Origin of the sequence: Lysinibacillus sp. A4 (assembly GCF_024919535.1) — a bacterium.
In the GTDB taxonomy this organism is placed as follows: Bacteria; Bacillota; Bacilli; order Bacillales_A; family Planococcaceae; genus Lysinibacillus; species Lysinibacillus capsici.
Window position 1 is genome coordinate 403,700 of record NZ_JANWTB010000004.1, and the last position, 101,940, is coordinate 505,639.

The following is a 101,940-nucleotide window of genomic DNA, read 5'->3' on the forward strand; positions in this document are numbered from 1 at the left end:
ATTCCACGATAAAATCACGATCACTTACAGCATCCATGGAGTTTGCGTAAACCTCGCTAAACCCTAATAGCTCTGCTGATTTTAAACGGTCAATCGGGAAAGTTGTCCCTGCCATTGCCCCAGCACCTAAAGGTAAAATATCAATACGTTTTATGGATTCTGTAAAACGTTGTTTATCACGCTCTAGCATCCAAAAATAAGCCATTAAATGGTGTGCAAAGGAGATTGGCTGTGCACGTTGTAGATGCGTATAACCTGGTGCAATCGTTTCAATATGCTCTTGTGCTTTGTCTAATAGTGTTTGTTGGAACGTCACAATTAAATCAATTGCTTCCTGCACACGCTTTTTCAAGAAAAGATGCATATCCGTTGCTACTTGGTCATTTCGGCTACGTCCTGTATGTAGTTTGCCACCGACAGGACCTATTAAATCAATTAACATTTTTTCTAAATTTAAGTGTATATCTTCATTGGCAACGCTAAATTCAAGCTCACCTGCGATTGCCTTATCTTTTAATTGGGCAAGACCACCTAGTATGGCCTCTACATCAGCTGCTGGTAAAATTCCTGTAGCACCAAGCATTGTGACATGTGCAACACTACCTTCAAGGTCCTCTAGCACAAGTTGCTGGTCAAAGCCAATGGATGCGCCAAATTCGTCTACCCATGCTTCTGCTGATTTTTGGAAACGTCCACCCCAAAGTTTTGTCATGTCAGCTCACCTTTTCCTCGATTACTTATCAAAAGGTGTAGTAAAAGCACAAATGCCTCACCACACCTTGCTTGTTCAACATTACTTTTTATTCACAGATGAGTTCACTACAGTTGGTAGCCCCCATAACTCGATAAAGCCTACAGCGGAAGCATGATTGAATTGATCTTCCTTCGAGTATGTTGCTAGCTTTTCACTGTATAATGAATTTGGTGATTTACGTCCTTCTACAATCGCATGTCCTTTAAATAGTTTCACACGTACTGTACCATTCACATATTGTTGTGTTTGCGCAAGGAATGCTTCCAGAGCATCACGTAATGGTGAGAACCATAGACCGTCGTAAATTAATTCGGATAGTTTTTTCTCGATTACTGGCTTGAAGTGTGCTAATTCTTTTACAAGCGTTAAGTCCTCAAGCTCTTTATGCGCTGTTAACAGCACTTTTGCACCTGGAATTTCATAAACCTCACGAGATTTAATACCAACTAAACGATTTTCAACGTGATCGATACGTCCTACACCATGAGCACCTGCTACTGCATTTAATTCTTGAATTAAATCAGCAAGCTTCATTTCTTTTCCATTTAATGCTACTGGTTTACCAGCTACAAACTCGATTTCCACATACTCTGCTTCATTCGGTGCATTTTCAACAGAAACAGTTAAGCCATAAGCTTCTTCTGGTGGTGACACCCATGGGTCTTCCATAATGCCAGCTTCATTCGCACGGCCCCATAGGTTTTGGTCGATTGAGAATGGTGAATCCAATGTTGCAGGAATCGGTACATTATGCTTCATTGCATATTCGATTTCCTCATCACGGCTCCAGCCCCACTCACGTACTGGTGCTAATACCTCTAAATCTGGATTTAATGCTTTAATCGATACTTCAAAACGAACTTGGTCATTCCCTTTACCTGTGCAACCATGCGCAACAGCATCTGCGCCTACTTGATTAGCAATCTCTACTAGTTTTTTCGAGATAAGTGGACGGGAAAGTGCTGATACTAATGGATACTTTTGCTCATACCAAGTATGTGCTTGTAAAGAAATTAATGCATACCCTTCAGCAAATTCGTCTTTCGCATCTACCATATAAGATTCAATCGCTCCTACTTGAAGAGCTTTATTTTTTACGAATTCAAGATCTTTCCCTTCGCCAACGTCAAGACATACTGCAATTACGTCCCAACCTTGTTCTTTTAACCATGGAATTGCTACCGAAGTATCAAGTCCACCCGAATAAGCTAATACCACTTTTTTATTTGCCATTAAAAATGCGCCTCCATTGCTCTATCGATATGTATGTTTATACATTCATTTAAAAGTTTATACACGAATAGTATCATGTTATAAAAATAAATACAAGTGTATTTTTATAAATTCATAGACTTTTATTTTTATTGTCAAAAGTAAGTCGTTCCTTGTATAAGGTTGACAAGAAATCCATGGCAATTCACTCGAAAAAACGTTTTTTTACTATATATATAAATGTATACTATATAAATTTAGCAACGGACGAAAAAAAAGAATCCATGATACAAACTGGATTCTTTCTAGTTACTCGGCTGATTGTATCTTATACAAGACTTTTTTAGGATTAATCAAAATCAGTAGAACGGCCGCCGCCGAATATAAAATAGCATTATACATAATTAAATCAATTAGGTTTCCATTAATGGAGCCGATAAAAAAATTAAAGAGCTGATGAATAATAATAGGAATGATTAAATTCTGATTGATCGTATAAAATACTGTCATGATGATGGTCGTAGCTATAATCGTTAACATAAAGAAGAAGCTATATTTGATCAAATCCATTCCCATAAACCCTGTTGTAAGCCATATCGGTAAATGCCACATTCCCCACCAAAAGCCTATGATAATTGAAGCTATTAATGGCGAATACTTCTTTTGCAGCTCCAGCAGTGCAAAGCCCCTCCATCCTAACTCCTCACCCAGTGGTCCTGACAAAAGCGTTTTAACAAAATAAAAACTGAGCATGCCCCATGAAGACAGCGTAAAAATAGAGGTTTCTTCATAATTATTCATGATATGAAACAAAATCATGATAAAGATAGCTGTTTGTATCATCACGATTAAAACAATTACTGAAAGTGACAATTTGTTTTTGAATTTTTGTTTGACAAAGTGGATAAAACGTTGCCCAGGATAGATTCTTGGAAATAGTAACGCAAAGGCAAAGGTGGATGACCAAGCCGATAGACAGCGTACGGTATCAAATAGCCAAGTAGGATAGCCTAATAGCTTGACGGCTCCTACAACACAGAAAAGTGGCCAAAAAATAATATTGGTTAAAATAATAAAGCTTGCTACTGGTTTTTTTAATTTCTTTTTTCTACGCAAGTAGATCCCCCATTTCATCTGAATATCTTCAGCATAAACCTAGGGGTTGCTCACAGGTCAAACCCATTTTGCCATTATTTTATCGGTACATACATTTCTAAAAAAATACGTTCAAGCCCTTCTTCATAAGTGGTAAGCAATAAGTTGATATAAACAAGCCCTAAAAGCTCATAGCCATTTTCCTTAGATACTTTTCTTATACTAGCCTCTACTTTATTGTCTGTATTTTTGCCACCTGTTGACCAGCGCCCATCTTCAATAACTGTATAAAGACATTTGGGATGCGCTAAAACTTCACCTTTAATTGGATAATCGCTATTTTCTACTTTCCTGACAACCATAAATTTATTTTCGAGCATTCCGCTATCATCGAATCTAATAACTCTTCTTAAAGAAGTAAGAATTACCGCTTTCTTTATACTGTCTGCATTTTCTTTTAACGAATCATATTCATCATAGGCTGTATAATGATCTATTACGCCCATTATTTCTAATGGTTTCATTTCCTTTATAGTATACGTGCCTAGATATTGGCTAATTTTTTGACAATCCTCTTTTACAAGCTGGAGCTTTTTTAATTGTAGCTTTTTATAAGCTATTTCCTCTAACATTACTTGTTCTTTTTCTACTAACAATGATTGGATGCCCTCTATACTCTTGCCTTTTCTCAATTCCTGAATCTTTTTGATTTCAAAATCAATTTCTCTATAAAAATTGATTGTTGTGATATCGTATATATCAAAATGATTGTATGTTCTATACCCATTTTCACTATTTTGCTGGGGCTTTACTAACCCCTTTTCTTCATAAAATTTTAAGGTATCTCTAGAAACTCCTAGAAATTTTGCAACTTGACCAATTGTATACATCTATGTCTCCTTTTCAACTCTTCCTTTTTACTACTATAGCTACAATTATATGTAAATATGAAAAAACCGTAGACATGCACGTGAAGCATGTTTACAGTTTCAAATGTTGTTATTTCTTATGGAAAAATGATTTGCCTAGCCATTCAATGGTTGCAGGGGCTAATGCATACAATTTACTCGACAATCCCATAATTCTAGGTAGATTAATCTCACGAACAGGACGATCAATCGTTTTCACTGTCTCTTGAGCTACTTCCTCCGCTGACAATAAAAAGCGCCCTAAGGATTCTCGGTAGCCACTTGTATCATTGGCTTTATCTAAAAATGGTGTATCAATGGGACCAGGATGGATGGCTGTCACTTTTACATTGTACGGAGCTAATTCCATACGCAATCCATTGGTAAAACCGACAATAGCATGTTTCGTCGCAGCATAGACACTCGCTTTTGGTGTGGCCACCTTCCCAGCCTGAGAACCAATGAATATTAAATGGCCCTGTTTACGCTCTATCATCTTAGAGGCTAATCGTTTGGCAAGATAAATGGGTACGCTAACATTTAATTCGATCATTTGCGCAATATCCTCATCCTGTAAAGCAGGGGCTACAGCAAACTTCCCTACACCTGCTGAAAGAATCGCTACATCAATCGGTGGTAGCTGCGCACAAACATCATCAAGTGTATGTAGATTGGTTAAATCCGCTTGGATCACTTGAGCACCTAAACGCTCTAGCACCTTTAGTGCAACGGCATTGCGACCTGTGGCATAAACGATATGCCCTTGAGCTACTAGTAATTCAGTTATTTTTAAGCCAACCCCACTTGTAGCTCCTGTCACAAAGATTGTTTTGTTAGGATGTTTCATGTATAAACCTACTTCCTTTGAAATAAATAGATACCTGCTTCTGTCTTTGTTGACGTAATATACTCATTGGCCTCTAGGTAATCTAAATGACCAAGTGTTTTAGATAAAGTTAAACCAAGCTGATGCTGGAAGATAGCCGGATACAAGCGTTTTGTTACTTGGACAACTGTTAATTGATCATCGCCTAATAATTCAAAAACTTTCATTGATTGTTGGTGCTGTCGCTCTAATCGTTTATCAATTAACAACGGAATATCCTCTAGCTCTGCTCCATGCCCTGTATGCATCATTTTGACAGGTAATTGACGTAGAATTTCAAGGGATGCATTATATTGTAGTAAAGATTTTGTACGTCCTACAGTACGATCCAATGGTGGCTCTATTAATGGATTGGGCGTTATTTTTTCAAGCAATAAATCTCCACCAATCACATGATGAGTTTTTTCATCCCAAAAAATGAAGTGACTTTGTGCGTGACCTAATGTTTCGATTGCCTTTAATCCTGGATGCCCAGGAACTTCATCTCCATCTTCCAAAATTTGCGTTAATGGTCGTTCCCCTACAAGCTCCAATTCACGACGAACATGGACACTTTTTGCAATATATTCTTGTGGTACCCCATGCTCCAATAAACGTTCACTGTAAAATTGTTCATGATAGCGTAAAAAGTCTTCATCATGACGAAGCCATTTGTCATTATAGGCATGCCCTAAAATTTCTGCATATGGAAAAGCATCGACCCATCCCGCATGATCTGGATGATGATGGGTTAACACAACCTGTTCAATATCTTGCATGTCAAAGCCTGCTGCTCGAATCCCCCATTTTAAAGCATCATAGGCTTCCATTGTTTTTGGGCCAACATCAAAAATGCTAAGTGCATCGCCTTTTACAATAAATGCATTGACATCTCCTACTGCATAGGGTGTTGGTATTTCTATTTTGTATATAGACAAAGTTGTCTCCCCCTTTTCACGCACTTGTGAATACTGATTCATTCTATTTTACAAGTTTTTTCTGTTTTCGTCATCCTCCTGTTGACAGGTTGCTTATTCCTCACTATAATTTTGAATAATCTAATTATTTATGTGCGTTGAAGAAGACGAGTACGTATCTGGTGAAGGTGTTAGAGAGTGTTACATTTGCTGAGAGTAACATCACCCGCTCCCATTACCGAACCTACTTCTGAGCAGTTATGCAAACATAACCGTTTCCCTTGCGATAAGAGGGCTAAGAGTTGTGCCAACAATTGGCAAACAAAGGTGGTACCGCGGAAACGAGAGCGTTTTCGTCCTTCTAGATAAGGACGAGAGCGCTTTTTTATTTTGAACTGGAGGTTTTGTTCATGAAAAAAATTTTATTTATCGGTGCAGGCTCAATGGCGGAAGCATTGATGCAAGGCTGGATTAAACAAAAGGTGTTCACACCACAGGAAATTTACGTCACCAATCGCTCAGACAAGGAACGCTTACATTTCCTAAATGAAACATATGGTGTCCAGTGTGTGTTTGATCCTGCGATTTTTCAACAGGCAGATCTGATTATCTTAGCGATGAAGCCGAAAGATGCTATTGCTGCTATGCGTGATTTAAAGCCTAAACTTACGGCACACACTGCTGTACTATCTATTTTAGCAGGCATTGCGATTGATACAATTACAGAATTTTTAGGGAGTCGCCCAGTAGCAAGGGTGATGCCGAATACTTCCGCTACAATCGGCATGTCAGCAAGTGGCATTGCATTCAATAACGAGGTATCTGCAGACCAGCGTATCCTATTCCTCCAGTTATTAGAGGCTGTTGGCTCCGTTATTGAAGTCGATGAAGATCAGTTACATGCAGTCACAGCCCTTTCAGGTAGCGGCCCTGCCTATATCTATTATTTAATGGAAGCTTTTGAACGAGTAGGGACGAAGGTAGGCTTATCGAAAGATACGGTGCGCTTGCTAATGACTCAAACACTTGCGGGGACAGCTGAGATGCTCAAGCAGTCATTAGATGAACCAGATGTCTTACGCAAAAAGGTGACAAGTCCTGGTGGCACGACGGAGGCAGGGATACAGGCATTAGAACAATATCAATTTAATGAAGCCATCGAAGCCTGCATTAAAGAAGCTGAGGCACGATCTCGTTCACTTGCAAATGGGTAGCATTATGTGCAAAATAGAGTGTATCACTAGGAATTAGGAGGCTTTATTTTGAGTAAATTATTCGAACCCTATACATTGCAATCTATCACCTTAAAAAACCGTGTTGTGATGGCACCTATGTGCATGTACTCAGCACAAGACGATGGCATGGTAACACCCTTTCATTTCGTCCATTATGCAACACGTGCAGCTGGTCAAGTAGGCTTAATCATTTTAGAAGCTACTGGTGTTGTGCCAGAAGGTCGTATCTCAAATAAGGATTTAGGGATTTGGGATGATGCACATATTGAAGGATTAAGTCAATTAGTTGAGGGGATGAAAGCGTACGGCGCTAAAACAGGCATCCAGCTTGCACATGCTGGTCGCAAAGCAACAGTAGATGGCGAAATTTTTGCTCCATCAGCTATTGCCTTTAGTTCAGACTATAAAACACCAACAGAAATGACAGAAGAGGACATTCACTATGTCATCGAGGCATTTAAACAAGCAGCTATTCGTGCCGCAAAGGCTGGCTTTGATGTACTAGAAATTCATGGCGCACATGGCTATTTAATTAGCGAGTTTTTATCACCTGCTACGAATAAACGTCAAGATCAATATGGGGGCTCACAGGAAAATCGATATCGCATTCTACGTCAAGTCATCGATGCTGTTCGCAGTGTATGGGATGGTCCTTTATTAGTACGTGTCTCTGCGGAAGATTATGCGGAAGATGGTACAACAATGGATGACTTTATTGTTTTTAGCCGCTGGATGAAATCTCAAGGTGTTGATTTAGTTGATGTGTCAACAGGGGGCGTTGTACCAGCAGCCATCAATGTCTTTCCAGGCTATCAGGTACCCCATGCAGAAGCGATTAAGCATGGGGCTGATATTCCTACTGGTGCAGTTGGTCTTATTACCACAGCCATTCAAGCCGAAGAGATACTCCAAAATAATCGTGCAGATTTAATATTCTTAGCGCGTGTTTTATTACGAGACCCTTACTGGGCACTACATGCAGCTAAAGAGCTAGGAGAAGACGTGCAGCCTCCCGTACAATACGTCCGTGGTTGGTAATTACATTTCCATCAAAAAACAGCTTGTGCTCCAGCAAGCTGTTTTTTCATTAGAAAAGTGGATTTTGTTTTAATTCTTCATCAATAGCCTGTACCAATGTCTCCGCGTCATCTGCTGTCACAACTTCCCCATTTACTATCGCAAAAATACCCTGCTCACAGATTTCACAATGGGATGTACAACCAGATTCCTCTATCTCAATATCTTCTCGTTCTACTAATACATCATACGCATCTGCCGCACCAAGTGCTAAATTAGTGATACAAAACTCCACTCTATTTTTTAGCTGCTGTGGTTCCTTCTTTTTTTTAAAAAGAGAAAATACCATGTTTATTGACCCCCTACTCTCTAAAAATAATCATACCACAATTCCATAAACTTCATGCAAACTGTAGCGTTAAGCAAAATGATTATCATAAAATACTATTAATCTTTCAGCTCAATCAACATAAGTTTTTCTTATGAAATTAATGTACAACCATTAAACGAAGATGACTGCCTTGAAAAAAGGTAGTTACAAACTTATCATGCAAAACCTTCAAGTACAATTTTGCAGTCAACTAAAATAGCTATTTATGTTGTTCAATCAAATCATCAGTCTACTCCATACATCGTGTAAACAAAACTCCCACACAAATGTAGTGCTTTTATTAAGTAAATATTAAAAATAACCAAGTCTCTTATGTATGACCTGGTTGTTTTATCTATTATTTAACGTATTGTGTCTTTTTAATAACCGAATTTAACGCCACCCCTACTACACATATAAATCCAATAACTAACAATAAAAATCCTATTGGAATAAGAAAGAATGGTTCTTCTAATGTACCATCAGGTGCTACATTACTCCCTTTCACCATAAAGATTAAAAAACTAAGTACGCCTAATATGATTGGCATTAATGCAAAAATATATTTTTTCATAACTTTTTCTTCTCTCCTAAATATTTTTATGTTTAATTCCTACACTGCAGCTTTCTACAACTCGCTGTAACAATCATAAATCCAAAATATATTCTAAGTCAATTATTTTTTATTGATAATCAATAAATTTTTATTCTAATTCAACCAATCTCAAAATTGACATTTTGAAATTCTAACTATAAAATGACCATAATCTCAAGTGATAATATGGAAGGGTGATTTGTATGAACTATGAAGATTTAATGCAATGGAAAGGTTATTTGTTTTTAGATAATATAGTAGAGCCAGGGACAAACTCTTTGAGAGTTTCTATTTCTAGAGCTTCCGTCAGCGCCGAAAGCGAGGATATAAGTTTTGAGGAATATACTATAAATGATGTCTATCCTATTAAAATTGATAAGACATTACCGGTCATACATATAGAATTCGATTCATATGTAGCCTATACTGTTTTTGACGAATCATTTCATTTTGTCAATCAAGAAGATGATTTCTTGGGTAACTCAGTACGTCTTTTTACAAAATCAACTTATTTAGATTTTATAAGTAAAGGAACTATAGCTCTCGATATCTATTCCTACAAGGAGCTATTCCATTATCAGATTGTTTGTTTAGACCATATTATTGATATTGTCTCATTCGATAAACCCACTATTATAAGCGAATAAGTAGTTTTAAAAACAGTCAATGAAATTTTGTTGTCTGTTTTCTTTATTTCTATTAAAGCATCTCGTAAAAGGTAGCTCCCCGTAAGTTCAATTATTTTTTAATAGAAACTTTAAAATATTTTTTGTAAACTCTTCGTATGAAGTATTCTTTCCACGTTGGTTATACCACTTTCGTATTGTTTCTACTAACCAAAACGGCACAGAATTTCCATCAATTAAATGATAGTATTGCTCATATCCTTTTTTTAAATGCTCCCATCGATGATCATTACCCTGTAGTGTGTACTCAGAGACATCAATTATTTTTGCCCTTCCATTCTGTAGCAAAATATTTTTCAAATGAATATCACGAGGGTTAAGGCCCTTCTTCCGAACATATTCTCTTGCATCCTCTACTTCATTTATAACCTGTTTTGGAATGTGAATACCTTGTAGAATGCAATCAAAAAGCGTTTTTCCTTCTTCGTAACTTAAAACAAGGTATTCGTCATGTGAAGCAAAGCATGTTGAAAAGAAAGGTGAATCTCCAAGTATTTGATACACATTTGCTTCAACTTTTACTTTGTGCACTTTGTCTTTGGCATATAGTTTAAATGCATACGCTGGGGCGGAAAGAGCTTGAAAAACAGCCGCATCTGTCCCAACACCTATACATTTCAAATCATCAGCTTCACCACTTATGGTAACCGGCTCGTTATTTGGATTTGAAAAAACATTTATTTTAGAAAGAGAACCTATAGCTTTATCCCAATCGTTTTCCATTTCCATCTCTCCCATCATTTGCATTGAAGTATACTACACTATCTAATTACTTTAGTAGGGATTCTATATCGCCCCTAACAATATTCAAATCTCAAGTTTCCTACACATACTCTTTAATTTTAAAACGTTGGGAACTACTAGAAGTTTCTATATCCATTTCTCCATATGGAAAGTATACGGCTTTGTTAGCTACAGAAGAACCAGTTCTATCCTCTATTTACCCTTAACCACCTTTATTAAAAACTCAAAGTGATTTGGGTTTCATTTTTTATCATGATTGTCACGAACTTATAGCTAGCCTTGACACAAAAAGAAACGCTGTGTCAGACTACTTCACAGCGTTTCTTCTATTAATCTTTAAAAATCATATTCAGCATCTTTTTTGGCTCGAATTTCTGCAAAAGCCTCTGTAACCATCACGGTATCCTCCGCTAACCGTTCTAAACGAAAAAGGACATCATCATTGACAATTTCTTTACGTAAAAAATCCTTTTCTTCTATAAATACATAGGTCGGTACGATGTGCGCTTTCATATAAGCAAGGATCGGCTTTAGTTGCTGTTCCACCATTAAATAATGCTTGGATGTACCCGCTGTAACAATAACACCGACGACTTTATCGCGGAAGGCATTGACAGGTAAAAGGTCAAAGATGTTTTTTAATGTAGCTGGTATAGATGCTTGGAATGTTGGCGTCCCAATAACGATCGCATCTGCAGCCATAATGGTTTCCGTCACATATTTTGTATCGCCTTCATATTCAAAGTAATTACGTCCATCACTAAAAACTAGCTGATAGTCAGCAAGATCTAGTAATGTTACTTCATGCTGTGGGTATTTTTCTTGTAACATCTCGACTAACTTTTGTGTAGCTGTTCTTGTCTTTGAGCCGACAATAGAACCCGCAAGTGCGACAATTTTCATAATGAGCCACTCCTTATTTTGCTGTGTGTTTTTTTATCGCTGGAATTATATCATTACCAATGATTTCAATATTTTTCATCAATTTTTCGAATGGTACGCCACCAAAATCGATTTGTGCCATAAAGCGTTGCATGCCATATAGTTCGTATTGATAAAGTAGTTTTTCAATAATTTGCTCTTTACTGCCCACCATTAAAGCATCACGTGTATCAGGCGCTTGTGCAAATTGTTGCTTTGGATAGCCCCCACCACGAATAGCTTGGAAACCACCGTTTAAATGTGGATACATGCCCTGTAATGCCTCTTTTGTTGTGTCTGCTACATAAAACAAGCTTGTTGTGGCAATAGGTAATTCATTTGGGTCAAAGCCTTTGCGCTCTGCCGCTTCGCGATAGGCATCCACTGATGGTTTAAAGTTGATAGCAGGTCCACCTAATGTTGTAAGCATCATCGGAATGCCCATATATCCTGCTTTAATGGCGCTGGCAGGTGGTCCACCCACCGCACGCCATATTGGCAACGAGCCGTTTTTTGGCTGCGGTAAAATTTGTGCATGGTGGAGAGGTGCTCTAAATTGCCCTTCCCAAGTCACAAGCTCCTCGTCATTGATTTTCATAAGAAGCTCTAATTTTTCCTCAAAGATTTCTTCATAATCTTGTAAATCAACACCTAGTAAGTGATAGGCACCTACACGTGAACCACGTCCCGCTACTATTTCTGCACGACCATTTGATAATAAATCAATTGTGGCAAAATCCTCATATACTCGTACAGGGTCTGAAACACTTAATACGGTTGCGGAGCTAGACAATTTAATAGTCGAAGTTGCTTGTGCGATAGCACCTAACACGACCGTATGTGCCTGTGTTGTAAAATAAGACTGATGACTTTCACCTATGCCAAATACATCAATTCCAGCTTGCTCTGCTAATTGACTTGCCTCGACTAGCTCTTTTAGTCGTTGTTGAGCAGAAATACGCTCGCCTGTTAGTGGATTAGGGATATGATCACCTAAAGAGTAAAGTCCGAATTCGAGTCCTTGTGCTTGATCAATACGATATTTTTCCATCATGTGTTATCTCTCCTTATTCTAGCGGTTCTAAAATAGCTTCAATTTCTGAACGTCTCTCTTCTAAAAATGGCGGGAGGTCTAACTCTTTGCCAAGTTCTTCGACTGCTGAATCTACCGTAAACCCTGGCCCATCTGTCGCCATTTCAAATAAAATACCGTTACGATCTCTAAAATATAGACTTTGGAAATAATAACGATCAACCACACCAGTACTATCCAATCCAAGCTCCTTAATTTTGGTATCCCATTGCTGTAATTCTTCAACGGTTGCAACACGTAACGCAAGATGGTGAATACTGCCTTTACCAGGTTTCTCGCTTGGTCCTTCTAATTCTTTGACAACAATCTCGCCAAGCACTTCCCCTTCTATTGATTGTAGGACCGTTTCTTTGTCCTTTTCTGCAATAACTGTATAGTGAAATAAATCTTGTAATAAATTGACCGTTCTTGATAAATATCGCACAGTGATTTCAATAGTTCCCATGCCTAAAATACGATGTTCCTGAGGTATATCATTTCCATCCCATGGTTGCCATTGAGCAGGGGTTTCTTGTCCTTGGTGGTTTAACAATACCATCCGTAAACCTTCATGATCTTCAAAAAATAAAGCCTCTTTGCCTGCATAAGTAGTGATTTCGCTATGTTCTACCTCTAGCTGCTGAAAGCGTTCTTTCCAATATAGTAGGCTTTCGGAGCTAGGTACAAGTAAGCCAATGCGCGTAATAGCATTCGTCCCTCGCACTGTACGTCCTGCAACAGGCATTTCAAAAAATGTTAATTCTGTACCTGCTGCGCCTGTTAAGTCTCCATAAAATAAGTGATACATGGAAGGTGAGTCTTGATTCACCGTTTTTTTCACACGTCGTAACCCTAAAATAGTTGTGTAAAAGTGATTATTCTGTTTACCATTTTTCGTTAGCATTGATATATGATGGTGTCCGCTTAATTTGTTCATCATAATTGTTCCTCCTCATTATTTTCACTTGACTAAGCAAGTGATTTTACAAAAAAAATTACACGGGTGGCAATTTTTTTTCTCGACTATGTTTTTCAAGCTTTGTCATCGCAATATATAAAGATTTAATTTCTTCAGCTGTTAATACTTCTTCAAAAAACGAAGACTGGAAGTGAAGTTGACTAGGTGTTGCTGCATCAATCATTTGCTCCCCTTTTGATGTCAATGAGATGGTTTTCGTCTTCCAATTTTGTTTACGCTCGATTAGTCCCTCTTTTTCTAGTCGGGCAAGCATGCGAGACATGCCACCTTGTGTTACAGTTACTTTTTCTGCTAATTGAGACTGTGTAATCGGGGCATATGTTTTAATCTGGATTAACACATCAAATTGTGCTGTCGTTAAGTCGAAACGTTTTAAAAATTCATTCGATAACTGATTACTTTGCGTTGTAAAGCGCATCATCCGAATCCACGTTAAGGTGCCTAGTGTATGATTTCTCATGACTTCACCCTCCCTTCAGTTATCACTTTACCACGCAAGTGATACTTCCGCAAGAAAAATATCTCGAATTCAAGATATTTTTTTAACATAGGGAGACCCCCTATATGATGCCAGGTGTTGTAACAGGATATAAATTGCCCTTAAGAGCAAAAGAAATTCTACCCGTTTCTTCTGATACAACCATTACAAGTGCATCACTTTGCTCACTCAATCCCAGCGCTGCACGATGCCTTGTTCCTAATTTCTTTTCCCCTGTATACCGCTCTGACAATGGCAGTACATTGGCAGCTGACTCAATTTGATTTTGATGGACAAGTACCGCTCCATCGTGAAGTGGATTACCAGGGAAGAAAATAGATTCTAATAAAGAATGGGTTAAATCTGCACCAATATGAATACCAGGCTGAATTAAATTCTCTAAAGCATCCTGTCTTTGAATAACAATTAAACCACCATGCCTTCTCAAAGACATATTTTGCACACTGTGTGATAGCTCTGGATACTTTTCAGTAAACGGGGAAAGATAACAATTTAAATAGAACGTTGCAGCTTTCATTTCAATTGTCATAAACTTCTCTTTAATTTTTTCAAAATTACCGAGGAGACAATTTGCATCTGTATCCATTTCCTGCACACTCTGCTGTAAGGACATGATCACTTCGAGAAGCTCATCTTTTAAAGTTTCTTTCATTGGTGAAAAATCACAATTTGTTGGATCCATATGATACACACCTCTTCATTTCATCACTGTTTACGATAGTTTTTCTCTCTATATGTTTTTTATTCTCCTTTAAGTAAAACGACCTCCTACAATGTTGAATAGGAAGTCGTTAATATCCTTACATATGCCCTGCTCGGATTTTCTTTACGATGCTGAAAGTCGTGTAGGCAGCAGCGGGTGCTAATACGACAATAAAAATAATCCACACAGTTAAATTATTGGTTGCTTTTAATGTTTCATAATTTGTCATGACAAAAATAATTAGACCGAATAATAGTAAATAGCTCAGCACATTGGGAAAAATGACGATTAATCGTAATAATGCTGGCGGCATCTTTTGTTGATTCATTTAAACCACACCCCTTTTTTCAATTATACGGGAATATAGTGATTTATCGTACTATATTTTTCCTTTTATACTTTATATTTGCCTGCTGATAGTTGGAGGTTTGCCGCTGTTGTATTTAATTGGTCGATAAATGCGGTCATGCTCTCCATATTTTCCGCTTGATGTTTAGCCTTTTGAGCAACGGCATCAACACTTTGCGATGTCTGCTTAGCCAAGAGCGAAACATCTTCCATGGTAGCTGTTACTTCCTCTGTACTAGCAGCAATTTCCTCAGTGGAGCTTGATACTAAATCCACTTGTGTTGCTAACACCTGTACATCATTATGAATTCCTTCAAACGATTGCTGTGCTTCTTGTACGATTGCACGTCCTGCATGTAAGACATCTGCTGTTGCTTGGATGGTTGCTACAATATTGGCTGTTTCCTTTTGGACATTCATCACCACCTGGGTGATTCTATCCGCCGCACTCTTAGAATCTTCAGCTAATTTCCGAACTTCTTCAGCTACAACGGCAAAGCCTTTCCCCGCTTCACCAGCACGCGCCGCTTCAATAGATGCATTTAATGCCAGTAAATTCGTTTGATCAGAAATTCCCGTAATCACATTGGTAAATTCCCCGATCATTGTAGATAGCTTTTCAAGCTCCTGTGTTCCAATCACCGCAAAATTCGTTTTCTCATGAACAGTCACTAATTGCTTTTGTAAGGACTGCATAATTTGTAATCCATTATCTGCGTTTTCCTCAGTATTACGTGAAATACTAGAAATTTCTGCTATGGATTCCGAAATATATTGAATGCTGCGCGCCAATTCCTCCATTGAATGCGCACTGTCTGCCGTATTATTCTGTTGTGCAAAGGAGGCCTGAGCTACCTGACTAGATTCTCCTTGGATAATTGCGGCTGATTCAAGTGTTTCATGAGCATTTTCTTGAATTGTATAGGTAGCTTCTTTTATTTGATTGGCCCCTTGCTTTATCTCACACATAATTTGTTGGAAATTATCCATCATCCCATTAAATGATGTCACTAATTGGCCAATCTCATCTTTTGCATGGATTGGAATACGCTTGGTTAAATCTGCTTCTCCTTTACTAATTTCCTCTAAGGAGTTGCGCACGTTTAAAATACGCGATACTTGTTTCGAAATAGACAGGCCCGTAGTGAAGAAAATCACACAGACAACGATCAATGAAGCTACAATTGTGCCTACCAAAATTTGTGAGAGGATAGCATTGGATACAATAATAGCTAAGTATGTACCGTTTGATAATGGCTTTACATATTGCGTGACACGTGTGCCATCGTAGCGTCCTGAAAATTCAGTCGACTTTTGTGCTGAAAATTGGGCTGGCTCAAAACCAATATTCGCTAAATTTTGTTTTGCTGTAGCGGCAATGGCTTGGCCTTTTTCATCTACAATAGCGGCGAATAATACGGTTGAGGATAAATAGTTGTTCAGTTGATCGATATAAGATTCACTGCCGATACTTGCTTCTAAATCTAGTAGCTGCTGTCCATGGCGAGCCACCTGTACAATTTGTGGAGTTGCCGGATTCCAGCTACCTACCCCGACAAATTTGAAAAATTGATCATCGACATCGCGAATTTGTGCTTTTTGGACAATTTCTTTCGCTCTTCCATCTAAAAGTTGCATATATTCGGCAGCTTGTCCGTTTGGATCAGCGCCAAAGTTAAAATCAACAGTTGGAGCTACTGATGTCACCGTTGTATTCCCTTTATCATCTGTACTCCAAATCTCATCGATGCCACCACGCTCAGCAATGGCCTTTAAATCCTCATATGTAGCACCTTTGTCAATGATGTAAGAAGCCATTACAGATTCGGCAATCATTTCTTTTTCCATAATTTCTTCTGCTTTTTCTCTAGATTGAATCGCTCCTTCCAACCCCATGACAATGGAGTTGGCGATTGCTTCTCCATTGCTTTTTTCACTTTTATATGTAGCTTGATAAACATAAATAGAAAATGCCGCTATAATGAACACCACAATGCCCATAATCTCCAGAAGCATTTTCCATTTCATTGACTTTCTCATGATGAGATCCCCCTAAAAATTACGATTATTTCCACTTCATCATACAATATTACTTCCATATATTTCATTAACAATTTATTAAATATAAAATAATAATTTTTGAGGAAGTTTAAATTGTCATTAATTTGTAAAATTTTCGAAATAGATAAGCATGGAGGATAAAACTAACTATTTTGTACTAGTACAGGCATACAAAAAAGCATATTTCTCATGACTAAACAGTAATATTTAAACAAATTCATCTATACATCTTTAGGACTATAAACTAAAAACATCTATTAGAAGAATCTCCTCTAATAGATGTTTTCCACTTAATAATTATATCAAAATAATTTATTGTGTTGCCATGTATAAACGGCTTGATCAGCTGTTAGGAATGTATTTGGAAAAATCCCCTGTGCTTCAGCTAAAAATTGTGGTAAGTCATATGGAAGAAAACGTGCGCTTAAATGATTTAATAATAAATAGTGTGCACCAGCTTGCTGTGCGACTTTTGCAGCCTCCACGTTTGTTGCATGACCGTAGCTTGCTGCTAAATCTGTTGTTGTACCATCAAAAGTTGCTTCATGAACAATGATGTCAGCGCCCATTGATAATTGGATTGCTTCTTCACAATATTTTGTATCGCCTAAGACTGACAATGTAAAGCCCTTTTTGGCTGGTGCAACCACGTCTTTTGCAAGTATCACATCACCATTTTCAAGTACAATATCGTGGCCATTTTTTAATTGACCTAGTAAAGGTCCCTTTGGAACGCCAAGTGCCTGTGCTTTGTCGATTAATAATTCGCCTGGTAAATCCTTTTGTTCGATACGATACCCATAGCAAGGTACAACATGGCGCAATTCTTTAGCATGAATTGTAAAATGAGCATCCTCAAAAATAATGCCTTCTTGTACCTCTACAAAGCGTAAAGGATATGTTAAATGGGTTTTTGATAGCGCTAATGTTTGTTCAATCCACTGCTGTAAGCCAGATGGCCCGAAGATTGTTAGGGGCTCATCCCCACCTTGAAAGGAACGCGAGCTTAAAAAGCCTGGAAGGCCAAAAATATGATCTCCATGTAAATGTGTAATAAAAATTTTCGTTACTTTCCGTGGCTTTAACGACGTATGAAGGATTTGATGCTGTGTCGCCTCCCCACAGTCAAATAGCCACATTTCACTTACTTCGTCTAATAGCTTTACCATCAGAGCACTTGTATTTCGTTCTTTTGAAGGCATGCCTGCGCCTGTCCCTAGAAAATGTAGCTGCAACATATGTCACCTCACTTCTTATTAATATCGTTTTATTGTACCTTATCCGTTCCCATAAGAAAAACCTTTGGTGTACAGTTTCTCCAAAGGTTTCTTGATTATTTTGGTTGCCATGAAACAAGCGCCGCATGGAAATCATGACGATAATAATAACGTCCATCCTTTTCTTCGATAAAAGGTAGCAGTGATTCTTCTACATGGGCTCGCTGAAAATTCGTCGTTAATATTTTTTTACTCTGCGTTGTCACAAGCTGCTCATAGCTTTCATATTCATAGACACGTTCTAGAGGGATAATCTGACAATCCGCGTAAATATCCATTTCATAGAGTAGATTCAAAAACTCGATATAATCTCTGCGCGGAAATTTAATGTCATACCCATACTTTTCATATAACTTTTCATAGTGTGGCTGAATGGGGCCTGTCGTCATCCCAATGATAGCACGCTTTCTCGCCAGCCGATTCATGTGATATAAAGCCGCTTTTATTTCATACATTCGGTAAAAACAATTCACGCCCAAGACGATATCATGTGGTTCAATCTCATCATCCTCTAAACTTTCCCACTTTGCATGAATATAGGAAACGTGCTCCTCCTGCGGTATACACTGTTGTAAGTAATGTAAAATGCTTTCCGAGCTATCTACACACGTGAGCTTCCTTACTTTATCAGCTAATGGAAATGTATAATTGCCCCACCCAGGACCAATTTCTAATACAGAATGCTGAGGTTCAATCTTTTTTTGAAGCTCCTGAAAAATCAATGCAGCATAAGGATCTGTTTGGCCCACTTTTTTACGTGCCACGGATTGGGCCCAAAATTGCTCCTCTAGCTGATCATTCACCATTCGTTCAGGCATATTGCCATGCCAGTCCTTCATGCCTTCCTGCCATAATGCCTCATAGTTAATGGCTAACGGTCCTTTTCTCGTCATATAAATACCTCTAACGATAATATTTCATATATTTTTTTCATATCAAGATTTGCTCGAACGTGGTCGGCTAACATATTATAGGCATCTTCTCTTCGTTCTGCGTCACTTTTCACATCACCTGGTAAAGCTGCTAGCCCTTTTTTCACTCGTATTTCATTGACGAGCTGACGGGTAAAGGGACGATTATGGAACAAGCCGTGGAAATACGTGCCAATCACTTGCTCATCTTGACTAACCGCTCCATCTTCTCTTCCATCCTCTAACAGTAAAAACGGTGATACCGCATCACGTAAAATTTTCGTACGTCCTAGATGGATTTCATAGCCTGTCAATGTGTCCTGCCCTCTTACGCCTGTCATTTGCACCGTTTTTTTATTGCCTACAAAGATGGTTTCCATCGGTAATAGCCCAAGACCATTTGCAGATTCACCATTCCCCTCCACCGCTTCTGGATCAAGTAATGTTTCACCAAGCATTTGGAAACCGCCACAAATGCCAATAATTTTAGTACCGCACTCACGTAAATGTGTGATGGCTTGATCGAAGCCCTGTGCTTTTAGCCAAGCTAAATCATCCATTGTACTTTTCGTTCCTGGCAGAATGAGTAAATCTGGTGTACCTAATTCATTGACATGACCAATTAAACGTACACCCACCTCAGGCTCATCGAAAAATGGATCAATATCGGTGAAGTTTGAAATACGAGGTAAACGAATCATGGCTACATCTACAGCAAATTCGCCTGGCTTTGGTTTTTTAAAACGTAGTGACGATAATGCAAGAGAATCCTCTGCTTCAATATTGACATCGACATAAGGAATCACACCAAGTACCGGAATACCCGTTTCGCGCTCCACCCATGCCAAACCATCATCCAGTAATTCACGCATGCCTCTAAACTTATTGATAATTAATCCCTTCACACGTGCTCGTTCTCCCTCATCTAACAATGCCAGTGTACCAACAATCGAGGCAAAGACACCGCCACGATCAATATCAGCAACGAGGACTACCGCTGCATCTGCTAAATGAGCCATTCGCATATTAGCAATATCGCGATCCTTTAAGTTAATTTCTGCTGGGCTACCAGCGCCCTCTAGGACAATAACATCATATGTATGTTGAAGCGTGCGTACTGATTTTTCTATGATTGGCATCGCTTCTTGAACAAAATTATTGCGGTAGCTTTTGGCATCCATATTTAAAAAATGCTTACCATGAACGATAACCTCTGACATCATATCTTGCTTCGGTTTCAGCAAAATAGGATTCATATCCGTCGTTGCAACAACACGAGCTGCCTCTGCCTGTACCCCTTGTGCGCGGCCGATTTCACCGCCATCCTTTGTAACAAATGAATTAAGAGCCATATTTTGTGATTTAAATGGGACTACCTTCAGTCCATCATCTGAAAATATACGACATAGTGCAGTACAAATCATACTTTTTCCAACATCGGAAGCTGTTCCTTGAATCATGATTGATTTTGCTGGCATAGTCACTCTCCTCCGTAATTATTCTATGGCAGAACGCATGTATTCGTTTTCGCTTTGTGTGTATTTCCTCCAGCAATTGCAAAGGGCTTTAAAATTCAAGCCCTTTCACCGCTGGAATCCCTTCATCATAATAATGCTTTGTCGCCTCAATGGTTGACACTAAATCAGCCATTGCTAGTAATGCCGGATTCGCACTTCGCCCTGTGACAACCAAATGCATTGTTGAAGGGCGATGTAGGATTGCCTCAATGACTTCTGCTAGGGGAAGAACATCATCGATTGGAAACTTGGTGATCGCTAGGGCATTGTTCAGTTCATCTAAGACCAATAAATCAATGCTGTCATCCTGTAGAGCTGCCTTCGTTTTTTTCCAAGCCTTCGCTAATGCAGCTCGATGCTCCTCAGGTGTTTTTGTCCATGTAAACCCTATGCCCATTTGTTCCATTTCTACGCCTAGCTTTCGAAGGGCAATTTGCTCTCCATAAGTACGTTCTGGGGATTTGATAAACTGCAGATAACGCACATTTAAGCCTCGACCAACCGCACGCAATGTAACACCAAGTGATGCAGTCGTTTTGCCCTTACCTTCACCTGTATATACTAAAAACAAGCCTTTTCTTGCCATGCTGATAGCCTCCTTACAGCCATGTTGTCTTTTCTGCAAACGGTGTTCGTTTCTTGTCGGTTTGTTCTTGCTCCTGTGGGTAGCCAATAAATATTGTACCAACTACTTTTTGAGCGTCGCTTGCACCAATAAACGTATGCATACGAGGATCATGTACGAGGCCAACACCACGTGTACGCCAAACAAAGCCAAGACCTAGCTCCTCTGCTGTCAACCACATAGACATAATGGCACTACATACAGCAAAGACATTATCTTCTGTCGCATCTGTGTCTCCCTCTACTATGTCAGCTGTCACCACAATGGCTACAGGGGTTGTTTGTACAACCTTTAATGAACTTTCCACTAAATTTGGCTTCGTGGGAAAGCGTTCATGTAAATAAGCACTTGCCATTTCTTCATAACGCTTCATGGCTTCATCTTGAATGACATAAAAATGCCAGGGCTCACGCATCCGGTCATTCGGTGCATAGGTTGCTGCCTGTAAAATTTGCTCAATTTTTTCTTTCTCTACTGGTTGTGTCGTGTAATTACGAATTGCTCGACGTTTTTTTAATGCTTCCGTGACAGTCATAGTACTTCCTCCTTGTGCGCTTATAAGAAATGATTATGAAAAGGTAAGTCCTTGCTCTTCAAACCATTGAATTTTTTCACGTACATTGACAACCTCGCCAACCACAATCATAGAAGGATTATGGTACCCTTCACGCTCAATGATGCTGGCTATCTCATTTAACGGCCCTGTAATCGTGCGTTGCTGAGCAGTTGTTCCCCACTCAATGACTGCTACTGGCGTTGTTGCCTTCCGTCCATTTTCGATTAATTTGCGAGCAATGTAGGCAATATTACCAACGCTCATATAAAAGGCAACGGTATCTATACCCGTAGCTAATGCGGGCCAATTCAAAAAATCTTGTCCTTTTTCTTCACGACCATGTCCAGTTACAAGGGCAAAGCTTGTCGCAAAGTCTCTATGTGTAACTGGAATTCCTGCGTATGCAGGAGCTGCTATTCCCGCTGTAATCCCCGGAACGATTTCATAGGCAATGCCATGATTTTTTAATATTTCAGCTTCCTCCGCGCCTCGTCCAAAAACAAAGGGATCGCCACCTTTGAGGCGTGTAACAATTTTACCTTCTTGTGCTTTTTCCACGAGTAATGCATTTATTTCCTCTTGAATGAGATGATGCTTCCCAGGTAATTTGCCACAATAAACTAGCTCCGCATCCTTTTTTGCAAAATCAAGCAATTTAGGATTTACAAGACGGTCATAAGCAATTACATCAGACTTTTGAATACATTCCAGTCCATACACAGTAATGAGCTTCGGATCGCCAGGACCTGCTCCCACGATATATACGATTCCATCCTTCATTGCGTTGCTCCCATCAATAGTTGTTGTAAATAGGCTTCTCGTCGATCGATCTCACCATGACGTGTCCATTCAAGGATGTTTGGCTCTAGCAATGCTTGTAATGCCGCACGTCTTTGTGGACCTTTATCATACTGAGCAGCAATCATTAATCGAGCTTGCTGTAAAAAGCATACATAGTCATCATAAGCATCATCGAATTGCTCTTCTAAATCTGCTTTAATCTTGCGGGCTAGGCTTGGGCTTGCTCCCGATGTCGAAACAGTTACCACCAATGGACCACGGCGAACAGTAGCAGGCGTAATAAAATCACTTTCACTTTGTTTATCTGTGCGGTTGATTAATTGCCAATGCTGTGCTGCTTCTTGAACGGCTTCGTTCACAGCTGTCACATTCGTTGCAGCGATAATGAGAATGGCATCATCTAAATCACGAGGTTCAAATTCCTTTTGCTTCCAAGTAATTTGCCCTGACTCTGCAAGTGACTGTAATGTGTCATGTAAGGTTGGACTGACAATCACGATGTTTGCCTTTGCTGGTAACAGGGATGCTACCTTCTGCGTTGCCACGTGACCCCCGCCTACAATCACTACTGTTTTATATTCTAGATTGATATGAATAGGAAAATAATTAGTCATTACTTTTCACCTTCTTACAAGCTGTTAACCAATTGTCAACTAGCTTTGGGTTTGATACAAAATGGAAATGAGTATAGCCAGCCACTAAATTTCCTTCTTGATAGCCTTCTTTCTTTTTGCCAAAACGACCAATCGTTTCATAGGCTGCTGTATTGTGAGAACCACTATATTTGGAATAATGGAACTCATGGCCCTTCGCTTGTTCCTCAGCACCAATTAAGAAATTATCGGCTGTGCCAAAAATTTCACGATAACCAAGTGCTGCTAGTTTTGTTTGCATCGCCACTTCTCCAGGAATTACCCCTACCATGTCATAACGGTCGCCATGGCTATTTGTAATGGCCTCTGTTAAATACATAAAGCCCCCACACTCAGCTAATGTTGGAAGACCTTTAGCAATGACTTGACGAATAGAGTCTTTAACGACTGTATTGGTAGCAAGTGACTCTGCAAATTCCTCAGGAAAGCCACCACCAATATACAAGCCATCTGCTTCAGCTGGTACAGGCTCATTCGCAAGCGGTGAGAAAAACTGTAGTGTCGCACCTTTCGCACGTAACAAAGCCAAGTTTTCTTCATAATAAAAATTAAAAGCTGCATCTCTTGCAACTGCTATACAAATATTTCGTGAAGGCTCCTCCCTAAATAAATGGCCTGATTCTTGCAAGATAGGAGCCTTTGTTAAATGTATTAATTGATCCAAATCAATCGTTTCCGCCATCAGGTTCCCTAGTTTATCAAAAAATGAATCTAGCTCTCCTCTTTCAATAGCAGGTACTAACCCTAAATGACGACTCGGGATATCGATCCCTTCCTCACGCTTTAGGTAGCCAATAACAGGTATGCCGCATTCTTGTTCAATAGCTGCCTTCGCAATTTCGTAATGACCGACACTACCAACCTGGTTCGCAATAACACCAACGATATTCGGCTTATCTGATAGTAATTGGAAGCCTTTCACAACTGCTGCTACGCTACGTGCCATGCTAGCACAATTGACAATTAAAATAACAGGACTCTCTGTCACTACGCTAATATCAGCAGCAGACCCAGCGTCAGATAAAGGGCTTTTACCGTCATAAAAACCCATCACACCTTCAATAATAGATACATCTGCATCTATACTTGCACGTGCCACAATATCACGGACTGCTTCGTGTGAAAACATCCAGCTATCAATATTACGTGATACTCTGCCCGTTACAGCTGTATGATAGGTTGGGTCGATATAATCAGGACCGCATTTAAAGCCCTGCACCACGTTCCCTTTGTTTTGAAGTGCCTTCATCAGTCCAATGGTAAAAGTAGTTTTGCCTACACCACTACCCGTACCAGCTAGTACAAAGCGATTTGTTTGCATGGACTTCCTCCTTAAAATAGGTATCTAGCAACTGAAATCGTAGCATTACCCGATTTTTTCTTCTCTAATAGAAGTGATGGAACCTGTGCATAGCGCATAGCTGCTGGTTCACTCACTCCGTATGCACCTGTATATTTAAAGACTGTTTCAGAGGGTGATGGAAATTCGATTTCATTTAATTCATCCGGTGTATACGTAACGAACTCCCAATCATATTTCTTCGTAATCTCTAAGAAACATTGCTCATCTTTCTTCAAATCAATCGTGCATAAGGCTTTCACACTTTTTTTCGAAAGCTTTAGCTCTGCCAAGGTTTCATCGATTACTTGTTCAATTTCCTCTAAAGATGTACCACGGTTACAGCCCATTCCTAGCACAATGGATTTTGGGCGATAAATAACACCGTTTTCTAGAAGAACCTCTTCTTCAGGTTCAATGATTCGATCTGTTATTAATAATGTGGCATGGGGAGTTGCTTGGATGGCTGCCTGTGTTGATGGATAGATTTTAATTTGCTCCGGCATCGGTGTTTCACGCATCCACCAATCACGTTCGCCTGTTTCCTGTACAATGGCTACATGTTCCTCATTTACAACAGATGCACTAACTGGTGTCAATTTATCCGCACTATCCCATACCCAGCCAAAGCGGGCTCCAAATAAATCAACTGGAATCGTCTTTTGCACATCAGAAGCCGTTGTAATAATCGGATTTGCACCAAGTGCAGCTGCCACCTCGTGTGTTAGCTCATTGGCACCACCTAAATGCCCTGATAATACGCTAATAACATTTTCCCCTCGATCATCAATCACCACAACACCAGGGTCTGTCTTTTTATCCTTTAAAATCGGCGCAATCATTCGTACAACTGCCCCTAGTGAAATAATTAAAATCAACCCTTTATATTGCTTAAATAGTGTTGGCAATAGCAGACGCACTGTTCCTGTAAATAGTTGAATATGCTTTTCTTCTTCATCGCCTTGTTCAAATTTACTCATATAATATAAATCACTTGCTGCAAAGGTTTGCTGCAGACGACGTCCTATTTGGACACCATGCTTCGTAATGGCTACAACGGCATAAGGATTACGTTGATCAACCTCTGGTAACACACCCTCTTGTAACTCAATCACTTGTCTTCACACCTTTTCTAAAGCCGTGTGTAAAGCTTGCATCATATAACTTCGAACGATATTGATCTTTATCATGAATGTTCGGGTCTAATGCCCAGCCCGCTAAAATCATCGCATGCTTACGAATACCATTCACACGCATTGCTTCATCTAATTCGATTAAAGTTGTTCGTACGATTTTTTGATCGGGCCATGAAGCTCGTTGAATAACTGCTACAGGCGTGTCATCAGCCCAACCAGCACTTTGTAGCTCTTTGACAATTTTTTTCGTCAGCGTTGCACTAAGGAATAAGGCAATTGTACAATGATGGCTCGCTAAATCACGCAGCTTTTCAAATTCTGGTACAGGTGTGCGCCCCTCTGCACGTGTTAGAATAAGGGTTTGGGTTAGATCAGGAATTGTTAGCTCAGCTCCGATTGCAGCGGCCGATGCAAATACAGAGCTAACTCCTGGAATGACTTCATACCCAATGCCTTCCTTTTTTAATAGCGCAACTTGCTCCATAATGGCACCATACATCGCTGGATCACCTGTATGCATACGTGCCACTGTTTTACCAGCATTGACTCGGTCCACCATCACAGCAACCATTTCCTCCAAATGCATACCAGCTGTACGAATGACCTCCGCATCTGGTCTAGCTTTCGCAATAAGGTCCTCACTCACTAAAGAATCTGTATACATGACAACGTCCGCTGTTTGTAACATATGTAAACCTTTGACTGTAATTAAATCCGGATCACCAGGACCAGCGCCGACAATATAGATTTTTTTCATTATTTACGCACCACCATTAATGTTAAATATTCTAAATCGACACCATCCAACTCACGCACATCCCAAATGATTTCTTCATCAGATGTTACCTTTGTCACCACGGATGCTTTATCTAATAAATCTAAATCGCGTAGCACTTCAAGCATTAAATCAATCACTTTCGCCACTTTAATAAAAACAACAGCATCATGTGTTTCAATCGCTTCACGCATAGCTTCGTAATCGTCATACGCAGGAATAATCGCAACACGATCATCACCATCCGCTAACGCAATGCCTAAGCGTGATGCAGAGCCATTAAAAGAAGAAATCCCTGGTACCGTACGAATTTCGACATCTGGATGCTTGTCCTGCATTAGCTTCATCATATGAATAAACGTACTATACAATAATGGATCGCCCTCTGTAACAAAGGCTACATCTTTGCCTGCTTGTAATTTTTCGTAGACAAGTTCTACTGACTTTGTCCATTCACGTTCTAGAACAGCCTCATCTTTTGTCATTGGGAATACAAGACCAAGCATATCTTTTTCTTCTGGATTAATATACACATCTACAATACGATGGGCATAGCTTTTACTGCCTTTTAGCTTTTTTGGGTAAGCAATAACAGGTGATTCCTGAATCACTCGAAATGCCTTTACTGTAATTAATTCTGGATCGCCAGGACCAACGCCTAAGCCATATAAAATTCCTAGATTACTCATGATTTTCTTCCTTTCGATAAGCGGAAATAATGTATATTGGATTTAATGGCACAAAGCGTGTCATATCTAAAATTGGTTTACTGCGTGCCAGCTGAGCCTGTAAAATGTCAACAGCAAAACCACAAGCTTTAAATGCCTCAACAGCTTTATATAAATTTTCAATAGTCGCCGCATTTAAGACAATGCGCCCATTTTGCTTTAAACGCTGGCAGCATAATTGCAGTAACTCAACCATTTCACCACCAGTGCCCCCGATGAAAATGGCATCAGGGTCTGGAAAGTTGTCTAAACCCTCTGGTGCTTTACTATGGATAGCAGTTATATCGACTCGAAACTTTTGTTGGTTTTGAAGACAGTTTTCTAAATCAGGGGCATTTTTTTCTACAGCAAAAACTTGTCCCTCAGGAGCAAGCTTACCTGCCTCAATAGCCATGGATCCCGTACATGTGCCAATATCCCAAATAATGCTATCCCGTTGAAGCTGCATGGCTTGCAAACTTAAAACTCGAATTTCTTTCTTCGTAATAAGTCCTTTATCTGGCTTTCGTTGTGAAAATTCTTCATCATCAATCCCAAGTGTGTAGCGTTTCGGTGCTATTGTTTGTTTTAAAACCACGACATTTAAAGGAGAAAAATGAGTAACTTCCATTTCATCGAGCGAGTACCAGCCACTTTTTTCGTTGTCGCCCTGTAAATTTTCGGCTACAAACGCACGATATTCCGTCATACCAAAATACTTTAAATATCGAGCAAGAGCATTCGGACTATTCTCTACATCTGTTAAAAGTGCTACTTTCTTTTTGCCATCAATTCGCTGTGCCAAGCCCTTCATTGGTCGTCCATGAATACTCGTTACGTAAGCATCCTGCCAGCTCTCTCCCATTTTCGCAAAGGCCAGTTGGACAGAGCTCATATAGGGATAAACCTCTATTTGTAGCTTTTTGGCTAAATAGCCTCCGATGCCATAAAATAATGGATCTCCAGATGCAAGAATCACGGTATTTCTTGTTTCTTCAGACAATCTTTCAACAAGTGTTGAAAGACCTCCTTTTATCAAGATTTTTTCACCCCTAAAGTCTGGGAAAAAATCAAGTACTCGCTCACCACCAACAAGTACCTCACAGTCTTCAATCCACTGAAGGTATTGGGGTAATAAGCTTGCTAATCCGTTATCCCCGATCCCAATCAACTTCATCGATCGATGCAATGTCATCAGCCCTTCCTAATAATTGTCCCTGCATCGAATAGATCGATGTGGAAAGCGTTAAACCGCCCTTAATATGATGGATAGAGGAGTAGCAGCAGGCCTCACATAAACGATGGAAGAACGCATCATAGCCCTTCTCCATCATAATCTCACCCACTTGTGAAGCTGTATTTGCCTCCAGAACTTGTGCTATCGTTTCTCTATCTGCCCCTATATCCTCTGCCAGTTGTGCTAAAAAATTAAAATCGATTGGTGCACTTTTGGAATGCACCATCATGACTCCTTGTGCGACTTTAGAAAATTTCCCCATCATCCCAACGAGTGAAACTTGTTTGATGCCTAGACGCTTACAATGCTTTAATGTAAAACCTACAAAGTCACCCATTTCAATAAACGCTTCTTCTGCTAGATGTGGGTATTGTTTCATCGCAAACTTCTCACTTCGTCCACCTGTTGTCACCACTAAATGCTCACAGCCAGCCTCTTTCGCTACACTGATGGCTTGGACAATACTGGCCATATAAGCAGAACTCGAAAAAGGCACGACGGTTCCCCTTGTGCCTAGGATTGAGATGCCCCCAAGTATACCGAGTCGTCCATTTAACGTTTTTTTAGCAATCTCCTCACCCTTAGGTACAGAAATCACCACATTCACGCCTCGAGTAATGTGAAATTCGTCCAACACACCTTGGACCGTGCTATAAATCATTTTACGGGGTACAGGATTAATGGCTGCCTCTCCGACAGGCACTGGCAGGCCAGGCTTTGTGACACGCCCGACGCCAATACCTCCATCTAAATGAATCCCAGGTGTATCTGCCCAGCTCACTGTGCCAACGATGAGTGCCTGATGGGTCGCATCAGGATCATCACCAGCATCTTTAATCGTTTCACAGCTGACAGCATTTTCTTCAAATATGCATTTTTCAATTGTAAAGGTTGCATCTCGACCAATAGGTAAATGAATCGTGCTTGTCTCTTGCTCCTCCTTGGTAATAAGGGCAAGCAGTGCAGCCTTTGATACAGCAGTTGCACAGGCTCCCGTCGTATAACCGTGACGCATGTCCTTGGGGTCCTTTTTTGGCTTCCGCTCCATTATTTTTTCGCCTGTTCGTCCGCTAAAAGTGAGATGGCATTTAAAGCAGCAACCGTCACTGTACTACCGCCTTTACGACCAACATTTGTAATGTACGGAATCCCTTCTAGTTTAAGCAGCTCTTCTTTTGACTCAGCTGCTGACACAAAACCAACAGGCATACCGATAATTAAATCTGGTTTTGCTAGCCCTTCTTTAATTAATCGAATCAATTCCAGCAATGCAGTTGGTGCATTACCAATGGCATAAATACCACCTTCATGTAATTTTGATGCCTTTTGCATCGAAATAATGGCACGTGTTGTATTTTGTTTTTTCGCTTCTATTGATACATCTTCATCCGCAATATAGCAATGCAAATCACCACCATGTTTTTGGAAACGCTTTTTACCAGAGCCACTTTCAATCATTTGCACATCTGCAATGACATGACGTCCTGCAAGAATAGACTTGATACCCGCTTCAATAGCACCTGGTGTAATGATGACACTACGACCTAGCTCGAAATCAGCTGATGCATGGATAATGCGACGTACAACTTTCCATTCATCTTCTGAGAAGTCATGCTCGCCCATTTCCTCTGCAATAATAGAGAAACTGTAATCGTAAATTTTATCTGGGTCTACCGTTAATGGTTTAAAATCTGTTTTAAAATCCATGGAAAATGCCTCCTAAATTGTATGTTCAACAGCCTGTAATACTTCTTCAAATGTTGAATATTGTTGGCCGTACTGTATATTTGGTCGTGCAATAAGAATCGTTTCAATCTGGCATGCGAGAGCTGCCTCTAGCTTCTCATCAACTGAGCCCACTTTACCGCTTTCTTTGGTAATCATCAACGTCACTCCGTATTGACGAAATAGAGCTTCATTTAATTCCTTTGAAAACGGACCTTGAATAGCCACAATATCTCGCTGCGCCACGCCAAGTGCCTCACATTTTTCCATATTATCTAGTCGTGGAAGCATACGAGCGATTACTCTTGTGTTTTCTAAGCCCTGTAAAACCTTTGTAAATGTAGCGAGTGTTTTACTACCTGTCGTTAGCATAATGACACCGCGTTTTTCTGCAGCTAGCTGAGCTGCCTCCTCATAATCCTTTACAACAGTAATCAAAGGATGGGCATAATGTTCATGAGCTCTTTCATAGCGAATATAAGGAATCTTTGCCTGCTCTGCCGCTGCCATCGCATTTTTAGAGGCTTCCTCCGCAAATGGATGAGAAGCATCTACCACCAATTGATAGCCCTGCTCTGTCATGATGGTCGCCATTTCCTCAGCTGTCAGTCTACCGATTAAATGTGGCAGGCCAACGTCAGCAAGACTAGAGGCTGCCGATTCAGTGACGACCGTAGCGGTTACCGCATAACCTGCGCTTTGTAATGCAAGGGCTAGATCCCTTGCATCACTTGTCCCTGCTAACATGAAAATCATTTTACCGGCTCCTCTTCATGATGATGGTCATGATGGTGATGGTCATGATGGTCATGATGGTGATGGTCGTGATGATGATGATGCGCATGTCCATGATCGTGATCATGATGGTGATGGTGATGTGCATGTCCATGTACTGCCGCATAGGCGCGATAATCTTCTAGATCTTGCATACCTGTTGATGTACCGTTGATTGCCTGTTCAATACGCTCTAATAAAACATTTTGTAACCGTTCATGGTAGCCAAAATAGTTAGCAATTTGAATATCACAATCTGGATAAAGTTCATTAAACTTCTCACACATGCCATGCATGCGTTCCATCAAAATGCCTGTGAATAAAAAGTATGGTAACATGATGATTTTTTTTGCACCTAGTTTGACACAACGTTCAATTCCTTCTTCAACTCGTGGATCTGTGACACCCATAAAAGCACTTTCTACGTATTTCACAGGTAGTTTTTCCCATAAAAGTCGCGTGATTTTATAAAAATCACCATTAGCAGATGGATCACTGCCACCTCGTGCAATCAATAAAATCGCTGTGTCTTCCTGCTCTTGTTCTGAATTAAAGCCAATTTCAGCTAGGCGATCTTGTAAAATGGCAAAGATTTCATCATGGATACCAATTGTTTGACCATATGTGAAGGTAATTGTTGGATAATGCTCACGCGCATGCTCTATTTCCGCTGGAATATGCAGTTTTGAATGGCCTGCATGCAGTAAAATGATTGGAATTACATGTACCTCTGTAGCTCCCTTTTTCACACAGTTTGTAATACCTTCTTCGATGTTAGGTGAAGCAAATTCAAGGAAACAAGTTTCCACTAAAAATTGTTCATCAATACGCGGTGTCATTTGTTCGATAAATGTACGAACCTCATCATTTCCTGCTGCTAAACGGCTCCCATGGCCGACAAATAAAATAGCTTTCATCTCTCTACTCCTTACTAGTCGCCGCACGGAGCTGGCTCTACTTTTATTTTGGAAGACATATCTTGATACGTAAAATGCAGTATTTTTTTCACACGTTTAAAATATTTAAATAAGCGTTCATTTGGATGAGCATTTGCTTTATATTCTTCAATAATATCTGTAATGAGTGGAATCAGCTGCTCAGGCTCCAGCCCTTCTACAACAGGCTGTGCTGCGTGTGCTGTACGACCGACTGGTTTTGCTCCAATAAAGACATCAAATTTACTTTTGCGGTAGACGATGCCAATATCATCAAATACAGCCCGATAACAGGCCATCCCACAGCCATTAAAGCCAATATTTAATGTCTTCGGTAAGGACATACCGCCTAGTTTTTCTTGTATTTCCTCTGCATATGGTATTGAATCAGCCTTTTCACCGTAGCAAAAATCACAAGCCTTCAGTGATAACACATCACCAATCGGGGATAATAAAAACCCTACTTCCTGTAATTTCTCTGTGATCTGTTCAGGGGCAGTCGTTGGTATTTTCAAATGAATTTGATGATCTGGTGTGTATTCCATCGTCCCCTCATCCCCAACGACCTCCGCTAACATCATCATTTGCTGGGGAGTAAAAAACTTATTGGCTACACCAGGACTTACTGCTAATTCAAAAATAGATTCTATTTTTTGCTGTACAAGCTTCGGTGTTACTTTGACTGCGCTTGTCCCTTTTACCATTGCAAGTGCCGCTGTAGCCATTTCAAGAGCTGTTTTTTTCGGCTTTGGCGTAGCGGCTATACTGGGTTTATTAAAGCGCCCTGCATTAGGGTCAGCCGTAAAGTCATTTCGCGCTGTTCCCGTCTCTTGGTTCATTGCCCAAGGTTCATTTTCTTCGCGTAAACGTTGATGTGGACGTAATGGCTGTTTCTCTTCACCCAGGGTATATTTACGTTGGTAACCGCGGGGCGTAATCATCTTATTGTCATAGAAAAATGTTGACGAATTCCCGATAATGACAGTTGTCAACATACCAATATCATGTTCTAGCATTTCTGCTAGTGTTGTCATGGTCACTTCTTGACGTTCTCGATAGGCACTTTTCACAAGCCCAACTGGTGTGTCTGGCGAACGATATTCTAAGAGTATTCGTTGAGCCTCGACAATTTGTCTTGTTCGACGTCCACTTTTAGGATTGTATAAAGCAATGACAAAGTCCGCCATTGCAGCTGCCTCGACACGCTTTGCAATTAAATTCCAAGGTGTTAGATGGTCACTCAAACTGATTGTACAAGCATCATGCATAATAGGTGCACCAAGTATGCTAGCGCATGAATTAATCGCAGAAATCCCAGGAACAATTTCAACTTCAATTCCTGTTGCTTCTGTCCAGCCTAGCTCAATTAACACCTCATAGACTAATCCTGCCATGCCATAGACGCCTGCATCACCACTCGAAATTACTGAGACGATGCTCCCTGCTTCGGCTTGACGAACGGCTTCCTGTGCACGCGACACTTCTTCTGTCATGCCTGTACTAACAATCGATTTTGCACTTACTAAATCTTGAATCAGCTCTACATAGGTTTTATAGCCTATAATCATATCACTTTGTTGTAAAGCCTCTACTGCACGTGTCGTAATATGCTTAAAATCTCCAGGTCCAAAGCCTACTACGAAAATTTTTCCTTTTTGCGCCATGTTGTTACCCCTCTTTCACCTTTTCGATCCCTTTAATGGCAGTTGTTTGAGCAGTACGCTGTAATGTACCTTCACGAAGTGTAAAGACATGTTCGTTGTATAAGGATTCATGATGTAAATCTTGTACTAGTGTTCTAGCATGCTCTGTTGATGGCACACGATACCAGTTTCCTTGAGGATAAGCGATTACCACACAAGCATCCTTGCAGCGTCCATTACAGCGCGTTCTTGTCGTATGTATTTCCTGATCGAGTGCTTGCCGTTGTATCTCATCTCGAATGGCTAAGGTAATTTCCTCCCCATCCTTTTTCATGCAGCTACTGCCATTGCAAATAAAGAGATGTGTTTTCATCCCCTCTAAATTCCAAGTTGTCATCTTCTGTCTCCCCTCATTTGCTTTTTGGAAAAAGAAAAACCTTTACTCTATAACGAAGAGTAAAGGTTTTGTAGAAGCCAAATAAAAACGAATAGAATGAAATACAGGTACCCGCTTTCGCTTCAACTTCTCCCTCCGAAAAGTTTGCATGCACAATCAAATAAGCAGGTTTCCTGACTTAAGCTTCATTTTACTGTCGCACCTTCCCAAGTTTGTACCAGTGGCTTTGCGATTTCATCAGCTATTACAGTAGCGGGGGCTGTATTGGATTTTCACCAATTTCCCTATTATCTCGAGCTATTCGAGCACTTATTGACGTTTTATATGAAATTTTTATTAGAATTTTAAATAGAAAACTGTCTTTATCATATCTTATTATTTTAAAATTTCAATATTTCTTTAAAAATTTATGACAAATTTATCAATTTTGAATGGAACTAGGTATGAAATTTATACAATCTATATAATTTGCGCACAAAATTTTATCAGAATATTCACTGTGACCTTTAATTTAAAAAATTTCATAAAAGGTATAGCATATTTATGGAAATTCATGTTACACTTTGTCGTGAAATCTCACAATTTGAATGTTTTTCGGTGCAAAGTGCTTGTCATTTTGCTTAAAAGGGAAGCCGGTTTGAGCCCGGCGCGGTCCCGCCACTGTAATAGGGAGCTTTATAGAATATGTCACTGTCCAACGGATGGGAAGACCTATAAAGCATTGAACTAGAGCCAGGAGACCTGCCGAAAAATAAGTGATCGTTTCAACCTACGAGGATAGGTGTGCGGCTTAGCAGATGAGACTGTTATTTGCTTTTTTAGCTATGCACTTTTCCACCTAAGGAGAAGTGCTTTTTTTAATTACGCACGCAATATTCTAAAAATCTATTAATTAGTTAGGAGGAAAGCTTTTTGAAATTATCATGGTGGAAACTTAGTTATTTTTTACTGGCCTTTTTAATCGTGCCAAAACGTGCCTTTGCCATGCATATCATGGAAGGTTTTTTACCAATCGAATGGGCTATTTTTTGGTGGGTGATCTCTATCCCATTTATCATTCTAGGATTGCGTTCTATTCGAAAAACCATTGATGAAAATCCTGAAACAAAAATGCTTTTGGGGCTTTCAGGAGCCTTTGCCTTTGTGCTATCCGCCCTAAAAATCCCTTCAGTTACAGGTAGTTGCTCTCACCCAACTGGTGTAGGACTTGGGACAGTACTCTTTGGCCCTCTAGCAATGAGTGTAATTGGAACAATCGTTTTATTATTTCAATCTTTATTATTAGCTCATGGAGGAATTACAACTTTAGGGGCTAATGCCTTTTCTATGGCTATTGTTGGTCCTTTTATTGCTTACTTTGTCTTTAAAGGGGCTCAAAAAGTAGGGTTGTCATTTTCACTAGCCATATTCTTTGCAGCTATGCTTGGTGATTTAGGTACCTACATTGTGACTTCTGTACAACTAGCACTAGCCTTTCCTTCAGAGGTTGGAGGCTTTATGGCATCCTTTACAAAGTTTGCAGGTATTTTTGCCTTAACTCAAATTCCTTTAGCAGTGAGTGAAGGAATTTTAACGGTCATTGTGATGAATTTCTTGAAAAAATACAATGTTAGCGAATTAAAAACGTTACGTGTTTTCTCAACAAAGGAGGCACATTAACAAATGAAAAAAAATTTATTGTTATTAGCAATTGTTGTGTTGTTAGCCATCATTCCCTTATTCATACAAAAAGGTGCTGAATTTGGTGGTGCTGATGGAGAAGCAGAAGCAGCTATTGGTGAAATCAATGCGGAATATGAACCATGGTTTGAAAGTCTATGGGAGCCACCAAGTGGTGAAATCGAAAGCTTATTATTCGTGCTACAGGCAGCTATAGGAGCTGGCTTTATTGGCTACTTCATCGGCTATATGCGTGGCAAACACAAAGAAGGTTAACCATTATGTTACTCATTGATAAGTATGCCTATCTGAATAAGCTAGCGTCCGTTCATCCGCTAGAAAAAATGATATTTTCACTTGGACTACTTCTCATAACGCTCATCATGAGAGATGAACGACTTTCACTCATTACATTTTTTGTAATGAGTGCTTTTATCATTTTAGGTGCAAAAATTCCGCTTGCATACTACGGCAAATTATTATTGCTACCTAGCTTTTTCTTATTAACAAGTCTCGTCTCTATTTTACTTTCCTTTACATCATCAACGAATACACTCCCTGCCCATATTTGGTCGTTTACATTTAGGAATTGGACTGTCTTTATCGGGAATGCAAGTGTGTTAGCAGCGCAACAGCTGTTCTTTATTGTCCTTGGCAGCGTTAGTTGTTTATACTTTTTAATTCTAACCACTTCCGTACAAGGAATATGTTATGTGCTACGACAATGGCGACTCCCCTCTTTATTAGTGGAGCTCGTCGAACTAACCTATCGTTTTATTTTTATGTTTTTAGAAAGTATGCAAAATATACATCTCGCCCAGCAAGCACGTCTTGGCTATCATTCACCGATGCAATGGCTACGCTCTGTCTCCATGCTTATTGTGGCATTATTTGTGGAAATGTTTCAGCGTAGCCGAGAGCTCAACAATGCCATGCAATCACGTGGAGGCGATGCAGTCTACTGGCAAGAGATGGGCTCTTATAGCAAGAAAAATTGGCTAGGCATGGCAGCTATTTTACTAGTCCTCATCGTATATGGAGGGTATTTTACATGACAGCATTTTATTTTGAACTCAACCAATTATCTTATGCCTATGCGGATGGTACGAAGGCGTTGTCAGATATTACATTAGACATTCCAAAAGGTAAAAAAATCGCCATACTCGGACATAATGGCGCAGGAAAATCGACTTTATTTCAGCATCTTAACGGTATTTTAAAACCTACAGCTGGAACGATTGTATTCGAAGGCAACGATCTGGAATATAGTCGAAAAGCTTTAAAGGCCCTACGCCAAAAAGTCGGCATTGTTTTTCAGAATGCAGATCATCAGCTTTTTTCAGGGACCGTCAAGCAAGATATAGCATTTGGCCCATTGAATCTCGGCTGGTCTACTGAAAAAACGGAAGAAAAAATAGCATGGGCCGTTGCGCAAACCGAAGTGGAAGATTTGCTTGATAAACCCATTCATTTTTTAAGCGTAGGTCAGAAAAAACGTGTAGCAATGGCAGGTGTTTTAGCGATGGAGCCCTCTGTCCTTTTGTTAGATGAACCAACAGCAGGTCTTGATAATTATTATGCTACACACGTATTACAATACTTAGCCAATTTAGATGATGGTGAGAGAACCATTTTACTAGCAACCCATGACATACCTCTCGCCTATGAATGGGCCGATCTAATCATTGTTATGGAGGCTGGAAAAATTATTTATAACGGTGATCCAATCACCTTGTTTTATGAAGACGAATTGTTACATCGCGCGCATCTTGAACGTCCATGGATTTTTGAAATGGTCATAGCTTTGCAAAAAAAGAAGCTATTGCAGGAAAATATCAACATCCCTCGTTCCAAGCAGGAGCTACAACAATTAATAGAACAGATCTAAAGCTTTTAATAATGCTAGGTTTTTTCGTTATACCTACCAAAAATTAAAATAGCAAAGAAAAATTTTCCTCCATTACGAAACTTTTCTAATCTTTGTCCGTATTAATATAGTCGAGATTTAATTTATAACACCAAGGAGAGATAACAATTGAAAAGTTGGTATAAAAAATCAGTCGCTGTTGTAGCATCTGCTGCACTCATGGTTCCTGCTGCTTCTGCCTTTGCTGAGGCACCTCAGCATAAAGCGAAAAACATGCTGGCAAACAGTGCGAAACAAACAGAGAAGAATGAAGAAAAATGGATGAGTAAGGATACAATTGTTATCAAGCATTCAGGTCTTGATAAAAACGTACATAAAAAAATTGGCTCCAAGGTCATCCGCTCCATTCCTTCATTAGGGTATGATGTTGTACAACTAAATAAAGGCGTATCGATCGAAAAAGCCGTCTCTTACTATTTAAAGCAAAACGGAATATCAAGTGTATCTCCTAGTTACATCTATCATTCTTTTAATAAAGAAGCTGATCCTAAAAAACAAGAGATGTATCATTTAAACTTACTGCAAATGGATAAGGCACTAGAATTAGCAGGCAACCATGATGTCACAGTTGCTGTCATTGATTCTGGTGTAGATTTTAAACACCCCGATCTAAAGTCACAAGTACTCCCACCCTATAATGCAGCAGCACCTGCTAATACTACCTATTCAGGCGATCACGGAACACATGTGGCAGGTATTATCGCCGCAGCAAAAGATAATGGCGTAGGTGGGCATGGGATTAATCCGAATGCAAAGTTACTGCCAATTGATGTATTTAACGGCAAAGAAGGTGCTAATGATTTCATCATTGCACAGGGTATACTTTATGCAATTGAGCAGGGCGTTGACGTCATTAATATGAGTCTAGGAGGCTATGGTGAATCTCCCCTGATGAAGGAAGCCGTTCAGAAGGCGATTGATAGTGGGATTACAATTGTGGCGGCCGCAGGAAATGAATCGACAGATGAATATTCCTTCCCCGCTTCTTTCGAAGGTGTCATTAGTGTTGGTTCAACAAACGAACGCAACAAACTATCAAGCTACTCCAATTACGGCCCGTCTGTGGATATTGTTGCACCAGGTGAAGACATTTATAGTACCGTTCATGATGCGAAGAAAGGATCATCTTTTGTCAAGTTTAGTGGAACATCCATGGCCTCTCCTGTCGTGGCAGGTATCGCCTCTCTTCTTAAATCCAAAGACCCATCTTTAAAACCGCATCAAATAGAAGCGATTTTAGAAATGACCGCACAAGATTTGGGCGAGAAAGGCTATGATCTTACTTATGGTCACGGATTAGTTGATCCTGTAAAAGCATTACAATTTGATTTAAATAAATTGCCTAAGCATTATTCAGAGACAAAGGAAGATCGTATTAAGAACGCCAAGATCCTTGCTAAAAATAAGCTAAATACAGAACAGGGTGCTTTTGAACAGCAAGACGAAAAGAAATGGTATAAAGTCGATTTAGAAGAAAATGAATATGCTCAATTAACATTAAAAGGCGCTGACAAATACGACTATGCCTTTGATTTATATTTCTACCCAAATAGCGGGATTGGAGATGTAGAGCCTATCCATGTCAATGATGTTCGCGTAGGAAAAAAAGAAGGTTATCTATTTAAAGCAGATCAAAAGGGAACGCTTGTTATTGGTGTCAAAGATCATAATGGAAGCTATAGTTTAAAAGGCAAATCTACTTACATTTTTACAGCACAAACGACGAAGGACTTGCCAATTGATACAATAGACAAGTCTACGATGGAGCCTATTAAAAAGTTCCCATATAGTACAGCAGGTAAAAACTATACATTACTGTCAAAAGATCAACAACAAGATCAAGATTACTTCACGTTCTCTGTCAAAAAACCGACGACGTTACAATTTGATCTATCGGGAATTCCTGGTGTCACTGCCTCTATGGAGCTTTATCTAAAAGATGACTTTAATCCTGTGCCACCAGAAGAAATCGATCAAGCTGAAAATGATGAAGGTGAAGAAGAAGCCTATCCAATGCAGACCGCTTATGGTACAGCAAAAGGTGAACCGGTTCGTATGATTATCGACGCTGTTCCAGATCAAGAGTACGTTTTAAGTGTATCTAATGAAAGTAATAGCGAGTTTTCTATGGAGATGTTCTTTAGTGGCGGCATCGAAAAAGAAGAAACAATCAGTGAATCGATGATTCCTTACACATTAAAAGGTGAAGTAGTTTCCCTCCCACCTGATGAGGATGGTCTACCTGTAGATGAAGCCATGATCGAAGAAAATGTTCCAGAGAGCCAATTACCGCTTATAGAAAACAACATAAAAAAACGTAATGAAATTGACAGCCTGATGAGTATGTTATTGAATCCTACGGCTTCAGGCAACCTAGAAAATGTTGACCCTATCATTAAGCAGGCAATCCGCTTTGAAATAGGTGACGATCAAAAAGCTTATTTCCAAACAGATTATGATGAGGATTATTTCTTATTTAAAGCGAAGGAAGACGCCCTTTATAGCTTCAGCTTTTTGAAAGGCATGAACCAAATGCCGACAGGTACAGTGTTTGAATATGATGAAGAAACAAAAGAATTAATTCCCGTTTCTTCCTTAACTAATGACCTTGGTATACTGGCACTACTACTTGGTTCAGCTGGTAACGAAGACGATGCAAAGGTCATACCATTGAAAAAGGACAAAACATACGTGGTAGCCGTTGTCAATGCTGGCGAAAGGTCTGCTGAACCTTATACATTGAAAACAAAGAAAATAGGCGATATTCCAGCAGAGTACAATCCAAAAAATCATGAGGAAGCAAAAGCGCTAAAAATTCAACCAGGTACTACTTATAGAGACCATCTGATTTATCAAGATGATGTAGATTATTACTACTATAAGCAACAAGGCAATGATGAGGTCATGAGTCTGCTTCTTTCTTCAGTTCCTTTTACTAATGAACAATTGGCTCAGCTACCTAAAGAACTGCAAAAAGACTTGAAATTTGCAGGAGCTATTATCGAAGATACGAACGGCAATATGAAGATTGATGCCAAAGAAATGGAGACAGAAATTCCATTTGGCTTAGGTGATAATATTCTTGAAATGTTACTTGGAATGATGGGTACAAACGATGTAAATACATCGTTTAAGGCAAAGAAGGATCGAGGCTATTTTATTCTAGTCAACAGCATGGGGCTTGGCCAAGTATCGATTCAGCCTTATACATTAACATTGTTTGATCATAAGCATGTGGATGAAGATGCGGATTCAAAATTAGTAAATGGTGTACCTAGCAAGCCATCTGTTCTTGTGAAAAAGGATGAGAAATGGGTTGCAACGCAATATTTAAATGCAGGTATACCATTTGGTGATAAAGACTATTTTGAATGGAATAACGACCAGAAACGCGAAGTCTTCTTCTCACTCCAAACAGAAAAAGCGTTGGATGGTGTTATTCGAGTGTTAGATGCAAACGGAAAAACCGTCAAAACATTCGATCTTTATGGTGTTGGTGATGCCGAGGTTGGTACGGTGGAGCTTGATGCAGGCAAATACTATATTGAAGTAAGTGAGTTTGATGGCAAAGCTAGCACACAACCCTATACGCTTGAAATAAAATAGTTAGAATTAAAAATATTCCCTAGATCAAAACGATCTAGGGGATATTTATGATCTGAAAGAAGCATTTTCATCCAACGATGAGATTCACCACTTCGGCTTACATAAAATATTTAACATAATTACAATATTCATCTTGCTTCATTTGTAGCTTTTCATAAAGCTTACGTGCATTTACATTATCAGCCGCCGTTTGTAACGTGACATAGCGAGCATACTGTTGCTCGCAATAATGAAATACCTTTTCCATCAATGCCTTGCCCACCCCTAGGCCTCTAGCATCTTCTGTTACATAAATATCATTTAAAATATAGGCTCGCTGTAAAGCAATGGACGAAAATGTTGGATATAATTGTGTAAATCCAATTATCTTGTCATCCATCAGCGCGATAAAAATGACGGATTCTTTCAAGGCCAATCGTAATTGTAAAAATGCCTTGGCACTGCTTATATCTGACTCAATTCCATAAAATTGACGATATTCATCAAACAGTTTTGCTAAGTCCTCTAGTTCATCCATTGTTGCTTGTAGTATTTCCATTCTAGTCTCCCCTTGTGTCTACCCATGATTGTCTAGCTTTATAAAACTAGTTTTTATTATATAGGAAATACTGGTATAAAGAAAAGAATACTCCTCTCAATCCAGAAAAGATTCACTTTTATTCACCTAAATAATTGGCAACCTTCTTGACGATCTGCCTCCAATTTAATTCCTTGCGGGCAAATGCTTGAAGCTGGACACAAGTATCTGCCAATAATGATTCGTGTGCTGCAACTTGTTGCAATGTCTGACCTATCGCCTCCCAATCATGTGTAGGATGGATTGTACCAAAACGCTGTTGTTGTGTAATATCAGCAGCACCATCCACATCTGTTGTCACGATATAGCAACCATTTTTAGCTGCCTCCGCAAAGACATGGGCATAACATTCGACTAAAGACGTTAAGCAAAAAATTTTAGCCTTACGATACTCCTCTTCTAGCTGGACCTTATCAACAATAGGTCCTACCATCGTTACTTGAGCGGCAAACGGATGACTATCTAGTAATAGTCTCAGCTCTTCTTGAAATGAGACTGACATCGGCCCTACTAAACGAAGCTCCCAATCTGGCAGTTGTGCTGCTAAAAATGCCTTGACTGTCAAAATTGTTTGCTTCTCTGGTGCATCCAATCGCCCAACTGTTAGAATTCTATTTTCTTTCTCGTGAAACGGCACTGGCTCTGTGGGGAAATGTTCATAAAAACCATTGGGTATATGTTTCACATCCAATTGTGAAAAGTCTTTGATTGCTGTTTGAATAGATATGCATTCAGAGGTAAGGAGATCACAAAGCTGCAACAACTCTAAAAAATAGGGATAGGTTTTTAATCGATTTAGCCAAAATCGATTGACATCTAATTTCATATAAATTTTGCCATTTGGATTAAAATGCTTATAGGTTTTCAAAATAGCTAAATAGGATGGATAGGGTCCAATAGCAAAGGCAATGTCGATGTCCCTTGCATGCTGGGCTAAATAAGCATTCATATTCACCACATAATCATCTTCAAATGGTACAGACTCAAATTTTACAGTGGGAAAGACTTGTTGAAGTAGAGCTTCATTCATTTCTGTCGTGACAATAGTGACCTCATAGCCTAAATGTTCCCCCAATAAAATAGGCACTAGACACAAATCTTTGAAAATATGGGCATCCGAAAGTTTGTAAGATTCCACGCTACAAATAAATGCTATTCTTTTTGTCATCGTATCCCTCTTTCTAAAAAAAGCGCTCTCGCTAGTTTATGACCTCTCTTGCTAAATGTGCTTATGTTAGTAAATTTTCGTCTTTCTTATGCCATATCTCTAGTAAACATAAAAATTCTATCTAAAAACACTCTCTTAAAAACATCCTAAAATAAGCAATTGCCTACAGTAGCACTACGTCTACGCATATTGTATTAAAGGATCTACTCAGTCACATGGAACAACTCTACTAATGAACATAGAATGGAGGGATCAGATGAAGATTAGTTTTTTATCACCTGCATTTAATAGCGAAGAATGGATCGTAACGATGCTTGATAGTATTCCTAAAGAATATGCCTATGAAATTATTGTGGTAGATGATGGCTCTACAGACAATACGCTAGCCATTTTACAGGATTATCAGAAAAACTGTGCAGCTTTAAAAATCATCGTTCACCCAACGAATTTAGGTGCGAGTGTTGCCTACAATCGCTGCATTGCAGAAGCAACAGGAGATTATATAGCCATCATCGATAGTGATGACCACTATTTACCTGCTATTCGCAATGTACTAGCACAAGTGGATGGCACATTTGATATTTACTACTACAACATGATTATTAAAAATGGCTTTGCTTTTATTAAAGATGAATCCAACCGCTATTCCTTACCTGGGCAATTTAAGATTATCAGGAGAAGTTTAATTGGAGATGCGAAATTTACGATACGCAAAGATATTGCAGGAGATTGGGATTTTAATTGCGCCCTGATGGATAAAAATCCGACAAGTAAATATACTAACGAATTTGCTTATTGGTACAACTACCCTAGGGAAAACTCAGAATGTGACCTACATCAAAGAGGATTGAAATAATAGCATGCAGGAGGTGTAACGAACTATACAATGTTTACAGATAAAATATTATTGATTACTGGAGGCACGGGCTCTTTCGGGAACGCCGTATTAAAGCGATTCTTAAATACGGATATCAAGGAAATTCGGATTTTTTCAAGGGATGAAAAAAAGCAAGATGATATGCGAAAACACTATCAGCATACAAAAATTAAATTTTATATCGGGGATGTCCGCGATATTCAAAGCATTCACAATGCCATGTATAATGTTGACTATGTATTTCATGCCGCCGCTCTCAAGCAAGTTCCCTCCTGCGAATTTTTTCCCTTAGAAGCTGTGAAAACCAATATTTTAGGAACAGATCACGTACTAACAGCCGCCATTCAAGCTGGCGTCAAGAAAATCATTTGCCTGTCAACAGATAAGGCCGCGTACCCTGTCAATGCGATGGGTATATCCAAGGCAATGATGGAAAAAACGTTTATTGCAAAGTCACGAATGGTTGACCCTCACCATACCCTAATTTGTGGCACTCGATACGGTAATGTCATGGCTTCACGAGGCTCGGTTATCCCATTATTCATTGAACAAATAAAGGCTGGGAAACCTTTAACGATTACGGACCCTCATATGACACGTTTTATGATGAGCCTTGAGGAAGCGGTAGAATTGGTATTGTACGCATTCTCACATGCTCAAAACGGGGATATTATGGTGCAAAAATCACCTGCTGCCACAATAGCAAATTTAGCACAGGCTTTACTTGAGATCTTTCAAGCAAACAACGCCATGCAAATTATCGGAACACGGCACGGAGAAAAAATGTATGAAGTATTATGTACGAAGGAGGAAGCAGCAAAAGCTATTGATATGGGCCATTTCTATCGAATCCCCGCGGATAATCGGGATTTAAATTATGGAAAATACCTCGATGAGGGCTCTCCAAAAATTACATTAACGGATGAATATAACTCGAACAATACCCAACAATTAAGTGTGGCTGACATTAAAGTAAAGCTATTAACATTGCCTCTTATACAAGAAGAGCTCCTTCATTGGACAGGAGGAAAACCATGAAATTTTTAGTGCTCGGTGCTACAGGCATGGCTGGTCATACCATTGCCATCTATTTATGTGAACAAGGGCATGATGTAACAACATACTCTCGAACCCCTTTTCCCTATGGCAATAATAGAACAGGTGATGTGACAGACTCCCATTTTTTAAGGTCGCTACTACTAGACAATGAGGTAGATGTCGTCATTAATTGTATTGGTGTTTTAAACAATGCTTGTGAGGCTCATCCTGCCCAAAGTGTTTTACTGAATAGCTATTTACCGCATGCCATTGTATCTCTCCTTGAAAATCGTCACACAAAGCTTATTCATCTAAGTACCGACTGCGTATTTTCAGGCAAAAGTGCTCCCTACTATGAAAATAGTGTACTAGACGGGGAAACCTTTTATGACCGCACAAAAGGTATAGGGGAAGTGAATAACGACAAGCACATAACATTTCGTAATTCCATAATTGGTCCTGATTTGAAAAAGGATGGCATCGGACTCTTCAATTGGTTTATGCAACAAAAAAGTCCCGTCTATGGCTATTCGGGTGCTGTTTGGACGGGAGTGACAACACTTACTTTGGCTAAAGCCATTGAACGTGCTGCACAACAAGATTTAACAGGACTCTATCATCTCGTCAATACGACAAATATTTCTAAACACGATCTACTGCATCTATTTAATAAGCACTTCCTGAACAACAGTATAAAAATTCTTCCTCATCACGTTGTTCAAATCAATAAAACATTAATAAATACAAGAAATGACTTTTCATTTATTGTCCCTAGCTACGAAGAAATGATGATAGAGATGAAGGAATGGATATTGCAGCATAAACACTTATATCCTCACTATTTTCAATGATCCATACATCAACTCCATTATGGATGACGATTCGTAATGGGGTTCCCCTACCGAATAACTGTCCCTTCAGGTAATTGACCATCCTTAATCCAATTCTCTACAAAGCGATTAAAAAATGCAGGCTGGGCTAATGAGACGCCGTGACCGATGTTCTTCAATAACACACCCTTGCTATTTGGATGACTTTGCACAAGTGCTTTAGCGGATTTTCTCATGTTGCTTTTCTCTTTTTCTCCCACAGTTATTAGGATCTTTCCTTGAGCTTTGTTAAAGTCAGCTGGGATGGAAAATGACATATTTTCTCGCAAAATTTGAATCAATGTATCTACTTTCATCGTGGCACTCTCTTGATAGTAACGCTCAAAATAATCTTCTTGAATGTACAGGGCTTTTGCTTGAAGTTTCGCAAATGTTTTATTTTTTATAAGCGGAAATGACAGCCGAATAAACGGTTGAAGCATCCTTTCTACAGTAGGAGAGGGTATCACGAGCGCACTATTGATGATCGTAAAATCGATTAAACTAGGCTGTAGACTTAGCATTTGAATAGCGATTTGCGCTCCTAAAGAGAAACCAATTACTATAACAGGCTTCCCATTGGCTTTTTTCTCAATAAGCAGAAGAAGCTCTTTCGCACTTTGTTCAATGGAAAATGGATTGTGTGTCATTAGCTCAGGTATAACACAGTGATAATGGGAAAAATGGCGAACTTGCTGATCCCACATCCACCCTCCAACGCCCCCTCCATGAATAAACATCATGAAAGGATTGTTAGCATCCCCATACTCCTTGTATTGCATAGATACACCTACTTTCATTCTTTCTCATTCATGGTCATCTAAAAAATCTTTACTAAAGCTTGTTTGGGATTGATAGGAGGAACGTTTCCCTAAATCTACACCACGTTTTATAATCCCCTTGCCAAACCGTCCCTCAATTTCATCGACAAGCTTGAGAATCGGTTCATCTTTCGCATGCTCCTGAAAATCAAATATCGATAATTGCTGTGAATAATCTTTACGATCCACCACATTGGAAACCGTTACACCAAGTAATCTTACAGGAGATTCATCCCAATGCTTATCAAATAAAGTACAAGCAATGTCGTAAATTTCATCATAACGATACAGGACATTGGACATTGTTTTCGAACGTGTATGATTATGCCAATCAGCATCCCGAATTTGAATGCTCACAGTTGAACCTGCTAAGCGCTTGGCATCAAGACGCTCCACCACTTTTTTACATAGACCTTCGATTGTTTTATGAAGTGTACGAACATCTGTTACATCTTCTGGTAATGTTGTTGAATTCCCAACGCTTTTCGTATCAAAGATTGCCTCAGGATCGACCATGCGCTGATCCACCCCATTGGCCCTTGCTCGAAGCCGTACCCCATTCTTCCCTAAAATTTGCTTCATTTTAAATTCTTCTGTCTTAGCTAAATCACCTATTGTAAAGATGCCTTGTGCATTTAATTTTTTAGCAGTACTTTCTCCAATCCCATGCATGTTGACAACCTCACGATGCCATAATTGCTGTTCAATATCCCGTATTCGTAGTACGGTAATCCCCATTGGTTTCTTCATATCAGAGGCTGTTTTCGCTAAAAATTTATTCGGTGCAATACCGATGGAACAAGGTAAATCCAGCTCAGCTAAAATGCGCGCTTGTATTTCCTGGGCAATACTTAAGGCATGCCGTTCCTTGCTTAGCTCAGTCACATCCAAGTAGCCCTCATCAATCGAAACAGGCTCTACTAATGGTGTATAGCTTCGAAGAATGGTGAACATTTCTTTAGATGCATGACGATACTTTTGAAAATCTGGAGGTAATAACAATAGCTCAGGACATTTACGCTTCGCTTCATGAACAGTCATAGTTGTATAAATGCCTAGCGCTCTTGCTTCATATGAACAAGTTACTAAAATGCCACGCCGTTCCTTTGGGTTCCCTGCAATTGCGATAGGCTTCCCCTTTAAACTTGGGTCATGTGCTTGCTCCACAGAAGCATAGAAACTGTTCATATCCACATGCAAAATAACACGCCCTTTATGTGCCATGCTCATCACCTCGTTTCTTTCTTAGCCTTATTATACGCCCCATAACCTCTAATCAACAAATGCATAATCACCATTACTTTCGAGGAGGTCCTTTAAAATAATTAACGCTTGCTCAAGTTGAGATTCTGGCGCTGCAATGGCTAAACGAACGGCATTGACAGGCTTTGTATTCCCTACGGCAAAGCGTTCCGCTGCATAGACTTGTACACCAGCTTTCGAAGCTAACAATTCAAATTGAACACCCGTAAATTTGTCAGGCAATTGGAGCCACCTAAAAATACATTCCTCATCCCCTAATATGTGATAATCCCCTAAATACTGATCGACAAGCGCATTTTGCTGCTTGGCATATGCTCGGTGTTTTTCTAATATCGTTTGGGCAACACCTTCATGGATTAATCGTGCTGCAAGCTCCAGCATGATAGGAGAAACAGAAATGTTGATATTATAGAGCGTCTCCATTATTTTTTTACGTAGCGCAGGCGGTGTCACAAGGAAGGATAATCGTAAACCAGGTGATAGTGTTTTAGATAGGCTAGCAATGTAAATAACCTTATCAGGTGCATAAGAAGCAATCGGAGCAAGCGGTTGCTCCTTGAGAAAGCTATAGATAGCATCCTCGATCACAAGCAAATCCTTCTGTCTTGCCACGTCTGCAATCATTTTTCTTGTTTCTACTGACATCGTATGAGTCGTTGGGTTATGAAAATCAGGGATCACATAGATTCCTTTGATATGCTCATTTTTACAAGCATATAGTAATCCTTCTTTTGTCATTTCACCCTGACATTGTTGGATAGCCACAAGCTGGATACCAAGCATATTTGCAGCTGTTTTAATGCCTGCATAGGTAATTGGATCTGTACCAATGCGGTCGCCTGGCTGAAATAAAGCTGCAAGGGTTCCCACAATGGCATTTTGTCCGCCTGCTCCTAGAAGAATAGGCTGGTCTGTTTGAAAATTTACTAGTTCGAGTAGCTTCATCACGGCTTCGTTTTGCCATGCATTGCCCTCAGGTCGTCCATATTGAAATAGCATGCTAAAACTAGGTTCGTTTATCATTTTCTTCATAAAGCGTGTAATATCATCATTAACAAAATTATCTGGTAAAACCGAGCCCATTTCAATGATAGGTGTGGCATGGTTGGTTGGCAGTAACATTTTATTGCTAGCCGCATCTGTTGAAACGAATGTACCGCTGCCAATCGAGGCATAAATTAATCCTTTTTGGCCACAAAGCTTAAAGGCTCTTGTAATCGTACTCAAATTCACATCTAAAAAATCAGCTAATTCACGCTGGGGTGGCAATTTTGTGCCTGGTACTAGCTTTCCATCCTTAATATCTTGTTCTAGCTGATGTGCGATGGCTATATATAACGGAGCAGAAATATTGCTAATATCCGGCTTCCAACTCATTGGATACTCGTCAAATGAATTAATAGGCATTCACTAGGCCCTTCTTTCTCTTAATTTGCATACAATAGTTTAATTGTCTTGCATACAATGATAATATTGTATGCACACGATGACAATGATATAATTTTTAAAAAATCAGAAAAAAAGGACCGATAATTATGCAATATTCTGAAAGAATCTTAAAAACACCATCCTCATTTATTCGAAATATTTTAAAAGTGACAGATGCAGAGGACGTTATTTCCTTTGCAGGCGGGCTTCCAAACCCAATTTCTTTCCCGATTGATGCATTGAGAGCATCCGTAGACCATGCTATTACAGTAAATGGCAGCCGATTATTCCAATATTCATCCACACAGGGTTATGCACCATTGCGTGAATATATTGCCGCGAAATATCAACGTGTCCATGGACTTGATGTACATGCTGACGATGTCTTTATTACTACAGGTTCACAGCAAGCGCTTGAACTAATTGGTAAAGTACTTATCAATAAAGGCGATGGCATTATCATCGAAGAGCCAGGTTACCTAGGGGCTATCCAAGCCTTTACTTTAACAGAGCCCACTTTCCATGGTGTTACGCTAGAAAATGATGGTCTTAACTTAGAAGAGTTAGAGCGTGCTCTACAACAACCAAATGTAAAATTCATTTATACGGTGCCGAACTTCCAAAACCCAACAGGACTCACATATTCGAAAGAAAAGCGTGAGCAAATTTGCGAAATAGTGGCAAAATATGATGTTGCTTTAATTGAGGATGATCCATACGGGGAGCTACGTTTCCAAGGGGAGCCACTTCCATATATCGGTGCTGGTAAATTAGAAAATAGTATTTTACTAGGTTCTTTCTCTAAAACGGTCACACCAGGCATGCGTCTTGGCTTTATTATCACAAAAAACAAAGAGCTTTTGCAGCATATTGAAACAGCGAAGCAAGCGTCTGATCTTCATACTAATATTTTTTCACAATATGTTATCTACGATTACTTAGCAAGTAATGATTATACCGAACATGTAAAGAAAATTATTGCTTTATATAAAAATCAGTCGGATGCGATGCTTGATGCTATGCAGGAGTTTTTCCCTGCCCATGTTGAATATACACGACCTGAGGGTGGCATGTTCATTTGGGCAACCATGAAGGACGGTACACCGGCCCTTGATGTATTCAATAAAGCGATGGAACAAAAGGTTGCCTTCGTGCCTGGCGATCCATTCTACACATCAAAAACGAATGTGAACACAATGCGTCTTAATTATACAAATGCAACACCTGAAGTCATCCGTGAGGGAATTAAACGTTTAGCTAGTATTTTATAAAACGAAAACGTATAAACGCTGTGAAAAGCGTTTATACGTTTTTTAATGTGGATAGTAAATAGTCATACTAAGTCGTGTTACTGTACTACCTGGATTGCTGTATGTGTGTGGACGGTCAGCCTTCAATCGTATGGCATCACCACTTGTTAATCGATAATCCTGACCCTGTATATGGATGATTAATTCCCCATCAAAAACGGTTATATACTCCTCCGTTCCTTCTCGATGAGCCTCAGCATCTAACGTTCCATTTTCTTTGATTTCAATTGTATATATTTCAAAACGACTATCCTTTTGATAGGGGAAATGAGGATAAACCATATATCGGCCATGATCTTCCTTCAATACTTGAATTTCTTTACCGCGAATAACCTCCGTCTCAGGTTGGGGAGGATGAATAAGCTCTGTAAACGAAACCTTTAATCCATTTGCAATTTTCCAAATCGTTGTCAAAGTTGGACTGGATTCTCCCCTCTCAATTTGACCAATCATCGTTTTACTCACGCCACTAAGCTGAGAAACTTTCTCTAAGCTTAATTTCTCCCTTTCTCGAATTGCCTTTAAATTTCTCGCAAAGACGAGATGAATTTCTTCCATCCAAAAGCCCTCCTTGTATGTACAATATAACGTACATTTTGTATAATAAAAAGACCAACGTTATACAGTCTATTTCGTGCATTATATCACACAACTTGAAAGAAGGGATTGTTTTGCCTGTATTTTCCTTTTTATTATTTATCATCATTACAAGCTTTACACCTGGCCCTAATAATTTTATGGCGATGGTTTTTGCTAAACAACATGGCTTAGCGAAAACGATTCCATTCTGTTTAGGTGTAGGGATTGGTTTTTTCATCATTATTGGTCTTAGTAGCTTTTTTAACACGATCATGTTAAACATTTTACCTGCCATTGAATTACCCCTAACCATATTTGGTGTAGGCTATATGTTGTACCTGGCTTATAAAATTTTAACAAGCAAAGAATTAGAGGAGCACGACAACGAAGAAGAAAAACGAAACCTATTTTTTTTAGGAGCGTTCGTTCAATTTATTAACCCAAAAGGTATTTTATTTGGTCTTACTGTTGTCGCAACTTACATCCTACCCTACTACTCATCCTACATAAGCTATCTACTCTTCTCGTTCTTTTTAGCGCTAATAGGGGTAATCAGTACATTTAGTTGGTCATTATGTGGCTCCGTTTTTCAAAAAGCACTACAGCAATACCGAAAACCATTTAACATGATCATGGCACTTTTATTAATGTACAGTGCTGTTTCCATTGTTTTACATTAAAAAACAGCCCTCTGTCGGTAGAGGGCTACTTTATCAGCAACTTATTTTGTATACGTTAAAACGGCATTTTTCTTGAATTTTGCTAAAGCTTCTGTTGCCTCATTTTTGCTCGCGTACTCAAAAATTCGAACGTCCTTTTTATCAAAAACTGTAATAACCCACATGTGAAAAGCTCCCTTCACTCATTATTTTTGTAATATAACAACCACCAAAATTTGTGATACGACTTATCAACTGTTTTATAACAATTCCTTACTTGATTCTTATTTTACGCTGATTTTTTCAAAAAGAAAGCTTTATGTGAAGGTCTTCACAAACTGTTCAATTTCAAAACGCTTTCATTGAACAATTTGTGAAAACCTTAATTTTATAGGTATATCAACAGCCAGTGATGTCAGGTCTATCCGTCTCTTTTCATCTATAGCCAAAAAACCGTACAAAAGTACGGTTTTTGCTGTAGTAGTAGATTTGCATGTCATAAGTTTAACAAAATACTTCTTCTTGTTTATGTGTTAATTCAATTTCGAAGCCCAAATCCTCCAGCATGCGATAATCGCTATTCGCTTCCTGTCCTGCTGTTGTTAAATAATCCCCAACAAAAATACTATTAGCTGCATAGAGACCAAGTGGCTGAAGTGAGCCTAAATTGATTTCACGACCACCCGAAATACGGATTTCCTTTGTCGGATTGATGTAGCGGAATAAAGCTAAAACCTTTAAACAATAACGGGGATTTAAATCCTTTGTCCCTTCTAGCTTTGTGCCATCAATTGCATTTAAAAAGTTTACAGGAATAGAATCAGCGTCCAATTGATGGAGGGCGCGTGCAATATTGACGACATCCTCTTTTGTTTCCTTCATCCCAATAATGGCACCCGAGCAAGGTGAAATTCCATGCTTTTTCACAATCTCTACCGTATTGACACGATCCTCATATGTATGTGAGGTCGTGATGAAGGAATGATGACGTTCCGATGTATTTAAATTATGATTGTAGCGATCCACCCCCGCTTCCTTTAGTTGCTGTGCCTGTTCTTCTTTTAATAAGCCAAGACAGGCACAAACCTTCAAGCCATACTTTTCTTTTATTTCAGCAACCGCCTCACTCACGACATTGACATCCTTACGTGTTGGCCCACGACCACTGGCTACAATACAATACGTCCCAATCTTATTGTCAAACGCTCGTTTTGCACCTGCTAAAATTTCCTCTTTTGTAATAAATGGATATTTCTCAATAGGAGCCGTTGATTTAGAGGACTGGGAGCAATAGCCACAATCCTCGGGGCAATAACCGCTTTTGGCGTTCATAATCATATTCAATTTAACTTTTTTACCATAATAATGACGACGAATCGTAAAAGCACCATCCATAAGCTGTAATAGCTCATCATCCTCACTATTTAATATGGCAAGTGCCTCTTCATTGCTAATGATCTTTCCAGCAATAACTTCTTGTGCTAATTGGTAATAATTCATATTACATTCTCCCCCTCTACGTGTGAAAATTTCACATTTCTTGCTGACTGAAATACTTTATACAAGCGCTCAGCTAATAGCGCTGATGTAATAGCTAAGCAAAAATCAGCGACAATACTACTTAAAAAGCCGACAACAAACACATGTGACCAGCTTGACTTCATGTCTAACCAGAAATTCAATGCTACATACAAATAAGGAACAGCCACAGCATAAATAATAACCAGCCCAATAATGGTTGCTGCAATAAAATGCTTTTTCGTCGGCGTCTCAATCCTTTCAATAATGAACCCAATCACATAGGCGGCTAGGGCAAAGCCAATCAGATAACCAAAAGTTGGCTGTAAGACATATGTGATACCACCACCCTGTGTAAAAACAGGTAAGCCTACTAAGCCCACGCTGATATAGACAAGTTGACTATAAAAACCATTCCGACTACCCAATAAACAGCCTGCTAAAAATACAAAAACAATCTGTAATGTAAACGGTACGACAGGCAATGGAATTTTAACAAAAGCTCCGATTGCTGTTAGAGCAGCAAACATGGCAATCATGACTAGCGCTAATGTTTGTTGTCGCTTACCCACCCTTAGCCCCCCTGTCCTGGAAAAATTGTTCGATTGTCTCTTTCGTTGTATGAATCATAAATGACATTTCCTCTTCAGAAATAATATAAGGTGGCATAAAATACAGAACATTGCCGAGCGGTCTGATGAGTAAGCCTTTCGTTAAAGCCCGTTGATAAATTTGATAGCCGATACGCTCCTCACTGGCGAACGCTTCCTTTGTCCGCCGGTCCTTTACTAGTTCAATCGCTCCCACTAAACCAACTTGTCGGTATTCACCCACATAAGGCATATCACAAAAAGCTTCCATGGCTAACGCTCGCATGTATTGTCCCTTGTGCTGAATCATCTCCATCACTTGTTCCTCTTGAAACATCGTTAATACTTCCAGTGCCACACGACAGGCCAATGTATTGCCTGAATAGCTATGCGAATGTAAAAAAGCCTTCATTGTTCCGTAATCATCATAAAAAGCGTCATAGATTTGCTCCGTCGTTAAGACAACTGATAAAGGTAAATAACCACCTGTTAGCCCCTTTGATAAACACATAAAATCTGGCATGATGTCCGCTTGTTGACAGGCAAATAATGTACCGGTCCGACCAAAACCTACAGCAATTTCATCTGCAATGAAGTGCACATCATAATGTGAGCACAACGCCCGTAAGCGCTGTAAATAGACAGGTGGGTACATTTTCATACCTGCTGCAGCCTGAATTAATGGTTCAATAATAACTGCCGTGATTTCCTCATGATGCGCTTGAAGTTGTTCCTCAACAAATTGACTACATGGTGCATTACAGCTTGCTGGATCTTCCTGAAATGGACAGCGGAAGCAATCTGGTCCTTTGGCACGAACAGTATCTAATAACAGAGGCTGGTAAACTTCATTGTAAAGCCCTACCCCTCCTATGGATAAAGCACCAATAGTTTCTCCATGATAGGCATCCGTCAAGGCGAGAAAGCGCTTTTTGGCTGGTTTCCCCGTCTGCATATGGTATTGAAAGCTCATTTTCAGTGCAACTTCAATAGCAGATGAGCCATTATCGGCAAAAAAGACTTTATGTAATCCCTGTGGTGCTAATGCAGTTAATTTTTCAGCCAATTGTATGGCTGGTTCATGTGTAAAATTAGCAAAGATCGTATGCTCTAATGTAAATGCTTGCTCACTTAAAGCTTGGCTAATACGCGGATTGGCATGTCCAAATAAATTAACCCACCAGGAAGATACAGCATCCAAGTAACGCTGATCATGTTCGTCATAAAGCCACACGCCTTGCCCCTTTTTTATGACGATGGGTGGAAATGCCTCATAGTCCTTCATTTGTGAGCATGGATGCCATACATGACGTAAATCTCTTAGCTGTAAATCAGTTAATGCTTGTTTCATAGTTAAAAAGCCTTTCAAACAGTGTGGTGTGTGTCATGGCATAATCCATTAGCTGTGACACATTTTGTAGCTTTGGAATAATCGCATAGGGCAAGGGATGGTACTGTAAAATCGTTTGTATATTATCTTGCTCCATACGGCTACCTGTGTTCCCATTAAACACTATGCCAAGAACGTCAACTTCACGAGAGCGCAATGCCTCTATTGTTAATAATGTGTGATTGATCGTCCCTAGGGATGTCCTTGTAACAAGCACTACTGGCAGCTTGCTACTGACGATGACATCAAGCAGCGTCATCCCATGGGGAGCAGTAAAAGGAACAAAAAGCCCACCCGCTCCTTCACATATCACAACATCATAGGATGCTTGTAATAATTGAATCCGCAATAATAGCTCATTGACATCAATTTGCTGCCCCTCCAGTTGCGCAGCAAAATGTGGCGATGCAGCTTCTCTAAATGAATAGCTATTGAGATGCTCTTGTTGAAGCTTTTGTAAGGAATACTTCTCATACATGGCTGTATCATGATAATAGCCACGACCGTTTTCGTATACCTCTCCTGTTTGCACAGGCTTGTATGGTGAAACTTTCAAGCCTTGTTTTTGTAAATGACACATCAACATGGTGGTGACAATTGTTTTCCCAACATCCGTATCTGTACCGACAACCCAAAAATGTTGCATTGTTAACCTCCCTTTTTTAAGTTAACCATTAACACTATTTAAGTTAACACATATATTTTTGTTTTGTAAATGCTATTTCTATATTTTTCTGAATACACTATTTTTGTTAATAAAAACAGCAAATTTTGTATTAAAATAAGAAAACGCTAAACTCCCACCATTTATGGTAAGAATCTAGCGTTCATTGATAGTCATGATAATAATCTCTCAAAAATGATTTCATAGTCTGTTGGTTTCCCATGTCCATTATAAGCAATCGGCAATACTTGCACTAAACGCCAACCTTGCTTCGCGTATTCTTCGATTGTTTTCCGATAGGTAGATTCCTGAAAAAAGCTACCTAAATGTGCTTGTACAAATTTATACTCATACATTGACTCACCCCCTGTAAATCTTTACGTAACTACGGAGTCAAGGTTTCAATAATTAGTAGGTTCTCGCTTTTGAATATTATGATTATTTTAAAGGATTTTAATCTTCACTCGTAGTATTAAACTACATGGGGGTGGTAGTATGTTTGGCATTTTTAAAGAACCAGCGAAGATCATCGATACATATGAACAAGTGCATTCAATTTTAAAATCATTACTTACCTATGAACTAAAAGAATTACCAAATCGCTATGAATTTTGGTATCGGGTGGCCATCCGTCAAGAGGAGTATCGGACATTACAAGCAGAGCATCGGGCAAAAATCTCAATGACTTCTGCCGTAGGGCGTTTTCATCAAACACAATATGAAGTGATGACACAGAAATTAGCAAAGTTTGAACGCTCATCCGATATTTATAAACTATTTTGTATGGAAGAAGAACGAGAGCTATTAAACCATCGTCTCTCTTTTCATCAAGAAACGATTGCTGCCATCTATGACCATGTTCAACATAAAGAGCTGTATACGTACAGTGATAGTGTTCAACAGCAATTTTGGGAGGCCGTCCGTGATGATCTACTCCATGCTATCGCACACCTAGATTAATTTTTTAGAGACTTCATTTTCTCATGGGGGAAATAGAAGTCTTTATTTATTTTTAGTGATTATTTTAACCTAAAGGTTATGAGGGATTCTAAAATCATTCGAGTCCTAAGTCTTCTAATTCCCAACCTAGACAAAAGTTGGTATATTTGAAATAGGAAGGTGATTAATAGATATGTCGAACGAGAAAATTTTAATAGTGGAAGATGATATAGATATTATGGAGGTTTTATCGCTCACGCTAGCTAATGCTAACTATAATGTATTAAAGGCATCATCTCTATCCAGTGGCTGGCATCTCGCTGTCACGCAACAACCAGATTTAATCTTGTTAGATGTTAATTTACCAGATGGTACAGGCTTCGAGTTAGCCAAAAGAATCCGTGATGTATCGGATGTCATTATCATTTTTGTGACCGTCAATCATCTAATTGAACAGAAACTTGAGGGCTTTGAGGTGGGGGCAGATGATTATATGACAAAGCCATTTATTCCAAAAGAATTATTGGCCCGTATCCAAGCAAATTTAAAAAGAAGAAACCCAACAAAGAAAAGTAATATTGTACATATAGATAATCTGTCCATACATTTAGATGAGAAAAATGTTTATAAGGATGGACAGCTTTTAAATTTATTTACGAAGGAGAAGCTACTCCTCTTTTTTCTAATTGAGCATGCGAATCAAGTGATTAGTGTCGATCAACTCATTGATCATGTGTGGGGCTATGACGGTGTCACTGATTTGAAAACCGTATCTGTCCATATTAGTACGCTTCGTCGTAAAATTGAAGATATCCCCTCAAAGCCGAAATGGATTCAAACAGTGAGAGGTTTTGGCTACCAATTCGTTTATAAAAAAGAGAGTGGTGAGAAGTAAGAAAACACTCACCACCCCTTTTTAATTTTTTGCCAATACCTTAACTAGTGGTAATGTAAAGCTAAATATGCTTCCTTCATTTTCAAGACTTTCAACAAAAATCTCACCATTATGCTGGCGAACAATTTGTTTACAGATAGCTAAGCCAATGCCATGCGAATGTGCTTCATGAGTGTTAGTTGCTCGATAATAGCTATCAAAAATAAAGGGAAGATCACTCTCAGCAATACCAATGCCACTATCTGCTATCGAACAAATCAAGTGCTTGTCCTCTACATGGAAGGACAATTGAATACCACCATTTGATGTATATTTCATTGCATTTGTCATGATATTTTCAATCACTTGATTGATTCGCGTTTTATCAATCAGTAGCTGAGCTTCTTCATGACCGTAAAAGTGAGCACTGAATGTTAATCCTGATTGTTTAACTTCATCCTCATAACGGGTTGCCATTTGTAAAAATAATTCCTTTGCCTTTACCTCTGTAAAAGAAAATTCTGCTCTACCAGCTTCTAGATTTGCTAAATCAAACAAATCTTGAATTAAGTTATTTAATGATAATAGCCTTTCTTTACTTCGTATTAAATATTTCTTTCTGGCTACTGCGTCATCAATCACGCCCTCTAGCATAAGTTCTATATACCCTAATGTAGAGGTTAACGGGGAGCGTAATTCATGGGAAATACTATGCAAGAGTTTTTTACGTTCCAGTTCATTTTTTTCTAAACGTTCATTCATTTTTATCAAATGCCGATTCGTCTCATCTAGCTCCCTAGTACGCAACTGAACACGTTTTTCTAAATCTCCATATATTTTCGCATTTTCAAAAGAAACGGCAATTTGAGCCGCAATCACTTTCAATAGCTGAACATGAGATGGATGGAAGGCATTCGTCATTAAAGTATTCTCAAAATACAATATCGAAATAATTTCATTTTGATGGATAATCGGCAGGCAAAGAATAGATTTAGCCGTCGAATAGGAGAAAAGAGGATGCTGTGTTATTTGTGTATTGTCGATAATCACATGCTCTTTACTATTAAGAACATAGCGTATAATCGATTGCATATTCGCATTAAAATTCTCCATACTTTGTTGATCATACATCGTAAATGTTTTTTCCGCAGCTTCCGCCTTTGCTAACACCAATAATTCCTGCTGCTGTTTATGAATGAAATAGCCACTATCTGCCCCCACATGCTTTAACAGTGAAAACAATATTTTATGCAGTAATTCTTCCATACGAATAGCTGTTGCAAATGATTGAGTCGTTTCAAAAACCGTCATCATATCAAACGTGAGTGATTCTCTACTGTGATTCTCCAGTTTGCGATGCACTTGATATTCTCTTGCCCATCTGCTAGCAACTGTTTCTGCTCCCCACGTTTCAATACTTTGAATACCATTCAATATATAATGCCTTGCCGTTTTCTTTTGCTGTTTTGCGAGATAATAGTTAGCAGCTCGTTCATATGCTAAGGCTGTATCCTGGACAAAACCATTCATACTTGCTAATCGTATTGCTCGGTCATAATAGAGTTCTGCCTCACTGTCATTGTTGTGTAAACGGTAATTCTCTGCCATTAATAAAGCATAGAGATGCTCATAATTTTCTGAAGAATAAACAGCCCATTTCTTAAATTTCTTGAGGCTTTGACGTATATCCGTTAAAAATAACCTCTGCTCCTGTACCTGACAATTTTGACTATGCAGAAAGTGAAATTGCCACATGGCCCGATAAAAATAATAGACCGTGGTGATTGGTAATGTATAAGTGTCCTTACTTAGCTTCTTTAATTCAACCAGAATCGCTTTCCCTTGTATTTCATCCGCTAATAAAAAGGACATTTGTAAACGCACTGAATAATGCATGATTTTAATAGCAGGCTGATCCTGTATTGTGATAGGACAGGCCCAATGTACAGGATGATGAGGAGAGCGGAGGATATTCATCCATCTCCCCATTTCGGCTAAAAAGTCAATCGAAAGGGTACTTGCATGAATAGAAAATTCATCTTGTTGTCGTCTAATTTCTTGTTGCAAATCCTCTAGGGTAACAACACCCTGAATAAGTCGTATCGTGACAATAAAACATGATGCTGAGGATACTAAATGATATAAGCCAAGCTCTTGGCTTTTTGCTTGAGCCTCATTAATATATTGAATACTGGTTTCATAGGGCTCTGTCCAATGACTGATAAACACGCCATACACATAATAAGTATGGCCCTTGATATATATGCTTTCTTGCTTATCCGCTACAATGATGGCAAGTTTGCCAAAGCGAGTAGCTTCTTTTATATTAGTAAAACCTGCATTTAAAAGCATAGCATAGTTAATCAATACCATGCCGCTTTTCGATGTAGCGCCATACTTCAACTGTAAACGCAGCCCTTTCATTAAAAGAATGCCTGTTAAGTTAGGATTTAATAGGAAAGCACTTGCCGTCATATTAATAATTAAATGAATCAAAATATCAATTTCTTTACTATTCGTTGGCGGATGCTGCAACAAGTCTTGGTCAGACATATGTCGCAATGCCCATTTCAACAATAGATACTCTTTTAGAAGCTGTGACTTTTTAGGATATGCTGAAATTTTAAGATTCGCAACTTGAAAACCTGCCAAGCCTGCTTCTAGACCAATAGTAGGGTTATCGGACTCAATGTATAATACCGTTTTCAAATTGTTAATCATCAGTTTTTCTAATTTTGTCTCTGCGTGCTGCAAAGCTTCTGTTAAATGCATTTCCGATTGTTCGTAGTGGCCAGTTAAATATTCACATTCACCTAAATTTGCATATAATTTAACCGACTGTTCTCTCCTAGTCTCCCAATGATCAGGCGTTAATAGTTCTTTACTAGTTGTAAAAAATTTTAGCGCATTATCAAAGAGCCCTATTCTTTTAGCCTCAATACCGAGTTGATAATTCCAGATAGCCAGCTTTTGCTTTTCTTCCCCAGTCAATAAGTGGCGACTGTAATTGAAATGCATGACGATTTCGCTTAATCGATCATGATCTGCAGCCATTTGAGAGTCATCTGTTAAAAGCTGGCCAATTTGATAATGGTATTTAGCACGCAATTGCCCTGATAAGTCCTGATAAGCTACTTGTTGAATACGATCGTGAACAAATTGGAATTTGGTAGAAAATGTATGTAAAATTCCTTCATGCTCTAACGTACTTGCCCATTTATAATGGGCATCTAACGGAATAATAAAGCCATTCTCAACAAGTGTTTCCAGGTGTTTTAATAACGCTTGAGCTGATAAGGACACGAGCTTTAAGACATCTGTAAATTCAAAGCGCTGACCAAAACATGCAACTATGCGTAAAATCTCATGGGCTTCTGTTGTTAAATTAGCCATTCTAGTTTCAATAAAGACAAGTAGCTCGTTGTTCAATCGGGATAAATTAAATTTCTTACGATTAAACTCCCATTCTTTTGTTGTTGCATTAAAATAAATTGTGTTATCTTGCTGGAGTGATCGAAACGCCTCTTTCACAAATAACGGATTCCCTTTGGTCAAATTAAATAATTGCTTGGCAATTATCTGTATGGTATGAGGCTTTGCCTGGAAAGATGCCTCCAACCATTGTTGAACATGTTGTTCCTGAAGCAAGGGTAAATGGATATGATGACCGCTCGAAAAACTAGAAGTTCTTTGCTGATTTTCCTCCTCTGCGCTGTCCTTATTCACTCGGAATGTACCAATCATCATAAAGTATCCTGCTCGGTGTTGCTCAAAAATTTGGGTCATAATTTCAACTGTACTTTGATTGGCCCAATGCAAATCATCTACAAACCATATAACTGGTTTCTTCTGCATAGCAAATGTTAATAAAATTTTTTGAATCGATATAAACGTATAGGAATGGAGCTGTTTTGTATTTTGGCTAACTTCTTTTTGGAAGTGTACTTCCTCCTTCACAAACCATTTAAGTTCAGGTAATAGATGGATAAGTTCATCTGTCACAACTAATTTAACCTCTTGAAATAATTTTTTCCATAAATGGACAGACCTTTCACCTTCCATATAAATAAATTTCAATAAACTCCTTAAAGGATGGATAACAATGGAATAGTCATTTTCTAATTGCAATTGCTCATACTTAGTTGTAATAAAATAGCCTTTTGCGGCCGCTATTTCACCCTTTAATTCTTGAACTAACTTGGACTTTCCATACCCTGCTTGTCCTGATATCGTAACCATCTTTTTGTCACCTTTTGCAACCTGACGAAAAACAGAGGAAAGCTCTGCGAATTGCGATTCTCTCCCATAAAGCTTAGTAGACAGTCCCGTATTCAGATGCAAATCCTGTTCACCAAGCAGGAAATTGTCAAGCGGTTCGTTTACTAAAAGTTTCTGTTGGATTTGTAGCAAATCCTCTCTCAAACCAATGGCACTTTGATAACGATCAGCTGGGTTTTTAGCTAATAGCTTTTCAATCATTTCCCAAAGCAATGAATGATAACGACTGTCTAAACTTACCAATGGTTCTGGTTTTTTTGTGATGATTTCATAAATCAAATCGACGGCATCCTTTGCTTGAAAAGGCAATTGACCGCCCAGTATTTCGTAAAAAATGGTCCCCAGTGCATATAAATCTGTCCGATAGTCTACCTCTAAATGTAGTCTGCCAGTTTGCTCAGGTGCATAATAGGGTAGCTGATCTAGTCGTTCATAGGGATTTTCAATCACAACTGGAGATTCTACATCATATTTTGTACTAAATTCAGAGCTTAATAGTTTTATTTTTAAAGAATTAGGATTGATTAAGATTTGATTAGGATGTAGGTGTAGATAAAGTAAACCACTTTGTTGCATTTTCATACAAATATTGACAAGGTCAATGGCAATCTGGAGAAATTGATGCAAAGAAATCAAGTTATTACTGAATTGCTTTAAGGGGACTCCATTAAAATTTTCATAGATGATCGCATATTGATCATCTATATAATCAATAGCTATTGGCTTTAATAACCAAGGATTTTGCTCATTCGAAAACAAGAAAAATTCATATTGTAGTTTGGCTCTTGTCTCTGCTGAATTATGATGAACACTTTTTACCAGTACCAGTTTGTTAAACTTCTTCATATACATTCTCTGTAGATGCCAATCTTGACTAGACTGTAAAAGAATGCAATCGTTCATACACAATCCCTCCTCTTCTATGCTAGTATTTATCATCTTTGTAACCGCTTTATATTTTTGCAATGCTACCTTTAGATTTATTTGTTTAACTGATTGTCCAGCAAAGCTAAAAACGAGGCCCTCTAACTTCTTTGGTGTAATATGATAGACTCTTCGAATGAACAGATAGTAGCGCTTCTCAATAACTCCTCTTTACTTGTTGTAGTGTCGATAATAATAGGACAGATATCCTTTACATAAAAACACCAGTAAAGGAATACTTGCTCGTAGATTTTGATCGACTAGAAAGATGCCGAGGTTTTTGTTTTCGTATCTTTTGTTACTCTTACATTTTCTAACATTACTTGTTCTTTAAGAACATCGATTGGATGTACGGGAATAAAAATTTTTGGGATGCTGTCGGAAATGGTATGTTGCTCAATAAGCTTATTATAATATTTCTCCAATAAATGCGCTTCGCCTTTTATTAAAGAAAATTTTGGAACAAGTGATCTGGTGTTTCTACATAATATGCAATCTGCTCATATCGTCTTTTCGTGCTTAATTCTGCTAGTGCAGGCTGGAATTTTGTCATTTCAATCCGTTCACTACATACCAAAGGATGGCTGTTACTCTGTCATAGACTGTATTTGATTGATCTATTCGTTATTGGTACTTCCATATAGCCATGTTGAACATTGCGGTTTTTTAATCATGTACTAATTCGTGCTTTTATTACACTTCCCCTTTATCTTAGGCATACAATTTTCATCCTATCAATCTTTCGCTAAAACAAAGCCCTCCTGTAAATCAATCATTCTCAGTACATTAAAACTATAAAATTCCAAGGTTAAAATTAGTTTAAATAGTATTAAAATCAATCAATAAAAAAATAGTCAATGTTTTGATCACAAAACATTGACTACTACTTTATAAGTAATTTTAATGATGTTGGCTCATTGCCATTCCTTCTACAAGCATTTGTCTAAATTCTTGAACCTGGTCTGCTTTAATGGCTATGTGACTATAGTGCTTCTTGATCCCTAGCATAAACGTTACTTCCACAGGCTCTTTCATTTTCAAAATAAAATGCGGATAGGCCTCACCAAAATCACGTGCTATAAAGTCTATCGTATCTTTTGATAATTTTCCCTCTAACCGCTCCTTGTCTTCGATGATTTCAGCAATATGATCAAAACGAATTTCAGTACGTTTCATTAATCCCAGAGATAAGTACAATGTATCATTTGTGACATAAACAGGGTTTAGGCGAATAGCCTGCATATCCGCAAGAAAGAAGATTACTGAATAAATATTAAAAACAAGCAACACAATGGAAAGTATCATTGACTTTTCATGTAGCCACCAGTGAATACCAATCGTTTCAATAGCAATCCCATGAATAATCATGAGCTGAAAAGCGATATAGCTAGAATTTTTATGCAAAGATAAACCTTGTCGTTCTTGTCTTTTCCAACTCGCGAAACCATAATAAAGCACTAATAAATCAGCACAGATCATCTGAATAACTGGATGCTTGGGTGCATGTTTTTCTACAGCTTTTGAAAATGAAAAGAGATCTGGTAAAGAGCTTCTCCGCACTTCCCCTAGGATTTTTGGCAGGTATCGTACAAGTGTTGCCACTAGGATAATTTCTAATAGAATAATAGACCCTTCAATCGCAAAGCCAGCCCATGTCACTGCCACATAAGGCTGAAGGTGTTCCATAGGAATGATAAAACGTGCAGCAATACAGCCAGCTGCAGCTAATAGGATGGCTTGCTTTAATGAAAATTTACCTTTATAAAGCATAAATAGCACAGGCACCACCACAATACAGTCAATTAATGAGCCCATGACAACACCATTTGTTTCGATAGGTAAAAGGGATGTGCCAAATCCTGTATTATAGAGTGTATAGTTACTCGCTAATACCACTAATAATAAGGCTAGCCAAATATTTTGCTTACTTTTTAAGACCATCATTCACAATGCCCCCTCTCTACTAATAATTTTACTTTATGCCAAATGGTTCATCTTGTATAGAATTTGAGAATAAAAGATGGTCCTATTTCCATTCACGTTCAATTATTTTTCACACTTAAAAACTTCTTACGATAAACATGTGGCGGATAGCCAGTGTATTCTTTAAACTTTTCAATATAATAACTGACGGTACTAAAGCCTGTATTAACAGCTATTTCTGTTATCGATAGCTCATTACCTTTCAATAATTCTATGCTTTTGCGCAGTCGATATTGGCATAAATAGGTAAACGGTGTCATGCCCACTATTTTCTTAAAAAAACGACTACATTCAGCGCGACTTATATACACATGGCTAGCTAAATCTTCTAATGCTATTTTCTGCTGATAATGTGCATGTAAAAAATCTAGCATAGCTTTTGCTCGTTCATGCTGCACAATAGTGGCAGAATCCATTATTTGTTCTGTCAATAAGGATTGGGTTAGCATGGATTCCCAAATAAATAGAAGCTCTCTCCGTACCTTTAACTCAAAAAAAGCGGTTTGCTCTCGCATTAATTCCGCAATCGTTGCTACTTTCTGTGCCAACTCTCCTGTTAGTTTGACATAAGGTATTCGATTTCTTGTAATATACGGTTCTACATATTTTGAGAAAAAGATACTGCCCTCATGCCCCCCCATTAACTTTGGATCTACATTTACACAATAAACGATCGCTTGCTCAATTTGATAAGGCTTTGCTTCATGTAATCCAGAGGCATTAATAAAGAGCCCCTCGCCTTGGTTCAAAACAAAAACGTCGGTCCCCACTCGATACTGAGCACATCCCTTTTTTATAAAAACAAATTGTATTTCTTTATGCCAATGGAGAGGTAGAAAATCCATGCTTTCTAATCGCATAACCGTTTCATACAAGGCAACTGGAAATTCTTTTGTTCCATGCAAGGTTAATTCTTGTAAATCCTTGGCAATTTTAATATGTGTTAACGGCATCTCTAACACCTCAATATATTGATATTTTATTGGATTAAATCGATATTTATTTCCACTTAATCACTTTATAATCATCTTATATTGATAGTTTAGGAGATGTAAACAGATGAATCAAATTATCCAAAATAAACGTACACTGGGCTTTCTACTAGTTATTCTTGGAGCAAGTTTCTGGGGAATCGGAGGGACCGTTGCCCAACGACTATTTCAGCAGGACAATTTAGAGGTCGGCTGGCTTGTTTCTAGTCGTTTACTTTTAGCAGGTCTGTTACTAATAGCTATATATAAAATGACCCATCGGCATGAATCCATTTTCGTCATATGGCGCACAAAGCAAAATGCTTTTAGACAAATTTTATTTAGCCTACTCGGCATGCTTGCTGTCCAATACACCTATATGATGTCAATCGCTATTGGTAATTCAGCTGTAGCCACATTATTGCAATATTTAGCACCACTGTTTATCATGGCTTATTACTTTCTAACGAGGCAAAGTCCATTGACAAAGCAGGATGGTATAGCTGTGTCACTTACACTTGTGGGGACCTTTTTATTATTAACAAACGGTTCTTTTTCAACATTGTCCGTTCCTTTAATGGCTGTGTTATGGGGTATCTTATCTGGTCTTTCTGTTGCATTTTATACCATTTATGCCATCCCACTTTTACAGCAATTCCATTCATTACTAGTTGTCGGCTGGTCGATGATCATCGGTGGTATAGTAATGAGTATAGCTCACCCACCATGGGCTATCGATCTATCTGATTGGACGTTTTCAACCATTGCCTATTTTCTCTTTATTGTTATTTTTGGGACAATGCTCGCTTTTTGGTTTTATATTGCTAGCTTGCACTATCTTTCACCAAAGGAGTCAAGCCTACTAGGTAGTCTTGAACCATTAATGGCTGTCATCACAAGTGTTTGGTGGTTAAAGATTGCTTTTGGTGGCTATCAGTTTATTGGTACATTGCTAATTCTTCTTATGATTTTATACCTTACAGTATTTCAGAAAAAGCAAGCTTGAAAACAGAAAATTAAGGGAGTTATGAATTTTAATAGTCAATACCTCCTATTACCGAGATAATAATATATGAATTTATACATAAAATTTACATATTTTATCTATCTTTTCTCCTTATTTGTCTACTATACTGAACATAACAACAGATATAAGGAGGTATTTTATGGATAAAAAAGTTATTTTTTTCGAGGTGGAAGGCGGCACAGATAAAGGACCAGATGGCTATCGCCCAGATACAATGCCAATGGTGGAAGCGCTACAGCAACGTGGACAGGATGCAGAGGTACTCTTCTTTGATATCACAAAAAAGCAGGAAATCTTTCACTATGTTAAGGAACATGGTATTGCCTATGTATCTCGCATTAACCCAGGCAACTTACAGCATGAGGATGAGTACTTTGCTATGCTACGAGAGCTATGCCAAGCTGGCGTTATAGGGATGCCACATCCAGACGCCATGATTAGCTATGGTTCAAAAGACGTATTATCAAAACTGACGACAACAAATTTAGTACCTGATGATACATTTGCCTACTACACAATCGAAGCATTCAAAAAACAATTCCCTACTTCCTTAGCCTTAACAGAGCGTGTTTTGAAGCAAAATCGTGGTTCAACTGGAGAAGGTATTTGGCGTGTAAAATTGGTGGAACCGCTAGCAGAGGGTATCACTGAAGTGCCACTTGATGCACAAATCAAATGTACTGAAGCAAAAGATAATCATGTAGAATATTGGCAGCTTGGCGACTTTATGACATTTTGTGAGCAGTATATTACAGGGACGAATGGTATGTTAATCGATATGCGCTTTCTTCCAAGGATTACAGAAGGCGAAATCCGCTTATTCATGTTGCGCGATCATCCTGTACACGTCGTACATAAAAAACCAGCTGCTACCGAGGATGCCTTTAGTGCAACTCTATTCTCTGGCGCTCAATATCGCTATGACAAACCTGAAGACTGGCAAGAGCTGGTACAAAACTTTTTAAAGCAGCTCCCTCAAGTAACAAACCTACTAGGCAATTATGATTTACCGCTAATCTGGACAGCCGACTTTATGCTAGATACCAATGAAGTCGGAGAAGATTGCTATATTTTAGGTGAGATGAATTGTTCTTGTGTTGGCTTTACTTCAGAACTAGCATTAGCGCATGAAGTAGCAGAAGAAATTTTAGCTTGTTTAAAAGAGCATACTGAGGCTATTGCGCAATAAAAAAAGTGCGATCTTTAGGGATCGCACTTTTCATATATAAATCTTAATTCCTTGTATAAATTCATAGATAAAATAACAAGCAAAACCAATCAATAAGAATCCTGCGACAATTGTAAATGTCCTAATCATCTTCCGATTCATAGCTTTACGAGTAACCGAGACAATGGTCAGCAAACCGATATCGTGGAGTAAAATTCCACTTAAAACACCAGCAGCAATAATTAAAAAGCTCGTTGACTCCCCTTGTCCATAAGATTTTGCTAGCACCACACCAAATACGTTGACCCAAAAAACAAGATTACCAGGCGAAATGGCCACTAGTAAGCCGTTAAAATAAGAGGCAAAAAACGATTTGGTTACTTTTTCTCCTGCCAATGTAATATCATGGTCAGCGTTCTTGATAGAATCATAGCCTAACAAGAATAAAAAGCCCGCTCCAATAATCCACATAGGTAGTTGAATTAAAGGCATAGCCAAGATGGAAGCTAGTCCCATATACAAAGCAAAAACCAATACAATATCAATGGTCATGCCACCAAGTCCAACTGCCCAGCCGTGCATAAAACCATTTTTGAGTCCTTGCTTTGTCATTTCTACTGTAATAGCTCCTACAGGCATGGCAATGGCAAGTCCTACCAATACATACGCTACATATAAACTCAAAAAAACACTTCTTTCATGTCATCGATAAGCTTCATACGTCCGTTTATGGTTTCACTATAGCATAATTATACTTGAAAGGAAATAATTATTAAAAGATACATGTCTTTTTACCTGTTAGAGCATTTGCTTTTTCCATTGTGCTAACAAATCTTTTGACTTCTCCAAATCCAATTTCAATGAGATTTGCTTAGCTGTACAACGTTTTTTAGCTTTCTCCCACGCTTCTTCCAAGGCAGGCAAATAACTTAAATTTTTTGTCGCTGCTACTAGCTGGAAAAATATATTACCTTGAATATAGTGCCAACGAGGATTCATTCCATCTAGGAGTATTGCTTCTTCAATCAGTCTTAATGCCAAATAAGGGCTACCTTCGTGGCGATTTAAAAACTGTGCAAATGCTCCCCAATACAATGCCTTATTGGGCTGCAATTTGATTGCCTCCGCATACTGCACTGATGCCTTGTCCTGTTCTTTTGCAAGGACATAATATTCTGCCATTGTATAATAGGCGTTCGCCTGCGCTTCTATAGGTCCTGCTAATAATTCATCGACCACTTTACCAAATTGCTCATCATCCTGACTACCTATATAAGCTGCGAGAACATCTCGTTCTGGATACGAACCATCTGTACGTTCCTTACTTTGCTTTGCTTTGTCATCAGTAGGCTGAGGCATATTTGCATACCCATTTGCCTCTAGCATTGCCACATGCTGCTGAATGACTTGATAGGCCTCTTCTGCGATCGCTGTATCATTGCCCAATATTTCTTTAGCTAGTTGATAACTTTCCTTTACTTGACCACTCAAAAATAAGTCATTGACTTGTTGAACTTGCTCGTTCATTTGTTTTACCACCATTAAAATCCTCACCTTCGCAAAAGAAAAATCTTATTGCTAGTTTACCATTTAAGTAGTATAAGCAAAAGCCAATATGTCCTAATCTTTCTATTATTCTTTTAATTTAAACGCCTTTACATGTTGTTCGAGTGTGTGTGCCATGTGATTTGTTTCATTAGAGCCATGTGCCACCTCATCAATGCTTGCAGTTGTTTGCTGTGCTGCGACAGTAATCATATTCATCGTTTCTTCTATATCACGAATAGATTCTGTTAATTGTTGAATCATCTGCACAATACGTGTAGATTTTTCGTTTTCAGCGGTCATAGCATTAGAAATGGTAATCATTTCTTCTACTGTTGCAGCCACTGCTGTAGAAATATTTCCTAAAGATTGTGCGGTTAGACGCACTGTCTCTGTTCCTTTTTCAATATATTGCGTATTATCATTCGTAGATGACATGACCTGCTGCACATGCTTCATTATATCCTGAATCAGCTGTTCAACTTGCAATACCTCTTGATTAGATTGTTCAGCAAGCTTCCGTACTTCCTCAGCAACAATAGCAAAGCCTTTGCCATGCTCTCCTGCTCTAGCCGCTTCAATGGAAGCATTCAGTGCTAGTAAATTTGTTTGTGATGCGATGTTCGCAATAGACGTTGTAATCGTTTGAATTTTGGTTGCAGATGTAACCAAGTTTTCTACTGTTTGTCGTACCTCACCTGATCCGCTGTGAATTAATGCCATATCACTGCTTATATCTTTTGCTAGTCGCTCACCCTCTGTTGCTAATTCCATCGTTTGTCGAGCATTATCAGCACTGTTATTGGCATTGCTTTGAATCATTTGAAGGTCCTGTGCTAAAGAAGTAAGAACATCTGTCGCATTTTCAGCATGATGCATCCCTGCCGTCACGGCACTTGTTACCTCTTCGATATTATTGGCGACACCTTGAATGGTATTACTCATATCGTTCAAGGTGGAAGCGGTTTCATCTGCATTATTCGTTAAAGTATTAGAAGTGGAACGCATCGTCATAATCATATTTTGTAAATTAGCTGTCATTCGATTTAATGTATTCGCTAAATCTGCTACTTCATCTTTACTGTTTATTTTTGTTTCAGGTACAGCTAAATTACCATTGGCAATTTCTTTCGCCTGCTGAATCAGCACACTAATCGGTCTTACTTTACGACGGATTAAAAAGCCTGTAATAATGGAAGCAATTAGCATAGGGAAAATACTAATTAAAATCCCATTCCGTACAACATCCCAAGTTCGCTCCTTAACAATATTGGCATCAAAGTCGATGACACTAATGGCAATAATCTCTTTACTGGAATCATGGTCTTTAAAAATAGGGGCATAACCAGATAAACGGTCCATCCCTGCATAGGTATAAGGCTGTGAGTATGTTGGATGCTTATGTGTAAGCAACATATCAATAGCTTCTTTATCTAAATAAAATTGATCACCAGGGGTATAGCCTTTTTCAGCCAAATGATCATCAAGCGCTAATAATGTGCCATCCAACGATAAAATATATTGTGTTTGGAAAATATCTTTATGACCTGTTGTCCAGTTCAAATCTTTCCCAATGCTTTCCTGTACAGCCTTGTCGCCTTGAATGGCCTTGTCCAATTGTTGCGGATTGATCAAACCTGTCGTGATATTGGCACAGCCATAGGCCTCAACACCAGCAGCATCATAAAGTTTATTGTAAGCAGTTATGTATGTAGCGAACGAAGTAATCCCTAGCATCACCACTAAAATACCAGCGATAATCGTCCCAAGTTGAAAAGTTAATGAATTGCGTAATTTCACGATCCATCCTCTCCCCTTTCTTGTAATAATCTATGAATATTCCTGTTGTTTTTCATCATACTACAAAAAGATGTATTAAAAAAGCATCTTTAATTATTCTAGTAAGATAAAAACATTGGAAAAAGTTCTGAATTGTGCGATAATTGAAGTTAATTATCTTGAATCCTGAGCATTACCAATTCATCTAATAGGAGGGCTTGCTATGAATAAACGCTTTCATCTTATATCGATTGTTACAGGAAACTTCTTAACAATAGGGGCCATTTTTATTTATGCCATGCAAAGTCAAATGGAAGTAGCCCTCAGTACGTATGCTCTTGTGATGGGTTTTTTTAGTACTTTGCTTGTGGTTTTCTTCTATATATGGGGGGAAGAAAAACACCAAGTATCCAATCGTTTTCTGAAATAATATGTATCTTTTTCCAGTATATAGATACATGTAGCACGATTAATGTGGTTCCTTCCCTTTCTATAGAGGGATTTTTTTATGTAAAGTCAGTAGGAATGATTTAGTAACAGGAATCAAATAGTCAATCGGAAGAGATACTAGGTCATAACATTCATTGAGAAAAATTTTTACTTGATGTCGATGTATCTAGGATGAGTTCTGATGTAACGTCACCAATTATTTAGGTCTATACAACAGCTATTTTCCTCAATTTTTACTAAAATGGCGTTGTAGATTTATTCATGATTCCCTTCTTTTCCGAAGCATTCCCCTCCGTATACGTCTAATTGTTGTAGAAAAATAAATTTTTTTGTAGAAAATTTTAAAACAATGATTGAGTAGTATATCAATTTTCTGTATAATCAGCTTGTTTGACAATACTTTATATGAACTTGGGGGTAGACAATTGGGTAAAGCATTGATTATCGGAGCTGGCGGAGTTGCCAGTGTTGTGGTACACAAGTGTGTTCAAAATTCGGACGTATTTGAGGAAATTTGTATCGCAAGTAGAACTGTTTCAAAATGTGACGCTCTAAAAGAAAAACTAGACGGCGGAAAAACAAAAATTCATACTGCACAGGTAGACGCAGACAATACAGAAGAGGTTATTGAGCTTATTAAAGCTTTCGGACCAGATGTAGTGATTAACGTGGCTCTACCTTATCAGGACTTAACGATTATGGATGCTTGCTTAGCGACAGGTGTGCACTATGTGGATACTGCAAACTACGAGCCACCTGAAACGGCAAAATTTGAATATAAATGGCAATGGGCTTATAAAGAGAAGTTTGAAAAAGCTGGCTTAACTGCATTACTTGGAAGCGGTTTTGACCCAGGTGTAACAGGCGTTTTCACAGCTCATGCACAAAAACATGAATTTGATGAAATCCACTATATCGATATCGTGGATGCCAATGCGGGAGATCATGGATATCATTTCGCAACAAACTTCAACCCAGAAATTAACATTCGTGAAATTACAGCGAATGGTCGTTACTGGAAAGAAGGCGAGTGGATTGAAACTGCACCACTTGAGAAAAAAGAAGTGTATAACCTACCTGAAATCGGACCAAAAGATATTTACCTTCTATACCATGAAGAGCTTGAATCCCTTGCAAAAAATATCAAAGGTTTAAAACAAATCCGCTTCTGGATGACGTTCTCTGAAAAATACTTAACACACTTAAAAGTGTTAGAAAACGTAGGTATGACATCAATTGAGCCAATCGAATTCGAAGGGCAAATGATTCAACCAATCCACTTCCTTAAAGCGGTATTACCAGATCCAGCTTCACTTGGACCACGTACAAAAGGTAAAACAAACATCGGTTGTATCATTCGCGGTCTAAAAGATGGTAAAGAAAAAACGTACTATGTGTACAATGTATGTGACCACGAAGAGTGCTACAACGAGGTTGGTTCACAAGCGATTTCTTATACAACTGGCGTACCAGCTATGATCGGTGCAATGCTTGTGATGAACGGTGAATGGCGTAAACCAGGTGTATGGAATGTGGAAGATTTCAATCCAGATCCATTCATGGATGCACTAAATAAATGGGGTCTACCATGGCAAGAAAGCCATAATCCAGAATTATTAGACCTTGATTTAGATGCAAAGGAATTAAGCCGATGAAACCAATTGATTTTTCAAAAGTTCCATCCCCTTCTTATGTAGTGGATGAGCGATTATTAACAAAGAATCTTGAGCTTTTAAAATCAATTCAAGATCGAACAGGCTGCCGCATTTTATTAGCTCTTAAAGGCTTCTCTATGCATTCAACATTCCCACTAGTAGGGGAATATTTAGCGGGCATTACATCTAGCTCACTGCATGAGGCACGTCTTGGCTATGAAAAAATGGGCAAAGAAGTTCACGTTTATGCACCTGCTTATATTGAGCATGAAATGGACGAGCTTCTAGGCTATGTGGATCACATCGTATTTAACTCATTTAACCAATGGGCTCAGTTCAAGGATAAAGTTAAATCTGCTGGTAAAACAATTGAATGTGGTATTCGTGTGAATCCTGAATACTCTGAAATTGAAACAGCTCTTTATGATCCTTGTTACACAAACTCTCGCCTTGGTACAACATTGGCTAACTTTGATAAATCACAGCTTGATGGTATCGATGGCTTACACTTCCATGCGATGTGTGAACAAAATTCTGATACATTAGAGCGTATTATTGAAGTAGTTGAGGAAAAATTTGGTGATGTTTTACACCAAATGAAATGGTTAAACTTCGGTGGCGGTCACCATATTACACGTGATGATTATGATGTAGAAAAACTTGTGAACATCATTAATTATATTCAAGAAAAGTATAACCTGCTTGTTTATCTTGAGCCAGGTGAAGCAGTAGCCCTTAATACAGGTTATTTAGTAGCAACGGTGCTAGATATTCAAGAAAATGGAATGGATCTTGCTATTTTAGATACATCAGCAACATGTCACATGCCTGATGTACTTGAAATGCCTTACCGTCCAATGATTATAGGTTCTGGACAAGCAAATGAATTAGCACACACATATCGCTTAGGCGGACTAACATGTCTAGCTGGTGATGTGATTGGCGATTATTCGTTTGAACAGCCATTAAAACCTGGTGATCGTCTTGTATTCACAGATATGGCTCATTATTCAATGGTTAAAAACCATATGTTTAACGGTGTCAACCTACCATCTATCGTTTCTTATAATGATGAAGAAGGTATTAAAATCATTCGTGAATTTAAATTCGAGGACTACAGTGGTCGACTGTCCTAATACCAATAGAAAAGCCCTTCCAGTTTAACACTGGAAGGGCTTTTTTTATGGACGCATAGTCATCCAATTCTCCACATAATGAATGGCTACTCCATGAAAAGCGTCATTATTTGAAAAATGTTGCTGAACAAGTATAAGCTGTTCATTCATAAAGGCTTCTCCATTATCATAAAAAGTAATATTTACCCCTTCCTCTGAAGCGCCTGTTTCTACACCAATTACAATTGATTTGTTCATAGTGGAAGCATAAGCGATTTCATGTTCTACAATAGTGATAATATCTTTTGCAGCATCACGATAGGCCATGATCGTCACACTATCCACATGGTCAATGACCCAATCAGCTAATAACCCTTTTCCAAATTCATTATAATACGGAACTTCATCAAACCAAAATGGCATATCTACTTCTAAAGTAAGTTGTAACTGACTCGCTTTCTCACTTGCTTTCATTATTAGTGTTTGATAGGATTCTATCGTTTGTGCTTGATGTAAGTTCCATCCACTATTTAAATAAGGTTCTACATCAAGGTGAATCCCAGAAAATTGCTCAGATTCAGTTGAATTCTCATTATATGTATGTAACCAATTAAACAATTCATCTTGGCTTCGACTACCCTCAGCTGAAACCCAGCTTGCAGCACCATCCAATGCATAAATGCGAATACCTTTGTCAGAAGCGTTACTAATAAAATGCTTATAGTCATCGCTCGCTATGCCTTGATCGATTTGCAGATAAACTTTATTGACATCGTTATGTTCTAAAAATAATAATATTTTTTCTTGGTCATCCATGATGAGGGATGTATCCCACAGCCATGTAGCCTTTTCCTGTATAGACATGGCATCAACCTTTCCACTTGATAAAGCTAATGAACTAATCATGATGACGATTAGTGCGGTCCATACTTTTAATTGTCTCTTCATACGAACTAACTCCATTCTACTCGCCACGGCCCCTAGAACAGAACCTGGCAACCTGACAATCTTGCACTGAAATTATAGTGTTTAGACTCATGGCTTTGCGTCCCTCCCTTTCGGTGAAGTTTGCCTTTTTCAGTTTTTTCTTAATCATTATCATACGCGGTTAGCAATTGTTTGTCTGTAGGTATAATGCATAATTGTCACATGTATGATCACGTAAAAACGACAAAATACAGGTTAAATTTACTATTCAAACATAAAAAAACGTAGAGTACTTAAGCCTCTACGTTTTCCTTTTCATTTTCAAGCATTTTGTGTAAATAATCGATAATTTCTCGAATGCCCTCTAATGAATTAACCAGTATTTTTGGATCAACATATGTTATCATTCGATTTTCAAGATTAGCTACCGCAGTAAAATAGCGTGTTTTACTATAATTGACTAGACCCAATTGCTGAAGTACTGATTCATCGAAATCAAGAATTTCACGTGCTTCTGTAACAAGTAATCCATAATTAACAACATCTGTATTCAACACAATGATACGAGCAGTTGCTGTATTCGATGAACGATTGTACAGTATGCGTTCAAAATCAAGAACAGGTACAAGCTCACCGCGAATTCTTGTAAAGCCTAGAAGATAGTTAGGTAAATGAGGAATAGGTGTTACTTGCTCTAATTTTTCAATTGAAATCGCTTGCTCCACAGGCACAGCATACTCCTCTGTCCCACAAGCAAAAACGACTGCTTTGACACTTTCCATAGGGTCACATCCTTATTCGACTGTTAGTTTTTCGCCGATTCTTTGACGATTTCTACTAGTAAATCTGCTAATTTTTCAAGTTCTTCTACTGGTATTTTTTCATTTGTTGTATGGATATCCTCGTATCCAACAGATAAATTAACTGTAGGAATACCAAAGCCTGCGATGACGTTTGCATCTGAGCCTCCACCAGAAATGCCTAGTGTCGGTGTACGATCAATATTGCGTGCAGCAGCCATAGCTACCTGAACTACTTTATCAGATTCCGTTACACGGAAGCCTGGATACATTAGCTTCACTTCTACCTCTGCACGTGCGCCTAAAGAAGCAGCTACTTGTTCAAACGTATCTTGCATATGCTTTGTTTGCGCATCCAATTTAGCTTTGTCTATAGAGCGTGCTTCTGCAAGGATTGTCACTTCGTCACAAACAATATTCGTCGCTTGTCCACCTTCAAAACGCCCAATATTCGCTGTTGTTTCTTCATCTAAACGACCTAGTTTCATTTGAGCAATGCATTTTGATGCGACTGTTATGGCAGAAATGCCCTTTTCAGGAGCAACCCCTGCATGTGCCGTTTTTCCAATAATCTTTGTGAAAATTTTCGCTTGGAATGGTGCTGCTGTCACGATACCACCAACTTTGCCATCGCTATCAACCGCAAATCCATATTTTGCTTTAATGTTAGCTGGATCTAACTCTTTAGCGCCAACAAGGCCACTTTCTTCACCAGCCGTAATAATAAATTCAATATCGCCATGTGCAATATTTTGCTCTTTCAAACGTTTGACCATCTCAAATAGAGCAGCTAGTCCTGCTTTATCATCGGCACCTAAAATCGTCGTACCATCTGATACGATATAGCCATCTTCACGTAAAGACGGTTTGATGCCTTTTCCTGGAACGACAGTATCCATATGAGAAGTGAAATAGATTGGTTCTACATCCAATGTGCCTTTTAATGTGGCAATTATATTACCTGCCCCATGTCCATTACGCGTATGTGCATCGTCTTGAATCACTGAAAATCCAAGTGCAGTTAACTTATCTACAAGAATTGGTGCTATTAGTTGTTCATGTTTTGTTTCTGAATCAATTTGTACGAGCTCAAAAAACTCTTCTACTAAACGACTTGTCATGTTGTAAAACTCCCTTAGTTTACGTGTATTTCCACGTTATAGTATATGTATCATTTTAGCACAACGTCAGAAGAGTTGAAATCATTGAACAATACTACCAAAATAAAAAGTCTGAGAAAAATCTCAGACTTTCCCTAGTCATTGAAAATAAGCTCTTTTTCTTTTTCTAATGATTGTAGGTAGTTGACAGCTTTATTATGTTTATCCTGTAAGCGCCAAATCGTATTATGTACATCATCTTGAACACGCGAGACCTGTTCCCTTGCTGTCGAGATTTTAGAATGAACAGACCATGCTGAAAAAATATCATCAAAAAAGTAATCAGCAAACTTAACAAACCCATCTGTTTCAATATGCAGCGATTTCGTAGACATTTCATGAACATCTAATAATTCATTATGAAACCGTTGTAACGCAATTTGAGCACTATGTAAATAGTTTTCAGACTGATCGAGTGCATCATGCTTTAAGTGCGTAGCAATCAGCCCACCGCCAAAAAATGTATCCCATGTGGAATATCCATTGGCCGAATGTAATGAAGCTGCTGCTTGCCCTAGCCTTGTAAGAGCTACTTCTCCCGCTTCCTCCGCCTCTTTAATTTCTCTAATGAGCTGCTTTGTTAGCATTTCCTCATGTGCTAAATGCTCTAGCCTTTCTGCTTGGGCAGCATCATGAATCTGTAAATACTTCTTCTTTTTAAGGTAGACCTGTTGAAGTGATTGCTGTAGCGCATTTTCATCAATCTGGGCAAGCTGATTCATCACTTGCACGTTGTCCTCTGCTAAATCATTTTGCATTTTCTTTGCTTCATTCAGCTTTAATTCAAGTACTGCCGCCTTATCAATTTTTTCTGCCCTCAGTTCATCTTGTTGCCCTGTCCATGTACGAATCATATTCATAAACGAGAAACCATCCAATTTATCAAGTTTGGATCGAATTTGGTGGAGTGCTGCTGTATGAGTGTCTATTTCCTGTTGTGTATGTTTAATTTGCCCATCAATTAACTGATTTTGTTCGTTTAATCTAGATGCTTTTCTAAGTTGTGCATGAATCTTTTCTTGCTCTGTTTGTAATTGCTGCCATTCCATTCATCTCAACTCCTCATATCTATCAGTACGGATGACATACAAAAATGTTTCACTTTTTGGCAATGAAAAACCTAGCAACTTTTGAGCTGCTAGGCTTGTATGACTATTATAGAGGAATATTACCGTGCTTTTTCTCTGGACGTGTTTCATGTTTGTTTGACAGCATATCAAGTCCTTGAATCAGCTTGATACGTGTATCTCGTGGATCGATTACGTCGTCTACCATACCGCGAGATGCTGCAACATATGGGTTAGCAAATTTCTCTTTATATTCTTCGATTTTTGCTGCACGAGTTGCTTCTGGGTCATCTGATTTTGCAATTTCACGGGCAAAAATGATGTTAGCTGCGCCAGCAGCACCCATAACAGCAATTTCAGCATTTGGCCATGCAAATACAAGGTCAGCACCAATTGATTTAGAGTTTAAGGCAACGTAAGCGCCTCCATAAGCTTTACGTAAAATCACTGTAATTTTTGGAACAGTCGCTTCTGAGTAAGCATAAAGAATTTTCGCACCATGACGAATAATACCACCATGTTCTTGTTTAACACCTGGGAAGAAGCCAGAAACGTCTTCAAATGTGATGATTGGGATATTGTATGCATCACAAGTACGAATGAAACGAGCAGCTTTATCAGAAGAATCGATATCTAAGCCACCAGCAAGAACTTTTGGTTGGTTACAAACAAGTCCAACTGATTCGCCAGCAATACGTGCAAAACCGACTACTACGTTTTTAGCAAACTCTGCATGTACTTCCATGAACGAACCTTCATCCACTACTTGCTCAACAACTTTACGTACATCATATGGACGTGTTGTTTCGATTGGTACTGTATCTACGATTTCTGGACGGTAGTCATCCCCTTCAGGTCTAGCTTGACGAGGTGCCTTTTCTTTATTGTTTTGTGGTAAGTAGCTTAATAGTTTTTTAATTTCATCAATCGCTGCCTCTTCAGAAGGAGCACGGAAATGAGCATTCCCACTGACCGCATTATTTACTTTCGAACCACCTAAATCTTCAGCAGAAATTTTCTCTCCTGTTACCGTTTCGATTACTTTAGGTCCTGTAATGAACATTTGAGATGTCTTATCCACCATTAGAATAAAGTCAGTAATAGCTGGAGAATAAACAGCTCCACCAGCACAAGGTCCCATAATCACAGAGATTTGTGGAATCACACCAGAATAAATGGCATTTCGGTAGAAGATATGACCATAGCCATCTAATGAAAGAACACCCTCTTGAATACGTGCACCGCCTGAGTCATTGATGCCGATAAATGGTGTACCATTTTTAGCAGCTAGATCCATCACTGTTGCCATTTTTTTCGCATGCATTTCACCAAGCGCCCCACCAAACACTGTGAAATCTTGAGAGAATAAGTATACTGGACGTCCGTTAATTTTACCGAATCCAGTTACGACACCATCACCAGGTCCCTCCATTTTTTCCATGCCGAAGTCTACTGTACGATGTGTAATAAATGGGTTGATTTCGAAAAATGTACCTTCGTCTAGCAACAAGTCTATACGCTCACGAGCAGTAAGTTTCCCCTTCTCATGCTGCTTATCGATGCGATCATAGCCACCACCAAGTTCAATTACCGTTTTACGGTCATACAAGTCATTGATTTTGTCGAACATATCCATACTAATCACTTATCCCCTTTTCCACTTTTATCACATAATTCATATAACACCCCAAATGAGGATTTAGGATGCATAAACGCAACCTCTGCCCCTCCAGCACCTGGCCCTGGCTCTTCGGATAAGAGACGTACACCTTTTTCACGAAGCTCTGCCATTCGTTCACGAATTCCCGTCACACCAAACGCAACATGATGAATTCCTTCTCCACGTTTTTCAATAAAACCATGGATGGCACTTTTATCACTCATTGGTTCTAATAGCTCGATTTTCACGTTCCCTGCATCGATAAATGCCACACGAACCTGTTGAGATTCTACTTCTTCCACTTTCATCAACTTTAAGCCCAAAGTTTCTGTATAATATGTAATGCGTTCATCAAGATCGCGCACTGCAATCCCAATATGGTCTACTTTCTCCATGGTGACATCTCCTTCTGTTATGGTACATACTCTATTTTACAGACTTTTTTGTCAAAACTCTACTACTTGAGAAATTTTTCAGATTTGCTAAACTATTTATAAGAAAAGAAGGAGCGAACGAGCATATGAGTAATAAAAAATTTCAAAAAGTCGTTATTTATAGTATGATCGCAATTATGCTAATCTCATCTCTAGCATTCGGATTATCTATGATAATTTAAGGCAAAGCACGAGGCGTCCACACTACTGTGGGCGCTCTTTTTTAGCCTTTAACCCTTTAAATGACTGCTTTATTTCTAAATACCTGTCCATTTCCTCTATAAACTGATAGAGGGCTGCCTGAGCGATAAATTGCTCGTGGCTTTGTGGTAAAGGAAGCTGAGAAAAATCGCGCTTAACATGTTCGAGTTTTTCGCGATACTGACTAGCCGTATTCCCCGAATGAACATGCTCACCTAGGTCTTGTAAAAAATCTGCCACAATTTCAGCCTCTTGTACTATAACAGGTAATGTCGTCACTTTGGGTAGCACTCTTTCGATAATTTCTAGCTGCTGCTCTCGCATATCGAAATATACATAGTAATCATTTTTACGTCTTGTAAAATGGTTTTGAACATCTTTAAACGCTAATGATTTTGCCTCTTCTAGTGCTTTGATTGCATCGATAATTTCTTGGCCGTTCCACAACGTATCTCCTTGCCGTAAATAGCTGGCAATTTCTAAAAAAATCTTACTATATAGCTCCTCTATTTTGACTCTGTAGTAATTTAATTCCTTTTGAATGTCTGGCATATACATATTAATGGCAATCCCTGTTCCATAACCGATAGCCATCAACGCTAATTCATTATAAACAAGTGTTAATGAATAACCTTCAGCAGCGTAAATATGCATAATAATCACGACACTGGAGATAAATCCATCCGCAACCTTTAAAGATACAATAGTAGGAATAAAGAGTATAAGCATGCCTGCTAGTGTAAGTGGATGATAAGCAAATAACTCAAAGCTTACAAAGGCAAAAAGCATTGCTACAATACTTGCAACCAATCGTGTATAGGCTGCATAAATGGATTTCTTTTTTGTTGGCTGCACACATAATATGGTTAGAATACCAGCAGATGCATATGAGGCTAAATCAAAATACTGTGCAATGGCAATAGCGATGGCCGCACCAATTGCTGTTTTTAAAGTTCGATAGCCGATTGAAAACTTCTTCAGGCCGACTGCCTCCCATCCTTTAGTACTCTTCACTCATTCAGCTAATTATTTAGCCAATATTACAAAAATTTTAATAATAATGAAACTACCTATACATGAGGATCAGTAGGAAGCCTACATAGATAGCATGATCTATGAGGCTTTTCTACTTGATTGAAAATGATTTTTCTTATGCAAGAATAGACTTAAAGCTCGTCACAATATTCTTCAAAGTTTGCTTGTAAATTTGTCACAACTGACATTGGGTCATGCCCTTCAATTTCATAGCGTCCCACTTCTGCGACAACTTGTCCGTCTTTTAATAGAACGAATGATGGTGATGAAGGTAGATGATCTTCTCCAAAATGGTAACGCGCTGCTGCAGTTGCCTCTTTATCTTGCCCTGCAAACACTGTTACTAAATGGTCTGGACGTTTATCATAATGAACGCATTGTGCTGCTGCTGGACGAGCGATACCACCCGCACAACCACACACTGAGTTCACCATTACTAATGTTGTACCTGGACGAGCAAACGCCTCTTCTACAGCTTCTGGTGTTGTTAATTGTTCATAACCAGCTGCCTCAATTTCAGCACGTGCTGTTTTTAAAATTTCCTGCATAAATAAATCGTAATCCATATTCATATAGCGATAGCTCCTTTCAAGTTCGCGCCAATTTAGTTATATTTCAGATAGTAGATTTTTGACGCTTATCCATCTCTTATCATAGCAGTTTGCAAGCAATTTGTGCACCTACTTGCTCAACACATTTCAGTTGAAATTACTACGATTTCAATAAGACTCGTTTACTTGTCTTCCTGCTCCTCGCTAAATAAACGATCCACACCTTGTGTAACTGTCAACTGTCCACTTAAAATTTGACGTTCAAGCTGTTGTACTTGTGCTTTACGTTGCGGGTTTCCATAAAAGAGATCTATTAAATGATCGGTAATCATCGATTGGAACCACTCTTTTGTTTGTTGCTGGCGTCGAGTAGCCCAATAGTGATTTGCTTCTACGATTTGCTTGAATTCCCCAATTGTTTCCCAAACCTTATCAAGTCCTCGATTTTCTAGTGAACTAACAGGCATGGCAGTTGACATCCAACCAGGTGTAGCAGGCTGTAAAAAGTGCAAAATTTGTTTGTACTCTGCAACCGTTTTTTTAGCTAGACGTACATTATCACCATCCGCCTTATGCACGACAATTGCATCTGCTAATTCCATAATGCCTTTTTTCATGCCCTGCAATTCATCCCCCGCTCCTGTTAAAACAAGAAGCAGGAAGAAGTCAACCATGCCACGGACATAGGTTTCACTTTGTCCAACACCCACTGTTTCAATTAAAATCACATCATAGCCTGCTGCCTCACAAACTAACATGGTTTCTCGTGTCTTTTTGTGAACACCCCCTAGGGTACCTGCCGATGGCGATGGACGCACAAATGCACTAGGCTTCTTAACGAGCTCTTCCATACGCGTTTTATCGCCAAGTATACTTCCTCCCGATAGAGAAGAACTTGGATCAATGGCAAGAACAGCAACTCGTTTCCCCATATCACAAAGCATAGTACCGAAAGCCTCTATGAATGAGCTTTTTCCTGCCCCAGGCACACCTGTTATGCCAATTCGGATACTATTGCCTGTATGTGGAAGAAGCTCCTGCAATAGTTCTTGTGCCTGTACTTTATGGGTAGCGTTTGAACTTTCAATGAGGGTAATGGCTTTTGATAAATGTGTGCGAGAGCCCGCACGTACTTGTTGTGCAAGCTCTCCTACATTTAGAGTGTCTGCCTTTTTCTTTCGGAACTTTTTGGGTGTACCATATTGCATCCCGTCGTGAGTCGCCTCTACTCCGTCCATGACAAATAGCGCACTTTCTTCCATTCCTTTATTTTTGTCCATTATTCAGACACTTCCTCATAGCCTAAACGTTTGTAGATTTCTTCAATAATTTTTTGTGCGGATACAGGAATCACTGTACCTGGTCCGAAAATGGCTACTGCACCAGCATTATAAAGGAAATCATAATCTTGTGCTGGTATAACACCACCCACAATAATGATAATATCTTCACGACCTAGTTTTTCAAGCTCAGCTATCAATTCAGGCACTAATGTTTTATGTCCTGCTGCTAGTGAAGACACACCAATAACATGAACATCATTTTCAACAGCCATTTGAGCAGCCTCAGCAGGCGTCATAAATAATGGAGAAATATCTACGTCAAAGCCTAAATCTGCATAACCAGTTGCGACAACCTTTGCACCACGGTCATGTCCATCTTGTCCCATTTTAGCAACTAAAATACGCGGACGACGACCTTCATTTTCAAGGAATTCTTCTGTCATTTGTTTCACTTCCGCAATTTGCTCCTCATCAGAGAAGTTTGCAGAGTAAACACCAGAGATCGAACGAATGACCGCTTTATGACGACCAGAAACTGCTTCAATCGCATCAGATATTTCACCTAAAGAAGCACGAGCGCGCGCTGCATCCACTGCTACCGCTAGCAGGTTTTCTTCTCCATCTTGAGCCGCCTTCGTTAAGCGAGCTAAATGTTTTTGAACTTCCGCTTCATCACGAGCTGCCTTCATCGCTTCTAAACGTTCAATTTGTTTTTGACGAACAATGGTATTATCGATATCTAAAATATCGATTGGCTCTTCTTTTGCTAAGCGATACTTATTCACGCCAACAATCGTTTCTGTTTTAGAATCAATTTTCGCTTGACGTTTTGCTGCAGCTTCCTCAACCTTCATTTTTGGAAGTCCCGTTTCAATCGCTTTAGCCATACCACCAAGCGCTTCAATTTCTTCGATTAACGCCCAAGCAGATTTCGTAATTTCTTCTGTTAATTTCTCTACGTAGTACGAACCACCCCAAGGATCAATGACTTTTGTCATCGCTGTTTCCTCTTGTAAAAATAACTGTGTATTACGCGCGATACGTGCTGAGAAATCTGTTGGAAGTGCAATCGCTTCATCTAATGCATTTGTATGAAGGGATTGCGTATGTCCCATCGAAGAGGCATTTGCTTCGATTAAAGTACGTGCAACATTGTTAAATGGATCTTGCTCAGTTAATGACCAGCCAGATGTTTGGGAGTGCGTACGTAATGCTAATGTCTTTGGATTTTTCGGGTTAAACGTAGACATCATTTGTGCCCAAATACGACGTGCTGCACGCATTTTAGCAACTTCCATGTAATAGTTCATACCAATTGCCCAGAAGAACGATAAGCGAGGTGCAAATGCATCAATATCAATGCCTGCTTTTAATCCTGTTCGTACATACTCCAAGCCATCTGCTAATGTATAGGCAAGCTCAATGTCATTTGTTGCGCCTGCTTCTTGAATATGGTAACCCGAAATTGAAATAGAGTTAAATTTTGGCATATACTTCGCTGTATATTCAAAAATATCTGCAATGATTTTCATTGACATAGCTGGTGGGTAAATATATGTATTACGCACCATGTATTCTTTTAAAATATCATTTTGAATGGTACCAGCTAATTGATCTGGCGTTACCCCTTGTTCTTCTGCTGCTACAATATAGAATGCAAGGACGGGTAATACGGCACCATTCATTGTCATTGAAACAGACATTTGGTCTAACGGGATTTGATCGAAAAGGATTTTCATATCCTCAACTGAGTCAATCGCAACCCCAGCTTTTCCTACATCCCCTGTTACACGTGGATGATCAGAGTCATAGCCTCGGTGTGTTGCTAAATCAAACGCGACAGAAAGACCTTTTTGTCCCATGGCCAAATTTCGTTTGTAAAAGGCATTGGATTCTTCAGCAGTTGAGAAACCAGCGTATTGCCGAACCGTCCATGGACGTGCTACATACATAGTAGGGTATGGTCCACGTGTGTTGGGTGCAATCCCTGCCACATCATTTAGATGTTTAGCCTCTTTAATATCTTCTTTTGTGTAAATATCTTTAATTTCAATCCCCTCATTTGTCATGAACTTGTCTTCAGACGCTTGAGGTGCTTCAGCTGTTAAAACCTTTTCTATTTCTACTGCATTAAAATTTGGCTTGCTCATCGTTGGACCTCCTTCATGCTCGCAAACACGGACTGTAATTTTTCAATGATGTTTTGTCCTGCGAAAATAAAGCCGTTTAAGCCATTTGCTAACCATGCTTCTTCTTCGTCTTTAAATTTGCCCGCTACATCTACAAGCACATTCGCTGGTTTTTCAGCTAAAATGGCTGATACAAATGCTTTTGTATCATCATCATTGCCTGCAATTACTACATACTTAGCCTCTGTCGCCTTCAGCCAAGCTACTGCCTCTTCTACAGTTGTCACTGGCTCACTTTTTTCTGGTACAAGACCCACTGTGTTTAAGAAGCCCGCTACAAAATCTGCGCGTGGTTTAGAGCTTTTTAATGATCCTAATGCTAAAATACCTGTTTTTACATCTCCTGCTGTCATGTCTGCACGTAAGTCCTCAAATGGAGCAGCGATACGCTTAATATCAGCAAATAATGGATTTGTATCCTGTTCAAGAATATCAGCTGGATTAGCATAAATATTCGTTCCAATTAATGATTGCTTACGTGTTTGGGCAGCTTTGATGCGTTTTTGATAGGATGCTTCCACTTCTTCTGCAAGCTTGCCAGAGGCTGTATATTCATCGATACCGCCAGCTGCCTGGATGTCTAAAAATAGTGCCCATGCTTCTTTCACAAAATCTGCTGTTAACGACTCGATAAAGTAAGAGCCCCCTGCTGGATCTTTTACTTTTAAGACATTTGTTTCTTCTCTTAAAATTAATGATACATTACGAGCGATACGAATGGATTGATCCGTAGGTTTTGTTAACACGTCATGTGGATGAACCGTAAAGAGATCAGCACCACCGATTAAACCAGAAAGCGCTTCATTTGAAGAGCGTAATAAATTTACATACACATCTAATTTAGAAAAGCTTCTTAATGATGTTTCAGCAACAGTAGGGATTTTGATATGATCTGTTACGCCATAAGCGGATGAGAACGCTTTCCAAAGTACTTTAAAAGCACGTAGCTTTGCAATCTCCGTAAAGAATTGTGTATCAATGGCAAATGATACAAAGAATTTCTTCGAGAACGCTTCAAAGCTTTCTTCTTGTTCTGCAAATTTGGCTGCTAATGCAAGTGCATAGGCTAATTCTTGTACAGCGTTAGCACCTTCATTATGATAAACCGTTGTGTCTGCACTGACTGAGCGCACGTTCGGAAATGCAGTCAAAGTGATAGGGTCTTTTGAAATAATGTAACCTTTAATGGCTTCTTGTTGATCTACTGGAATGTTGTCGAATACTGCTAATAATGGGTCTTTTGAATTTTCAATAGTAATTTTAAACGAATATTCTGAGAAATATGATGCTAATTTGACCAATACTTCTTCTGTCCAAGCAAAGCTCACTCGGCTATCAAACGAAATAACTTCATTGCCTCGAGCTAGGCTATCCTCAAGCTGTGCAAAAAAAGCTTCGCTTGAATCAGCGTGAATTTGTTGTGCCACCTGAAATACTTGATCATTTTGTAGGGAACGGATTGTGGCAACTTGTAAATCAAGCTCTTCTCCAAGCTTAGCTACTAAACTTTCTTGCGTGTAAAGCGGCTGTAGTGTAACACCTTCATTTGTTTTTGTGAATAGTGACTCAAATGGTTTCCCTTTTAAAGCTTTGATTGCTGCATCTTGCCAGTCTGAATAGGCTGGTATTTCAAATTCAATATTTTTCATGTTGTTTGACATGCGGACGCTTAATCAGCTTCCCCCCTTAGTAGTTTCTATTTGTTATTCTACATGACAAATTGCGACTCGAAAAGCATAAAAAAAATCGGAAACCCTTATACAGCAGGTTTCCGACAAGTCATCAGTAGACTGACGTTGAAGATTTATTTGTATTTTCGAGTATTTCTTTTACTCTATTTAGGAATTTACCACAGACAAGTCCATCAAGCACACGATGATCTAATGATAAACATAAATTCACAATATCACGTGCAGCAAACATTCCACCTGGTAAAACAACAGGTTTTTTTACAATACTTTCCACTTGTAGAATCGCTGCTTGTGGGTAATTGATGATGCCCATTGATTGAACAGAGCCAAATGCACCTGTATTATTCACTGTAAATGTACCACCAGTAATGTCATCCATTGCTAATTTTCCTGTACGAACTTTGATAGCCAGTTCATTGATTTCTTTCGCAATTCCTTTAATGGATTTTTCATCTGCGTGTTTTATAACAGGTACAAATAAGGCATCATCCGTTGCTACTGCAATCGAAATATTGATGTCATGTTTTTGAATGATTTTATCTTCCGCCCACATCGAATTCAGCATTGGGAATTCTTTTAAAGCTTGAGCAACCGCTTTTACAAAGAAGGCGAAATATGTAAGATTAAAGCCTTCTTTTTGCTTAAATTCATTCTTTAAGCTATCACGATAAGTCACTAAATCTGTTACATCCACTTCCATCATCATCCAAGCATGCGGCGCTTCATGTACACTTTTCACCATATTATTCGCAATGGCACGACGGATCTTCGTCACTGGAATTTCGATATCTCCTGGATGAATAGGTTGTACAGGTGCAGCTGCTTTTTCCACTTGTTGCTGTGATGCAGAAGCTGCTGTAGGTGCTGATGTCGTTTGAACGGTTGGAGCTGCTTGTGCTACATCATTTGCCGTTGGGATATTACCTGTTTCAATTAGCTTTAACAGGTCTTTTCGTGTAATACGACCACCCTCGCCAGTACCTGTTACAAGGTCTAAAGCTATATCATGCTCCTGTGCAAGTCGAAGAACAGCTGGTGAATAACGTACTTTACCCGTACGTGCCTCTTTTGGTGCAGATACTGGAGCTGCTACCTGCTGTGGTGCCTCCTGTTTCTTTTGAACACCTGCATTTAAAATAGCCGTACTTACCGTTGATTTTTTTTCAGGTGGCGGTGCTGGTAATTCACCTTCTCCCGCTATTTCAATCGAGCAAACGACTGCTCCAACTGGTAATGTCTGACCTTCTTGCGCAAGAAGCTCCGTGATAATCCCTTCAAATGATGACGGGATTTCAGCATTTACTTTATCTGTAACAACCTCTGCTAATGGATCATACTTTTTAACTGTATCTCCAGGCTTTACAAGCCATTTTTCAATTGTACCTTCTGTTACACTTTCGCCGAGCTGTGGCATTGTAATATTTTGAACCGACATCTTTTATTCCTCCCATCAATTAAGCCTAGGCGTCATTGTACCTGATGCAGCGCTAAAAACATTAAACGTAGACAGGCATTTAGACAGATTTTGACTTTCATATGTGCAAAGTCAAAATCTGTTGTTCCGTCTGAGGCTTTTATTTTTTCATTCAGCCTTGTTGTAATCTATTAGAACGCAGCAAGTTCTCGCATAGCACGTTCCACTTTATCAGGATTAATCATAAAATATTTCTCCATCGTTGGTGCATATGGCATGGCTGGCACATCAGGTCCCGCTAGACGTTGAATTGGTGCATCAAGCTCAAATAAACAATGTTCTGCAATAATTGCAGCAACCTCACTCATGATACTACCTTCTTTATTATCCTCTGTGACAAGCAATACTTTACCTGTCTTACTTGCAGCCTCAATAATCGCTTCTTTATCCAGAGGGTAAACTGTACGCAAGTCAAGGATATGAGCGGAAATACCATCCGCAGCTAGGCGTTCTGCCGCTTGTAAAGCAAAGTGGACTGCTAAACCATAGGTAATGACTGTCACGTCATCTCCTTCACGTTTTACATCTGCTTTACCAATTGGCAATGTGTAATCATCTAGTGGTACTTCCCCTTTAATTAAACGATAGGCACGTTTATGTTCGAAAAATAATACTGGATCTTCATCACGAATAGCAGCTTTCAATAAGCCTTTTGCATCATACGGTGTTGATGGAATGACAATTTTCAAACCAGGTGTACCAGCAAAAAGTGCTTCAACGGATTGTGAATGATAAAGTGCCCCGTGAATACCTCCGCCAAAAGGTGCGCGGATGACCATTGGACAAGTCCAGTCATTATTAGAACGGTAACGAATTTTGGCTGCCTCTGAGACGATTTGATTGACAGCTGGCATAATAAAATCAGCAAATTGCATTTCAGCAATCGGACGCATACCGTACATCGCAGCACCGATACCCACACCAGCTATTGCACTTTCTGCAAGCGGTGTATCAAGCACGCGGTATTCACCAAATTGATCGTATAGCCCAGTAGTGGCTTTGAATACACCACCTTTACGACCAACGTCCTCTCCTAAAATGAAAACTCGTTCGTCACGTTCCATCTCTTCTTTCATTGCTAATGTAATCGCATCAATATAAGACATTACTGCCATTACATGTCACCTCCGTCCACTGGTGCATAAACATATTTAAGTGCATGCTCTGGTTGTGCATATGGAGCCGCTTCAGCATAATCAGTTGCTTCATTTACTTCTGCCATAACACGCTCTTCGATTTCAGTACGTATCGCGTCAGTCATCACGCCAGTATCCATTAAATACTTTTCAAATAATACAATCGGATCCTTTGCTTTGCCTTCTGCAATATCTTCAGCCGTTCGGTATTGACGGTCATCATCATCTGAAGAATGGGCTGTTAAACGATAAGTTACTGTTTCGATTAAGCTTGGACCTTCCCCATTACGTGCACGATCTGCAGCCTCTTTCACCACTTTATACACTTGTAACGGATTTTTCCCATCCACTGTCACTCCTGGCATTCCATAGCCAATCCCACGATCAGATACTTTTGCACAGCCTAGCTGACGCTCTACTGGCACAGAAATCGCATATTGATTGTTTTCTACCATAATAATGACTGGTAGCTTATGCACACCTGCAAAGTTCGCTCCTTCATGGAAGTCTCCTTGGTTGGATGAACCTTCACCAAGCGTAACGAAAGAAACAAAATCTTCATTTTGTAGACGTCCTGCAAGTGCAACGCCCACTGCGTGTGGAACTTGAGTCGTAACAGGAGATGAACCTGTTAAAATACGATTTTTCTTTTGACCAAAGTGGCCTGGCATTTGACGACCCCCAGAGTTTGGATCTTCTGCTTTAGCAAACGCAGATAGCATCAGTTCTCTTGGTGTCATACCAAAATGTAAAACAACACCCATATCACGATAATAAGGTGCAATATAATCCTTACTTTTATCCAGTGCAAAGGCTGCTCCAACCTGTGCCGCCTCTTGACCTTGACAGGAAATTACAAACGGAATTTTACCAGAACGGTTTAACAACCACATACGCTCATCCAGTCTTCTGGCCATTAACATTGTTTCGAACATAGCAAGTACATCTTCATTTGACAAACCTAAATCTTCATGTTTGATTTGAACATCTTGCATACGAACACCCCTTTCGTATTATAGAGAAATAACTATCTTATCCTATATCCCCACATTTGGATATGTTAGTTATGAAATTCAGAAAATTAAAAATGGATAGCGCGATCATCCACTGCTAGAGCAGATTCCACTAACACCTCATTTAAGGATGGATGTGGATGAATTGCCTGACTAATTTCCCATGGTGTTGCATCCAACACTTTTGCTAAGGATGCTTCACCAATTAAATCTGTTACATGAGGCCCTACCATATGAATACCCAAAATATCATCTGTCTCTTCATCAGCGATAATTTTGACAAAGCCTTCTGTCTCTCCATTTACTAATGCTTTACCAATGGCCTTAAACGGGAATTTACCAATCTTTAATGAAAATCCTTGTTCTTTAGCAGCACTTTCTGTTAATCCAATGCTAGCAACTTCTGGATAGGAATAAACACATTTCGGTACTTTTAGTGCATCCAATGTCTCGGTTTTCCCTGTTGCTATATGCTCAATAGCTGAAAGCCCTTCATGAGAAGCAACATGCGCTAATTGTAAGCCACCAATCACATCTCCTATGGCATACATATGAGACTCTTTCGTTTGATAGGAACCATTCACTTTAATAAAGCCATTTTCCACTTCAATCTCTGTATTTTCTAGACCAATACCTTGCGTATTCGCCTCACGTCCTACACAAAGTAATAGTTTATCAGCCTCAAAAACTTCTTCTTTTTCATTCACTTGCGCAGAAATGAAAACGTTATCATTTTCAATTTTGAATGTATTTGTATCTAAGCGAGCATTCGTAACAATACGAACGCCTCGTTTCTCAAGTTGTTTCGTCACTTCTTTAACGATGTCCGCATCTTCAGCTGGTAAAATGGATGGACCATATTCTACTACTGTTACATATACACCAAAATCGCATAGCATAGATGCCCACTCAATTCCAATAACACCACCACCAACGATTAGCAGTGACTTTGGTAAACTTTCTAACTGTAATGCGTGGTCTGAATTCAGCACATATTGCCCATCTATCGTTAACCCTGCCATACCACGAGGCTTTGAGCCCGTTGCAATGACAACATTCGTAGGCACAAGCATTTCATTTTCATCGCCATTGGACATTTCTACAGATATTGTACCAGGCATAGGTGAGAAAATAGATGGACCCAAAATTCGCCCTGTACCATGATAAACATCTATTTTGCCTTTTTTCATCAGTGTATTCACACCCTGGCTTAATTGCTCAACGATTGCTTGTTTCCTAGCTTGAACTTTGTCAAATTGTAATGTTACACCTTCAATATCGACACCATATTCGCTAGCTGTTTTATTAGCCATACGATATACTTCGGCACTTCGGAGTAACGCTTTACTTGGAATACAGCCTTTATGCAAGCATGTACCTCCTAAACGCTCACGCTCTACAATGGCTGTTTTTAAGCCTAGCTGAGCAGCTCGGATGGCTGCAACATATCCACCTGTACCTCCACCTAAAATGACAACATCATAATTTTGAGCCATGTTTATTCCCCCTATTGAGAAAAGTGCTAAAGGATTCTATTAAACAATAACCAAGTGATTTTTTTAACAGTCAGTGCTTTAGAAAAACTTTAGCTTTACTTCATTAAAGCCCTAATTTCTTGTTGAAAATAGAAGAAGTCGACAATGCGACTTCTCTTCATGTATCAACTGTCTAAATTAGCGACCATGTAAAATATTTTTTTCATTTTTTAAAAATTGGCTGCGCGATTTTGCTACGCGAGCGATACGTTCCTCAGCTAAGCGGTTCGCTGCCACATATGTTGGAATGCCATCTCGTTTTGAAATAGCAAAGATTTTTTCAATACTATCATAAATGCCATCAACGCGTTTCATTGCACGTTCACGATTATAGCCATATAATTCATCCGCAACGTTAATAACGCCACCAGCATTGATTACATAATCTGGTGCATAGACGATACCTAATTCATGTAGGTAGTCACCATGACGTGAATCTTTTAATTGGTTATTTGCAGATCCAGCAATCACTTTCGCTTTTAATTGCGGAATTGTTTCATCATTTAAAATTGCCCCTAATGCACAAGGTGAGAAGATATCTACTTCTTGCGCATAGATTTCATCTGGTGCCACTGCAATCGCGTCGAAGTCATTAACAACTCGATCAATAGCTGCCTGATTGATATCTGTTACAACAAGTTTTGCCCCTTCATTATGTAAATACTCGCAAAGCTTGTAGGCTACATTTCCTAGACCCTGTACAGAAACTTTTAATCCTTCTAGTGAGTCTGAACCGAATGCTTCTTTTGCAGCTGCCTTCATACCACGGTAAACACCATAAGCTGTTACTGGAGATGGGTTACCTGAAGAACCGAATGCAGGAGAAATTCCTGTTACATAATTTGTTTCTTCATGGATTAAATCCATATCTGATACCGTTGTACCTACATCTTCAGCTGTAATATAGCGGCCATTTAATCCTTGAATGAAACGACCTAACGCACGGAACATCTCTTCGTTTTTATCTTTAAATGGGTCACCAATAATGACCGTTTTTCCACCGCCAAGGTTTAAACCAGCTGCAGCATTTTTGTAAGTCATTCCTCGTGCTAAACGTAATGCATCTTCAATTGCATTTTCTTCCGACGCATACGTCCACATACGTGCTCCACCTAGTGCTGGTCCAAGTGTTGTATCATGGATAGCGATAACCGCTTTTAACCCTGATGCTTCATCTTGGCAAAATACCAATTGTTCGTAATCATACTTTTCCATATACTTGAAGATTTCCATGAAACTCGCCCCTTTGCTTTGGAAAGTGCATCCCCAAATGCCCATCCAATCAAGTTTTATCTAACAATCTAATCTTCATAGCGTCCTCACTCAGCAAATTCTGAGCTCCTATTCGGTAGTAGGTGTTTAGACCCTAATACTTAAAGAAGAAATTGTTTAGTAATGGATAATATTGCTCCACTTATTTTTACAATACTGACAAATTCACAATTTCGCAACTATTATTACATATTCTTATTTAAGTAAGAATTTTCTAAACATTCAGTTACAATCGCTACTTTCTGTCCTGTCACGTTTTTAGCTAAAAATATTATATTGGTTTATACCCTTCCTTGACATTCCCCCATCCACAGGTAAAATTAATCATAGGAATAAGGAGGGGTATACATGGCCCGTTTAGCTGCATTTATTGTAATGCTTATTCCAGGTCTTATGGCTGCAGGTGGCATTAAATTTATGCGTGATACATTATTTGGTAAGCTCATTTCACCATTCCCATTTTTATGGTTGCAATTTGTAGTTGGTGTCATTTTCTTCGTCATAGGCTTTGGGTTTTTCGCTGGATTTTTACTGCATCGCGATCGAAAAAACGGAAAAGTAGCACCACGCTTCAAAAAAAAATAAAAAAAGCTATCCAAATAAGTCATGCAAGACTTACTGGATAGCTCTTTTTATACCCGCTGCTGAGATGTGATAACTTTATCAGGATAATCCGTAATCCAACCAATAACAGAAGGGTGCGGATTAGTTAAAAATGGTTCCGTGCCATCAATAGCATAAAAACGACATGCTTTTTCACTTGTAACACAGGCCTCCAAATATCTTGGTTTGTAGTACCTTTTATGCATATGCACACTATCAGCCGCTTTATAATCAGCTAGAAGATCCCATTTTATTTTTTTCGTTGCAATAAGGGCCGTTTCAAATTCAGGTCTATGCTTTTTTACGATCTCTAAAAGCTCATAGTGAAAGGATGAAAAATGACTACCTTTTGGCAGAGCCAAGCCTCCAAGAAAATGAATTAGCCCACTCTTATTGTCCAAGATCGTTGATTTTAATTCAATATTCAACGGCATCTGCTGTATATTTGCCCATGCTAAAACTGCCTCAAACGCTGGCATTTTATAGGACGAAAATAGACGTCTCCAAGGCTTGCCAAGTTTAAAGCGCAGAAGCTCCTCCATCGTACAATCGCTCACCAATTTATTGGTGCCTACTAACCTCGATAATTGTGGATCATGATACACTACAGGTAATCCATCTTTTGAGAATTGAATATCTAGTTCAATCCCATCAGCACCTAGCTCTAATGCCTTTTCAAAAGCTTGAAAGGTATTCTCTAATGCATAAGCAGAAGCACCTCGATGTGCAAAAACAGGGATAAAAGCTGCCTTAGACATTTAACTCACCAAATTCTAGTAGGAATTTACCATTCGTCATTTTGCTTAATAAAGATGATTTTCTACCAATTTGAATATAAGTTCCAGGGTGCGCCTCTTTTGTCACAATAATCTCTTCTTTCCCTACATGACGCATTTCATCCATTAATAGTTTTATTTCACGATCTAATGTAATCGCTTCAGCCTTTAATTTAGTTAAGGCTTGTTTTGTTACCTCAAATGACGCTGATTGTTCTTTGGACATTTGATTGAGAAAAGGTAATAAATTTTTCATGCTATTCTCGTGTGCGGAAATCTCTGTTTGCAATTGTTTTAGCTGTGCTGCTTTTTCCTGCATCACGGTGTTATTTTCCTGCTTATTAATACTTTCTATTATTAAATCTGTTCGACGCTCTAATCGGTTTCCTGAAATGGCCGTAACAATCGTATTTTTAGCTACTGCACGTCCCCCAATAATTTTACCTTTTCGTTCATCCACATATATTGAATGAGCAGAAAGTTGTGAACCTAGTGCGTAAAAACCAATATGAATACTATTAGCTGCAAATAAATTTGCTTCATTTACATGTTTAACAAATATATTGCCACCTGCTTCTACCACTGTTGAACCAAGACCAAAGATGCCCCCACGAATATATACATCACCCTCAATGGATTTAATGAGCTTGGCACCGCTTACACCCTCAGCCCCTTCAATGGAAATATCTCCAGTCGCAATAACTGTATAGCCATTTGTTACTGTACCTTTAATACTAAGTGAACCATTAAATTCAAGGTTACCTGTTTCTACTCCTACATCACCATTTATAGGAAGGTGCCTGTTTACACCAATCATGCCTTTGACATCATCTAAAACGCCAGCAATTTTCGAGCGAATGACGATTTTTCCGTCTTCTTCCACTTCATAGGCAGATTTTGTATCATATTTGATAGGATAATCTCGTCCAGGTACAGCAGCAACTTCTTGACCTAGCACATTTTTCCCTGGTTTACCTAATGTAGCAGGAATCTTTTCACCTAGCCAAGAGCCTTCTGAAATTTCCGAAATAAAATTCATATCATAGTAATCCGCTTTACCGTCTTCACGAATGACTGGCTTTCTCTCGGGTTTAGGTAAGTATGTAATTTGTGCATCTATTCCTGCTATAGGTTGCTCACCTTGAGCAATTAAGAATGCTTTTCCTGGTTCAGCCTTCAATATATCAAAATCTAATATGCCATGTATAATTCCATTTTCATTGAGTGTTTCTCGGATTTGTTGTGTTAATTTTTCTTTATTATTTTGAATATAATCATGCGTTTCATATATAAAAACAGAGGCTGACATCTTATCACGTGCCACTTCTGCTTCAATGTTCGGAAGCCAGCGTCCAATTTCAACAGGATTGGTATTCTGGGTTGATAACACATTTTTTAAAATTGAAAAATTAGATAATTTCAGTCGTGGATGACTACGTAGGATGCTATCAAATTCTTTTAATGGGAAACCTGCGCTAAAAGTAAGCATAAATACCTTGCCATTTTCCTCAGAAATTTCGAAGTTTTCATTTCGAACTAGAATCAAGCTACCTCCTCCTTCCCTCTATATGTAAGTATATACAATCCACTTACATTTGTTTAGAGACCATTGTCACTACCGAGAAAGAAAATAGTACCACTTAATCATTAAAATATAAGACAATATTTTATTTACCCTAAAATATTATAGATATTTAGTACTAATAAATTGTTTGTTTTTGAGTTTTTTTATTAAAATTACCGATAAATTCAAAGTAATTCCATCAGGCTATTTTGAATATATCATCTTCCAAGTACAGGTATCCACGGGTGCTTCCCACTAAACTATAGGTCTAAATAGGTCTTTTTAACTAACAATGTATTGATATTCCTTTCAATTCGGAAAGTAGAACCTAGTTGTATCAATTGCTGTCGATTCATATATTGCATACTTATTTTACCATCGAATGCTAAACGCACCTCAAATAGCTCTTCTGTTATCTGTGTGATTTCGAGCGAATTCATTCCCTCTAATTGAAAATTTATACTTTTTATTGTAATCACCTACTATAAGTTTGTAGAAAGGTCTCAAATGATTTTACTCTTCATCTTTAGAATATGACGTTAAATCCACTATACATGTATATATCGCGTATTTTAGCTGATTTGACGTTCTTTTAACGATTTCAATGTTAAAGGTCAGCCACAGAAATTTCCACATTATTTGTTCAAGTAACAAAAAAAGCGCCCCCTTAAACTATAGATTTAAAAAGGCGCTGTACTATGCGAAGTATAATTGCTGTATATGTTAATGATTTATATATCGGTACTAGCTAGCCATCATATCAATACGAATTTTGTCTGCGATCATGGCGATGAATTCGCTATTTGTTGAGAGTAAAAACGGTAATTTAATGTCTAAAACAGTTATACCACGTAAGTTTACCGTATATTCTATCGGTAGCCTTCGCAGTTTTTCTCGACTTGTATTTACCGATAATATTACAGTCAATTAAACGGAATATCAAGCAAAAATATTGCTTTATTTAGAAATCTACTAGGAACTCAGCCATTCGATGGCGCTCTAAAAACTCAATTAAATCCGTTATTGCAAAACGATGATCTCTCGTTGTCTCATAAGTGTTTCGGTATATTCGATACGCCTCTACTTCTACATCTGAAAATTTCAACCTACCACGTTCGAAAGCGAACCATGGTTTATACATTCTAATCGTGTCCACATCCATGCTGACTTTCATAGGTAATATTCCAAATTTTTTTGCCACTTGTTTTTCATTCATTAACACTTTCTCCATTTTCAAAACCGCTAGCGAGTTATATTTGACGTCGAATCAAACTATACAACTTACGATTATAAAACGCAAGAACAAAAACACCTTGAAACCGCGTCACTACTGCGTTAATTACGTTTTCAGTAATTAATAACGTTTAGAGTTATTTCCTATTATATATTGCGTCAATTCTACGTAAAAACACCATTGAGACGATTCGAGACAATCAACTATCCGATTCAACGATTCTCGATGCGTCTGACAGCGCTGAATACCGGTGGTTTGCGATTGACCGCCCGAGTTTAAAAAATAACTCGAATATTAAACTAAAGCACCCGATAGTTTAATAACTTTTTTTCTTCCCTAAACTCTTTAATATTGTTCCAGTTAACATAAATAAAAGCCCTATTAACGTACCATAATAAAAGTTAGGATTAATTCCCAGAGGTGCAAATATCCCTAACATAATCAATACTAATCCAAAACTTGAAGTTATCTCTCCGATTACGTCTTTACTAAACTTCTCTATACCAATGAATTTACTGATAAAGATTAAAAATACTCCTAGCAAATAACATATCGAGAAAAATATAAACGAAAAATCCACAATAAGTATACTCAAAAAAATTATGATTACGCCTAAAGAAACAAATTTAGTCCTTTTAGATAAATTATTAATGAAGTTTCTTATTTCTTTGAACAAATCCCTCACCCCGCTAAAATTTTACCATAAAAATCCAGGTAAATTAATAAACTTTTCTGCACCGTTAGTTGAATAGTAACAATCTTCTAGGGAATTATCCATTATTTTTCCAAAACAAAAAAAAGTTGTATGTAAGGTCTGTGCAGCAGAAAACGCCCGTCTGAATCGGTGGCCTTGGGGTCACGCACTTTCGACGCAAAAAAAAGAACGACCAAGCTCATTTGCTCAGTCGTTAATTAATTCGTTTGCTTTTCGTTTTCTTTTTTCTCTCGCTAAAGTTGCGACTGAAATTCCAGTTGTTGCTTCGACTTCTTTATAACTATTCGATTCCAATAGCTGCATTGCATTATCTAAGTGTTTCTTATCGAATTTCTTTGGTCTGCCTTCTCGGAAATCATCTCGTTGTTTTGCGATTGCTTTGCCTTCTTGCGTTCGCTCTATGATTAGATTACGCTCCATCTCTGCTACCGCCAATAGCGTAGTAAGGAAGAAACGTCCCATTGTCGTATTCTCTAACAGCCCTACGTTAAGCACATGCACACGAACACCGCGCTCGAATAACGCCTCGATAACCTCGATACCCTCTTTAGTGTTACGGGCTAGTCGGTCTAGTTTCGTTACCACTAACGTATCACCTTCCGTTAGCAACTCCATAACTTCATTAAATACAGGTCGATCCGTCTTAGTGCCCGTAAACTTCTCTTTATAGATTGCCGTACAACCTTCTGACTCTAACGACTGAATTTGCGATTCTAAATCTTGCGCTACCGTCGATACCCGAGCATAACCGTATTTAGCCATTATATCGCTCCTAACTTTTGATAATAAGTTTTGATAACGTTTATAAGGCTATCTTATCGTATCGGCAAAACGTTGTCAATACTGTTAAGTTTTGATAATGAAATAGTGTCATTCCGAAACCCCTCGAGTTTCAGACAGCCTCGTCCAATCCGACTGCCTGCCCGGTGTATCTGCGTTAACATTACGTTATCTTACTTATGTAAATCGTACAATATCCGCGTTCCTTCTATATATATGTGCGTTAAAACTGCGTCATATAGCGAAGTAATGTGACTTCCCAAAGTGTTTTAAGGGCGCGTCTATAAAAGGCGTCTGCCCGACATTTTACGCCCCCAAAACGTTCTCTGACTCGGAAAAATGTAACATTAAAAATGCGTCATATATAGTGATTTGCGCAATTTGTAATTTCACCTTTACGTTAAACCCATCATCATCATTACATTGGCATAATCGCTCATTATCGATTCAGAGGATGGCTTACGTCTACTGCTCCGGCGAAACTCTTTAGAATAATGCTCGCTCATAAGGTCATACTGACGTTCTAACTCGTACTGATAAACGTAGTCATAGTGTCTCCATCGATACAGCGTCATTCTTCTAACGCCGACTAATTGTGCGACTTGTTCTTGCGTCAAATATCCGTCATTTTGAGCGAGTAGAACGATCGCAGTAACCTTCGCTTCGTGTCCCTTTAGCTCGCGCATAAGGCGGGCTTTTTCCGTATCTGATACTAAGTACGGTTTATAGAATCGTTTTCCGTATACCATTTTTCACTTTCCTTTTCTTCAGAGAAAAAACGTACCCGAGTTTATATCGAATACGCTTCTTCTATAATTCATTGAATCAATAATTACCTTTGTCCAGAAATTTATACTAGGCTAATAATAATTAGAAATAGAGTTAAACCTACAACCCCTATAATAGAACTAATTTTTGTTTGCGCTATTTCTTTTTCATTCACATCTCTATTAAAGTTCTTTCGTTGCTGCCCTTCCATTGCATCCTTAGATTGAAAAAATCGCCATAGCGTTACTTGTCCGTTTAAAATTGCTTTCTCTGGATTGAAGAATTGCCAAATAAACATTGCATATAAAGGACTAAATAATACGATAAATGTTAATATTTACTTCCCCTCCCCTTAAAGCAAACTTCTCGACTTAATTTTCTTTTATTATAGGTACTATTCTATATATATTCCTAAAACCCTTGCATGTTTCGAGTCTTTTTCCTCGGCGACGAAAACTCAATCCGATACTACTCTTAGCCAACTTGCACCATCTCCTTTTCGATTAATTTAGCTAACTCGTAAGCGATTCGTTGTACGTCCGCATCTTCGCGTATTACAATCTGTTCCGCTAATTTAGCAATCGATACAGATGGCGGTGATTGCGTTTGTTGCTCTGTATTTTGCGTTTGGTTGTTGTACGTTGTTTGATTAGCGTAGTTGTTGACGATGCCGCGTTCAACTTGTTCGTAAGTGACATGCGAATATGGCTGATCTTGTTGCTGCGGTACAACAACGTTATTAATCACGCTCTCAGACGGTCTAATAGCGTTCATTAATGTCTGATTCGGACTTACTAAAGATCGGTATTGATCCGCCTCTTGCGCCGTTAATACCATCTCATTACGGTGAAGTCGAGCTAGATAGCCGTCGAATGGTACGCGCGCCAGTCCGTTGTAATGCGACCCGTCCGGCGTATTGTTTCCGCCAGGAATTAAGTTCTTAGCCCATTTCACAGCGCCAGAACCGATTTTGCCGATCCAATCGGGCATTTTGATGTTGCCTAAGATCGACGCAAACTCTTTAAGATAGCCTGCCGCTGTGCTAATCCAGTTACCCACAGTCTGGAATACTGGAGTCAATGCTTTTACGATTTCCGTAGCTGCTCCAAACGCTTGCGTAAATGCGCCCGCCAGAAATGCGACGAATGGTCCAACGATTGTGTCCCAAGCTAGACGTAATACCGCGAAAGTTGCCCCAATAACAGAACCGAAAAGCTCTAACACAGGACCTACGACTGTCCAAAGCATCTGAAACGACTTCATAACGAAGTTAATCGCGGGCGCTAATACGTTATTCCAAGCCAGCATCGCAATATCAGCTACGATTTTTAATGCGTTGCCCAAAGCGCCAAGTATCGGCTGCGCTGTGGTCCAAACGGATTGAATAATAGGCACTACGTAGCCAACGATATTAGAAAAGACGCTCGTAATC

General features: G+C 38.9%; 95 protein-coding genes, 1 pseudogene and 3 riboswitches (1 of these 99 running past the window's edge). Of the genes and pseudogenes, 22 read left to right on the forward strand and 74 right to left on the reverse strand.

All coding sequences use genetic code 11. The annotated features are described in order from the left end of the window. The 6 genes from argH to NY607_RS10695 form a co-directional block, all read right to left on the reverse strand. A protein-coding gene (gene argH, locus NY607_RS10670) for an argininosuccinate lyase (protein ID WP_009370279.1) crosses the window boundary here: on the reverse strand, window positions 1-712 show its 5' portion. Its footprint begins 668 nt before the window's first position; the window shows 712 of its 1,380 coding nt (coding positions 1-712); the start codon lies at window positions 710-712; its stop codon lies beyond the left edge, outside the window. A gap of 81 nt (window positions 713-793) precedes the next feature. Beyond that, window positions 794-1,987: an argininosuccinate synthase gene (locus NY607_RS10675; protein WP_004231366.1), complete on the reverse strand. Its 1,194-nt coding sequence runs from the start codon at window positions 1,985-1,987 to the stop codon at window positions 794-796. Between the two features lie 288 nt (window positions 1,988-2,275). Then, complete coding sequence (locus NY607_RS10680; protein ID WP_054549213.1) at window positions 2,276-3,082, reverse strand: CPBP family intramembrane glutamic endopeptidase; 807 nt, start codon at window positions 3,080-3,082, stop codon at window positions 2,276-2,278. 74 nt (window positions 3,083-3,156) lie between these two features. Continuing rightward, on the reverse strand, window positions 3,157-3,951 hold the full coding sequence (locus NY607_RS10685) for a MerR family transcriptional regulator (RefSeq protein WP_259419659.1): 795 nt from the start codon (window positions 3,949-3,951) through the stop codon (window positions 3,157-3,159). A 109-nt stretch (window positions 3,952-4,060) separates the two neighbouring features. Continuing rightward, complete coding sequence (locus NY607_RS10690) at window positions 4,061-4,816, reverse strand: SDR family NAD(P)-dependent oxidoreductase (protein ID WP_048392368.1); 756 nt, start codon at window positions 4,814-4,816, stop codon at window positions 4,061-4,063. Between the two features lie 8 nt (window positions 4,817-4,824). Beyond that, window positions 4,825-5,814, reverse strand: coding sequence for an MBL fold metallo-hydrolase (locus tag NY607_RS10695; protein ID WP_016995064.1), 990 nt, complete (start codon window positions 5,812-5,814; stop codon window positions 4,825-4,827). Between the two features lie 347 nt (window positions 5,815-6,161). On the opposite strand from NY607_RS10695, the gene proC reads away from it, so the two are divergent. Next, window positions 6,162-6,965, forward strand: a complete 804-nt coding sequence (proC, locus tag NY607_RS10700) for a pyrroline-5-carboxylate reductase (RefSeq protein WP_259419660.1) — start codon at window positions 6,162-6,164, stop codon at window positions 6,963-6,965. Window positions 6,966-7,013: 48 nt separating this feature from the next. Then, window positions 7,014-8,024 carry an NADPH dehydrogenase NamA gene (namA, locus tag NY607_RS10705; RefSeq protein WP_048392367.1) on the forward strand — a complete coding sequence of 337 codons (1,011 nt, stop codon included), beginning with the start codon at window positions 7,014-7,016 and terminating at the stop codon, window positions 8,022-8,024. A 49-nt stretch (window positions 8,025-8,073) separates the two neighbouring features. Here namA and NY607_RS10710 read toward each other — a convergent pair whose 3' ends face one another. Then, window positions 8,074-8,352 carry a YuzB family protein gene (locus NY607_RS10710; protein ID WP_004231354.1) on the reverse strand — a complete coding sequence of 93 codons (279 nt, stop codon included), beginning with the start codon at window positions 8,350-8,352 and terminating at the stop codon, window positions 8,074-8,076. 379 nt (window positions 8,353-8,731) lie between these two features. After that, a complete protein-coding gene (locus NY607_RS10715) occupies window positions 8,732-8,947 on the reverse strand; it encodes a DUF3955 domain-containing protein (RefSeq protein ID WP_054549210.1) in 216 nt (71 codons plus the stop codon). Window positions 8,948-9,171: 224 nt separating this feature from the next. On the opposite strand from NY607_RS10715, the gene NY607_RS10720 reads away from it, so the two are divergent. Further along, complete coding sequence (locus tag NY607_RS10720) at window positions 9,172-9,615, forward strand: hypothetical protein (protein ID WP_259419661.1); 444 nt, start codon at window positions 9,172-9,174, stop codon at window positions 9,613-9,615. Between the two features lie 87 nt (window positions 9,616-9,702). Here the strand turns inward: NY607_RS10720 and NY607_RS10725 are convergent, their stop codons facing one another. The 26 genes from NY607_RS10725 to NY607_RS10850 all read right to left on the reverse strand — a co-directional run bounded on the left by NY607_RS10725 (window position 9,703) and on the right by NY607_RS10850 (window position 33,989). Beyond that, on the reverse strand, window positions 9,703-10,377 hold the full coding sequence (locus NY607_RS10725) for a serine/threonine protein kinase (RefSeq protein WP_048392363.1): 675 nt from the start codon (window positions 10,375-10,377) through the stop codon (window positions 9,703-9,705). 357 nt (window positions 10,378-10,734) lie between these two features. Beyond that, entirely contained in the window at window positions 10,735-11,301 is a 567-nt protein-coding gene (locus NY607_RS10730) for an NADPH-dependent FMN reductase (RefSeq protein ID WP_259419662.1), read from the reverse strand. A 13-nt stretch (window positions 11,302-11,314) separates the two neighbouring features. Then, the gene (locus NY607_RS10735; protein ID WP_131521583.1) at window positions 11,315-12,370 is read right to left on the reverse strand and encodes an LLM class flavin-dependent oxidoreductase; all 1,056 of its coding nucleotides are present in this window, start codon (window positions 12,368-12,370) and stop codon (window positions 11,315-11,317) included. A gap of 16 nt (window positions 12,371-12,386) precedes the next feature. Continuing rightward, the gene (locus NY607_RS10740) at window positions 12,387-13,328 is read right to left on the reverse strand and encodes a ring-cleaving dioxygenase (RefSeq protein WP_103119093.1); all 942 of its coding nucleotides are present in this window, start codon (window positions 13,326-13,328) and stop codon (window positions 12,387-12,389) included. A 58-nt stretch (window positions 13,329-13,386) separates the two neighbouring features. Then, a complete protein-coding gene (locus NY607_RS10745) occupies window positions 13,387-13,830 on the reverse strand; it encodes a MarR family winged helix-turn-helix transcriptional regulator (RefSeq protein ID WP_004231341.1) in 444 nt (147 codons plus the stop codon). 100 nt (window positions 13,831-13,930) lie between these two features. Further along, window positions 13,931-14,551 (reverse strand): sporulation-specific diadenylate cyclase CdaS, encoded by a 621-nt coding sequence (gene cdaS, locus NY607_RS10750; protein ID WP_054549207.1) that lies wholly within the window; start codon window positions 14,549-14,551, stop codon window positions 13,931-13,933. Window positions 14,552-14,669: 118 nt separating this feature from the next. After that, on the reverse strand, window positions 14,670-14,900 hold the full coding sequence (locus tag NY607_RS10755) for a hypothetical protein (protein WP_009370265.1): 231 nt from the start codon (window positions 14,898-14,900) through the stop codon (window positions 14,670-14,672). A 65-nt stretch (window positions 14,901-14,965) separates the two neighbouring features. After that, window positions 14,966-16,960, reverse strand: a complete 1,995-nt coding sequence (locus NY607_RS10760) for a methyl-accepting chemotaxis protein (protein WP_259419663.1) — start codon at window positions 16,958-16,960, stop codon at window positions 14,966-14,968. A 323-nt stretch (window positions 16,961-17,283) separates the two neighbouring features. Then, window positions 17,284-18,216 carry a ribonuclease Z gene (gene rnz / locus NY607_RS10765; RefSeq protein WP_131521585.1) on the reverse strand — a complete coding sequence of 311 codons (933 nt, stop codon included), beginning with the start codon at window positions 18,214-18,216 and terminating at the stop codon, window positions 17,284-17,286. Window positions 18,217-18,314: 98 nt separating this feature from the next. Next, window positions 18,315-19,151: a class I SAM-dependent methyltransferase gene (locus NY607_RS10770; protein ID WP_131521531.1), complete on the reverse strand. Its 837-nt coding sequence runs from the start codon at window positions 19,149-19,151 to the stop codon at window positions 18,315-18,317. Further along, window positions 19,148-20,647 (reverse strand): cobyric acid synthase, encoded by a 1,500-nt coding sequence (locus NY607_RS10775; RefSeq protein WP_237898192.1) that lies wholly within the window; start codon window positions 20,645-20,647, stop codon window positions 19,148-19,150. The genes NY607_RS10770 and NY607_RS10775 overlap by 4 nt, the downstream gene beginning before the upstream one ends. 88 nt (window positions 20,648-20,735) lie before the next feature. Further along, window positions 20,736-21,272 (reverse strand): cob(I)yrinic acid a,c-diamide adenosyltransferase, encoded by a 537-nt coding sequence (locus NY607_RS10780; RefSeq protein WP_259419664.1) that lies wholly within the window; start codon window positions 21,270-21,272, stop codon window positions 20,736-20,738. Window positions 21,273-21,285: 13 nt separating this feature from the next. Next, entirely contained in the window at window positions 21,286-21,846 is a 561-nt protein-coding gene (locus NY607_RS10785) for a nitroreductase family protein (protein ID WP_131521534.1), read from the reverse strand. 33 nt (window positions 21,847-21,879) lie between these two features. After that, window positions 21,880-22,647 (reverse strand): uroporphyrinogen-III C-methyltransferase, encoded by a 768-nt coding sequence (gene cobA / locus NY607_RS10790; protein WP_131521535.1) that lies wholly within the window; start codon window positions 22,645-22,647, stop codon window positions 21,880-21,882. After that, window positions 22,644-23,282: a precorrin-2 dehydrogenase/sirohydrochlorin ferrochelatase family protein gene (locus NY607_RS10795; protein ID WP_131521536.1), complete on the reverse strand. Its 639-nt coding sequence runs from the start codon at window positions 23,280-23,282 to the stop codon at window positions 22,644-22,646. Before NY607_RS10795 ends, cobA begins: the two co-directional genes overlap by 4 nt. Next, window positions 23,275-24,642 carry a cobyrinic acid a,c-diamide synthase CobB gene (locus NY607_RS10800; protein WP_048392351.1) on the reverse strand — a complete coding sequence of 456 codons (1,368 nt, stop codon included), beginning with the start codon at window positions 24,640-24,642 and terminating at the stop codon, window positions 23,275-23,277. The genes NY607_RS10795 and NY607_RS10800 overlap by 8 nt, the downstream gene beginning before the upstream one ends. A gap of 11 nt (window positions 24,643-24,653) precedes the next feature. Next, window positions 24,654-25,775: a cobalt-precorrin 5A hydrolase gene (locus NY607_RS10805; RefSeq protein ID WP_259419665.1), complete on the reverse strand. Its 1,122-nt coding sequence runs from the start codon at window positions 25,773-25,775 to the stop codon at window positions 24,654-24,656. After that, a complete protein-coding gene (gene cobM / locus NY607_RS10810; RefSeq protein ID WP_004231312.1) occupies window positions 25,768-26,553 on the reverse strand; it encodes a precorrin-4 C(11)-methyltransferase in 786 nt (261 codons plus the stop codon). The genes NY607_RS10805 and cobM overlap by 8 nt, the downstream gene beginning before the upstream one ends. Next, a complete protein-coding gene (gene cobI, locus NY607_RS10815; RefSeq protein ID WP_259419666.1) occupies window positions 26,553-27,260 on the reverse strand; it encodes a precorrin-2 C(20)-methyltransferase in 708 nt (235 codons plus the stop codon). The genes cobM and cobI overlap by 1 nt, the downstream gene beginning before the upstream one ends. Continuing rightward, window positions 27,253-28,473, reverse strand: coding sequence for a precorrin-6y C5,15-methyltransferase (decarboxylating) subunit CbiE (cbiE, locus tag NY607_RS10820; RefSeq protein ID WP_259419667.1), 1,221 nt, complete (start codon window positions 28,471-28,473; stop codon window positions 27,253-27,255). Before cbiE ends, cobI begins: the two co-directional genes overlap by 8 nt. Then, entirely contained in the window at window positions 28,430-29,563 is a 1,134-nt protein-coding gene (locus NY607_RS10825) for a cobalt-precorrin-5B (C(1))-methyltransferase (RefSeq protein WP_054549201.1), read from the reverse strand. Before NY607_RS10825 ends, cbiE begins: the two co-directional genes overlap by 44 nt. Continuing rightward, window positions 29,563-30,222: a precorrin-8X methylmutase gene (locus NY607_RS10830; protein ID WP_004231303.1), complete on the reverse strand. Its 660-nt coding sequence runs from the start codon at window positions 30,220-30,222 to the stop codon at window positions 29,563-29,565. The genes NY607_RS10825 and NY607_RS10830 overlap by 1 nt, the downstream gene beginning before the upstream one ends. Window positions 30,223-30,234: 12 nt before the next feature. Then, window positions 30,235-30,996, reverse strand: coding sequence for a precorrin-6A reductase (gene cobK, locus NY607_RS10835; protein WP_054549200.1), 762 nt, complete (start codon window positions 30,994-30,996; stop codon window positions 30,235-30,237). Next, complete coding sequence (locus tag NY607_RS10840) at window positions 30,993-31,931, reverse strand: sirohydrochlorin chelatase (protein ID WP_259419668.1); 939 nt, start codon at window positions 31,929-31,931, stop codon at window positions 30,993-30,995. Before NY607_RS10840 ends, cobK begins: the two co-directional genes overlap by 4 nt. 14 nt (window positions 31,932-31,945) lie before the next feature. Then, window positions 31,946-33,613, reverse strand: coding sequence for a precorrin-3B C(17)-methyltransferase (gene cobJ, locus NY607_RS10845; protein WP_054549198.1), 1,668 nt, complete (start codon window positions 33,611-33,613; stop codon window positions 31,946-31,948). A gap of 4 nt (window positions 33,614-33,617) precedes the next feature. Continuing rightward, a complete protein-coding gene (locus NY607_RS10850; RefSeq protein ID WP_004231296.1) occupies window positions 33,618-33,989 on the reverse strand; it encodes a (2Fe-2S) ferredoxin domain-containing protein in 372 nt (123 codons plus the stop codon). Window positions 33,990-34,135: 146 nt separating this feature from the next. Continuing rightward, window positions 34,136-34,317: riboswitch (cobalamin riboswitch) on the reverse strand. Window positions 34,318-34,567: 250 nt separating this feature from the next. Further along, a riboswitch (cobalamin riboswitch) is annotated at window positions 34,568-34,752 on the forward strand. Window positions 34,753-34,901: 149 nt separating this feature from the next. Between NY607_RS10850 and NY607_RS10855 the strand changes: the two genes are divergently transcribed. From NY607_RS10855 to NY607_RS10875, 5 genes are all read left to right on the forward strand, one after another. Further along, on the forward strand, window positions 34,902-35,648 hold the full coding sequence (locus NY607_RS10855) for an energy-coupling factor ABC transporter permease (RefSeq protein WP_048392343.1): 747 nt from the start codon (window positions 34,902-34,904) through the stop codon (window positions 35,646-35,648). Between the two features lie 3 nt (window positions 35,649-35,651). Further along, complete coding sequence (locus tag NY607_RS10860) at window positions 35,652-35,924, forward strand: energy-coupling factor ABC transporter substrate-binding protein (protein WP_009370241.1); 273 nt, start codon at window positions 35,652-35,654, stop codon at window positions 35,922-35,924. A gap of 5 nt (window positions 35,925-35,929) precedes the next feature. Then, window positions 35,930-36,703, forward strand: a complete 774-nt coding sequence (gene cbiQ / locus NY607_RS10865; protein WP_259419669.1) for a cobalt ECF transporter T component CbiQ — start codon at window positions 35,930-35,932, stop codon at window positions 36,701-36,703. Continuing rightward, the gene (locus tag NY607_RS10870; protein WP_259419670.1) at window positions 36,700-37,536 is read left to right on the forward strand and encodes an energy-coupling factor ABC transporter ATP-binding protein; all 837 of its coding nucleotides are present in this window, start codon (window positions 36,700-36,702) and stop codon (window positions 37,534-37,536) included. Before cbiQ ends, NY607_RS10870 begins: the two co-directional genes overlap by 4 nt. Before the next feature lie 147 nt (window positions 37,537-37,683). Further along, window positions 37,684-41,181: a S8 family serine peptidase gene (locus tag NY607_RS10875; RefSeq protein ID WP_259419671.1), complete on the forward strand. Its 3,498-nt coding sequence runs from the start codon at window positions 37,684-37,686 to the stop codon at window positions 41,179-41,181. Window positions 41,182-41,278: 97 nt separating this feature from the next. Here the strand turns inward: NY607_RS10875 and NY607_RS10880 are convergent, their stop codons facing one another. Together NY607_RS10880 and NY607_RS10885 are read right to left on the reverse strand one after the other, a co-directional pair. Then, complete coding sequence (locus tag NY607_RS10880) at window positions 41,279-41,719, reverse strand: GNAT family N-acetyltransferase (RefSeq protein WP_048392339.1); 441 nt, start codon at window positions 41,717-41,719, stop codon at window positions 41,279-41,281. Between the two features lie 118 nt (window positions 41,720-41,837). Next, window positions 41,838-42,926 (reverse strand): glycosyltransferase, encoded by a 1,089-nt coding sequence (locus tag NY607_RS10885; RefSeq protein ID WP_259419672.1) that lies wholly within the window; start codon window positions 42,924-42,926, stop codon window positions 41,838-41,840. A 256-nt stretch (window positions 42,927-43,182) separates the two neighbouring features. Here NY607_RS10885 and NY607_RS10890 point away from each other — a divergent pair, with 256 nt between their 5' ends. The 3 genes from NY607_RS10890 to NY607_RS10900 are packed head-to-tail and all read left to right on the forward strand — an operon-like array spanning window position 43,183 to window position 45,692. Then, window positions 43,183-43,782 (forward strand): glycosyltransferase family 2 protein, encoded by a 600-nt coding sequence (locus NY607_RS10890; RefSeq protein WP_016993848.1) that lies wholly within the window; start codon window positions 43,183-43,185, stop codon window positions 43,780-43,782. Between the two features lie 30 nt (window positions 43,783-43,812). Next, window positions 43,813-44,841, forward strand: a complete 1,029-nt coding sequence (locus tag NY607_RS10895) for a polysaccharide biosynthesis protein (protein ID WP_054549192.1) — start codon at window positions 43,813-43,815, stop codon at window positions 44,839-44,841. Next, window positions 44,838-45,692, forward strand: coding sequence for an SDR family oxidoreductase (locus NY607_RS10900; protein WP_259419673.1), 855 nt, complete (start codon window positions 44,838-44,840; stop codon window positions 45,690-45,692). The genes NY607_RS10895 and NY607_RS10900 overlap by 4 nt, the downstream gene beginning before the upstream one ends. Window positions 45,693-45,739: 47 nt before the next feature. Here the strand turns inward: NY607_RS10900 and NY607_RS10905 are convergent, their stop codons facing one another. The 3 genes from NY607_RS10905 to NY607_RS10915 are packed head-to-tail and all read right to left on the reverse strand — an operon-like array spanning window position 45,740 to window position 49,201. Continuing rightward, window positions 45,740-46,492, reverse strand: a complete 753-nt coding sequence (locus NY607_RS10905) for an alpha/beta fold hydrolase (protein WP_004231273.1) — start codon at window positions 46,490-46,492, stop codon at window positions 45,740-45,742. Window positions 46,493-46,516: 24 nt separating this feature from the next. Continuing rightward, on the reverse strand, window positions 46,517-47,755 hold the full coding sequence (locus NY607_RS10910) for a DNA polymerase IV (RefSeq protein WP_259419674.1): 1,239 nt from the start codon (window positions 47,753-47,755) through the stop codon (window positions 46,517-46,519). A gap of 48 nt (window positions 47,756-47,803) precedes the next feature. Beyond that, complete coding sequence (locus NY607_RS10915; protein ID WP_004231269.1) at window positions 47,804-49,201, reverse strand: aminotransferase-like domain-containing protein; 1,398 nt, start codon at window positions 49,199-49,201, stop codon at window positions 47,804-47,806. A 128-nt stretch (window positions 49,202-49,329) separates the two neighbouring features. On the opposite strand from NY607_RS10915, the gene NY607_RS10920 reads away from it, so the two are divergent. After that, on the forward strand, window positions 49,330-50,493 hold the full coding sequence (locus NY607_RS10920) for an aminotransferase-like domain-containing protein (protein ID WP_048392333.1): 1,164 nt from the start codon (window positions 49,330-49,332) through the stop codon (window positions 50,491-50,493). Window positions 50,494-50,535: 42 nt separating this feature from the next. Here the strand turns inward: NY607_RS10920 and NY607_RS10925 are convergent, their stop codons facing one another. Then, a complete protein-coding gene (locus NY607_RS10925; protein ID WP_131521549.1) occupies window positions 50,536-51,090 on the reverse strand; it encodes a helix-turn-helix domain-containing protein in 555 nt (184 codons plus the stop codon). Window positions 51,091-51,203: 113 nt separating this feature from the next. On the opposite strand from NY607_RS10925, the gene NY607_RS10930 reads away from it, so the two are divergent. Then, window positions 51,204-51,791 (forward strand): LysE family transporter, encoded by a 588-nt coding sequence (locus NY607_RS10930; RefSeq protein WP_131521550.1) that lies wholly within the window; start codon window positions 51,204-51,206, stop codon window positions 51,789-51,791. Window positions 51,792-51,832: 41 nt separating this feature from the next. Here the strand turns inward: NY607_RS10930 and NY607_RS10935 are convergent, their stop codons facing one another. The 6 genes from NY607_RS10935 to NY607_RS10960 form a co-directional block, all read right to left on the reverse strand. Next, complete coding sequence (locus NY607_RS10935) at window positions 51,833-51,955, reverse strand: hypothetical protein (RefSeq protein WP_004231260.1); 123 nt, start codon at window positions 51,953-51,955, stop codon at window positions 51,833-51,835. 319 nt (window positions 51,956-52,274) lie between these two features. After that, window positions 52,275-53,270 (reverse strand): biotin synthase BioB, encoded by a 996-nt coding sequence (gene bioB / locus NY607_RS10940; RefSeq protein ID WP_048392330.1) that lies wholly within the window; start codon window positions 53,268-53,270, stop codon window positions 52,275-52,277. Beyond that, complete coding sequence (locus NY607_RS10945; protein ID WP_048392329.1) at window positions 53,267-53,860, reverse strand: biotin transporter BioY; 594 nt, start codon at window positions 53,858-53,860, stop codon at window positions 53,267-53,269. The genes bioB and NY607_RS10945 overlap by 4 nt, the downstream gene beginning before the upstream one ends. Further along, window positions 53,853-55,229: an adenosylmethionine--8-amino-7-oxononanoate transaminase gene (bioA, locus tag NY607_RS10950; RefSeq protein ID WP_115673368.1), complete on the reverse strand. Its 1,377-nt coding sequence runs from the start codon at window positions 55,227-55,229 to the stop codon at window positions 53,853-53,855. The genes NY607_RS10945 and bioA overlap by 8 nt, the downstream gene beginning before the upstream one ends. Continuing rightward, the gene (bioD, locus tag NY607_RS10955) at window positions 55,210-55,914 is read right to left on the reverse strand and encodes a dethiobiotin synthase (RefSeq protein WP_237898207.1); all 705 of its coding nucleotides are present in this window, start codon (window positions 55,912-55,914) and stop codon (window positions 55,210-55,212) included. The genes bioA and bioD overlap by 20 nt, the downstream gene beginning before the upstream one ends. A 191-nt stretch (window positions 55,915-56,105) precedes the next feature. Next, window positions 56,106-56,288: a DUF4177 domain-containing protein gene (locus tag NY607_RS10960; RefSeq protein ID WP_004231251.1), complete on the reverse strand. Its 183-nt coding sequence runs from the start codon at window positions 56,286-56,288 to the stop codon at window positions 56,106-56,108. 139 nt (window positions 56,289-56,427) lie between these two features. Here NY607_RS10960 and NY607_RS10965 point away from each other — a divergent pair, with 139 nt between their 5' ends. Then, window positions 56,428-56,892 carry a hypothetical protein gene (locus tag NY607_RS10965; RefSeq protein WP_259419675.1) on the forward strand — a complete coding sequence of 155 codons (465 nt, stop codon included), beginning with the start codon at window positions 56,428-56,430 and terminating at the stop codon, window positions 56,890-56,892. Between the two features lie 172 nt (window positions 56,893-57,064). Then, the gene (locus tag NY607_RS10970; protein ID WP_048392324.1) at window positions 57,065-57,766 is read left to right on the forward strand and encodes a response regulator transcription factor; all 702 of its coding nucleotides are present in this window, start codon (window positions 57,065-57,067) and stop codon (window positions 57,764-57,766) included. A gap of 21 nt (window positions 57,767-57,787) precedes the next feature. Here the strand turns inward: NY607_RS10970 and NY607_RS10975 are convergent, their stop codons facing one another. From NY607_RS10975 to NY607_RS10985, 3 genes are all read right to left on the reverse strand, one after another. Further along, entirely contained in the window at window positions 57,788-62,926 is a 5,139-nt protein-coding gene (locus NY607_RS10975; RefSeq protein WP_259419676.1) for an ATP-binding protein, read from the reverse strand. Between the two features lie 921 nt (window positions 62,927-63,847). Then, window positions 63,848-64,891, reverse strand: a complete 1,044-nt coding sequence (locus tag NY607_RS10980) for a beta-carotene 15,15'-monooxygenase (protein ID WP_103118400.1) — start codon at window positions 64,889-64,891, stop codon at window positions 63,848-63,850. A 98-nt stretch (window positions 64,892-64,989) separates the two neighbouring features. After that, entirely contained in the window at window positions 64,990-65,883 is an 894-nt protein-coding gene (locus NY607_RS10985; protein WP_259419677.1) for an AraC family transcriptional regulator, read from the reverse strand. Window positions 65,884-65,989: 106 nt separating this feature from the next. Here NY607_RS10985 and NY607_RS10990 point away from each other — a divergent pair, with 106 nt between their 5' ends. Beyond that, on the forward strand, window positions 65,990-66,907 hold the full coding sequence (locus NY607_RS10990) for a DMT family transporter (protein WP_259419678.1): 918 nt from the start codon (window positions 65,990-65,992) through the stop codon (window positions 66,905-66,907). Between the two features lie 160 nt (window positions 66,908-67,067). Continuing rightward, window positions 67,068-68,117, forward strand: coding sequence for a Cj0069 family protein (locus NY607_RS10995; protein ID WP_112118333.1), 1,050 nt, complete (start codon window positions 67,068-67,070; stop codon window positions 68,115-68,117). Window positions 68,118-68,147: 30 nt separating this feature from the next. On the opposite strand, the gene NY607_RS11000 is transcribed toward NY607_RS10995, so the two are convergent. The 3 genes from NY607_RS11000 to NY607_RS11010 form a co-directional block, all read right to left on the reverse strand. After that, window positions 68,148-68,780 (reverse strand): LysE family translocator, encoded by a 633-nt coding sequence (locus NY607_RS11000; RefSeq protein WP_048392317.1) that lies wholly within the window; start codon window positions 68,778-68,780, stop codon window positions 68,148-68,150. Between the two features lie 114 nt (window positions 68,781-68,894). Next, window positions 68,895-69,623: a tetratricopeptide repeat protein gene (locus NY607_RS11005; protein ID WP_259419679.1), complete on the reverse strand. Its 729-nt coding sequence runs from the start codon at window positions 69,621-69,623 to the stop codon at window positions 68,895-68,897. 105 nt (window positions 69,624-69,728) lie between these two features. Then, window positions 69,729-71,441 carry a methyl-accepting chemotaxis protein gene (locus NY607_RS11010; RefSeq protein WP_131521561.1) on the reverse strand — a complete coding sequence of 571 codons (1,713 nt, stop codon included), beginning with the start codon at window positions 71,439-71,441 and terminating at the stop codon, window positions 69,729-69,731. 202 nt (window positions 71,442-71,643) lie between these two features. On the opposite strand from NY607_RS11010, the gene NY607_RS11015 reads away from it, so the two are divergent. From NY607_RS11015 to nspC, 3 genes are all read left to right on the forward strand, one after another. Continuing rightward, window positions 71,644-71,850 carry a hypothetical protein gene (locus NY607_RS11015; protein WP_131521562.1) on the forward strand — a complete coding sequence of 69 codons (207 nt, stop codon included), beginning with the start codon at window positions 71,644-71,646 and terminating at the stop codon, window positions 71,848-71,850. A 445-nt stretch (window positions 71,851-72,295) separates the two neighbouring features. Beyond that, a complete protein-coding gene (locus NY607_RS11020; RefSeq protein WP_048392314.1) occupies window positions 72,296-73,525 on the forward strand; it encodes a saccharopine dehydrogenase family protein in 1,230 nt (409 codons plus the stop codon). Next, window positions 73,522-74,661, forward strand: a complete 1,140-nt coding sequence (gene nspC / locus NY607_RS11025) for a carboxynorspermidine decarboxylase (RefSeq protein WP_259419680.1) — start codon at window positions 73,522-73,524, stop codon at window positions 74,659-74,661. Before NY607_RS11020 ends, nspC begins: the two co-directional genes overlap by 4 nt. A 45-nt stretch (window positions 74,662-74,706) precedes the next feature. On the opposite strand, the gene NY607_RS11030 is transcribed toward nspC, so the two are convergent. The 6 genes from NY607_RS11030 to mce form a co-directional block, all read right to left on the reverse strand. Further along, complete coding sequence (locus tag NY607_RS11030) at window positions 74,707-75,588, reverse strand: amidase (protein WP_259419681.1); 882 nt, start codon at window positions 75,586-75,588, stop codon at window positions 74,707-74,709. A 43-nt stretch (window positions 75,589-75,631) separates the two neighbouring features. Then, window positions 75,632-75,723, reverse strand: a riboswitch (cyclic di-GMP riboswitch). A gap of 137 nt (window positions 75,724-75,860) precedes the next feature. After that, entirely contained in the window at window positions 75,861-76,349 is a 489-nt protein-coding gene (locus NY607_RS11035; RefSeq protein ID WP_004231214.1) for a chemotaxis protein CheW, read from the reverse strand. Between the two features lie 23 nt (window positions 76,350-76,372). Continuing rightward, window positions 76,373-77,488: a M20/M25/M40 family metallo-hydrolase gene (locus tag NY607_RS11040; protein ID WP_048392312.1), complete on the reverse strand. Its 1,116-nt coding sequence runs from the start codon at window positions 77,486-77,488 to the stop codon at window positions 76,373-76,375. Window positions 77,489-77,622: 134 nt separating this feature from the next. Further along, complete coding sequence (locus NY607_RS11045; RefSeq protein WP_066036220.1) at window positions 77,623-78,576, reverse strand: hypothetical protein; 954 nt, start codon at window positions 78,574-78,576, stop codon at window positions 77,623-77,625. Between the two features lie 106 nt (window positions 78,577-78,682). Next, a complete protein-coding gene (locus NY607_RS11050) occupies window positions 78,683-80,230 on the reverse strand; it encodes an acyl-CoA carboxylase subunit beta (RefSeq protein WP_009370220.1) in 1,548 nt (515 codons plus the stop codon). 5 nt (window positions 80,231-80,235) lie between these two features. Continuing rightward, window positions 80,236-80,649 (reverse strand): methylmalonyl-CoA epimerase, encoded by a 414-nt coding sequence (gene mce, locus NY607_RS11055; RefSeq protein WP_004231207.1) that lies wholly within the window; start codon window positions 80,647-80,649, stop codon window positions 80,236-80,238. Window positions 80,650-80,774: 125 nt separating this feature from the next. On the opposite strand from mce, the gene prli42 reads away from it, so the two are divergent. Next, window positions 80,775-80,870: a stressosome-associated protein Prli42 gene (prli42, locus tag NY607_RS11060; RefSeq protein ID WP_009370219.1), complete on the forward strand. Its 96-nt coding sequence runs from the start codon at window positions 80,775-80,777 to the stop codon at window positions 80,868-80,870. Window positions 80,871-80,892: 22 nt separating this feature from the next. Here prli42 and NY607_RS11065 read toward each other — a convergent pair whose 3' ends face one another. The 10 genes from NY607_RS11065 to NY607_RS11110 all read right to left on the reverse strand — a co-directional run bounded on the left by NY607_RS11065 (window position 80,893) and on the right by NY607_RS11110 (window position 94,029). After that, a complete protein-coding gene (locus NY607_RS11065; protein ID WP_081010952.1) occupies window positions 80,893-81,903 on the reverse strand; it encodes an aromatic acid exporter family protein in 1,011 nt (336 codons plus the stop codon). A 152-nt stretch (window positions 81,904-82,055) separates the two neighbouring features. Beyond that, window positions 82,056-82,496 carry a BrxA/BrxB family bacilliredoxin gene (locus NY607_RS11070; RefSeq protein WP_004231203.1) on the reverse strand — a complete coding sequence of 147 codons (441 nt, stop codon included), beginning with the start codon at window positions 82,494-82,496 and terminating at the stop codon, window positions 82,056-82,058. 161 nt (window positions 82,497-82,657) lie between these two features. Continuing rightward, on the reverse strand, window positions 82,658-83,755 hold the full coding sequence (gene meaB, locus NY607_RS11075; protein WP_048392309.1) for a methylmalonyl Co-A mutase-associated GTPase MeaB: 1,098 nt from the start codon (window positions 83,753-83,755) through the stop codon (window positions 82,658-82,660). Beyond that, window positions 83,755-85,908: a methylmalonyl-CoA mutase gene (gene scpA / locus NY607_RS11080; protein ID WP_004231201.1), complete on the reverse strand. Its 2,154-nt coding sequence runs from the start codon at window positions 85,906-85,908 to the stop codon at window positions 83,755-83,757. The genes meaB and scpA overlap by 1 nt, the downstream gene beginning before the upstream one ends. Beyond that, window positions 85,905-87,608 carry a methylmalonyl-CoA mutase family protein gene (locus NY607_RS11085; protein WP_259419683.1) on the reverse strand — a complete coding sequence of 568 codons (1,704 nt, stop codon included), beginning with the start codon at window positions 87,606-87,608 and terminating at the stop codon, window positions 85,905-85,907. The genes scpA and NY607_RS11085 overlap by 4 nt, the downstream gene beginning before the upstream one ends. A gap of 121 nt (window positions 87,609-87,729) precedes the next feature. Beyond that, a complete protein-coding gene (locus tag NY607_RS11090; RefSeq protein ID WP_054549171.1) occupies window positions 87,730-89,073 on the reverse strand; it encodes a dihydrolipoamide acetyltransferase family protein in 1,344 nt (447 codons plus the stop codon). Window positions 89,074-89,243: 170 nt separating this feature from the next. After that, window positions 89,244-90,227 carry an alpha-ketoacid dehydrogenase subunit beta gene (locus NY607_RS11095; RefSeq protein ID WP_016993882.1) on the reverse strand — a complete coding sequence of 328 codons (984 nt, stop codon included), beginning with the start codon at window positions 90,225-90,227 and terminating at the stop codon, window positions 89,244-89,246. Then, window positions 90,227-91,243 (reverse strand): thiamine pyrophosphate-dependent dehydrogenase E1 component subunit alpha, encoded by a 1,017-nt coding sequence (locus NY607_RS11100; RefSeq protein ID WP_048392305.1) that lies wholly within the window; start codon window positions 91,241-91,243, stop codon window positions 90,227-90,229. Before NY607_RS11100 ends, NY607_RS11095 begins: the two co-directional genes overlap by 1 nt. Window positions 91,244-91,329: 86 nt before the next feature. Continuing rightward, window positions 91,330-92,757 carry a dihydrolipoyl dehydrogenase gene (gene lpdA, locus NY607_RS11105; RefSeq protein WP_054549169.1) on the reverse strand — a complete coding sequence of 476 codons (1,428 nt, stop codon included), beginning with the start codon at window positions 92,755-92,757 and terminating at the stop codon, window positions 91,330-91,332. Window positions 92,758-92,934: 177 nt separating this feature from the next. Beyond that, complete coding sequence (locus NY607_RS11110; protein WP_048392303.1) at window positions 92,935-94,029, reverse strand: Leu/Phe/Val dehydrogenase; 1,095 nt, start codon at window positions 94,027-94,029, stop codon at window positions 92,935-92,937. Between the two features lie 387 nt (window positions 94,030-94,416). Here NY607_RS11110 and NY607_RS11115 point away from each other — a divergent pair, with 387 nt between their 5' ends. Continuing rightward, window positions 94,417-94,653, forward strand: a complete 237-nt coding sequence (locus NY607_RS11115; RefSeq protein WP_259419684.1) for a DUF2627 domain-containing protein — start codon at window positions 94,417-94,419, stop codon at window positions 94,651-94,653. A gap of 47 nt (window positions 94,654-94,700) precedes the next feature. On the opposite strand, the gene NY607_RS11120 is transcribed toward NY607_RS11115, so the two are convergent. The 6 genes and pseudogenes from NY607_RS11120 to NY607_RS11145 form a co-directional block, all read right to left on the reverse strand. Beyond that, window positions 94,701-95,429 carry a glycerophosphodiester phosphodiesterase gene (locus NY607_RS11120; RefSeq protein WP_048392302.1) on the reverse strand — a complete coding sequence of 243 codons (729 nt, stop codon included), beginning with the start codon at window positions 95,427-95,429 and terminating at the stop codon, window positions 94,701-94,703. Next, on the reverse strand, window positions 95,422-96,993 hold the full coding sequence (locus NY607_RS11125; protein WP_048392301.1) for a flagellar assembly protein A: 1,572 nt from the start codon (window positions 96,991-96,993) through the stop codon (window positions 95,422-95,424). Before NY607_RS11125 ends, NY607_RS11120 begins: the two co-directional genes overlap by 8 nt. A 979-nt stretch (window positions 96,994-97,972) precedes the next feature. After that, window positions 97,973-98,227: a hypothetical protein gene (locus NY607_RS11130; protein ID WP_131521578.1), complete on the reverse strand. Its 255-nt coding sequence runs from the start codon at window positions 98,225-98,227 to the stop codon at window positions 97,973-97,975. A gap of 919 nt (window positions 98,228-99,146) precedes the next feature. Beyond that, entirely contained in the window at window positions 99,147-99,722 is a 576-nt protein-coding gene (locus tag NY607_RS11135) for a recombinase family protein (RefSeq protein ID WP_131522725.1), read from the reverse strand. A 413-nt stretch (window positions 99,723-100,135) separates the two neighbouring features. Continuing rightward, a complete protein-coding gene (locus NY607_RS11140; RefSeq protein WP_259419685.1) occupies window positions 100,136-100,489 on the reverse strand; it encodes a phBC6A51 family helix-turn-helix protein in 354 nt (117 codons plus the stop codon). A 493-nt stretch (window positions 100,490-100,982) separates the two neighbouring features. After that, window positions 100,983-101,940, reverse strand: a pseudogene (locus NY607_RS11145) (hypothetical protein); the annotation flags it as partial.

Excerpts from the sequence above, each read along its gene's own strand:
- NY607_RS10920 (WP_048392333.1), top strand. The coding sequence starts at position 49,330 with ATGCAATATTCTGAAAGAATCTTAAAAACACCATCCTCATTTATTCGA.
- proC (WP_259419660.1), top strand. The coding sequence starts at position 6,162 with ATGAAAAAAATTTTATTTATCGGTGCAGGCTCAATGGCGGAAGCATTG.
- NY607_RS10735 (WP_131521583.1), bottom strand. The coding sequence starts at position 12,370 with ATGGAAAAATATCGTATTGATCAAGCACAAGGACTCGAATTCGGACTT.
- NY607_RS10885 (WP_259419672.1), bottom strand. The coding sequence starts at position 42,926 with ATGACAAAAAGAATAGCATTTATTTGTAGCGTGGAATCTTACAAACTT.
- NY607_RS10775 (WP_237898192.1), bottom strand. The coding sequence starts at position 20,647 with ATGCCAGCAAAATCAATCATGATTCAAGGAACAGCTTCCGATGTTGGA.
- cbiE (WP_259419667.1), bottom strand. The coding sequence starts at position 28,473 with ATGACATTGCATCGATCGATGAAGTTGATTGGGATCGGGGATAACGGA.
- NY607_RS11070 (WP_004231203.1), bottom strand. The coding sequence starts at position 82,496 with ATGAATATGGATTACGATTTATTTATGCAGGAAATTTTAAAAACAGCA.
- NY607_RS11095 (WP_016993882.1), bottom strand. The coding sequence starts at position 90,227 with ATGGCAGTAATGTCTTATATTGATGCGATTACATTAGCAATGAAAGAA.
- cdaS (WP_054549207.1), bottom strand. The coding sequence starts at position 14,551 with ATGGATCCAACAAATTGTGATTTTTCACCAATGAAAGAAACTTTAAAA.
- NY607_RS10895 (WP_054549192.1), top strand. The coding sequence starts at position 43,813 with ATGTTTACAGATAAAATATTATTGATTACTGGAGGCACGGGCTCTTTC.
- NY607_RS10985 (WP_259419677.1), bottom strand. The coding sequence starts at position 65,883 with ATGCCGTTAACACATATTAAAATTGCCAAGGATTTACAAGAATTAACC.
- NY607_RS10860 (WP_009370241.1), top strand. The coding sequence starts at position 35,652 with ATGAAAAAAAATTTATTGTTATTAGCAATTGTTGTGTTGTTAGCCATC.
- NY607_RS10760 (WP_259419663.1), bottom strand. The coding sequence starts at position 16,960 with ATGAGAAAGTCAATGAAATGGAAAATGCTTCTGGAGATTATGGGCATT.
- NY607_RS10770 (WP_131521531.1), bottom strand. The coding sequence starts at position 19,151 with ATGACGAGAAAAGGACCGTTAGCCATTAACTATGAGGCATTATGGCAG.
- NY607_RS10870 (WP_259419670.1), top strand. The coding sequence starts at position 36,700 with ATGACAGCATTTTATTTTGAACTCAACCAATTATCTTATGCCTATGCG.
- lpdA (WP_054549169.1), bottom strand. The coding sequence starts at position 92,757 with ATGGCTCAAAATTATGATGTTGTCATTTTAGGTGGAGGTACAGGTGGA.
- NY607_RS10785 (WP_131521534.1), bottom strand. The coding sequence starts at position 21,846 with ATGACTGTCACGGAAGCATTAAAAAAACGTCGAGCAATTCGTAATTAC.
- NY607_RS10675 (WP_004231366.1), bottom strand. The coding sequence starts at position 1,987 with ATGGCAAATAAAAAAGTGGTATTAGCTTATTCGGGTGGACTTGATACT.
- NY607_RS11085 (WP_259419683.1), bottom strand. The coding sequence starts at position 87,608 with ATGTCAAACAACATGAAAAATATTGAATTTGAAATACCAGCCTATTCA.
- NY607_RS11130 (WP_131521578.1), bottom strand. The coding sequence starts at position 98,227 with ATGAATGAAAAACAAGTGGCAAAAAAATTTGGAATATTACCTATGAAA.
- NY607_RS11140 (WP_259419685.1), bottom strand. The coding sequence starts at position 100,489 with ATGGTATACGGAAAACGATTCTATAAACCGTACTTAGTATCAGATACG.
- NY607_RS11110 (WP_048392303.1), bottom strand. The coding sequence starts at position 94,029 with ATGGAAATCTTCAAGTATATGGAAAAGTATGATTACGAACAATTGGTA.
- NY607_RS10900 (WP_259419673.1), top strand. The coding sequence starts at position 44,838 with ATGAAATTTTTAGTGCTCGGTGCTACAGGCATGGCTGGTCATACCATT.
- NY607_RS11100 (WP_048392305.1), bottom strand. The coding sequence starts at position 91,243 with ATGCAAGATGTTCAAATCAAACATGAAGATTTAGGTTTGTCAAATGAA.
- bioB (WP_048392330.1), bottom strand. The coding sequence starts at position 53,270 with ATGAATTATTACCAATTAGCACAAGAAGTTATTGCTGGAAAGATCATT.
- NY607_RS10825 (WP_054549201.1), bottom strand. The coding sequence starts at position 29,563 with ATGGAGCGGAAGCCAAAAAAGGACCCCAAGGACATGCGTCACGGTTAT.
- NY607_RS11035 (WP_004231214.1), bottom strand. The coding sequence starts at position 76,349 with ATGGAAAGTGTCAAAGCAGTCGTTTTTGCTTGTGGGACAGAGGAGTAT.
- NY607_RS10915 (WP_004231269.1), bottom strand. The coding sequence starts at position 49,201 with ATGCCTATTAATTCATTTGACGAGTATCCAATGAGTTGGAAGCCGGAT.
- NY607_RS10720 (WP_259419661.1), top strand. The coding sequence starts at position 9,172 with ATGAACTATGAAGATTTAATGCAATGGAAAGGTTATTTGTTTTTAGAT.
- NY607_RS10925 (WP_131521549.1), bottom strand. The coding sequence starts at position 51,090 with ATGGAAGAAATTCATCTCGTCTTTGCGAGAAATTTAAAGGCAATTCGA.
- prli42 (WP_009370219.1), top strand. The coding sequence starts at position 80,775 with ATGAGTAATAAAAAATTTCAAAAAGTCGTTATTTATAGTATGATCGCA.
- NY607_RS10710 (WP_004231354.1), bottom strand. The coding sequence starts at position 8,352 with ATGGTATTTTCTCTTTTTAAAAAAAAGAAGGAACCACAGCAGCTAAAA.
- meaB (WP_048392309.1), bottom strand. The coding sequence starts at position 83,755 with ATGGACAAAAATAAAGGAATGGAAGAAAGTGCGCTATTTGTCATGGAC.
- NY607_RS11115 (WP_259419684.1), top strand. The coding sequence starts at position 94,417 with ATGGCCCGTTTAGCTGCATTTATTGTAATGCTTATTCCAGGTCTTATG.
- NY607_RS10880 (WP_048392339.1), bottom strand. The coding sequence starts at position 41,719 with ATGGAAATACTACAAGCAACAATGGATGAACTAGAGGACTTAGCAAAA.
- cobJ (WP_054549198.1), bottom strand. The coding sequence starts at position 33,613 with ATGGCGCAAAAAGGAAAAATTTTCGTAGTAGGCTTTGGACCTGGAGAT.
- NY607_RS11005 (WP_259419679.1), bottom strand. The coding sequence starts at position 69,623 with ATGAACGAGCAAGTTCAACAAGTCAATGACTTATTTTTGAGTGGTCAA.
- NY607_RS10830 (WP_004231303.1), bottom strand. The coding sequence starts at position 30,222 with ATGGATTTTAAAACAGATTTTAAACCATTAACGGTAGACCCAGATAAA.
- NY607_RS11040 (WP_048392312.1), bottom strand. The coding sequence starts at position 77,488 with ATGACAAGTCGTTTAGTAGAAGAGTTTTTTGAGCTCGTACAAATTGAT.
- NY607_RS10780 (WP_259419664.1), bottom strand. The coding sequence starts at position 21,272 with ATGGCAAGAAAAGGCTTGTTTTTAGTATATACAGGTGAAGGTAAGGGC.
- cobA (WP_131521535.1), bottom strand. The coding sequence starts at position 22,647 with ATGAAGGATGGAATCGTATATATCGTGGGAGCAGGTCCTGGCGATCCG.
- NY607_RS10800 (WP_048392351.1), bottom strand. The coding sequence starts at position 24,642 with ATGCAAACAAATCGCTTTGTACTAGCTGGTACGGGTAGTGGTGTAGGC.
- NY607_RS10980 (WP_103118400.1), bottom strand. The coding sequence starts at position 64,891 with ATGATGGTCTTAAAAAGTAAGCAAAATATTTGGCTAGCCTTATTATTA.
- cobM (WP_004231312.1), bottom strand. The coding sequence starts at position 26,553 with ATGAAAAAAATCTATATTGTCGGCGCTGGTCCTGGTGATCCGGATTTA.
- NY607_RS10965 (WP_259419675.1), top strand. The coding sequence starts at position 56,428 with ATGTTTGGCATTTTTAAAGAACCAGCGAAGATCATCGATACATATGAA.
- NY607_RS11015 (WP_131521562.1), top strand. The coding sequence starts at position 71,644 with ATGAATAAACGCTTTCATCTTATATCGATTGTTACAGGAAACTTCTTA.
- NY607_RS10715 (WP_054549210.1), bottom strand. The coding sequence starts at position 8,947 with ATGAAAAAATATATTTTTGCATTAATGCCAATCATATTAGGCGTACTT.
- scpA (WP_004231201.1), bottom strand. The coding sequence starts at position 85,908 with ATGAGCAAGCCAAATTTTAATGCAGTAGAAATAGAAAAGGTTTTAACA.
- mce (WP_004231207.1), bottom strand. The coding sequence starts at position 80,649 with ATGGAGAAAGTAGACCATATTGGGATTGCAGTGCGCGATCTTGATGAA.
- NY607_RS11135 (WP_131522725.1), bottom strand. The coding sequence starts at position 99,722 with ATGGCTAAATACGGTTATGCTCGGGTATCGACGGTAGCGCAAGATTTA.
- NY607_RS10975 (WP_259419676.1), bottom strand. The coding sequence starts at position 62,926 with ATGAACGATTGCATTCTTTTACAGTCTAGTCAAGATTGGCATCTACAG.
- NY607_RS10795 (WP_131521536.1), bottom strand. The coding sequence starts at position 23,282 with ATGACTAATTATTTTCCTATTCATATCAATCTAGAATATAAAACAGTA.
- NY607_RS10910 (WP_259419674.1), bottom strand. The coding sequence starts at position 47,755 with ATGGCACATAAAGGGCGTGTTATTTTGCATGTGGATATGAACAGTTTC.
- NY607_RS10690 (WP_048392368.1), bottom strand. The coding sequence starts at position 4,816 with ATGAAACATCCTAACAAAACAATCTTTGTGACAGGAGCTACAAGTGGG.
- bioA (WP_115673368.1), bottom strand. The coding sequence starts at position 55,229 with ATGAAACAAGCATTAACTGATTTACAGCTAAGAGATTTACGTCATGTA.
- NY607_RS10890 (WP_016993848.1), top strand. The coding sequence starts at position 43,183 with ATGAAGATTAGTTTTTTATCACCTGCATTTAATAGCGAAGAATGGATC.
- NY607_RS11050 (WP_009370220.1), bottom strand. The coding sequence starts at position 80,230 with ATGGATATGTTCGACAAAATCAATGACTTGTATGACCGTAAAACGGTA.
- NY607_RS10990 (WP_259419678.1), top strand. The coding sequence starts at position 65,990 with ATGAATCAAATTATCCAAAATAAACGTACACTGGGCTTTCTACTAGTT.
- NY607_RS11030 (WP_259419681.1), bottom strand. The coding sequence starts at position 75,588 with ATGAAGAGACAATTAAAAGTATGGACCGCACTAATCGTCATCATGATT.
- NY607_RS10840 (WP_259419668.1), bottom strand. The coding sequence starts at position 31,931 with ATGAAAGCTATTTTATTTGTCGGCCATGGGAGCCGTTTAGCAGCAGGA.
- NY607_RS10755 (WP_009370265.1), bottom strand. The coding sequence starts at position 14,900 with ATGAATCAACAAAAGATGCCGCCAGCATTATTACGATTAATCGTCATT.
- nspC (WP_259419680.1), top strand. The coding sequence starts at position 73,522 with ATGAAACCAATTGATTTTTCAAAAGTTCCATCCCCTTCTTATGTAGTG.
- NY607_RS10995 (WP_112118333.1), top strand. The coding sequence starts at position 67,068 with ATGGATAAAAAAGTTATTTTTTTCGAGGTGGAAGGCGGCACAGATAAA.
- bioD (WP_237898207.1), bottom strand. The coding sequence starts at position 55,914 with ATGCAACATTTTTGGGTTGTCGGTACAGATACGGATGTTGGGAAAACA.
- NY607_RS10850 (WP_004231296.1), bottom strand. The coding sequence starts at position 33,989 with ATGACAACTTGGAATTTAGAGGGGATGAAAACACATCTCTTTATTTGC.
- NY607_RS10905 (WP_004231273.1), bottom strand. The coding sequence starts at position 46,492 with ATGCAATACAAGGAGTATGGGGATGCTAACAATCCTTTCATGATGTTT.
- NY607_RS10935 (WP_004231260.1), bottom strand. The coding sequence starts at position 51,955 with ATGTGGGTTATTACAGTTTTTGATAAAAAGGACGTTCGAATTTTTGAG.
- NY607_RS10970 (WP_048392324.1), top strand. The coding sequence starts at position 57,065 with ATGTCGAACGAGAAAATTTTAATAGTGGAAGATGATATAGATATTATG.
- NY607_RS10685 (WP_259419659.1), bottom strand. The coding sequence starts at position 3,951 with ATGTATACAATTGGTCAAGTTGCAAAATTTCTAGGAGTTTCTAGAGAT.
- cobK (WP_054549200.1), bottom strand. The coding sequence starts at position 30,996 with ATGATTTTCATGTTAGCAGGGACAAGTGATGCAAGGGATCTAGCCCTT.
- NY607_RS10725 (WP_048392363.1), bottom strand. The coding sequence starts at position 10,377 with ATGGAAAACGATTGGGATAAAGCTATAGGTTCTCTTTCTAAAATAAAT.
- NY607_RS10730 (WP_259419662.1), bottom strand. The coding sequence starts at position 11,301 with ATGAAAATTGTCGCACTTGCGGGTTCTATTGTCGGCTCAAAGACAAGA.
- NY607_RS11090 (WP_054549171.1), bottom strand. The coding sequence starts at position 89,073 with ATGTCGGTTCAAAATATTACAATGCCACAGCTCGGCGAAAGTGTAACA.
- NY607_RS10695 (WP_016995064.1), bottom strand. The coding sequence starts at position 5,814 with ATGAATCAGTATTCACAAGTGCGTGAAAAGGGGGAGACAACTTTGTCT.
- NY607_RS11045 (WP_066036220.1), bottom strand. The coding sequence starts at position 78,576 with ATGGAATGGCAGCAATTACAAACAGAGCAAGAAAAGATTCATGCACAA.
- cbiQ (WP_259419669.1), top strand. The coding sequence starts at position 35,930 with ATGTTACTCATTGATAAGTATGCCTATCTGAATAAGCTAGCGTCCGTT.
- NY607_RS10745 (WP_004231341.1), bottom strand. The coding sequence starts at position 13,830 with ATGAGAAATCATACACTAGGCACCTTAACGTGGATTCGGATGATGCGC.
- NY607_RS10960 (WP_004231251.1), bottom strand. The coding sequence starts at position 56,288 with ATGTATGAGTATAAATTTGTACAAGCACATTTAGGTAGCTTTTTTCAG.
- NY607_RS10740 (WP_103119093.1), bottom strand. The coding sequence starts at position 13,328 with ATGAACAAATTAAGCGGACACCATCATATATCAATGCTAACGAAAAAT.
- cobI (WP_259419666.1), bottom strand. The coding sequence starts at position 27,260 with ATGAGTAATCTAGGAATTTTATATGGCTTAGGCGTTGGTCCTGGCGAT.
- NY607_RS11120 (WP_048392302.1), bottom strand. The coding sequence starts at position 95,429 with ATGTCTAAGGCAGCTTTTATCCCTGTTTTTGCACATCGAGGTGCTTCT.